The organism is Veillonella sp. AF13-2, assembly GCF_003603295.1.
GTDB classification, from domain to species: Bacteria; Bacillota; Negativicutes; order Veillonellales; family Veillonellaceae; genus Veillonella; species Veillonella parvula_E.
On the sequence record NZ_QTMT01000001.1, the window covers coordinates 57,672 to 173,014 of the forward strand.

Annotated in this window: 107 protein-coding genes, 2 tRNA genes and 1 pseudogene (2 of these 110 cut by a window edge); 105 read left to right on the forward strand and 5 right to left on the reverse strand. The window is 38.5% G+C overall.

Features of this window, described 5'->3' with window-relative positions; all coding sequences use genetic code 11:
- The 3 genes from typA to DWV85_RS00245 form a co-directional block, all read left to right on the forward strand.
- Positions 1-929 carry the 3' portion of a translational GTPase TypA gene (gene typA, locus DWV85_RS00235; RefSeq protein ID WP_004696644.1) on the forward strand. 883 nt of this gene lie to the left of the window's left edge, so 929 of the gene's 1,812 nt are visible here — the last part of the coding sequence; its start codon lies beyond the left edge, outside the window; its stop codon occupies positions 927-929.
- Positions 930-1,196: 267 nt separating this feature from the next.
- Positions 1,197-1,916, forward strand: a complete 720-nt coding sequence (locus tag DWV85_RS00240) for a DUF4198 domain-containing protein (protein WP_004696641.1) — start codon at positions 1,197-1,199, stop codon at positions 1,914-1,916.
- A gap of 146 nt (positions 1,917-2,062) precedes the next feature.
- Positions 2,063-4,306, forward strand: a complete 2,244-nt coding sequence (locus tag DWV85_RS00245; protein ID WP_123137767.1) for an autotransporter outer membrane beta-barrel domain-containing protein — start codon at positions 2,063-2,065, stop codon at positions 4,304-4,306.
- A 146-nt stretch (positions 4,307-4,452) separates the two neighbouring features.
- Here the strand turns inward: DWV85_RS00245 and tnpA are convergent.
- Positions 4,453-4,720: pseudogene (tnpA, locus tag DWV85_RS00250) on the reverse strand (IS200/IS605 family transposase); the annotation flags it as partial.
- A gap of 711 nt (positions 4,721-5,431) precedes the next feature.
- Between tnpA and DWV85_RS00255 the strand changes: the two are divergent.
- The 5 genes from DWV85_RS00255 (at position 5,432) to DWV85_RS00275 (ending at position 8,259) form a co-directional block, all read left to right on the forward strand.
- Positions 5,432-6,424, forward strand: a complete 993-nt coding sequence (locus tag DWV85_RS00255; RefSeq protein WP_123137768.1) for a hypothetical protein — start codon at positions 5,432-5,434, stop codon at positions 6,422-6,424.
- A gap of 129 nt (positions 6,425-6,553) precedes the next feature.
- A complete protein-coding gene (locus DWV85_RS00260; RefSeq protein WP_123137769.1) occupies positions 6,554-7,045 on the forward strand; it encodes a type II toxin-antitoxin system antitoxin SocA domain-containing protein in 492 nt (163 codons plus the stop codon).
- Entirely contained in the window at positions 7,045-7,416 is a 372-nt protein-coding gene (locus DWV85_RS00265) for a hypothetical protein (protein ID WP_123137770.1), read from the forward strand. Before DWV85_RS00260 ends, DWV85_RS00265 begins: the two co-directional genes overlap by 1 nt.
- Positions 7,417-7,597: 181 nt before the next feature.
- Positions 7,598-8,056: a low molecular weight protein-tyrosine-phosphatase gene (locus DWV85_RS00270; protein ID WP_123137771.1), complete on the forward strand. Its 459-nt coding sequence runs from the start codon at positions 7,598-7,600 to the stop codon at positions 8,054-8,056.
- A 128-nt stretch (positions 8,057-8,184) separates the two neighbouring features.
- Positions 8,185-8,259: transfer RNA gene (locus tag DWV85_RS00275), tRNA-Arg, on the forward strand.
- A gap of 116 nt (positions 8,260-8,375) precedes the next feature.
- Here DWV85_RS00275 and DWV85_RS00280 read toward each other — a convergent pair.
- On the reverse strand, positions 8,376-8,792 hold the full coding sequence (locus tag DWV85_RS00280; protein ID WP_123137772.1) for a hypothetical protein: 417 nt from the start codon (positions 8,790-8,792) through the stop codon (positions 8,376-8,378).
- 421 nt (positions 8,793-9,213) lie between these two features.
- Here DWV85_RS00280 and DWV85_RS00285 point away from each other — a divergent pair, with 421 nt between their 5' ends.
- The 3 genes from DWV85_RS00285 to DWV85_RS00295 are packed head-to-tail and all read left to right on the forward strand — an operon-like array spanning position 9,214 to position 10,876.
- Positions 9,214-10,029, forward strand: a complete 816-nt coding sequence (locus tag DWV85_RS00285; protein ID WP_123137773.1) for a class I SAM-dependent methyltransferase — start codon at positions 9,214-9,216, stop codon at positions 10,027-10,029.
- A 9-nt stretch (positions 10,030-10,038) separates the two neighbouring features.
- Positions 10,039-10,386 carry a nitrous oxide-stimulated promoter family protein gene (locus tag DWV85_RS00290; RefSeq protein ID WP_008601536.1) on the forward strand — a complete coding sequence of 116 codons (348 nt, stop codon included), beginning with the start codon at positions 10,039-10,041 and terminating at the stop codon, positions 10,384-10,386.
- Positions 10,376-10,876, forward strand: a complete 501-nt coding sequence (locus DWV85_RS00295; RefSeq protein ID WP_123137774.1) for a folate family ECF transporter S component — start codon at positions 10,376-10,378, stop codon at positions 10,874-10,876. The genes DWV85_RS00290 and DWV85_RS00295 overlap by 11 nt, the downstream gene beginning before the upstream one ends.
- A 77-nt stretch (positions 10,877-10,953) precedes the next feature.
- Here DWV85_RS00295 and DWV85_RS00300 read toward each other — a convergent pair whose 3' ends face one another.
- Positions 10,954-11,232 carry a hypothetical protein gene (locus DWV85_RS00300; protein ID WP_008601532.1) on the reverse strand — a complete coding sequence of 93 codons (279 nt, stop codon included), beginning with the start codon at positions 11,230-11,232 and terminating at the stop codon, positions 10,954-10,956.
- Between the two features lie 192 nt (positions 11,233-11,424).
- On the opposite strand from DWV85_RS00300, the gene ilvB reads away from it, so the two are divergent.
- The 12 genes from ilvB to DWV85_RS00360 all read left to right on the forward strand — a co-directional run bounded on the left by ilvB (position 11,425) and on the right by DWV85_RS00360 (position 24,476).
- On the forward strand, positions 11,425-13,152 hold the full coding sequence (gene ilvB / locus DWV85_RS00305) for a biosynthetic-type acetolactate synthase large subunit (RefSeq protein WP_123137775.1): 1,728 nt from the start codon (positions 11,425-11,427) through the stop codon (positions 13,150-13,152).
- 8 nt (positions 13,153-13,160) lie between these two features.
- Positions 13,161-13,673 carry an acetolactate synthase small subunit gene (gene ilvN, locus DWV85_RS00310; protein WP_060919632.1) on the forward strand — a complete coding sequence of 171 codons (513 nt, stop codon included), beginning with the start codon at positions 13,161-13,163 and terminating at the stop codon, positions 13,671-13,673.
- A gap of 184 nt (positions 13,674-13,857) precedes the next feature.
- Positions 13,858-14,448: a carbonic anhydrase gene (locus DWV85_RS00315; protein ID WP_123137776.1), complete on the forward strand. Its 591-nt coding sequence runs from the start codon at positions 13,858-13,860 to the stop codon at positions 14,446-14,448.
- Between the two features lie 6 nt (positions 14,449-14,454).
- Positions 14,455-15,777, forward strand: a complete 1,323-nt coding sequence (locus DWV85_RS00320; RefSeq protein WP_123137777.1) for a fibronectin type III domain-containing protein — start codon at positions 14,455-14,457, stop codon at positions 15,775-15,777.
- Between the two features lie 218 nt (positions 15,778-15,995).
- Complete coding sequence (locus tag DWV85_RS00325; protein WP_123137778.1) at positions 15,996-17,180, forward strand: M20 family metallopeptidase; 1,185 nt, start codon at positions 15,996-15,998, stop codon at positions 17,178-17,180.
- A gap of 31 nt (positions 17,181-17,211) precedes the next feature.
- Complete coding sequence (gene argF, locus DWV85_RS00330) at positions 17,212-18,222, forward strand: ornithine carbamoyltransferase (RefSeq protein ID WP_123137779.1); 1,011 nt, start codon at positions 17,212-17,214, stop codon at positions 18,220-18,222.
- Between the two features lie 110 nt (positions 18,223-18,332).
- Positions 18,333-19,283 carry an N-acetyl-gamma-glutamyl-phosphate reductase gene (argC, locus tag DWV85_RS00335; RefSeq protein ID WP_123137780.1) on the forward strand — a complete coding sequence of 317 codons (951 nt, stop codon included), beginning with the start codon at positions 18,333-18,335 and terminating at the stop codon, positions 19,281-19,283.
- A 10-nt stretch (positions 19,284-19,293) separates the two neighbouring features.
- A complete protein-coding gene (gene argB / locus DWV85_RS00340) occupies positions 19,294-20,151 on the forward strand; it encodes an acetylglutamate kinase (RefSeq protein WP_123137781.1) in 858 nt (285 codons plus the stop codon).
- Positions 20,152-20,238: 87 nt separating this feature from the next.
- The gene (locus DWV85_RS00345; protein ID WP_123137782.1) at positions 20,239-21,426 is read left to right on the forward strand and encodes an aspartate aminotransferase family protein; all 1,188 of its coding nucleotides are present in this window, start codon (positions 20,239-20,241) and stop codon (positions 21,424-21,426) included.
- Between the two features lie 137 nt (positions 21,427-21,563).
- Complete coding sequence (locus DWV85_RS00350; protein WP_004696604.1) at positions 21,564-21,746, forward strand: hypothetical protein; 183 nt, start codon at positions 21,564-21,566, stop codon at positions 21,744-21,746.
- 190 nt (positions 21,747-21,936) lie between these two features.
- The gene (locus tag DWV85_RS00355) at positions 21,937-23,115 is read left to right on the forward strand and encodes an amidohydrolase (RefSeq protein WP_123137783.1); all 1,179 of its coding nucleotides are present in this window, start codon (positions 21,937-21,939) and stop codon (positions 23,113-23,115) included.
- 167 nt (positions 23,116-23,282) lie between these two features.
- Positions 23,283-24,476 carry an MFS transporter gene (locus DWV85_RS00360; RefSeq protein WP_123137784.1) on the forward strand — a complete coding sequence of 398 codons (1,194 nt, stop codon included), beginning with the start codon at positions 23,283-23,285 and terminating at the stop codon, positions 24,474-24,476.
- 134 nt (positions 24,477-24,610) lie between these two features.
- On the opposite strand, the gene DWV85_RS00365 is transcribed toward DWV85_RS00360, so the two are convergent.
- Positions 24,611-25,597 (reverse strand): GMP reductase, encoded by a 987-nt coding sequence (locus DWV85_RS00365; RefSeq protein WP_004696596.1) that lies wholly within the window; start codon positions 25,595-25,597, stop codon positions 24,611-24,613.
- A gap of 183 nt (positions 25,598-25,780) precedes the next feature.
- Between DWV85_RS00365 and thiT the strand changes: the two genes are divergently transcribed.
- From thiT to pyrR, 68 genes are all read left to right on the forward strand, one after another.
- Positions 25,781-26,311 (forward strand): energy-coupled thiamine transporter ThiT, encoded by a 531-nt coding sequence (thiT, locus tag DWV85_RS00370; protein WP_123137785.1) that lies wholly within the window; start codon positions 25,781-25,783, stop codon positions 26,309-26,311.
- Positions 26,304-27,428, forward strand: a complete 1,125-nt coding sequence (gene mobB, locus DWV85_RS00375) for a molybdopterin-guanine dinucleotide biosynthesis protein B (protein ID WP_123137786.1) — start codon at positions 26,304-26,306, stop codon at positions 27,426-27,428. The genes thiT and mobB overlap by 8 nt, the downstream gene beginning before the upstream one ends.
- Positions 27,409-28,644 carry a molybdopterin molybdotransferase MoeA gene (locus tag DWV85_RS00380; RefSeq protein WP_123137787.1) on the forward strand — a complete coding sequence of 412 codons (1,236 nt, stop codon included), beginning with the start codon at positions 27,409-27,411 and terminating at the stop codon, positions 28,642-28,644. Before mobB ends, DWV85_RS00380 begins: the two co-directional genes overlap by 20 nt.
- Positions 28,645-29,001: 357 nt before the next feature.
- Entirely contained in the window at positions 29,002-29,337 is a 336-nt protein-coding gene (locus tag DWV85_RS00385; RefSeq protein ID WP_021148395.1) for a cupin domain-containing protein, read from the forward strand.
- Between the two features lie 10 nt (positions 29,338-29,347).
- The gene (locus tag DWV85_RS00390) at positions 29,348-29,671 is read left to right on the forward strand and encodes a zeta toxin family protein (protein ID WP_347736136.1); all 324 of its coding nucleotides are present in this window, start codon (positions 29,348-29,350) and stop codon (positions 29,669-29,671) included.
- A gap of 7 nt (positions 29,672-29,678) precedes the next feature.
- Positions 29,679-30,701 carry an AraC family transcriptional regulator gene (locus tag DWV85_RS00395; RefSeq protein WP_123137788.1) on the forward strand — a complete coding sequence of 341 codons (1,023 nt, stop codon included), beginning with the start codon at positions 29,679-29,681 and terminating at the stop codon, positions 30,699-30,701.
- A 370-nt stretch (positions 30,702-31,071) separates the two neighbouring features.
- A complete protein-coding gene (locus DWV85_RS00400; RefSeq protein ID WP_004698672.1) occupies positions 31,072-31,338 on the forward strand; it encodes a SemiSWEET family transporter in 267 nt (88 codons plus the stop codon).
- Positions 31,339-31,530: 192 nt separating this feature from the next.
- Positions 31,531-32,559, forward strand: a complete 1,029-nt coding sequence (locus tag DWV85_RS00405) for an AraC family transcriptional regulator (protein WP_119562703.1) — start codon at positions 31,531-31,533, stop codon at positions 32,557-32,559.
- Positions 32,560-32,942: 383 nt separating this feature from the next.
- Positions 32,943-33,845 carry a L(+)-tartrate dehydratase subunit alpha gene (ttdA, locus tag DWV85_RS00410; RefSeq protein WP_012864637.1) on the forward strand — a complete coding sequence of 301 codons (903 nt, stop codon included), beginning with the start codon at positions 32,943-32,945 and terminating at the stop codon, positions 33,843-33,845.
- Positions 33,845-34,456 carry a L(+)-tartrate dehydratase subunit beta gene (gene ttdB, locus DWV85_RS00415; RefSeq protein WP_123137789.1) on the forward strand — a complete coding sequence of 204 codons (612 nt, stop codon included), beginning with the start codon at positions 33,845-33,847 and terminating at the stop codon, positions 34,454-34,456. Before ttdA ends, ttdB begins: the two co-directional genes overlap by 1 nt.
- A gap of 157 nt (positions 34,457-34,613) precedes the next feature.
- Positions 34,614-35,888 (forward strand): SLC13 family permease, encoded by a 1,275-nt coding sequence (locus DWV85_RS00420; RefSeq protein ID WP_012864635.1) that lies wholly within the window; start codon positions 34,614-34,616, stop codon positions 35,886-35,888.
- A gap of 273 nt (positions 35,889-36,161) precedes the next feature.
- The gene (locus tag DWV85_RS00425; RefSeq protein WP_123137790.1) at positions 36,162-37,832 is read left to right on the forward strand and encodes a formate--tetrahydrofolate ligase; all 1,671 of its coding nucleotides are present in this window, start codon (positions 36,162-36,164) and stop codon (positions 37,830-37,832) included.
- 29 nt (positions 37,833-37,861) lie between these two features.
- A complete protein-coding gene (locus DWV85_RS00430; protein WP_123137791.1) occupies positions 37,862-38,479 on the forward strand; it encodes a cyclodeaminase/cyclohydrolase family protein in 618 nt (205 codons plus the stop codon).
- A gap of 181 nt (positions 38,480-38,660) precedes the next feature.
- Positions 38,661-39,989: a nucleobase:cation symporter-2 family protein gene (locus tag DWV85_RS00435; RefSeq protein WP_123137792.1), complete on the forward strand. Its 1,329-nt coding sequence runs from the start codon at positions 38,661-38,663 to the stop codon at positions 39,987-39,989.
- A gap of 214 nt (positions 39,990-40,203) precedes the next feature.
- Positions 40,204-40,644: an MOSC domain-containing protein gene (locus DWV85_RS00440; RefSeq protein WP_008601479.1), complete on the forward strand. Its 441-nt coding sequence runs from the start codon at positions 40,204-40,206 to the stop codon at positions 40,642-40,644.
- Between the two features lie 26 nt (positions 40,645-40,670).
- Complete coding sequence (gene moaA / locus DWV85_RS00445; protein ID WP_123137793.1) at positions 40,671-41,636, forward strand: GTP 3',8-cyclase MoaA; 966 nt, start codon at positions 40,671-40,673, stop codon at positions 41,634-41,636.
- 1 nt (position 41,637) lies between these two features.
- The gene (locus tag DWV85_RS00450) at positions 41,638-41,940 is read left to right on the forward strand and encodes a hypothetical protein (protein ID WP_008714343.1); all 303 of its coding nucleotides are present in this window, start codon (positions 41,638-41,640) and stop codon (positions 41,938-41,940) included.
- An 83-nt stretch (positions 41,941-42,023) separates the two neighbouring features.
- Positions 42,024-42,099: transfer RNA gene (locus tag DWV85_RS00455), tRNA-Lys, on the forward strand.
- Between the two features lie 282 nt (positions 42,100-42,381).
- A complete protein-coding gene (locus DWV85_RS00460; RefSeq protein ID WP_008601474.1) occupies positions 42,382-43,323 on the forward strand; it encodes a Dyp-type peroxidase in 942 nt (313 codons plus the stop codon).
- A 184-nt stretch (positions 43,324-43,507) separates the two neighbouring features.
- The gene (thrC, locus tag DWV85_RS00465; protein WP_012864628.1) at positions 43,508-45,007 is read left to right on the forward strand and encodes a threonine synthase; all 1,500 of its coding nucleotides are present in this window, start codon (positions 43,508-43,510) and stop codon (positions 45,005-45,007) included.
- A gap of 212 nt (positions 45,008-45,219) precedes the next feature.
- Positions 45,220-46,107: a DMT family transporter gene (locus tag DWV85_RS00470; RefSeq protein ID WP_123137794.1), complete on the forward strand. Its 888-nt coding sequence runs from the start codon at positions 45,220-45,222 to the stop codon at positions 46,105-46,107.
- Positions 46,108-46,279: 172 nt separating this feature from the next.
- Entirely contained in the window at positions 46,280-47,947 is a 1,668-nt protein-coding gene (locus tag DWV85_RS00475; RefSeq protein ID WP_123137795.1) for an AAA family ATPase, read from the forward strand.
- Positions 47,948-48,231: 284 nt separating this feature from the next.
- Positions 48,232-48,699, forward strand: coding sequence for a large conductance mechanosensitive channel protein MscL (gene mscL / locus DWV85_RS00480; RefSeq protein ID WP_012864626.1), 468 nt, complete (start codon positions 48,232-48,234; stop codon positions 48,697-48,699).
- A gap of 123 nt (positions 48,700-48,822) precedes the next feature.
- The gene (locus DWV85_RS00485) at positions 48,823-49,872 is read left to right on the forward strand and encodes a D-glycerate dehydrogenase (protein ID WP_077708594.1); all 1,050 of its coding nucleotides are present in this window, start codon (positions 48,823-48,825) and stop codon (positions 49,870-49,872) included.
- Positions 49,873-49,954: 82 nt separating this feature from the next.
- On the forward strand, positions 49,955-51,643 hold the full coding sequence (locus DWV85_RS00490) for a glutamine--tRNA ligase/YqeY domain fusion protein (RefSeq protein ID WP_123137796.1): 1,689 nt from the start codon (positions 49,955-49,957) through the stop codon (positions 51,641-51,643).
- Between the two features lie 37 nt (positions 51,644-51,680).
- Positions 51,681-52,313, forward strand: coding sequence for a hypothetical protein (locus tag DWV85_RS00495; RefSeq protein ID WP_123137797.1), 633 nt, complete (start codon positions 51,681-51,683; stop codon positions 52,311-52,313).
- 104 nt (positions 52,314-52,417) lie between these two features.
- Positions 52,418-53,005, forward strand: coding sequence for a DUF3793 family protein (locus DWV85_RS00500; RefSeq protein WP_008714331.1), 588 nt, complete (start codon positions 52,418-52,420; stop codon positions 53,003-53,005).
- A 10-nt stretch (positions 53,006-53,015) separates the two neighbouring features.
- A complete protein-coding gene (locus DWV85_RS00505) occupies positions 53,016-53,435 on the forward strand; it encodes a flavodoxin (RefSeq protein ID WP_004696544.1) in 420 nt (139 codons plus the stop codon).
- A 398-nt stretch (positions 53,436-53,833) separates the two neighbouring features.
- The gene (locus DWV85_RS00510) at positions 53,834-54,466 is read left to right on the forward strand and encodes a helix-turn-helix transcriptional regulator (RefSeq protein ID WP_004696542.1); all 633 of its coding nucleotides are present in this window, start codon (positions 53,834-53,836) and stop codon (positions 54,464-54,466) included.
- 9 nt (positions 54,467-54,475) lie between these two features.
- Positions 54,476-55,687 carry a diaminopropionate ammonia-lyase gene (gene dpaL / locus DWV85_RS00515; RefSeq protein ID WP_123137798.1) on the forward strand — a complete coding sequence of 404 codons (1,212 nt, stop codon included), beginning with the start codon at positions 54,476-54,478 and terminating at the stop codon, positions 55,685-55,687.
- A 12-nt stretch (positions 55,688-55,699) separates the two neighbouring features.
- Complete coding sequence (locus tag DWV85_RS00520; RefSeq protein ID WP_008714326.1) at positions 55,700-57,010, forward strand: YgeY family selenium metabolism-linked hydrolase; 1,311 nt, start codon at positions 55,700-55,702, stop codon at positions 57,008-57,010.
- A gap of 152 nt (positions 57,011-57,162) precedes the next feature.
- Positions 57,163-58,356 carry a knotted carbamoyltransferase YgeW gene (gene ygeW, locus DWV85_RS00525; protein WP_004698646.1) on the forward strand — a complete coding sequence of 398 codons (1,194 nt, stop codon included), beginning with the start codon at positions 57,163-57,165 and terminating at the stop codon, positions 58,354-58,356.
- 68 nt (positions 58,357-58,424) lie between these two features.
- Positions 58,425-59,360, forward strand: coding sequence for a carbamate kinase (gene arcC / locus DWV85_RS00530; RefSeq protein WP_060919220.1), 936 nt, complete (start codon positions 58,425-58,427; stop codon positions 59,358-59,360).
- Between the two features lie 54 nt (positions 59,361-59,414).
- A complete protein-coding gene (gene ssnA, locus DWV85_RS00535) occupies positions 59,415-60,743 on the forward strand; it encodes a putative aminohydrolase SsnA (RefSeq protein WP_120055445.1) in 1,329 nt (442 codons plus the stop codon).
- A gap of 28 nt (positions 60,744-60,771) precedes the next feature.
- Positions 60,772-62,463 (forward strand): selenate reductase, encoded by a 1,692-nt coding sequence (locus DWV85_RS00540; RefSeq protein WP_120055443.1) that lies wholly within the window; start codon positions 60,772-60,774, stop codon positions 62,461-62,463.
- The gene (hydA, locus tag DWV85_RS00545; protein WP_123137799.1) at positions 62,460-63,809 is read left to right on the forward strand and encodes a dihydropyrimidinase; all 1,350 of its coding nucleotides are present in this window, start codon (positions 62,460-62,462) and stop codon (positions 63,807-63,809) included. Before DWV85_RS00540 ends, hydA begins: the two co-directional genes overlap by 4 nt.
- Before the next feature lie 17 nt (positions 63,810-63,826).
- Positions 63,827-66,376, forward strand: a complete 2,550-nt coding sequence (xdh, locus tag DWV85_RS00550) for a selenium-dependent xanthine dehydrogenase (RefSeq protein ID WP_004696528.1) — start codon at positions 63,827-63,829, stop codon at positions 66,374-66,376.
- A gap of 145 nt (positions 66,377-66,521) precedes the next feature.
- On the forward strand, positions 66,522-67,907 hold the full coding sequence (locus DWV85_RS00555; protein ID WP_123137800.1) for a nucleobase:cation symporter-2 family protein: 1,386 nt from the start codon (positions 66,522-66,524) through the stop codon (positions 67,905-67,907).
- A 204-nt stretch (positions 67,908-68,111) separates the two neighbouring features.
- A complete protein-coding gene (locus DWV85_RS00560) occupies positions 68,112-69,299 on the forward strand; it encodes a RuBisCO large subunit C-terminal-like domain-containing protein (protein ID WP_123137801.1) in 1,188 nt (395 codons plus the stop codon).
- 105 nt (positions 69,300-69,404) lie between these two features.
- Positions 69,405-70,211 (forward strand): MBL fold metallo-hydrolase, encoded by an 807-nt coding sequence (locus DWV85_RS00565; RefSeq protein WP_123137802.1) that lies wholly within the window; start codon positions 69,405-69,407, stop codon positions 70,209-70,211.
- A 3-nt stretch (positions 70,212-70,214) separates the two neighbouring features.
- Positions 70,215-70,694, forward strand: coding sequence for a 23S rRNA (pseudouridine(1915)-N(3))-methyltransferase RlmH (gene rlmH / locus DWV85_RS00570; RefSeq protein ID WP_123137803.1), 480 nt, complete (start codon positions 70,215-70,217; stop codon positions 70,692-70,694).
- Positions 70,695-70,805: 111 nt separating this feature from the next.
- Entirely contained in the window at positions 70,806-71,261 is a 456-nt protein-coding gene (locus tag DWV85_RS00575) for a CBS domain-containing protein (protein WP_004696521.1), read from the forward strand.
- A 163-nt stretch (positions 71,262-71,424) separates the two neighbouring features.
- On the forward strand, positions 71,425-72,729 hold the full coding sequence (tig, locus tag DWV85_RS00580) for a trigger factor (RefSeq protein ID WP_008601449.1): 1,305 nt from the start codon (positions 71,425-71,427) through the stop codon (positions 72,727-72,729).
- 36 nt (positions 72,730-72,765) lie between these two features.
- Positions 72,766-73,359 (forward strand): ATP-dependent Clp endopeptidase proteolytic subunit ClpP, encoded by a 594-nt coding sequence (gene clpP / locus DWV85_RS00585; protein ID WP_004696517.1) that lies wholly within the window; start codon positions 72,766-72,768, stop codon positions 73,357-73,359.
- A 12-nt stretch (positions 73,360-73,371) separates the two neighbouring features.
- A complete protein-coding gene (gene clpX, locus DWV85_RS00590; RefSeq protein ID WP_008601448.1) occupies positions 73,372-74,625 on the forward strand; it encodes an ATP-dependent protease ATP-binding subunit ClpX in 1,254 nt (417 codons plus the stop codon).
- A gap of 65 nt (positions 74,626-74,690) precedes the next feature.
- A complete protein-coding gene (gene lon / locus DWV85_RS00595) occupies positions 74,691-77,000 on the forward strand; it encodes an endopeptidase La (protein ID WP_123137804.1) in 2,310 nt (769 codons plus the stop codon).
- Positions 77,000-77,698 carry a ribosome biogenesis GTP-binding protein YihA/YsxC gene (gene yihA, locus DWV85_RS00600; protein ID WP_123137805.1) on the forward strand — a complete coding sequence of 233 codons (699 nt, stop codon included), beginning with the start codon at positions 77,000-77,002 and terminating at the stop codon, positions 77,696-77,698. The genes lon and yihA overlap by 1 nt, the downstream gene beginning before the upstream one ends.
- Complete coding sequence (locus DWV85_RS00605) at positions 77,695-78,666, forward strand: polyprenyl synthetase family protein (RefSeq protein WP_123137806.1); 972 nt, start codon at positions 77,695-77,697, stop codon at positions 78,664-78,666. Before yihA ends, DWV85_RS00605 begins: the two co-directional genes overlap by 4 nt.
- Before the next feature lies 1 nt (position 78,667).
- Positions 78,668-79,558 carry a twin-arginine translocase subunit TatC gene (gene tatC, locus DWV85_RS00610; protein ID WP_123137807.1) on the forward strand — a complete coding sequence of 297 codons (891 nt, stop codon included), beginning with the start codon at positions 78,668-78,670 and terminating at the stop codon, positions 79,556-79,558.
- 20 nt (positions 79,559-79,578) lie between these two features.
- A complete protein-coding gene (locus DWV85_RS00615; RefSeq protein ID WP_123137808.1) occupies positions 79,579-82,236 on the forward strand; it encodes a valine--tRNA ligase in 2,658 nt (885 codons plus the stop codon).
- A gap of 12 nt (positions 82,237-82,248) precedes the next feature.
- A complete protein-coding gene (locus DWV85_RS00620; RefSeq protein ID WP_123137809.1) occupies positions 82,249-83,556 on the forward strand; it encodes a folylpolyglutamate synthase/dihydrofolate synthase family protein in 1,308 nt (435 codons plus the stop codon).
- Positions 83,557-83,565: 9 nt separating this feature from the next.
- Complete coding sequence (locus DWV85_RS00625; RefSeq protein WP_123137810.1) at positions 83,566-84,804, forward strand: O-antigen ligase family protein; 1,239 nt, start codon at positions 83,566-83,568, stop codon at positions 84,802-84,804.
- 527 nt (positions 84,805-85,331) lie between these two features.
- Complete coding sequence (locus DWV85_RS00630) at positions 85,332-86,837, forward strand: acetyl-CoA hydrolase/transferase family protein (RefSeq protein WP_123137811.1); 1,506 nt, start codon at positions 85,332-85,334, stop codon at positions 86,835-86,837.
- Between the two features lie 28 nt (positions 86,838-86,865).
- On the forward strand, positions 86,866-88,512 hold the full coding sequence (locus DWV85_RS00635; RefSeq protein WP_004698747.1) for a methylmalonyl-CoA mutase family protein: 1,647 nt from the start codon (positions 86,866-86,868) through the stop codon (positions 88,510-88,512).
- A gap of 28 nt (positions 88,513-88,540) precedes the next feature.
- Complete coding sequence (locus DWV85_RS00640; protein ID WP_004696492.1) at positions 88,541-88,936, forward strand: cobalamin B12-binding domain-containing protein; 396 nt, start codon at positions 88,541-88,543, stop codon at positions 88,934-88,936.
- 79 nt (positions 88,937-89,015) lie between these two features.
- Positions 89,016-89,954: a methylmalonyl Co-A mutase-associated GTPase MeaB gene (gene meaB / locus DWV85_RS00645; RefSeq protein WP_004696489.1), complete on the forward strand. Its 939-nt coding sequence runs from the start codon at positions 89,016-89,018 to the stop codon at positions 89,952-89,954.
- Between the two features lie 51 nt (positions 89,955-90,005).
- On the forward strand, positions 90,006-90,428 hold the full coding sequence (gene mce / locus DWV85_RS00650; protein ID WP_004696488.1) for a methylmalonyl-CoA epimerase: 423 nt from the start codon (positions 90,006-90,008) through the stop codon (positions 90,426-90,428).
- A gap of 156 nt (positions 90,429-90,584) precedes the next feature.
- Positions 90,585-92,114 (forward strand): methylmalonyl-CoA decarboxylase subunit alpha, encoded by a 1,530-nt coding sequence (gene mmdA / locus DWV85_RS00655; RefSeq protein ID WP_004696486.1) that lies wholly within the window; start codon positions 90,585-90,587, stop codon positions 92,112-92,114.
- A 73-nt stretch (positions 92,115-92,187) separates the two neighbouring features.
- Positions 92,188-92,535, forward strand: a complete 348-nt coding sequence (locus DWV85_RS00660) for an OadG family protein (RefSeq protein ID WP_060919207.1) — start codon at positions 92,188-92,190, stop codon at positions 92,533-92,535.
- A 23-nt stretch (positions 92,536-92,558) separates the two neighbouring features.
- On the forward strand, positions 92,559-92,726 hold the full coding sequence (locus DWV85_RS09310; protein WP_004696483.1) for a hypothetical protein: 168 nt from the start codon (positions 92,559-92,561) through the stop codon (positions 92,724-92,726).
- A gap of 101 nt (positions 92,727-92,827) precedes the next feature.
- The gene (locus DWV85_RS00665) at positions 92,828-93,217 is read left to right on the forward strand and encodes a biotin/lipoyl-containing protein (protein WP_004696481.1); all 390 of its coding nucleotides are present in this window, start codon (positions 92,828-92,830) and stop codon (positions 93,215-93,217) included.
- A 70-nt stretch (positions 93,218-93,287) separates the two neighbouring features.
- Complete coding sequence (locus DWV85_RS00670; protein ID WP_004698752.1) at positions 93,288-94,409, forward strand: sodium ion-translocating decarboxylase subunit beta; 1,122 nt, start codon at positions 93,288-93,290, stop codon at positions 94,407-94,409.
- A 194-nt stretch (positions 94,410-94,603) separates the two neighbouring features.
- Positions 94,604-94,861, forward strand: a complete 258-nt coding sequence (locus DWV85_RS00675) for a hypothetical protein (RefSeq protein WP_060919206.1) — start codon at positions 94,604-94,606, stop codon at positions 94,859-94,861.
- 38 nt (positions 94,862-94,899) lie between these two features.
- Positions 94,900-96,198: an SLC13 family permease gene (locus tag DWV85_RS00680; RefSeq protein WP_004698729.1), complete on the forward strand. Its 1,299-nt coding sequence runs from the start codon at positions 94,900-94,902 to the stop codon at positions 96,196-96,198.
- A 497-nt stretch (positions 96,199-96,695) separates the two neighbouring features.
- Positions 96,696-96,860, forward strand: coding sequence for a 4Fe-4S binding protein (locus tag DWV85_RS00685; RefSeq protein ID WP_004696472.1), 165 nt, complete (start codon positions 96,696-96,698; stop codon positions 96,858-96,860).
- 105 nt (positions 96,861-96,965) lie between these two features.
- Positions 96,966-97,409, forward strand: coding sequence for a signal peptidase II (gene lspA / locus DWV85_RS00690; protein ID WP_287507655.1), 444 nt, complete (start codon positions 96,966-96,968; stop codon positions 97,407-97,409).
- 86 nt (positions 97,410-97,495) lie between these two features.
- Positions 97,496-98,419, forward strand: a complete 924-nt coding sequence (locus DWV85_RS00695) for an RluA family pseudouridine synthase (RefSeq protein ID WP_060919205.1) — start codon at positions 97,496-97,498, stop codon at positions 98,417-98,419.
- Between the two features lie 93 nt (positions 98,420-98,512).
- The gene (pyrR, locus tag DWV85_RS00700) at positions 98,513-99,034 is read left to right on the forward strand and encodes a bifunctional pyr operon transcriptional regulator/uracil phosphoribosyltransferase PyrR (RefSeq protein WP_004696466.1); all 522 of its coding nucleotides are present in this window, start codon (positions 98,513-98,515) and stop codon (positions 99,032-99,034) included.
- Positions 99,035-99,158: 124 nt separating this feature from the next.
- Here the strand turns inward: pyrR and DWV85_RS00705 are convergent, their stop codons facing one another.
- Positions 99,159-100,472, reverse strand: coding sequence for a nucleotidyltransferase family protein (locus DWV85_RS00705; protein WP_123137812.1), 1,314 nt, complete (start codon positions 100,470-100,472; stop codon positions 99,159-99,161).
- Positions 100,473-100,658: 186 nt separating this feature from the next.
- On the opposite strand from DWV85_RS00705, the gene DWV85_RS00710 reads away from it, so the two are divergent.
- The 14 genes from DWV85_RS00710 to DWV85_RS00775 form a co-directional block, all read left to right on the forward strand.
- Positions 100,659-101,222: a hypothetical protein gene (locus tag DWV85_RS00710; RefSeq protein WP_077708578.1), complete on the forward strand. Its 564-nt coding sequence runs from the start codon at positions 100,659-100,661 to the stop codon at positions 101,220-101,222.
- A gap of 3 nt (positions 101,223-101,225) precedes the next feature.
- Positions 101,226-102,431: an acetate kinase gene (locus DWV85_RS00715; RefSeq protein ID WP_021148357.1), complete on the forward strand. Its 1,206-nt coding sequence runs from the start codon at positions 101,226-101,228 to the stop codon at positions 102,429-102,431.
- Between the two features lie 152 nt (positions 102,432-102,583).
- A complete protein-coding gene (locus DWV85_RS00720; RefSeq protein WP_123137813.1) occupies positions 102,584-103,204 on the forward strand; it encodes a hypothetical protein in 621 nt (206 codons plus the stop codon).
- Between the two features lie 86 nt (positions 103,205-103,290).
- Positions 103,291-103,857, forward strand: coding sequence for a Maf family protein (locus DWV85_RS00725; protein ID WP_060919200.1), 567 nt, complete (start codon positions 103,291-103,293; stop codon positions 103,855-103,857).
- A gap of 177 nt (positions 103,858-104,034) precedes the next feature.
- Positions 104,035-104,733, forward strand: a complete 699-nt coding sequence (gene radC / locus DWV85_RS00730) for a DNA repair protein RadC (RefSeq protein ID WP_004696456.1) — start codon at positions 104,035-104,037, stop codon at positions 104,731-104,733.
- A 279-nt stretch (positions 104,734-105,012) separates the two neighbouring features.
- Positions 105,013-106,050 (forward strand): rod shape-determining protein, encoded by a 1,038-nt coding sequence (locus DWV85_RS00735; protein WP_123137814.1) that lies wholly within the window; start codon positions 105,013-105,015, stop codon positions 106,048-106,050.
- 1 nt (position 106,051) lies between these two features.
- Positions 106,052-106,969, forward strand: a complete 918-nt coding sequence (mreC, locus tag DWV85_RS00740) for a rod shape-determining protein MreC (RefSeq protein WP_004698531.1) — start codon at positions 106,052-106,054, stop codon at positions 106,967-106,969.
- Positions 106,966-107,460 (forward strand): rod shape-determining protein MreD, encoded by a 495-nt coding sequence (gene mreD / locus DWV85_RS00745; protein WP_004698677.1) that lies wholly within the window; start codon positions 106,966-106,968, stop codon positions 107,458-107,460. The genes mreC and mreD overlap by 4 nt, the downstream gene beginning before the upstream one ends.
- A gap of 19 nt (positions 107,461-107,479) precedes the next feature.
- Positions 107,480-109,402 carry a penicillin-binding protein 2 gene (gene mrdA / locus DWV85_RS00750; protein ID WP_123137815.1) on the forward strand — a complete coding sequence of 641 codons (1,923 nt, stop codon included), beginning with the start codon at positions 107,480-107,482 and terminating at the stop codon, positions 109,400-109,402.
- Position 109,403: 1 nt separating this feature from the next.
- Complete coding sequence (locus tag DWV85_RS00755) at positions 109,404-110,327, forward strand: AAA family ATPase (RefSeq protein WP_123137816.1); 924 nt, start codon at positions 109,404-109,406, stop codon at positions 110,325-110,327.
- 8 nt (positions 110,328-110,335) lie between these two features.
- Positions 110,336-111,439, forward strand: a complete 1,104-nt coding sequence (gene rodA / locus DWV85_RS00760; RefSeq protein WP_004698715.1) for a rod shape-determining protein RodA — start codon at positions 110,336-110,338, stop codon at positions 111,437-111,439.
- A gap of 55 nt (positions 111,440-111,494) precedes the next feature.
- On the forward strand, positions 111,495-113,378 hold the full coding sequence (locus DWV85_RS00765) for a TIGR03960 family B12-binding radical SAM protein (protein WP_123137817.1): 1,884 nt from the start codon (positions 111,495-111,497) through the stop codon (positions 113,376-113,378).
- Positions 113,350-114,045, forward strand: a complete 696-nt coding sequence (locus tag DWV85_RS00770) for a TIGR03936 family radical SAM-associated protein (RefSeq protein ID WP_123137818.1) — start codon at positions 113,350-113,352, stop codon at positions 114,043-114,045. The genes DWV85_RS00765 and DWV85_RS00770 overlap by 29 nt, the downstream gene beginning before the upstream one ends.
- A 34-nt stretch (positions 114,046-114,079) precedes the next feature.
- Positions 114,080-115,343, forward strand: the 5' portion of a protein-coding gene (locus DWV85_RS00775) for an Rne/Rng family ribonuclease (RefSeq protein ID WP_123137819.1). It continues 164 nt past the right edge of the window; only the first 1,264 of its 1,428 coding nucleotides appear in the window; it begins with the start codon at positions 114,080-114,082; the stop codon falls past the right edge of the window.

Consider the following 115,343-nt stretch of genomic DNA (forward strand, 5'->3'; position numbering starts at 1 on the left):
AAGCATTACCATCCATCTCCATCGACGAACCAACATTGTCTATGGTGTTTTCCGTAAATAACTCTCCATTCGCAGGCCGCGAAGGTGAATTTGTTACATCCCGTCACTTGCGTGATCGTTTGTTCCGTGAAGTAGAAACTAACGTTTCTATGAAAGTAGAAGAAACTGATTCTGCAGATGCGTTCAAAGTATCTGGTCGTGGTGAATTGCATTTGGCAGTATTGATTGAAACTATGCGTCGTGAAGGCTACGAATTACAAGTAGGTAAACCTCGTGTAATTTTCAAAACTATTAACGACCAATTGTGTGAACCGCTCGAAGCATTGACCATCGACGTACCTCAGGAATTTATGGGTACCGTAATGGAAAATCTCGGTCAACGTAAAGCTGAGTTGACTAATATGGTTGAATTGGCCGGTTATCTTCGTATGGAATTCGTAGTTCCGGCTCGTGGCTTGATCGGTTTCCGTGCACAATTCTTAACAGCTACAAAAGGTAATGGCATCATGAACCATGTATTCCATGGTTATGCACCATATAAAGGTGAAATTCCTTCCCGTACACGTGGTGCTTTGGTAGCATTCGAAAATGGCGAAACTACTCCATATGGTTTGAACTCCGTTCAAGATCGTGGTACATTGTTCGTTGGCCCTAACCAAGACGTGTATGCAGGCCAAGTTATTGGTGAAAATACACGTGAACTTGATATGGATGTTAACCCATGTAAGAAAAAACATGTTACCAACATGCGTTCCAGTTCCTCTGATGAAGCGGTACGCTTGACTCCACCTCGTATCTTCTCCTTGGAACAAGCTCTTGAGTGGATCAACGATGATGAACTTGTTGAAGTGACACCTGAAAGCATTCGTATGCGTAAAACGATTCTTGATCGTAACGCACGTGCGAAAGCAGCAAAGAATAAAAAATAATATCTTATGCAGATATATAAAGGCGCTCCTTAAGGAGCGCCTTTTTTATCTAATCTATAAGTATTTATCTAACATATTCTTACAAGTCATATATTCATGAAAATAGGTGATAATTTTATCATTTATGATTATTGGGTATAAAAATAAGTTAATATACTAAATACGCATAATAACTTGCTGATAGGGGTATTGGTATATACGAAATATTTGTAACGCTGTATAATAATAACAAGTTTATTGAAAAAGTTATTGATTATGGAGGTTCTTATGAATAAGAAAATCTTAGCTTCTTTATTTGCAGTAGGTTTAGCTGCAGGTTGTGTGTGCTCTTCCGTTGATGCGCATGGCGTATTCTTTGCTAACCGCTTAGATGAAAAGGCGCTAGTACTTGGCGAAGGCCCTGTTGATGATGCGTATAGCCCAGAAATGGTAAAAAGCATCATTGGCTTAGATAACAATGGCATGGTAATTCCTGTACAAGTTATTAAACATGAAAAAAATGTAGTAGTTGTACCAAATGATAAATTGGGTATTACAGTAACTGACTTTGACTATGGTTATTGGACAAAAGACAAAGATGGTAAAACTGTTCATAAACCAATCTCTGAAGTACCAGGTGCTCAAAAAAGTACACATGCCATTAAATATGACGTTCACTACTGGAATGCAGAAGCAAAACCTTTCAATAATAAAGATGCTTTCATTCAAATCATTCCATCTGTTAACCCATTAACTCTTAGAAAAGGTGATACATATGAAATCCAAGTCTTGAAAGACGGTAAACCATATGCAAATGCACCTCTTATTAAAGACGTAATTAATGATCTTACTAATGAAAGCCAAGCAGATGCTAATGGTAAAGCAACTGTTACTGTAAGTGCTAATGGCCTTAACGTAGTAGGCGTTGAAGTGGGCTTCCCAACTCAAACTAAAGGTGAGCAAAATAAATACTTCAGTGCATTGTCCTTCATCATCAATCCTGAATAATATAGGATATAACTATTTACTAAGTGTGTGAAATAAACAAGACCTCCTAAGTTGGACTTAGGGGGTCTTTTTATATTTTTAGGGTGTACGTATAAATGCGTTCTGTGAGAGCCTCGTATTAAGCGAGGTAAGAAAGAGAGATTTTTATGAAATTACAACGAAATGTATCAGCTGTGATGGCTGCATTGGTATTAACTGGAATGACCTGCTCTGCATTTGCTACAGAAATTAATGCCACAAGCGATAAAGCGGAGGAATTGCTTGGCTTAACAATGGGGTCACCGGTACAAACACAACCAGAAGTTAAGCATATAGAAGATACCTTGACGGTTAATGTGCATGGTAAAAGCTTAACAGATACAGGTAAAACTAAAAATGTATCAGGTATTTATAATGGATTTGGATCACAATTGACGGTGGATAAAGATTTGATTGTACGTCTTAAAAATGATGCACCAGCCTCAAAAAGGGAACTCGGTCATTACTATATGAGCGCTGTGTATGCTGGTTACGGTGGTAAAGTGCCAAGACTCAGCAAGGACAATCCTGATAGAGATTATGGAGATACTAATATTCACGTCAAAGGCAATGTAGATATCGATGCTATCGGTGTCGGTTTACAAGCTAATCAACGTGGTCATATTATTGTTGATGGTGGTGGACGTATCATCACGCATCCTTTAGAAACTTCTGATACTTACTCTGTGGTGGCAGAAGAGGGTGATGTATACGTTAATACTGGCTCTGATGGTAAACATCCAGGGTCTAAAGAATTGGTCGCTGTTGGGAATGTAGGGTTAATTAATAAGGATTATGGACGTGATCCAAATCATAACGAAATGCCAACGAATATAGCATTAGCTTTTACAACACCTAATTCTAAACTTACGGGTGCTGTATTAAATGAATATGCTGAAAGCAATAAGAACCCTCATAATTCTGGTGCTGATATTTACTTACAAAATGGAGGGACTTGGAATAATGAATGGATTGGTATGGAGCGGCCTACCCCTAAAAGAGAACGTCCATCTGGGGATAATGCAGCATATCTATACAAGGGCAGTAAGGTTCGTAATCTCGTAGGTGGATCAAATCCAGCGGCAGCCGGTATCCTTCATCCTATCGATGCACGGCCTATTACAATTCAAAATTATAGCGGCTATGTGAATGCTGTTTATAAGGCCGGTGTTCCAGCTAGTGAAAAAGGAAAGGGGAATATTGTTGTTGAACATGCTGCAGATAATAGCCATATTACCTTGCAAGGCGATGGAGCTAATTTGACTAATGATGATAGCTACCGAAAGGAAATACAAGCCTTAGCTGATAAATTACAATATACTGGCAATGATAAAAAACTGAGCACAACAGTTCAAATCAATGAAGGGATTACTCGTCCAGGTGCTGTTGCAGAACTAGGTGCAGATCATTTTGACTCGCAGGGGCGTCTTGTTGTAAATGATACAACAAAGATTAATCGTGCTAATGAATCATCCTTAGTGAGTGGTTCAAAATCTGCTCTTACATCGGCTGCTATGGCATGGAAGAGTAATACCAATGATTTACAACGCCGTTTAGGAGATCTTCGTTTAGCTAATACAAACCAAGGTGTATGGGCAAAATATATAGGCGGTAAATCTAAAATCACAGACGGTGCTGATGCACATATGACGTATAATGGGGTACAAGTCGGCTACGATCATAAGGCTTCTAATGGTTGGATTTTTGGCGGCGCTATTGATTACAGTACATCTAGTAATTCATATGCCAACGGTAGTGGTGATGGCAAACTTGGCGGCATCGCCTTGTATGGTACAAAAAAACATGATGATGGTCGTTATTTAGATATCATTGCACGTGGTAATAGATTATCCAATGATTATAAGCTCTACTCCGTAGGTGGACAACGTGTGAACGGTGATTACCATACATATGGCACATCCTTAAGCGCTGAATATGGTAAACGTATTAAGAAGGAAAATGGCTTCTACATCGATCCTAGTGTAGAATTTATTGTAGGCCGTTTGAATGGTGTATCCTATGATGCTTCTATTGTCGGTGGTGGTTCTATGCATGTGAAAGCTGATGCTGTGAACTCTGCTGTAGGCAGACTTGGTATTGGCATTGGGAAAGAAACAGAAAAATCCAATATCTTCGCTAAATTAGCATTAGCGCATGAATTCTCTGGTAAGGCAAATACAACATATTCCGCACCAGGCAATCCAACAGTACAAACAACAGTAGATTTGAAGGATACATGGCTCGATGCTGAAATTGGTGGGTCTTGGAGTGTCCGTCCTAGTACATATCTATATGGTACATTCACTAAAAACTTTGGTGCTATCGTAGAAAATACATGGCGCATTGATGCTGGGATTAGACATAATTTTTGATAAAGTATGAGTATTGAAATAAAAGAAATTAAATCAGGACCACCCATAAAATGGGGGGAGCTCAAGGGCTAAAAGTCCGTAGTATTAGGCAAATGTTTAAAGACGCTTGCTTTTACTACGTTTAAGCCGTATAGCTATTAACTCGTAAAGTCTCTATTTCCAAATTTATACTTTAAGTTTGTGTGTTTATCGAACATCATTAGCTCACTTTTACCTTTTAAATATCCCACAAAAGATGAAACTGCTATTTTAGATGGGTTTAATATTAGCATATGCACATGATTTGAAATAAGATCCCCCCCTTCTATAATCTTGACGCTCTTATATTTGCATAAACGGCTCAGTATTTTACGTAAACTATTTATGTATTGATTATATATAACTTTACGTCTATACTTAGAAAGTAAATACTATGTGGTATTTGCTTAACTATTTTGTGTACGTAAGTCTCTGTGTCTTTGGTGCATATAAAAAATCACCTTGCTTTTGTATATAATGTGGCTTGAATACCTACATTATACTTAAGTAAGGTGATTTTTCTGTATAACTTTTGTTTCCTTACCCGCATAGCGGATGGTTTTATGATCGCGACTACATCGCGAATCAGTCTAAAGACAATAATAAAATATAACTCTTAACATAATTACTACCCAAATAACGAAGTAGATGTAGCTGTTAAAAGATGCTTATTATTTAATATCTAATTTGACTAAATATGATATTTCTTTTTGAACAATATTAAATCTGAATCTTTGATGAAAATATTATTTGATGATGAAAGGGAGGAATAAGAGATTAGAATATTAACACATTTTAACTATAGCTCTATTTGTATGATATTAATACTTAAAAAAATATTAATACTAGCATTTTTACTGTGATTATATGGTTTTATTCATATTCTCCAATTTTAAAACGAGAGTGTTTAATAAATTCTTAAGTTTTGAATAATTCTCTTAATGATTTTGTGTTTATAGTATTTTTCTATATAATGAAGAGTCATAAAGTATAATGTCTGGGATTGGTATCATAGTAGTTTAATATTAGGTTCGTATTTTATGGTTCCATGGTTATTTAGATGTTATAATATAAGGAAGAGTATTAGGGGAAAAAGAAGGTGTTAATTTGACTAAGTTGGAAAAAGCACTGTTATCATGTGAGCAAGTTATTGATGGAATCGAAGATGGCACGATTTCCACTTCTTCTGCAATGCTACAATGTTCAAAAATTGCGAGACTAACCAATGATGAGGAGAGTTTGATATGGTTACAATATGAATATGGAGGTTACCCAAGAAATAAGGATGGGAAAATTTTACATGAGGCTTGGGAACTCGGATATAAAAATGGAAGAGGGTATAATCAAAATGGCCAAAAGTGTATCTTTACTGAACTAGCATCAGAGCTTGAGCAGAAAATCGAAGCACAACAAAATGCGATTAAAAATTTTACAACTCAGGGAACATCTGTTGGTGGTGAGAACGCATATATTGCAATGAATAATTTAACTAGTACGGTGGCTAGATCTACCTCAGATTTAGTTCAGAATATATCAAGTAATCAAAAGAGGCTTGCATCGTTACAGGCTAGATATTATGAATATGCATTAGTAAAACAAATAGAATTGACTTTTGGGAATATAGCAACGGATATATTTGCGAATTATAGAGAACGAGTTGATAATGGTTTTTCGGAATTATCAAAAGAAACAATATTAAAATTAAAGGCTATTGAAGGCAAAATTGATTCAGATAATCCTGAACTTTATTCACAAGCTTTAGCGACATGTCGCAGATTATTTGAAAATGTGTCTACAGAATTATTTAATAAATATTTCCCAGATTACACTGATAAAATTTTTAAAACAAAAGCTGGTAAGGCCATTGACGTAAGTGGAGATCATTATAAGAATAAACTGTCAGCTGTAATAGAAACGCTAGAAGAAAAGTCAGTGAATAAAACATTGGTTGGAAGCAATATTATTTATTTAATTGATTGGATTGATAATTTACATAATTTACATTGTAAAGGTGTTCATATAAATGTTAGTAAAGAAGATGCTACAAAAGCCATTATTCAAACATACATATGTTTAGGAGATATTTTAAATATGCAATAAGAATGAAAATTTGAGGATATTTATTTTTATTGAAACAATATATTGGGTAAAATTTTATAAATAAAGACTGTTTTGATTAATAAGACTTTTAAATTTATAATAATATCTATATTTATAAGGAGGTAAGGTATGGCAAGAGCAATTGATGTAGCTCAGTTTATATTTACTGAATATCAAGCTATTTCAGGTAAAATAATTGATGAGATGAAACTACACAAATTACTTTATCTTTCACAGAGAGAATCTATATCTATTACTAATGAGCCTATGTTCGAAGATTATTTTGAAGGTTGGAAATATGGTCCTGTCTGTAAAGTAGTCCGAAATAGTTTTTCTGAGAATGGAATAGTTGCAGATGATATTCAAGATTTATCTAACGAAGATAGATTTATAGTAAAAAATGTTATTTTGCAATACGGTGCGTATGAGTCATGGAAACTTAGTGAGTTATCTCATAAGGAGCTTTCATGGAAGAATGCGAGAAGGGGGTTATCAGATACTTGTAATGGAAATAAAAGAATGAAATTAGAAGATATTCGTAAAGATGCAGAAAAAATTAGACCATATGATTCTGTATGGGATATGTATTATGATGAATTTGATGATGTGGGGGAAATATAGTGATAGGGAAAGCGTATATTTCTACTTTTCAATATTATAATAGATGTACTCAAAGAATGGATTTTAAGAGTAGACCCGTACTTATCATTGGAAGAGCAGATGATGCTGACTATGTTGTTCTTCCTATTTCACGAGTTACAAATGTTGTGAATTTAGACCCGGAGTATGATTTTCAAATTACTCCAGAAGATTTTCCATTAATGAATTTGCCTTATAGGTCATATATTAGAACACATAAACAGTCGATTATACATGCAGGTGAACTAGTAAGAGAAATTATTGATTTTAGGGCAGAGTATTATGATAAATATATCGATGTTATAGCCAAAATGGAAGAGTTTCAAAAAAGTATAATAAATAATGCATTATAAGAGTGCTTCCATATATTTGCTAGATGCTTTTTTATAATATGTATTTTTACTTTACTATTAATAGAATATTAAGCGTAAAACAATGATTTTGGTTATAGTATTTAAATACTTTAGAATAAATTATAAGGTTTTAGTAACTATTTAAAAGGATAGGACTTGGTTTGGAGGAGAAATTATCAATATGGTTTATATTTTATTCATCTGTCATAGCAATATTTGTCGTTCAACGATGGCAGAGTTTTATATGAAGCATATTGTTGCGAAGGCTGGACTCAGTGATTCTATCTATGTTGAGTCTGCTGCCACATCTCGTGAGGAGATAGGGAATGATACCCATTATGGGACTAAACAGAAATTAGATGAAATGGGTATTCCTTATACTCGTCGTAAGGCACGTCAAGTGACGATGGAAGATTATTACAACTTTGATTATCTCATCATTATGGATGAAAATAATGCACGTAATTTAAAGCGTATTATTGGGGATGACGTAGATGCTAAGGTTTACAAGGCAATGTCTTTCGTTGGTGAAAACCGTGATGTAAAGGACCCTTGGTATACGGGAAACTTTGACGAAACCTATGACGATGTCAGTCGTAGCTGTGATGCTCTACTAGAATTGATTAAGGCAAGAATATAATAGAGATAGCCCCTACAGTTAGCTAACAAGATGTTTAACTATAGGGGCTTTCTATATAACCCTAGTTGTCTTATATACTTTATACTATCGAACCATAGCGTAATATGGTATAATTTTTAGGTATTCATGCGCCTATAGCTCAGGGGATAGAGCGCCGGTCTCCGGAACCGGGTGCGCAGGTTCGAATCCTGCTAGGCGCACCAAATAAAAGGCTTCTCGAAATTTCGAGAAGCCTTTTTGTATGTCTATAATTAGTCTATAGGACAGAGAATTATATATTCGAATATCATATTTAGTGTACTTTAGTGTTCTAATTTTACTATCTATATTTATTACATTGAATTCCTCTAGATCTAAATTCATTCATGAGTATATTTATTGATTTATCAATGATTTCTTCATTTGTTATATATACCATCTTTTTGTAATAGATAGTACCATCAAATTCTATCCAACGACTTGTCTTACCATTTAGTTTGCAAATCTTCATTCTTCCTGCCCAGCTTCCCATACTACGGAATTTTTTCCCCTTGGAGAAACGCACTTCTCGAATATCTTTTAATTTATAGGTTCTTTTTACTAATCCAATGCCTATAGACACTTGATCATCTTTAAAGTAAAGAAGTTTATAACGTTCTTCAGGAGGCATGGATTTAATTATAGATAGGTTATAAGTAGCAAAAGCTACAGCAATGCCGACTAATACAAACATTAGGATTATTATATAGATTTCCATATTTTTAACTCCTTCTTATTTCTATTATAATAAAAATAGGTATCGGATGAAATAATTTGTATAATCAAGTTTGAAGCGCTATTTGTATGTATTAATGGGAGAGAAATACATGGCGATACATGCCTGAAATAGTTAGAGATAGATAACTACATGAGTTGAGTTGCTGATAAGCTATCGATATAGAGTTTTATATTTAATAATATCGAAATAACATAATAAATGTGATTTGGGTAACACATTTTGTTTTGAGAATGATGTACAATAAGGATAGCTATATGAAAATCTGAACATCCTAGCCGGAACACTAGGACATATAGGGGAGCGTTAAATTACGTAGTGAATTTAACTAAGTGAATATTACTTATATATGTATCTATAGCTCATCTATTTAGGGATGTGGCTATTTAGAGGGGATGATAATATGACAAATAAAATACAAGAGCTTACCGTCAACGAAGTTTGGCGTGATGAGCAAGACGCATGGAACCATCGTTCTGAGTACTTTGTAGAAATGCATAATCGCGAGGATCGCAAAGCACAGGTCACTGACTTTTTAGCCTTCTTAAAGGATGAGAATTTATTACCTGCAGCGAATGGTCGTACGCTTGATGTAGGCTGTGGTGTTTGTGATTATGCATTGGGCTTAGCTCGTGAAGGGTATAAGGCGACAGGCATAGATTTATCGGATGGTATGATTCGTGGTGCTAAACAATTGGCAGAGTCAGAAGGTTTAGACCTTAGCTTATATATCGGCCCTTGGTCTGATGAAACTCGTCGAGAACTCGGTTGGGATAAAAGCTTTGACTTGGCATATAGTATCTTCTGCCCAATTATGTTTGATGTAGAAAATATTCGCGCTATGCATGATGCAAGTAAGGATAAATGCTTGTGGATTGCTTTCAGCGAACGCAGTGACGAAATGGTAGATATGCTATCTGAACATTTCTTTGGTCGTGATTCTTTCCCATGGGATGGCAAGATGAAAGAGTGTTTAGATGCAATCTATGAGATGGGGCATAATGTGAAAGTAACTTATAAAACAGTTCCTGAAACAGAGGTTATGTCTCTTGAAAAGGCAGTTAATTATTTTACCATGCGACTTCATAATAATGGATGGGGAGACATGGAAGACATGAAAGAAGAGATTAGAAATCTCATTGAACCACTAGCTATTGATGGAGAAATTCATAATAAGACTGTTGATAAGGTGGCATGGGTTTCTTGGTCTGTAAAATAGGAGATTAGCATGACAGTTGATGAGAAACGTAAGTTAGAACTAAAAACTATGTACCAAATTATTGGCATCTATTGTCATAATAAGCACCACACTCCTAAAGGGCAACTTTGTGAGGAGTGTCAGAAAGTTTGGCAATATGCAGAACATCGTATAGATGTATGTCCTCATATGGAAAGCAAAACCTTCTGTAGCGTATGTAAAACGCATTGCTATGCTCCTACGTATCGTGAGAAAATACGTGAAATCATGCGCTATGGTGGACCTAGAATGTTATTTGTATCACCCATTCAAGTTGTTCGTCATATGTATTTAGAGTGGAAGGATAGAAAAAGGAACCGTACATCTTATGAAAACTGATATGATTGTAAAGACAGGCGTATTTGTAGCCTTGACGGTCTTACTATCTTATATATTTGCTATTCATACTACATTTATACATATTACCTTTGGATTTTTATCAACCGCTATATTTGGCATTCTTTATGGGCCTATGGCAGCAGGTATAATGGCTGCTATTGCCTGTTTTATAGGTATGTCCCTATTTGGGCAAGGGGTATTCTTTCCCGGCTTTATCGTATCTGAATTTCTTGTAGGCTATGTGTATGGATATTTTTTACACGGTCGTAATGTTACATTTAAACAATTACTTTTACCGGAGACGATTGTTACTGTATGCATACATCTGATATTGAATACAATGTGGCTCACAATATTTTATAACAAAGCAGTATCTGCTATATTTATTGGACGTCTTATTAAAAATATCATTTGTTTCCCTTTAGAAATTGCATTGATCTTAATTGTGTATAAGGCAGTCAGTAAGTTTATGGTACAAAGAAAGCCATAATCTTACAGTATACTAAAATGCACCCCTAACATTAGATTATATGTTAGGGGTGCATTTTTATTTGTAAATATAGCCTTTTACGCGAGTGCTTTGTCCAATACAGCTTTGATTAAAGATTTTGTTTGGTCATAGCTTTCACCAGGTTGCGCCTCGTATTGTTTGTCGAGGTCGAACCACAAGTTTGGATAGTATTCATATGGGTGAGTTTTGAAGAGCTCATGAGCATCTTGATCTTCAACCCAGTTGATGTGAATATCTGCGTATGCAGGATTTTCTGCAACGAGTTCATCGATAGCACGGAATGCATTGGCGCAATAAGGGCAACCGTTTAAATGGAAACCTAAGATTTCTTTCATGATAGTCAGTCCTTTCAAAATAGAATCTACATATATTTCTATAATTTGAGATTTTATACATATTCATGTACCACAACATATGGTACACTACTGAGTATAACATATCTATATAAGATATTCAATTTTTTAGATATATCTGATGTGAATATTGAGAATTCGATATGCATGCATTATATAAATAAGGAGATACCTATGATTTCAGGCGCACAGTATTTGGTAAAAGCCCTTCAAGAGGAGCAGGTAGAGTTTTTATTTAACTATCCTGGGGCGGCTACTATTGATATCATGGATGAATTATATAAGCAAGATAAGGTAAAGGTTATCTTGCCACGTCATGAGCAAGCATTGGCCCATGCTGCAGATGGCTATGCTCGTAGTACCGGTAAAGTAGGGGTTTGTATGGTAACCTCTGGACCTGGTGCTACAAATCTTGTGACTGGTATTGCCACAGCGTATGCAGATAGTGTGCCCCTCGTTTGTATTACTGGACAAGTTGATTTAGGCCTCATGGGCAATGATGCTTTTCAAGAGGTAGATACTGTTGGCATCGTCCGCAATATTTGTAAATATGCCGTTACTGTTCGCGACCGTAAAGATTTAGGTCGTATTTTGAAAGAAGCCTTTTACATTGCTCGCACAGGTCGTCCAGGCCCTGTTGTAGTAGATATTCCTAAGAATATTCAGAAGGCTATGGGATCTGATGAGTATCCTACAGAGGTTAATATTCGCGGTTACAAACCAAATACCACTGTTCACGTAGGTCAAGTTAAAAAGGCCTGTTCTATTATTAGTAAAGCTAAAAGGCCTCTATTCCTATTAGGCGGTGGGGTAAGTATTAGTGGTGCCAACGATCTTATGATGGAGTTGGTCGAAAAAACAGGGATTCCTGTTGTAACAACCTTGATGGGGAAAGGTGCTATTGACAGCCGTCATCCATTGTATCTTGGTAATGTAGGGATTCACGGTGGATATGCTCCTAATGTAGCTATAACTGACTGTGACGTGATGATTTCTATTGGTACGCGCTTTAATGATCGTATTACCGGTAAACTAAGTACCTTTGCACAAAATTGTAAGATTATCCATATTGATGTAGATGCGGCATCTATTTCTAAAAATATTAAGGTTGATATTCCAATCGTAGCAGATGCTAAATTGGCTATCGAAAAAATCTTAGAATATATTGAACCTCACGACCTTGGCGAATGGCCAAAACAATTACAGCAACTTAAGGCAGAGCGCCCTGTCACTCAAGCTGACGAAGAGGGGTTAACACCTCAAACTGTTATCGAGTACATCAATCATCACTATGAACATCCTATCGTTACAACCGATGTGGGTCAAAATCAATTGTGGACTACCCAGTTCCTTGATGTGAAAGGTCAATATCAAATGTTGACGTCTGGTGGCTTAGGGACTATGGGCTATGGTTTCCCTGCTGCATTAGGGGCGCAAATGGGAAATCCAGATAAGCGTGTATTTGCCATCTGTGGTGATGGTGGCGTGCAAATGAATATCCAAGAGTTTGCCACTGCTATGCACTACCGTTTGCCTGTAACGCTTATTGTATTAAATAATGGATTCCTTGGTAATGTACGTCAATGGCAACAATTATTCTACGATAAACGTTACGCTTGTACGAACTTGATGATGGATGAAAGTGCCATTGTTACGCGAGACATAATCGACAATGATGAGTTTGAGTATGTACCGGATTTTGTGAAATTGGCGGAAGCTTATGGCGCAAAGGCCATGCGTATTACTAAGGTAGAGGACATCGAAAAAGGGTTCCAATTGGCAGATACTTTCAAAAATGGTCCAACCCTACTCGAGTTCATCATTCCAACGGAGCTCAATGTGTTGCCAATGGTACCAGCAGGTAAGTCTTTAAGTGATATGTTGTTGAAGGATAAAAAATAGGAGGGGCTATGGAAGTACAAATGAAAAAACGCTGTATTTCAGCGTATGTAGAAAACCAAATTGGTGTACTAGCTAAGATTTCAGGCCTCTTCGCAGGCAAAAATTATAATCTTGATACATTGACGGTAGGGGAAACTGAAGACCCTACCATGTCTCGTATGACGATTGATCTTACTTGTGATGATTTGACGTACGAACAAATTATTAAGCAACTAAATCGCAGTGTCGAGGTTATTAAAGTTATCGACTTTACTGACATGCGAATTACGAAAAAAGAATTACTATTTATCAAGGTCAATAGCTGTAAAGAAGCGGATAAACAAGAAATCTTCCGCATTGCCCAAACCTTTGATTTATTAGTAGTAGATTACAATCGCAAGTCTGTACTCGTTCAATGTGTAAAAACTGTATCTAAAAATAATGACATGATTGCCTTATTTAAAGATATGTTCGTCAATCGTATTGAAGTTGTACGCGGTGGTAGCGTAGCTATCGAAGCATTATCTACACCTGATAGATAAGGTGTGTACTCTAGCACTTTAAAAGCGATTTAGGTCTATTCAAATATATAATACATGTATTTGAATAGACCTATTTTTTGTGGCTTAAAGCGTGTACAACTTAATATGATATAATATGTATATCGAGCATTATTGATATAGAGACCTTGGTTGTATGCCAAAGTCATTTTATATAGGAGGTACTATGAGCTTATTAGATGATATTTTAGCCCATAATCGAGAATATGTAGAAGATCAAAATACAGGTTATGTAGATACAGATACAAAGTGTAGTAAAATGCCTAGTCGTGAAATGGCAATTGTTACATGTATGGATACACGTCTTGTTAACTTCTTAGAAGATTCCATGGATATTGGGCGCGGTGAAGCGAAAATCGTAAAGACTGCAGGTAACTGTATTACAGGTCCCTTTGATGGCGTTGTACGTAGTTTACTTGTTTGTATTTATGAGCTAGGCGTTAACGAAATCTTTATCATTGGTCATCACGAATGTGGTATGGCAAAAACTACGGCAAAAGATCTAACAGAAAAAATGTTAGCTCGTGGCATTTCTCCAGAAGCGATTCACATGGTGCGAAAAGAAATGGAACATTGGGCTGATGGTTTTACTCATCCTGCAGAAAATGTGGAAGAAACAGTGGACGAATTGCGTATGAACCCTTTAATTCCTAAAGACGTGCCAATTCATGGACTTATCTTCCATCCTAGAACGGGTGAAATCGAAGTCATCGTTAACGGCTATACACAAATGAAACAATATTACGAAAAGAATTAGAATTATATGAACAAAAAAAGATTAATTATATCCGTATTAGCCATTATTGCTTTGGTCTGTGCTGTTGTAGGTGGATATGTCCATAAAGATGCCATACAGAGTCGCATAGCTAGAACTGCCGCCGTTGTAAGTGGACAAGAAATTAAGCCACTCCTCGATTCCGAAAGTCGTTATATTCGGCAAATTGTAGCTCAAGATAACAGCACGAGTCGTACTATTATGTGGCAATCAGATAGCAGTGAAGCTGATGCGGTAATAGAGTATCGTCTTGTTGGATCTGATACGACTCAAACGATAAAAGCTACAGACAAAGCTTTTACCGATGATGGTAGTACTACCTATATCCATGAGGGGACATTGACAGGTCTAACGCCTAATACAAAATATGAATATCGTGTTGGTTATAGTAATGATCGTCGAAGTGATTGGTATTCATTGGAAACCGCAGGCGCTAAAGAATATGATGTTCTCATCTATCCAGATTCGCAGTCTGGCGATTACTCTGGGTGGGAACGAATTGTAAAAGATTCAGCAAAACGTAATCCGAATACAGCCTTGTATATTAGCATGGGTGACCTTGTAGATAATGGGGAACAAGACTATCAATGGCGCACTTGGTTGAATTCCATCAGACCCTTGAGTGCTAATGTGCCATTAGCAACGACCTTAGGCAATCATGAGATGTATACATTAGATTGGAAAATGCGCGAGCCTTATGCGTATTTGAATTACTTCGCAGTACCACCTAATGGGAATGAAATATTTAATCGCCGTTATTATTCCTATGATTTTGGCGATGTGCATTACGTTGTATTAGATACGATGTTGTATGAAAGTAATCATGAGGATAATCATGATACTCATCATCCTGATTTGTACGATGTAGAGGTTCAGTGGCTACGTCAAGATTTAGCAGCTAATACTAAAAAGTGGACTGTAGTCCTCATGCATCGTGATCCATTCCGATATGCCTTTGACCGACCAGGTGCAAGTCGCGATGTAGGTTTCGATGATGAGGGCGTATTATTTATGCCTATCTTCGATGAGTTTAATGTAGACTTAGTTTTATCTGCTCATTTACATACATACCGCAACCGTGGCCATGTACGAAACTTTGATCGAAATCCAACTGGTCCACTATATATCCTTACAGGGATAGCTGGTGATGCACGACGTCCTAAGTGGAAGCAACATCCTCTAGATGTATATGTAGCACCTCAGCCTGAAACGAATAATTATATGTCTATGACAGTGACACCAAATAAGCTGATTGTAAAATCATTTTTACCCAATGGTACTCAGCTTGACGAATCAGTCATTGAAAAATAAGAAAAAGACACCTTTTTGGAAGGTGTCTTTTTTTTGTCTAATGAAAGGTTGCAAGAATTTATGAGTAAAATTGATTTACAATATAACAAATAAAAATACAATGAATTCGTATAAAAACTTGCTTATTATAAAATATAGTATTATAATACGTACATAGGTTATAAAAATACGCTAAATATGTATAAAATATGCATATAGTGTATAAAGGAGATAGAGTAATGAATGCATTACAAGACTTAATAAAAACTTATGCCTCCCAATATAAAGAACAAGTTGTGGAATGGCGCCGACATATTCATAGCCATCCAGAGTTATCTGGTGAAGAAAAAAATACATCTTTATTTATTCAGAAGGTTCTTGGTGAACTAGGAATTCCCTTTGTAAATGATGTTTCTGACTACGCTGTTATCGGTAAGATAGAAGGTGCTCATACAGGCCCTGTTATTGCATTGCGTGCCGATATGGATGCATTACCCATACATGAAATAACAGGATTGCCCTTTGCTTCACAAAATGAAGGCGTTATGCATGCTTGTGGTCATGATAGTCACATTGCGATTTTGCTCGGTGCCGCAGCGATTTTACAGTCTATTAAAGATCAATTGTACGGCACCGTAAAGCTTGTATTTCAGCCTTCCGAAGAGGAAGCGTTATTTCCAGGAGCACAAGGTATTGTAGATAGCGGTATCCTTGATGACATAGATGAAATATATGGACTTCATGTATGGCCACAATTACCCGTTGGTACTGTAGGTCTAAAAAAAGGTAATTTGATGGCTGCATCTGACCACTTCCTTGTACATATTAAGGGCAAATCAACCCATGGTGCGGAGCCTCACAATGGGGTTGATGCTATTGTGGCCACAGCGAACTGGATTGTAACTGTGGAGTCCATGGTCGCTCGCGAAACGAATCCTATGGAAAATCTTGTATGTACCATAGGTGTTATAAATGGCGGTGATCGATACAATGTAGGCTGTGGCGATGTATATCTAGAAGGAACATGTCGTACCTATGCACCTGAAAAACGGGATTATATTGAGCGACGTTTAGGTGAAAGTTTACAGGCCCTCGATGTGATGTTTAAAACGGAAAGCACTTTGGATTATAAAAGGGGACATGGTGCAACTATCAATAATCCAGAGGCCATTGATTATGCCACATCCATTGTAGAGAAATATCTTGGTAAAGACGCAGTGGTACATCCTGAGTTCCCATCTATGGCAGCAGAAGACTTCTCCGCCTATCTTCATAAAATCAAAGGTGCGTTCCTTTGGTTAGGCACTGGTTTTGAAGGCAATCCGGCTTTGCATAATGCAGCTTTCACTATCGATGAAAGCATCCTCGAACCTGGTATAACAATGATGGCAGCTATTGCCGCCGAATATTTACAAGAAAAGTAGTTAAACACATAGTTTGAAATAAGAGGTTATCATGAAAAGTTTACAACATACATCATTTAAAACAATGCTTCAATATACACCAGAGGAAATTAAATACTTCTTGAAGTTAGCAGCTAAATTAAAAGCAGATAAAAAAGCGGGTAAGGAAATTAAAACATTAGAAGGTAAAAACTTTGTTCTAATTTTTGAAAAAGACTCAACGCGGACCCGCTGTGCTTTTGAGGTAGGGGCAGCTGACCAAGGTGCTTTTACAACATATCTTGGTCCTACAGGTTCTCAAATGAATAAGAAAGAATCCTTAAAGGACACGGCTCGTGTTCTCGGTTCCATGTATGATGCCATCGAGTTTAGAGGCTTTGAACAAAAGGACGTAGATACATTGGAGGAATACTCTGGTGTGCCAGTTTGGAATGGGCTTACCGATATGGATCATCCTACACAAACATTAGCCAATTTCTTAACACTTCAAGAAAATATCGACAAACCGTTGAATGAAATTTCTTTTGCCTATGTAGGTCATGGTCAATCCAATATGTGCAATGCTTTGATGAGTGGTGCCGTTAAAATGGGGATGGATTTCAGACTTATTGGTCCTAAACAATACTGGCCAGCTGGTTCATTCTACGAAGAGTGCTTAAAGGTGGCTAAAGAAACAGGTGCTACTATCACTTGTACAGATGATGTAGCTGAAGGTGTTAAAGGCTTAGATGTCATTTACACTGGTGTGTGGGTAACGATGGGCGATACTTACGATATGTGGGAGGAACGTATCAATACATTTAAACCGTTCCAAGTAAATGCAGAAATGATGGCATTGACAGGTAATCCCAATACTAAGTTCTGTCACTGTTTACCTGCGTTCCACAACACAGAAACACAAGTAGGTAAAGATATTTACGAACGGTTTGGCATGGATGGCATTGAGGTAACCGAAGAGGTATTCGAAGGTCCAAACTCATTGGCGTTCCAAGAAGCAGAAAATCGTCTCCACACGATTAAGGCAGTTATGGTTGCTACCTTTGGAAATTATCCATTGAAATAAGTTCATCTTCCTAAATGGTGATGTATGGTATCGTTTGTTTTCTATTTATATTGGATAAAGGGCTATATAAATAGGTGTGAGTCACCAATAGGTGAGAATTGAGGTTTATTATGACACCCCATAGAGTATTTATTGTCGGTCATGAAGGCACAACGGGTCTTAGAATTCATGAACGATTATCCGATCGAAAAGATATAGAACTCTTAGCGACTGCTGATGAGGATCGCAAAAATGTAGAGGCCATTAAAGTGGTTGCAAAAAAGGCAGACATCGTATTTCTTTGCTTACCTGATGCGGCATCTAAAGATATTATGGCGGTTATCGGTGACTTGCCGTGCAAGGTAATTGATACATCTACCGCTTTTAGAACTGATTCTGATTGGGCCTATGGTTTTCCAGAACTTGGTATTAATTATAAGACAGCTATTACTACTAAAAAACATATTGCAAATCCTGGCTGTCATGCAAGTGGTATGATTGCTTGCATAGCGCCTCTTGTAAAAGCAGGGCTCGTGCCAGTGGATTATCCTTTCACTATTACATCCTTAACAGGCTATAGCGGTGGTGGTAAGAAGATGATTGGTCAATATGAAAGTAGTCCTAAGGACTATTTCCTTTATGCTCCACGTCAATATGGGCTTGGTCAAGAACATAAACATTTACCCGAAGTACAACATGTATGCGGCCTTAGTGAAACTCCAATTTTTATGCCAGTTGTTGATGATTACTACTCTGGAATGGAGGTTACCGTAGGTATTCATAGTCGTTTATGTCATAAACCTGTTTGTATTGATAAGGTACAACAAACGTTAGAATACTTTTACAAAGATAGTACAATCGTTACGGTTGCACCATTTACTGAAAATAGCAATAGCGGTATGTTAAACGCTAATCAATTGAGCAATACGGACAGTATGAAAATCTATATCACTGGTAACGATGAACGCATCATGGTTCACGCCATTTTCGATAATTTAGGTAAAGGTGCATCGGGTGCCGCCGTTCAATGTATGAATATTGCATTGGGTTTACCAGAGGATACTGGTTTAGTATTAGGTTAGAGAGGAATCTATGAAGAATGTAACAAATGCAATGCGGGCGCATATCTTAACGGCGGCCGTTCCATATATAAAACAATACACAGATCAGTACGTTGTCGTTAAATACGGTGGTAATGCCATGGTGGATGAAGAGTTAAAGAAATCTGTCATGAAGGATTTACTATTACTTCAATTAGTGGGGGTAAAAGTAGTCCTCGTTCATGGTGGAGGTCCAGCTATTAATAGCACCTTAGAGGCGATGCAAATTGAATCACATTTCGTTAATGGATTACGTGTTACCGATGAAGCAACGATGGATGTTGTACAAATGGTGTTAGCCGGCAAGGTGAATAAAGGTCTCGTAGCTGATTTAACAGATCTTGGTGGCAAAGCTGTTGGCCTTTGTGGCGTAGATGGTAATATGATTCAAGTTCATAAACAAAACGAAGAACTTGGTTATGTAGGTTATATTGATACTATTGATACGAGTATTATCCATGACGTAATTAGCCGTGGCTATATTCCGGTTATTTCTTCTATCGGCATGGGAGCCGATGGCGAGACCTACAATATTAATGCGGATACGGTAGCCGCGAAAATTGCAGGTGCCCTCAAGGCGGAAACCATGGTGGCTATGACCAATATTGATGGTGTACTGCGAGATGTGCATGATCCAGATTCTTTAATTTCTAAAATTACAATGGCCGAGGCAGCTCAGTTAAAAGCGGATGGCGTCATTGCAGGCGGTATGATTCCAAAGGTAGATTGCTGCTTAGAGGCCATAGAAGCAGGGGCACAAAAGGTATTCATCATCAATGGTGAAATTCCACATGCCATTCTTATCGAGTTATTAACCGATGAAGGCCTTGGCACCATGTTTGTTGCTTAATATAGTAAACATAATACTGGTAATCATCTATTGGGTATCTTTTACATAGATAGAGACGACGGCATGACCGTACATTTGGAGGATATAATGAGTAATGCAATCGATTTTGAACAACAAGATAAAGAATATATAGCCAATACGTATGGTCGGTTCAACGTGTGCTTTGAAAAAGGAAAAGGTTCTCTCTTGTGGGACGTAGATGGTAAAGAGTACATCGACCTTGGTTCTGGTATTGGCGTAACCGCTTTTGGCGTTGATGATGATGAGTGGACTGATGCTGTTACTAAGCAGTCTCATGCGTTGAATCATATTTCTAATTTATACTATTCCTTGCCACAAATTGAGCTAGCGAAACAGCTCTGTGCGAAAACAGGGATGAAAAAGGTATTTTTTTCTAACTCTGGTGCGGAGTCTAACGAATGTGCGATTAAGGCAGCGCGTAAATATAGCCATGACAAATATGGCGAAGGGCGTCATATAATTGTTACCTTAGTCAATAGTTTCCACGGTCGTACTATTACCACCTTGTCTGCGACAGGACAAGATGTATTCCATCAACATTTCTTCCCATTTACGGAAGGCTTTATTCATACCCCAGCCAATGATATTGATTCGGCTTTGAAAGTTCTTGCTAATCCAGCTGTTTGTGCCATCATGATGGAACCTATTCAAGGTGAAGGTGGTGTTATGCCATTAGATAAGGAGTTTGTCCAAAGAGTAACAAAATATGCTCATGAACATGATCAATTGGTACTCATCGATGAGGTACAAACTGGTAATGGTCGGACTGGCAGCTTATATGCATACCAACAATTTGGTATCGAACCAGATGTTGTATCTACTGCAAAAGGTTTGGCCGGAGGGCTACCAATGGGTGCCACCTTATTCAATGAAAAGATGCAATATGTATTAAATGCTGGTGCTCATGCTACTACTTTTGGAGGTAATCCAATCTGCGCGGCTGCAGGTAATACCATTATTAGCCGGTTAACTCCTGAACTCCTTGACTCTGTAAAAGCAAAAGGGGAATACGTAAAGGCTACCTTAACTGGTAAACCTGGCGTTCTTGGTGTTAGCGGTATGGGCCTCATGCTTGGCATTGAAACTACGGTTGATGCTAAAGGCGTTATAGCTAAATGTCTTGAAAAAGGCGTAGTATGCTTATCTGCTAAAAATAAAGTGCGTCTTTTACCAGCTCTTAATATTCCGCAAGAACAATTGGAAAAAGCTATTGCTATTTTAGCGGAAGTGATTGAAGAATTAGCGGCACAGTAAGATTTTGTTTAACTTTCATAAATATTGTTTACTATAGTTATGTAACATTGAACTATGGAAATAAACCGATGATTATATAGACTTTACTCCGTATTCGTGTTACCCTAAAAGAAATAGTCTATATTGGAGGAGTAAATATGAATACAGAATCCTTACGTAATGAAGTATTGGTTCCAGCGGTAGCAAAAACGTTGGACATTGCAGCTAAAGCAAAACCTACAAAAGAAGAAATTATCACAACGGCGAAAATCACCGCTGCTGTGACAGTTGCAACAGCTGTTGTATCCTTAGCGGTACAAGCAGTATTGCGCAACCGATAAGAAACTGAGAAAACGACATGGCGCTGCCTGTCGTTTTCTTTTACATTTATCCTGTTATTCCCCTAAATAAGGGGTTTTTCTTGGCGCATGTAGGTTGTGTATTTATAAATTAGGAGACTGTTTAATCGTTATATATTAGCGATGCATATTGAGATGCAATTGATATATTGATATTAGAGGAGGCGATACGATGCATAGTCGCGATTTAATAGAGCAATATAAAGGCTACGTTCAAAATTGGCGTAGATATTTTCATAAACATCCAGAACTCAGTAATGAAGAGTTTGAAACGACAAAGACACTCGCTAAAGAACTAGAATCAATGGGCGTAGAGGTTCATGTAGATACAGAACGTGGTATCGGTTTAATCGGCATTATCCATGGTTCTAAGCCGGGAAAGGCTATCGCGTTGCGCGCCGACATCGATGCACTGCCTGTTCATGAACATAATGCAGTGGACTATAAATCAGAAGTAGAAGGCAAAATGCACGCTTGCGGCCATGATGGACATATGGCTATTTTATTAGGTGCGGCTAAGATGCTAATGTCTATGAAAGACCGTATTGAAGGCGATGTGTATTTAGCATTCCAACCTGCGGAAGAAACTGGCACAGGGGCTCCGGATTTCATTAAATTTGGCGATTGGTATGATAAGGTAGATGCTATCTTTGGCGGGCATGTGTGGATCGATTTGCCAGCGGGCCTTGTGTCTGTTGAGGAAGGTCCTCGTATGGCTGCCAGTAGCCAGATTACTATTAATGTAAAGGGTAAACAAGGTCATGGTGCACAGCCTCATCAAGCGATTGATGCAATTGTGGTGGCTAGTGCCATCGTTATGAACTTACAAACTGTAGTTTCTCGCAATGTGAGTGCCCTTGATTCCGTCGTTGTTACAATTGGCAATATTCATTCTGGTTCAGAATGGAATGTCATCCCTGGGGAAGCTTCCCTAGGCGGTACAGTTCGTTTCTTTGATCCAAACCAAGAACAATATATTGTCGATACTATTCGCCGCATTGTAGAACACACTGCAGAGGCCTATGGAGCGACTGCTACATTAGAATATATAAAAAAAGTGCCCCCTACCATTAATGATCCTGAATCCAGTGAACTGGCAGAACGTGTCGTTATTGATACATTAGGTAAGGACAAGCTTTCTAAGATGCGTAAAGTCATGCCTGGAGAAGATTTTGCCTGGTATTTACAAGATAAACCGGGATGCTTTGCCTTTATTGGTATTCAAAACCCTGATGTAGAAGCTACATACGATCATCATAATAATAGATTTAATATGGATGATACTGTATTATCTGCCGCATCTGCGGTATATGCTGAATATGCCATTCAGTGGTTAAAAGAAAATAAATAAATTTTAACCCCATAAACCCCTTTACTTTTTTCGTAAAGGGGTTTATTATATTCCAATATTAGTCATATGTAATTAAAATGGTTTCCTGTAATAGCGCATATTTTAGCGCTTTGCGGATAAAAAGGACCTTTCTTCGCCGGACGGTTCTAGAAGCCAGAAAGGATGTAATGAACGATCAAGTTTCTATTTCAACAGCAAATATTCGTGGTGCTTTTGGGGCATTCTTTATCCCTGGTATGTACACAGCTTTATGGGCTGGTTTCGTGCCATATTTAAAAGCAAAGCTTAGTATTGGTGAAGATGTATTAGGTTCCATGATTTTGTTGCTCGGTGTAGGTTCTTGTTTATCCATGGCTATAGCAGGTAAGCTTGTAGAAAGCTTTGGGTGTAAGAGAGTCGTTTTGTTAGCTAGCTTTATTGGTATGGTATCTCTTGCCATCGTTACTATGTGTCCTACTATTGCTACAACAACAGTAGCCCTGTTCTTTTTTGGTATTGGTGTAGGCCTTAGTGGTGCTTCTGCTAATTTACAAGCTATCCTAACGGAAAAGGTGAGCAAAAAACATTTGATGGGTGCCTATCACGGTGGCTGGAGCTTAGGTGGTTTTGCTGGTGCCGGTGTTCTACTTGTGCTTTTAAAAATCTTATCTTTTTCTGTTAATGAAAGTATTTGGGGGCTACTCATCGTATTATTTATTGCGATGGTCATAGTTAGCCAATTTATGTTGACCTTTGGTAGTGACCCAAATGCAAAGATTACTAAAAAATCTAAAAGCCCATTGTCCTTCCATCCAATCGCTCTTATTTTTGGTTTATTGTCCTTCGTGTCATACTTGGTAGAAGGTGCTGTAGGGGACTGGAGCGCATTATATTTATTTGAAGATAAAGGGATTGTTATTGAAGAGGCTGTTATGGGTGTAATGCTCTTTAATGGTACTATGTGCATAGGCCGTTTGCTTGGTAATAGATTAGGTAAACACTTAACATCTAAGCAAGTTGTTGTTGGTGGCTACTTACTTGGCTCTATTGCGATGGGGCTGATCGTATTCTTACCAGGACATGCCTCCATGTATACTTACTTATTATTGGGTATTTCATTAGCTATGATAGTACCAAACTTATTCTCTGCGATGGGGGAACAAAATGTTATTCCTATGACACAAGCGGTTGCAACATCTACAATGCTCGGTTATATGGGTATTTTGATGGGGCCTGCTTTGATTGGCTTCATTGCGCACGGTACAAGTCTTACAGTAGCATTTATCGTATTGACTACATTGCTTGTTGTAAGTGCAGGTATTGGTAAATACGCATACCATTTAATGAGTAAAGACTCTGGTCTTAGTGAAGAACAAATTTAATAGTCTATAATTAAGGAACTACGATTTTCGTATCGTAGCTCCTTTTTCATATTTTTATATTTTATGTATTTCTCGCATTAAAAAGACACAGGTTTTGAACCTGTGTCTTTTAGCATTATTATATATTGATTAGATTAGCGATCGCCATTGAAGATAGAGTTTTTAACAAGTACATAGTCTACTTTGCGAATGGCTTGTAGAGTCGTACCGCCAGCGTAAGAGATAGCGGATTGTAAATCTTGTTCCATTTCAGTTAATGTATCAAAGATAGAACCTTTGGAGTCGATGAAGATCTTTTTGCCTTCTACGTTTTTGCGTTCACCTTTCTGGAACTCAGAAGCGGAACCAAAGTATTCTTTTACAGCTTTGCCGTCAACGATTTTTTCTTCCCCTGGGGATTCTTCATGACCAGCAAATAGGGAGCCAATCATAACCATAGTAGCGCCAAAGCGAATAGATTTTGCAATGTCACCATGGTCACGGATACCACCGTCAGCTATGATAGGCTTAGTAGCTGCTTTTGCGCACCAGCGAACTGCAGCCAATTGCCAGCCGCCAGTACCAAAGCCAGTTTTCAATTTTGTGATACATACTTTACCAGGACCGATACCTACTTTCGTAGCATCAGCACCAGCATTTTCAAGTTCACGAACTGCTTCTGGAGTACCAACATTACCAGCGATAATGAAAGTTTCAGGCAAGTTCTTTTTAATGTATTGAATCATTTCGATGACTGCATTGGAATGACCATGTGCAATATCAATAGTGATATATTCTGGGGTTAAGTTTGCTTTCTTGAATTCATCAACTAAGGCAAATTCTTCAGCTTTTACGCCGATAGAAATAGAAGAATATAAGTTAAGGTCGTGCATGCGTTTTACAAAGTCCATACGACGTTCTGGTTGGAAACGATGCATGATATAGAAATACCCTTCACGAGCTAATTTTTCAGCCAACTCTTCGTCGATGATAGTTTGCATATTAGCAGGTACTACTGGCAAGCGGAATGTGCGTTTACCTAATTTTACATGTGTATCACATTCGCTACGACTGGAGACAATACATTTATTAGGAATTAATTGCACGTCTTCATAATCAAAGATGTTAGTTGTATTAATCATAGTTTCTATATCTCCTTCGAGTATTACATATTGAACCTGTACCATTATACAAGAGACTCATAAAATTTTCAATACGTTCCGAATATTTTGTTTGGTGTAAGGGATAAACTGTAGTACAATACAAGTAGATTGTGTAAATAATATATTCATTTATAGATATATGGTAAAAGGAGGTTGATTAATGTGGAACAGTCTAAAATCCGTATGCTTGCTGAAGCTGGCGTAGCAATTGCCATTGCTCAAGTGTTGTCATTTATTACGATTTTCCATATGCCACAGGGGGGCTCTATTAAGGCGGCAGCATTGGTACCACTCATGATTTACGCGTATCGTTGGGGCGGAACACGAGGTATCTTCGCAGGTGTTGTATATGGTATATTACACTTTATTTTAGGCTTTAAATCATCTGTTCATTATTTAAGTATTATATTAGACTACCTGGTTGCTTACGGTGCTATTGGCGTTTGTGGTTATTTTAAAGATTCTCTTTCTGGTCTTATCACTGGATCCATCGTAGGTATTATATTGCGTTGGGGAGCATCTGTTACGAGCGGTGCTGTAGTCTTTGCTAGCTATGCTCCGCAAGGGCAGAATCCATGGGTTTATTCCATGATTTATAATGCATCCTATATGGTGCCAGATGGCCTTTTAAATATTGCAGTTTTACTATTCATCTACCAAGGTGTCAAACGAGGTTTACAACGTCGTGGATAAATTAGGTTTAATTATTTTGGCTGGAGGACTCAGTACTAGAATGGGGCAACCTAAAGCTTTGTTGCCTTGGATTAATGGTGAAAGTCTTATATCTCATGCACTTCGTAAGGGGTTAGATGCAGATGTTCAAGATATTCTTATCTCTATCGGTGATGACGAGCAATTAGGACTTGCTATCCAGACTCATATTATAGATACATTATCGAACGATGAGAAAAATAAGGTTTCTATTGTTCGGGATTCTGTTGGGCGGTGCGGACCTTTAGGCGGGCTGTATAGTACTCTAGCTGTTGGTACTAGTTCTGCTTATGCGGTAATGGCAGTAGATATGCCATTCATGGAAATGGATTTGTATTATGATTGGCTCTATCAAGTAGATCATAATGATTGGAATGCCATTGTCCCATATAGTGAAAGTGGTAAATCTGAGCCGATGGCGGGTATTTATAGGCCATATATTGCGTCCTTAATTCAATCTATCCTTGTTGGCGAAAATGTGTCGTTGCATCATGCCCTCGATGTTATTGGTCATATAGAATCTATTGATGCTACTGATTTTAGTTGGGAGCTAAGCAATATTAATCGATTTGAAGACTATCAATGGGCGCGAGCTTTAGGGGAAAATGAATTCCGCCGTGTACCTTTAATTAGTGTGGTCGCATCGAAACGTAAAACAGGTAAGACTACTGTTGTAACGCGCCTTGTGTATGAGTTACAAAATATCGGTTTATCGGTTGGTGTAGTAAAAAGCGATAAGCATGGCTTTCAGATGGATCATGAAGGAACAGATACAGACCTTGCCTATAAAGCTGGAGCTGATGCGGTTGCAATTGCAGGGCCTACTGAAACAGCGATTCGTATACGTACGAAAGAACAATCCAACTTGTATGAAATATCACAGTTTATGCCTGTAGATATAGTTATACTAGAAACGAGATCCCAAGGGATTGCCCCAATTATAGAGGTTACTCAAGAGGGATATACGGAAGAGCTGATCTCGGACCCAATGGACCGAGTGGCGACGATAGAAATTGGCAAATTGGATCAAGACGTACCTGAATTGGTACGCCATATACAGGAAATGATGAGGAGTTTAAATGGCCGTCGTTACTGTTGAGAAGGCTCTCCAATTATGGGATGAGGCCTTACAAACGCAAGTTCATAAAGTTGAAACGATTGCAGTTAAGGCTGCGAAGGGATACGTACTAGCAGAGGATATTATTGCGCCAACGGATGTACCTGCTTTTTCAAAATCTGCAATGGATGGGTATGCCATCGCCTATGAAGAAGGTCGTAATGAATATATCGTTGATGGCATCATTGGCGCCGGTGTTGTATGGAAACAGCCTGTAAAGCCTGGCCATGCAGTACGGATTATGACTGGTGCACCAGTACCAGATACATGTGATACCGTTATCATGCAGGAACAAGTAGTAGGTACAGGTGAACCGCATACATCGATTACAATTCAAGGTAAATATCGTTGTGGTGATCATATTATTCCACAAGGTGAAGAGTGTAATGCCGGTACTATTGTGATTCCGCACGGTACAGAGATAACAACTACAGTACAAACCATTTTGACGGGACTTGGCCTTATTGAGGTATCTGTTAATGCCATGCCTCGCGTATTAGTTCTTACCTCTGGTCATGAGGTTATTGAACCTGGTGAAAGCTTAACGCCTGGTAAGATTTACAACTCCAATCGAGCTATGATTTGTGGACTCTTAGAGGACTTAGGTTTTCACAAGATAACACATTATCATGTAAGTGATGCTCCAGAGGCGTTAGACTCTGAAATCAATCATGTTTTAAAACTTAGTGAAGAAGCAGATGTTATAATCAGTTCTGGTGGTGTATCGGTAGGTCTTTTTGATACGATGCCTCTTATTTATGAAAAATTGGGGGCAGAATCTATCTATGCCCGTATTCAAATGCGACCGGGTGCAGCATCCTATGGTGCGGTTACCCCGAAAGGTCAGATTATCTTTGGCTTGTCCGGTAATCCAGGGGCTGCCTTTAATGGATGGCATTTAATCGTAGCGCCTACCTTGAAGCATTATAAAGGGTTGGCTAATTGGACGACTCCAGTGGTGGCTTGTGTAATGGATACAGAAATCTTCAAACGTAATGTTTTTGATCGCTATGTACAAGGAAAAGTGGTGTTCGGCGGTGGTGTGCCACGGTTTGTGGCTAACCGTCATTTTAATAGTAGTAGCATGTTAGGGCTATATACTGTGAATGCGTTGGCATGTATTCCACGAGGAACTCATGAAGTACATCCTGGTGATACATTTAATGTGTATCTATTAGGCTTGCTGCCTGCAGTTTAGACCCTTTTGATTTTTAGACTCTTACTCTAAGGCGTTAGATTTTTTAGAGTTATAGCGTTTTAGAGTTTTAGATACAAATATACTAGTTAAAAAACTATAATATTTATAGCTAACCATAATGTAAAAAAGACGAGGTTTCTTAGGAGGCCTCGTCTTTGCGTTTATTCAAAACATTTCGTTTATCCAAAAATAATTTTAATTTTGTTACCAAAGATACTGAAATTAAATCTCAATTAAATTATAATAAAATTAAGGGAAAGATACTTTTTTAGTTATATCAATTGGTTTTGATAAAATTGTTTTAATCTACTTTTTATTTACTTTTACTATTATATAGCTATATAAGGAGTGATTTCTATGAGTAAGACTTTCACAAAAAATATCCCGGTAAACGAAATTTTACATCTAGGCGAACACCTAGAGTATAAAGAGGGGCAAGTGATTAGTATTACAATTGCTCAAAATGAGCGACTCAGCATTACACTATTTGCGCTGCCTAAGGGGGAAGAAATCTCTACGCATGTAACAGTAGGCGATGCGATTGTACAAATCCTCGATGGAGAAGCTCACATCGTTGTTGGTGATACGGAGCATAATGTGAAGGCTGGAGAAACCTTAATTATGCCATCGGAAGTACCTCATAGCCTCGACGCACGAGAAAGCTTCAAGATGCTGTTGACCGTAGTTAAATAAATATATCATAATAAATGCATCCCTTATATCAATAAGGGGTGCATTTTATATGTATTCTTTACAAGCCAGAGCTACACCTAAAGAGCATCACGATGGGATTGTTAAATCTTTGGTATCTAATATTAATGAACTTGAACAGAGTGGCTTGTTTGAAAGTGTTCAAGTTTATAAGCGTGATTTAGTACAGGTGTATAATTCAAAACAATGTACTGAATCTGTTGGGTCTGTTGTAGACCAAATTCTATTTGGTGCTTGGTCTCAAGATGAATCTATTTTGTTAGAAGTGAGTAGAACCCAAGAGCAGGAGTTGAAAAAGAAATTAGCTAGGGGGTAAATTAGTAATGGAGTACTTCGATTATTCATACAAACATAATTACATAGAGTTTAGTAGCAACATATATAGGGTTAGTACATATCATTACAACTGGCATGCAGAAACAGAGATGTTTATCTTGTTAAAAGGTAGTGTTGAGATGAGTTGCAATGGTGAGGTTTTTACGTTGAAACCTCTTGATGTCGTGATTATCTCTCCTCAAGTAGGGCATGCAACATTAGCCCTCGAAGAGGATGCTATAGCCTTTGTTATTCATGTAGGTAACGAGTTCTATCAACAGTATGATCCGGATTTTGGATCGTACCAATTTGTTTTGCGTTCAGATGATAGTACGCGTCATAACGAATTCTTTACAACCTTACGCCATCATGCTGCTATGACGATGTTGTTGATGACTAAAGGTGAAAGCCCAGTACATCGAATGTGGATAGAACACCATTACTTAGCTTTGGCCGGTGATGTATTTAGAGAATTTGATCCTATAAAAAAGGTTTATGAAAATGCTAGACCTGGCGATATAAAACCGGCATCTTTTGATAAAATGATTACCTATATTGATGAGCATTATGAGCAGAAAATAGAGTTAGAGGATATTGCAAAAATTGGGGGCTATAATGTTGCCTATACATCGCAGTTTTTTAAACGACAAATGGGGATTTCATTTGTTGAGTATGTATTGCGGTTGAGAATCCGTGATGCTACTGTTCGTTTAGCTAGTACGGATGAGGCGGTCGCAAGAATTGCAAGCGATTGTGGATTTGCAGATGTGAAGGCCTTTAATGTGGCTTTTAAAAAACACTTTAATATGACCCCCACAGAATATCGTAAGCAAGTCAAAAGCATTGGGCGTAAAACCATTTTACAAGATTGGAAAGAAATTATTTCTGTAGATAATCAAGATGTTCTTGATGTATTGCATTCATTCTTGTCGTATGAAGATGATTCCCGTGCTAAGAGCGAATTGGAATTTATGAGCAAAAAATTGGAATCTTTGAAAGAAAAGTTAGCCGATGTAGTAAAGGATTTATAATTGGGTTTTATGATAACTATATTTTTATTGTGACTATATTCTTATGATAAGAGTTTGGGAAGCAAATTATTTTGATGAATTTATGACACATATAGAAAGATTAGAATTGGGTAAATTTCTATATCAAGAAACCCTATAAAGTTATTGAAAAAGCACTACTGTTGATAAGTAGTGCTTTTTTATATGTGCTTTCTAGGTGGATTTATATATAAATTCACCCTGAAAATACAATAAATCGAGAGAAATCTATTTTTTCCGTTGATTTTACTATAAAAATTACCTTTTAATTTGGATAGTTATATTCACTAAACTGAGTAGAATATATTTCATCAGGAGTAAAAAATTAGTAAATTATAATTTTGGAGGATATATGAATCAAGTAAAATTTATGGAAAACGTAGGTAAAGTTGCAACTGTTACTGCTGTAGCTATGTATGTATCTTACTTCCCACAAATCATGCATAACCTAGCTCATCCAGGTACTGGCGATTGGATTCAACCACTTGTAGCTGCAATCAACTGTACATTATGGGTAGCGTATGGTTTGTTTAAAGAACATAGAGATATTCCAGTAGCATTAGCCAATGCACCAGGTATCTTCTTTGGCTTAGCAGCAGCTATTACAGCGGTTATGTAATTTTAAGAATAGATATATAATGCTATAGAAACATAAAACTATAAATTATTGACATGTAAAATAAGATTACTGTTGACCGTTGCTAATTATATATATCATAATGAATGCATCCCTTTGATTAATAAGGGGTGCATTTTTTATGTAAATAATTGAGAGGTATTTGTTTGATTTTATGAGGGGTGTTACGTTGTCATGGATTACTTTCACTATACCTATAAACACAATCATATAGATTTCAATAGTGATATATACAAGGTTAGTACATATCATTACAACTGGCATAGTGGTGTAGAAATCTTGATTTTGCTAAAAGGCAGAATCGATATGAGTTGTAATAGTGAGGTTTTCACAATGGAACCGCTTGATACAATTATCATTTCACCTCAAGTAGGTCATGCTACGTTGGCGTTGGAAGAAGATACGACAGCTCTTGTTATTCATGTCGGAAAGGATTTCTTTCAGCAGTTTGATCCTAACTTTGGAATGTATCAATTTGTATTACGTTCTGATGAAAGTAATCGGTACAACTCTTTCTTTACCACATTGCGTCATCATGCGGCTATGATGATGTTATTGATGGTGAATGGTGAAAGTCCTACTAATCGATTAGATGTGGAGTATCATTATTTATCTTTAGTTAGCGATATATATAAAGAAATTAATAAGGTTAAATCTATTCATGTACATACAAAGCCTGTCGATATAACAGTAGCCACCTTCGATAAAATGATTGCTTATATAGATGAGAATTATCAGCAAAAAATTGAATTAGAAAATCTTGCAAAGATAGGTGGCTATAATGTGAACTATACATCACAATTTTTTAAACGCCAATTAGGTGTCTCCTTCCTTGAATATGTATTACGATTAAGATTGAGGGAGGCTACAGTTCGTTTAGTTAATTCTAATGATGCAGTTGCACATATTGCAAGTAGCTGTGGTTTTGCGGATATTAAAGCTTTTAATGTAGCTTTTAAAAAACATTTCCATACCACGCCATCTGAATATAGAAAGCAAGCAAACGAAATAGGACGTAAAACAAAATTACATGATTGGAAGGAAATTATATCAACACAAGAACAGGATATTATAGAGATACTACAATCTTGTTTACCATATCAAGATGATTCTACTAATAAGATTAGATTAGAAGTGGCTAATCAAAAGTTAAATGACGTTAGAGAACAACTTGAGATGGTTGTAAAAAAATTACAAGATTAACTGGTATTGTTATATACCATTGTAACTGATTATAGTTGCATATTTTTGAGATTAAATTTGAGCGGATATACAATTATTAGGTATAGGTGATTTTGTATATTTGTTAATCCTATTAAAATATATGGTGAAAGAGCACTACGTTCTGATGGTAGTGCTCTTTTTTTTATAATCATATAGGTGAAATTGTATATTTTTAATGGATTAAAAGAAAATAATTAAGGAAATTTTGTATGTGTTTGACAGACTTTCACCAATAAAAATCAACTTGTAAATTGGATAGTTATATACTGAAAAAAGAGTAGAATAGAATTATCGAAAGGAGCTAAGGTTCCGAAACAGAAATAATCACGTCTTAAATATTGAAGTCTTTTTGGAGGTTTGCGATGAGTACGAAGGAACAACAAGTACAAGAAATGACAAATAAGATAGCTAATTTCATTTCTTATATGGCAAAGGTATTGCCTGATGATGTACAAGAAAAAATTCATGAATTGGCACAGGATGAAAAAAATCCTATGGCCAAATCTATTTATGAAACAATGCAACATAATATGGATTTAGCAGCTCAGCTTAATCGTCCTTCTTGTCAAGATACTGGTGTATTACAATTTTGGGTAAAGGTTGGATCTAATTATCCCTTACTAGGAGAATTAGAAGATATTCTAAGAGAAGCAACTTATAAGGCTACACAAGAGGCTCCATTACGATTGAACTGTGTAGAAACTTTTGATGAGTTTAATACTGGTAAAAATATTGGCCTCACTGCACCTTATATTCACTGGGATATCATTCCTGGTTGCGATGATGTAGAAATCTTCCCTTATATGGCTGGTGGCGGGTGTTCCTTGCCAGGGTCAGGTAAAACATTGATGCCAGGCGAAGGCTATGAAGGTGTTGCTAAGTTTGTTCTTGATTTGATGACAAGCTATGGATTGAATGCGTGTCCTCCACTATTGGTAGGTGTAGGGATTGCTACAACTATTGATACCGCTGCTGGATTATCTAAAAAAGCATTAATGCGCCCTGTATCTTCAAAAGCACCTAATGAAAAAGCGGCTTATATGGAACAATTGTTAGAAGATGGAATTAATAAGATTGGTATTGGACCTCAAGGTATGGGTGGGGATAAAACTGTTTTAGGTGTGAACATTGAACATGGTACACGTCATCCATCTGTTATTTCTTGTGCTGTTAGTGTAGGTTGTTGGAATCATCGTCGCGGCGATCTCGTATTTGACAAGGATGGTAATTGCACAGTTAAATCTCATAAAGGAGTGACATTATAATGGCTAAGAAAATATTAACTACACCTATTCAACAATCTGATTTAGCAGGCATTAAGCCAGGCGATGTGATTTATTTGACTGGGCATATTACAACCTGTCGTGATATGGGGCATCGTCGTGTGGTAGAAGAAGGTAAAACGTTACCGGTTGATGTTAAAGATGGGGCTATACTTCATGCAGGTCCAATTATTCGTACTATAAGCGATAATGAATTTGAAGTTGTATCTGTAGGACCTACTACATCTATGAGGATGGAAAAATACGAATATGAATTTGTTAAAAAGACAGGTGTACGTCTCATTGTAGGTAAAGGTGGCATGGGGCCTGAAACAGCACGTGCCTGCAAAGACTTTGGTGCACTACACTGTGTGTTCCCTGCAGGTAATGCGGTTCTTGCTGCTACAGAAGTCGAAAAAGTAGAATCTGCTAACTGGCGTGAACTTGGAATGTGCGAAACGTTATGGACTTTTAAGGTAAAAGAATTTGGCCCTTTAATCGTATCAATCGATGCTGACGGCAATAACTACTTTGAAGAAAAGAAAATAGAATATAATAAGAAAAAAGATGAAATATTAGACGAAATATATAAACACGTAGGTTTCATCAAATAATAAGATAAGAATAGCGATTTCTTTATATTATGAATAACTTCATAACTTGTAAATATATCTATATGAGAAATAATCATTAATAATATTGTTTTGTGATTTACAGCGTATCTTCATATAGATATACTATAAGAGTATGACTACCATGAAAGGAATTCTCATGGATTATAGTATTGCTATTACACTGGGATTTCTTGTATTTGCAATTGTAATGTTTGCATTGGAGAAAATCCCATTGTCTATTACGGCTATGATCGTGGCCGTTGGATTACACCTTTCTGGTGTATTAACTGCAACGGAAGCTTTTAAAGGTTTCGTTGACTCTAATGTTATTTTGTTTATCGCTATGTTTATTATCGGCGCTGCTTTCTTTGAAACAGGTGTAGCTGTTGATGTTGGTAACGTTGTTAATAAATTTGCTAAAAATGAAACTATCCTTATTATTGCTATTATGATGCTTACAGGTATTATGTCCGGCTTCTTATCTAATACAGGTACTGCAGCGGTTATGATTCCTGTTGTTATTGGTATTTGTAAAAAGGGTGGTTTTAACCAAACTAAATTCTTAATGCCAATCGTATTTGCCGCTGCTATGGGGGGAAATATTTCTATGATTGGCTCTCCTGGTAATATGATTGCAAATTCTAATTTGCAAGAAGCCGGCCTTGGATCCTTTAGTTTCTTTGCTTATGGTGAAGTAGGTTTACCTATGCTTATTGTAGGTACTTTATTCTATGCATTCATTGGTAAAAGATTCTTACCTGAGGTTCCAACACGTGAACCTGATCCAAACTATCAAAAAAATGCTGATTTCAGTCATGTTCCAGTTTGGAAAAAATGGGTAGCTGGTTTGGTATTGGTGTTGACTATCGCTGCTATGATTTTTGAAAAACAAATTGGTGTATCCTTAGCGGTTAGTGCCTGGGTAGGTGCACTTGTTATCGTAGCGACAGGAGTTATTACCGAAAACGAAGCAGTTAAGTCTATCGATATGAAGACAATTCTACTATTTGTAGGTTCCTTAGCTCTTGGTACAGCAATGGTAAAATCTGGGGCAGGTGCATATATTGCAAATCTTATTGTTGATGCTTTGGGGGATACACCTAATCCATTGGCATTATTAGCGGTACTTTTCTTCCTATCTGTATTTATGACAAACTTTATGTCCAATACAGCAGATGTTGCATTGCTAGCTCCAATCGGATTGTCTTTAGCATCTCAATTAGGTTTTGATCCTAAGGCGATTCTTGTTGCAATCGTAATTTCTAGCTCTCTTGCGTATGGTACACCTATAGGGATGCCTGCGAATACTATGGTATATAATGTAGCTGGTTATAGTTTTAAGGACTATGTGAAAGCCGGCGTACCGTTGATTGTAGTATCTGCAATTGTATCTTTAGTATTGTTACCGATTTTGTTCCCGTTTAACCCGTAATTATATAAAGGTTAGTCATACAAAACCGTCACCATAGGTGGCGGTTTTATTTTTGTACTATTGGGAGAGAATATTTTAGTAATAAGTTAATATAATATAGAGATAGGCAAGAATTGATTAGACATATGGTCTACTTTCATATATAATAGATTACTGTAGTTGTACAAATATACACCTACAGTAGACAGTTAATATTAAATATTATTGAATATTAGAGAGTAAGGTTATAGTTGTTATATAGTTTATAGATGGCCTTAGTGCCGAGGAGGCTTTATGTTAAGCGATATTGAGATTGCCCAACAGAATAGAATGGAAAAGATTCAGGTTATTGCCAATAAATGTGGTTTAACACCTGATGACATTGAACAATATGGTCATTATAAAGCTAAAATTTCTTTTGATGCTATTCGTCGTTTAGAATCTGAGCCAGATGGTAAGTTAGTGCTAGTCACAGCGATTACGCCAACACCAGCAGGGGAAGGTAAGTCTACAACGAGCATTGGTCTCGTACAGGGGCTACAAAAAATCGGTAAAAATGCAATTGCTACATTACGTGAGCCATCCTTAGGACCTGTTTTTGGGATTAAAGGTGGTGCAGCAGGTGGTGGTTATGCTCAAGTTGTACCTATGGATGACATCAATCTTCATTTTACAGGTGATATGCATGCTATTACAGCGGCTAACAATTTATTATCCGCTATGATCGATAACCATATCCATCAAGGAAATGAATTGCAAATCGATTTGCGTCAACTATCTTGGACACGTGTTCTAGATATGAATGATCGTGCTCTTCGCAATGTGACAGTTGCACTTGGTGGCAAAGTATGTGGATTCCCTCGGGAAGATCATTTTATGATTACTGTAGCTTCTGAAATCATGGCTATTCTTTGCTTAGCTAAGGATTTAGAAGATTTGAAAGAACGGTTTGGTCGCATCGTTATCGGTTGTAACTTAGCAGGTGATCCTGTTTATGTTCATCAACTTGGTTGCCAAGGGGCAATGGCGCTTCTCATGAAAGATGCTATCAAGCCAAATCTCGTACAAACATTGGAACATACACCAGCTATTGTTCACGGTGGTCCCTTTGCAAATATCGCTCATGGTTGTAACTCCATTGTAGCTACAAAACTAGGACTTAAGCTTGGTGATATCGTAGTTACGGAAGCGGGCTTTGGTGCTGACTTGGGTGCTGAAAAGTTCCTTGATATTAAATGCCGATACGGCGGTATTTTCCCTGATGCAATCGTTATCGTAGCTACATTACGAGCTCTTAAAATGCATGGTGGTGTACCAAAACAAGAGTTGAATACAGAAAATGTTGAAGCCGTAACTAAAGGTTTCAGCAACTTACAAAAAGCAATTGAAAATATGCGTTATTTCAATGTGCCTGTATTAGTGGCAATCAATAAATTTGCTAGCGATACAGATGCAGAAATTGCTGAGTTGACTCGCCTATGTGATGAGTTTGGCGTGCCTGTAGAGCTTAATGAATGTTGGGAAAAGGGCGGCGAAGGCGGCACTGATATGGCAAAAAAAGTCGTAGAGTTACTTGAAGGTCCTAAGCCAACACCTAAATTCGTATATGATTTGGAAGATAGTTTAGAGGATAAAGTTAATAAAATCGTTAAAACTATTTATGGTGGCGATGGAGTTATCTTTACGGACAAAGCCAAAAAGCAAATTAAACAATTAGCAGATTGGGGACTGGATCGTTTGCCTGTATGTATGGCGAAAACGCAATATTCCTTATCTGATAATCCAGCATTATTAGGGGCTCCAACAGGATTCACTATTACTGTATCCGATATTCGTGTTGCCAATGGGGCAGGCTTTATTGTATGTCGTACAGGTGATGTAATGGTAATGCCAGGCCTTCCTAAACGTCCTGCTGCTCTTAATATGGATATTGAAGCAGACGGCACAATTAAAGGCTTGTTCTAATAGAAAGTGTTTTTACATGAGGCTATGTTATGAAATTAGTAGAACAACGAGTAATAGATTTTGTGGCTGCTACTGCCTCTAAAGAGCCAACGCCAGGTGGTGGTGCTATTGCGGCATTGACTGCCGCAACGGGGGCGGCTTTAGCAGAAATGGTAGCAAACCTTACATTTGGTAAAAAAGGTTATGAAGCGGTTCAGCCTGAAATGGAGGAGCTTCAAGCTAAAGCAGAAGCGATTCGCAAGCGCATGCTCGAATTATCTCAAGCTGATGCAGATGTATTTAATATCTTTATGAACGCCTTAGGATTGCCAAAGAATACAGATGAAGAAAAGGCTGCGCGTACAGCTGCTATTCAACAAGCATACAAAGATGCTGCTATGGTACCTTTTGAAATTGGAGAATTAGCGAATCAAATATTTGATTTAGCAGAATTAGCCTCTCGTAAGGGGAATCAAAACCTTATTACAGATGGTATTATTGCGGCTATTAATGCGCGTGCTGCGGTGAAATCGGCTTTTTTGAATGTGCGTATTAATTTATCTGGTATTAAAGATGAAAGTTTTGTAGCAGAACTAATATCTAAGATGTATGCCATTGAAAAAGATCTTGATGATAAAGAGTCGGCTATCATAGGGTTATATAAATGATAAAACATTATAATATAAATCGAATAATATAACCGATCGAATTATAAAAGTTCGGGAAATAATAAAAAGAGATCCTGTTAGTATATATAAGTATAATAGGTTCTCTTTTTTCTATTGTTAAAATCCGAACGATAGTGTAAAATAAATGGGTAATATTTCGAGGTTTTATGTAGGAGACATTATGACAGAGCAGAACCCAATAAATACAGTCGATAGTATGTTGCCCATACCACAGCTCTTTGCCTTTGGTTTACAGCATGTACTTGCCATGTATGCTGGAGCTGTTGCGGTACCGATTATTGTGGCACAGGCGATGAATTTACCGGTAGAGGATTCGATTCGCCTTATTACAGCCGACTTGTTTACCTGTGGCATTGCGACCTTAATCCAAACATTAGGCTTTGGTAATATAGGTGGGCGTATCCCTATGATTCAAGGTGTTACCTTTGCATCTGTCGGACCTATGACTATGATTGGGGCACAGCATGGTATGACTGCCATTTACGGTGCCATTATTGTAGCAGGTCTATTTACTTTTATAGTAGCTCCATTCTTTAGCCGTCTAATTCGACTGTTTCCCCCTGTTGTAACGGGAACAATAATTACTCTTATTGGGATTAATTTGATGCCAGTTGCCATTAATTGGATGGGGGGCGGTGTAGGAAATCCAGAATTTGGAAGTTATACGAACATAGGACTTGGATTTCTTACGTTCTTAATTGTTGTCTTTGTATACAAGTTTGCTAAAGGTTTCTTAAGTAATCTTTCTGTATTAATAGGCTTGATCGTAGGCACAGCAATTGCCTTTGCAATGGGTGTTGCTAATTTTGATGAAGTTGGTCGATCTCAATGGGTTGCTTTCATTGAACCATTCTATTTTGGTTTGCCAACCTTTGACTGGGCTTCTGTATTATCTATGATTATCGTCATGCTCGTTGTCATGGTAGAGACGACAGGTGATAGTATTGCTATTGGTGAAATTGTGGATAAGCCAATAGGTCGAAAAGAATTGGCTTCTGTTATTCGTGCCGATGGTATTTCTACTTTAATAGGGGGAATTCTTAATAGTTTCCCATATACAGCCTTTGCTCAAAATGTAGGACTTATTGCGGTTACAGGTGTTAAAAGTCGCTTTGTAGTAGCTGCATCTGGAGTAATCTTAATTTTGTTAGGTTTATTCCCTAAATTAGCCGCTATTGTTGCTAGTATACCAAATGCAGTACTCGGTGGTGCTGGCATTGCTATGTTTGGCATGATTGTTGCCAGTGGTATCCGCTCTCTTGGCAAGGTTAGTTTTGATGGTAATCATAACTTGATGCTTGTGGCGATTAGTATTGGAGTGGCTATGATCCCTATTGCGGCGCCGAACTTTTATGCTAATTTCCCTGATTGGGCACAAATTATATTAAAATCTGGCATTACCTTTGGTAGTATTACGGCAATCTTGCTTAACTTATTACTCAATGGTGTTAATCATGGCGATGAAATTCAAGAAATGGGCCGTCGCTAAATAATACATACGAGAACTCTATTCCTATAGAATAGAGTTCTTTTTAGTGATTAAATTCACAGGGAAAATGTATGAATACTATGCTATAATATATAGATAATTGTAGAACTATTTTGTGATACTTTCATAAAATAGGAATACAGTCTGGATTTACAATTAAGTGTTTATAAAAAGTTATGTATATGGAATGTTCCCATAAGAAGGGAAGGGGCACGTGGCAGACGGAAAGATTATTGCTATCTCCATTAGTGAGAAAAAAGGGCAAAAAAAACATAATATTGAATCCGCCAATCTCATTGTAGATCATGGGATGGAGGGAGATGCTCATGCAGGAAATTGGCATCGTCAAATCAGCTTACTTGGTATCGCTAGTATTGAACATATGCGGGCGCAAGGTGCAGATGTTAAACCTGGTGATTTCGCTGAAAACATTACAGTAGAAGGTATGGTTCTTTATGAATTAGCTGTAGGGACTCACTTACAAGTAGGGGCTGATGTGATTCTTGAAATTACTCAAATTGGCAAGGAATGCCATCATGGTTGCGAAATCATGAAACAAGTTGGTTCTTGCATTATGCCTACACAAGGTATCTTTGGTAAGGTTCTTAAAAACGGTACGATTCGCGTAGGTGATGAAGTATCTATTATTAAATAATTTTGAGTTGGTAAACGAGGTGTATTATGAAAGACGCATGGGGCCGTACTATTGAATATGTACGTCTGTCGCTGACAGATGCGTGTAATTTTTGTTGTCCCTACTGCCGACCTGCAGAAATTACTCCTCAAAGTCAAACGCAACTATTGTCTGTTGATGAATGGATGACCATTTTAGGAGCTTTCCATCATATTGGTGTGAAGGCAGTACGCCTCACAGGTGGTGAGCCTTTGCTCTATCCACATATTGAAGAACTACTAGGTCGCATCAAAGAATCAGGTTGGTTTGAAGATATCTCTATGACTACCAATGGCAGTCTATTAGCTTCACGAGCGCAACGGTTAAAAAAATTTGGCTTGAATCGTGTGAATATTAGTTTGGACTCTCTTGAAACTGAAGCTTTTGCTGCTTGTGTTGGTAAAGCGGGACAGTTGGAGTCTGTTCTCGACGGTATACGTAGTGCTATTAATGCTAACTTTAAATCCGTTAAGATTAATACGGTTTTATCTCGTTATTGGTCCGATGATGAAGTTAAATCTTTATTACAATATGTTGAAAAATGGCCTGTTGTTTGGCGGTTTATTGAATACATGCCGTTCCAAGGTGATGCCTTTCATGGACCTACCTTTGATGAATGGAAGGAACAATTAGAACACGTTAGTGGCGGATCTCTCACAGAGGTTCATTCTGTTTATGGCTTTGGTCCTGCTACATATTTGGCACTACCTAGTGGTAAGGCTGTAGGCTTTATATTCTCTATGTCTCATAGCTATTGTGACACTTGCAATCGTGTACGTCTTACATCTGACGGTCAAATGCGATTGTGCTTGTTGCGAGATGATGAGGCTGATCTCGTATCACTCGTACGCAAAGGTGTATCTATAAAGGACTTAGCTAATCATATTGAACGTGCTTTGCAACGAAAACAAGAACGACATGATGGTATAGGTATGGATCAACCTGAGCGTCCAATGTGGCGAATCGGAGGGTAGTATGGGATTTTTTGATTTTTTAAAGCCTAGATCAAAGGAGAATGTTGAATCATGCTGGCCGGGAGGCAAGATGCTTCAAGTCCATATAGAATACAATACACAAGAAACCGTATTTACTTATTTTGGTCGTTATGGTTTACAGTTTAGCGTTCCTAAGTCTAATTTGACGAATGTTATTGTAAAAGAAGTAAGCCGCACTCATAGTGTGCTTCAACTATATAGTGGTGAAAACTGCGTAGGGACTAGTGATCTACTCCCTACTGAGGCCTGTAATATTATGAAGGATTGGGTATTACAATATTAATAATATGAATGTTGATATTTTATAGGAGTGTAATAAATTTTCTTTACATTCCTATAAAATAAGCATATAATTATTCATGTCATGGACCACTAGCTCAGCTGGCAGAGCACCTGACTCTTAATCAGGGTGTCCAGGGTTCGAACCCCTGGTGGTCCACCAGAGTAAAGAACTCACATTTTGTGTGAGTTCTTTTTTTGTGTAAATATTTTTCTTTTAGCTTTTTACATATCTTTTTAGCCTTTATATAGTTATTTACATGGTTAAAATACGTTGTGGTTTAATCCTATTTTTCTCAAACAAGTAGTCATTGATTCAATTAAGTTTATAAACTTTAACATTAATGGAATATAGTATTGATACAATATAATATATTTTATAGACAGTAAAACTATAATAGCTTATGATGGTTTTATAATAGTTTTTCTCATTAGGAGGTACCAAATGGCAGTAGATGTTTCTAGAACACAAGATGTGTATAAAGATGCTGGCCAAAGTGTCAACTTCACCACTTTGTTATTAAACCGTAAAGATCATGAGGCAGAGCTTGAAGTGATTCAAGATATGGCAGATCGTATTCAAGCCATTAAACGTTCTGTTAGTATTCGCGCTAATGGGGAAGGTTTGGGCATTGCCTTTGGCTTTAGCCGTAAGGCATGGGATTATTTGTTCCCTAATGCACCGGTACCAAAAGAGTTAGAAGACTTCCAAGGCATAAAAGGTGATAAACAAGATGTACCAGCTGTAGCAGCTGACTTATTTTTGCATGTCCGCTCTAATGATGAATCTGTTACGTATACTGTAGTAGATCAAATTATGGAGTTCTTACGCCCTATTACATCTGTTGTAGATGAAACCCATGGCTTCCACTACGAACAAGGTCGTGCGATTATTGATTTCGTTGATGGTACGGAAAACCCTGTTGGCCAAGAGGCTGTAGAGTGGGGCGTTATTGGAGATGAAGATCCTGAATTTACTAATGGCTCTTATGCATTTGCACAGAAATATGAACATGATCTTGATGCATGGCGTGCACTTCCTACAGAAATGCAAGAAAAATTCATTGGTCGTCGCAAATTTAGTGATATCGAATTGGAGGATGATGAAAAAGATCCGGCAGCTCACAATGTAGTGGCTCAAGATAATCGTGATGATGAAGAACACAAAATCGTTCGTATGAATGTTCCATTTGCCCAACCAGGACATGGCGTACGTGGTACATATTTCATCGGTTATGCTCGTTACTGGGATGTAACTAAAACAATGCTTACCAATATGTTTACGCAAAACGATAAATTGCTTGATTACTCCAAACCTATTACTGGCATGTTATTCTTCATCCCATCTCTTGATACATTGGATGCTATTGCGGAAGGTGAACTATAACCGAATTCTGATTAATATTGGAAAGCTGTATATTCACTTAATTAGTTAGTAATATTTGGTTTTATTTACTAGATTAAAAATTTATTATATAATTCTATAGAAAGCGCCCCAAGTGGGCGCTTTTATGCTATAATAAATCTATTAAACTCGTAAAAATCCATTGTAGTTATGAATGAGGTATTCCATGAATTATACTAGCACCCGAGGTACCGTTGCGGTAAATGAAACATATGCATTGTTGCACGGCTTAGCAGAGGATGGTGGCCTATATGTACCATCTTTATTTCCTACAAACTGCTTAACTTACAATGATGTGAAAGATAAAAACTACCAAGAAGTAGCAGCCGTTGTTTTAGCAAAGTTGTTTCCATGCTTTTCCGAAGCTCATTTAAATGAAATGATTAATTCTGCTTACTGCGATGCTAATTTCAGCACCCGCGATATTGCACCATTACACTCTTTATTGGAAAAGGTTTCCGTATTAGAACTATTCCATGGCCGCACACAAGCTTTCAAAGATATGGCATTATCCTTATTTCCATACCTTTTAGTAGCTGCTAAGGAGGCTGAGGGTGAGAAAAAAGAGGTTCTTATCTTAACGGCTACTTCTGGTGATACTGGTAAAGCAGCTCTTGAGGGCTTCAAGGATGTACCGGGAACTCATATTCAAGTATTCTACCCGACTGATGGCGTTAGTCCTATGCAAGCGGAACAAATGCAAAAACAAGAAGGGGAGAATGTTAATGTTACGGCTATTCATGGCAATTTTGACGATGCTCAACAATTCTTGAAACGCCTCTTTGTTGATAAAGCGACTGCTGAAGAGGTTGCTGAAAAAGGAGTTATGTTCTCCAGTGCGAACTCTATCAATATTGGTCGTTTAGCTCCACAAGTAGTTTACTATGTAAATGCCTATGCTGAACTGGTTGCACAAGGTGCAATCCATGAAGACGAAGCTTTCAACGTTGTAGTTCCAACAGGTAACTTCGGTAATATCTTGGCTGCTTACTATGCTAAAAAAATGGGGATTCCTATCGGCAAATTGATTTGTGCATCTAATCAAAATAACGTACTTACTGACTTCTTTGAAAACGGTACCTACGATATGAACCGCCCATTCTATACGACGATTTCTCCATCTATGGATATTCTTGAATCCTCTAACTTTGAACGATTCTTATATTATATTTCTGGTGAAGATAGCGAACGTACAGTAGGATGGATGAAAGATCTTAAAACAACAGGCAAATTAACTGTTAATGAAGAAGAGTTCAAACGTGTTAAGACTGATTTTGCTGGTGCCTATGTAGATGATGAAGAAACGAAAGCAATCATTGAACAAGTATACAATTCTTACGGTTATGTAATGGATCCTCACACGGCAGTTGCTATGGGGGCGTATATGAAGGAGTTGGAGAAGCATCCTGAAGATGGCGCTCGTCATACAGTGATTGCATCTACAGCACATCCATTTAAATTTCCTACACCAATCTGTGAGGCATTGGATATCAAGGTGGGCGAGACTCCTTATGAAAGCTTAGATAATATCTCTGCTGTAACAGGTGTTGCCTTCCCTAAACAATTGGAAGCCTTACAATCCAAACCATTGCGCTTTACAAAAGCAATCGACAAAGAGAATATGAAACAAGAAATCTTAGATTTTGTAGATACGTTCTCTAAATAATACAATGCCGCCTTTCCTTAGAAGGGCGGCATATCTATATGTTTTTTATTGAGTAATCATTTTTTATTGATTAACCAATTAAATTCATTTTCTCATTAAATTAACATTCATCATATATGATATGGAATTTTGTTAGTATGTATTGATGTATTCATTATTTATAGAAATATGGGTTTATAATTATATAGAGAAATATAATTATAGGAGGGGCTATGGCTAAAAAGGGCCTTATATATGCATTGTTATCCGCACTTTTATTTAGTACGATGAATGTATTTGTAAAACTGTTAGGGACAAATATTCCACCTGGGGAGATCGCTTTTGCCCGTGGGTTCTTTGGGACTGTTGCGGTGCTCATTATCATGTATGTGAAGGGCATCCGTTTTTCAAAAGAGAATCGGGGGCTCCTCGTCATGCGTGGCTTATACGGCGGTTTTGGTATGGTATGTAATTTCATAGCATTGGTACACATAAAATTATCTGATGCAACAATTCTATTTCAGACGACAGGAATATTTGTTTTTATCTTTAGTGCTCTGTTTCTGAAGGAATCGATACCTAAAGGGGCTGGCAAATGGCTTGGAGTCATTTTGATTGCTGTCTTAGTAATGGTAAATCCTTTTAGTTATGAATCATTTTCTTGGTATGCATTGGTAGCAATTTTAGGTGCTGCTTTAGCTGCGGCGGCCTATACGACGATACGAACTATTAGTAAACGCGGACAACATAGTAATTTTGAAATCATGGCCTATTTCATGATTACTGGCATGATTGCGGGCCTCGTCACTACTGATAAGCTCGTTATGCCTCAAGGTACAGATTGGCTCATTATCTTCGCTATCGGTGGTATTAGTGTAGTGGCTCAGTTTTTCTTGACTGGCGCCTTTGTTACGACCAATGCTGTAGTGGCTCAATTCTTGCAATACGTTGGCGTATTTATTAGTTCCTTCTATGGGTTCTTGATCTTTGGTGAAAGCTTATCCATAGCAACAGTAGGAGCTGGTATTGCTATGTTTATATCCTCTGTCATGTTGGCGTGTCTTAAAGAACAGAGTGGTCCATTAAGAGAGGGCAAGGTTATAGAGGATAAAATTAAATAAATGTCGAATATATACAGTATCAGACTGTATATGACAGTGGGGGTGCTGATTACATTCGTGATTGGCACCTTTTTACATAAAAGATAAAATACAGGGGTATTAGTTAGTGATTTATTGTAATGAAATATACTAGAGCTTTTTCATTTTGAAAGTAGCTACAGACGGAGGAGCTATGTATATAAAATGGATGCATATTGAAAACTATAGGAACCTAGCCGATGTAACGCTAAGCTTTCACAATGATATTAATTACTTTGTCGGTGAAAATGCGGTAGGTAAGTCTAATTTTTTAGATCTCTTAGAAATTATCATGGAGTGCCATGGGTTCATTGAAAGTGATTTCACGGATGTAAACAAGCCTATCCGCATTGATTTTGAAATATCTTTGGGTGAGTTAAATTATAAAAGCATGTATACTGCTGATGAAGGCCCCACCTACCGTTTACGACTTGAACAAGTTGTACAAGAGGTATATCCACGATTATACAGAGTCACTGATGCAGGGATTGAACCTATGGCGTTATCTATGATTCGTCATGCCTTATATGTGTGTCATCGCGACACCTCAGAGCAGGAACTGTTTTCTATACCGTCCTCTATATATGTAGAATTAGGACAGCTATTACAAGCTTATGTGTCTCGATTAGAAATGCCTACTGATGATTTTCAGCGTGAAATTGTTAGTTTACGTAAGGATTTAGATCCTTACTGTATGCTCAATATTCAACATCTTGTAGAGGTATTGTCTACATCCTCCGCTATGGAACGTAAGTATTCTGCTGATAATGTACGATTGATTATGGCTGTGGCTCTCAAGATTTTGGCTCAAATTTATATGAAAGTGAGTAGTGCAACTACAAATTTAGAATCTTTACTTGTGTATGATGCAAAGGGACACAAGTTTTTACCAATCTTTATAAGTGTAGATGAGCCTGAGCTACATTTAAGTCCGTATTTGCAACGGGCTGTGCTCAATTATTACCGTCAAATTGCAACTAATGAAAATGAAGAGTTTTTAGCATTGTTGCGAGATATTTTTAAAATAGATGGATTATTAGGACAGCTCTTTGTGGTTACTCACAGTACGGATGCACTAGTTGACGATTATCGTCATATTATTCGGCTTTATCGGGATGAAAATAATATGGTCTGTGCAGCGTGTGGAGTTACTTTCAATTTCCCTAAAGAGGTAGAGAAACACTTGATTATGCATTTTCCTGAGGCAAAAGAGGCTCTATACGCTCGGTGTATTATCATCGTAGAAGGGGAGACGGAGTATGGTAGCTTTACAGGCTTTGGTAAAAAATTAGGCGTGGACTTTGATTATTTTGGCATCTGTCTTATCAACGCTCGGGGCGAATCCTCTATCAGTAAATTGCAAAAATTGTTTAATAGATTCTCTATTCCTACAGTAGCTCTCTATGATCGCGATGTAGAGGGAAAATATGCAAAAGCACATAGCAATATATTCTATACGGAGGAAATTTGTTTTGAAATGGATTTTGTATCGTATCTACTTGCGATGCACAAGCGTTCCATAATGGATGCCATCATCAAGGACATTATTGATGACGCTCGTCCAATGGTAACAAAGGATATGGCGCGGCGTGGTTATGCTAAATTAGGTATTACTAAAAGCCAAATTGTACAACGTTGTTTACCGAATATTTCGGATCGTAAGTTGGATGATTTACATATCTATTACTTCTCTTGGTTCTATGCCAATAAAGGGGTAATTGTAGGGCGACGTATTAGTCAATTTTTAGATACTTCTATGATACCACCTGCATTTATTGCAGTAATAGAGCGTGCTAAACTTCTTTCGCTAGGTTTAGGTTAATGGAGTAATACATTACTACTTCTAATTAATAGAGTCTGACCAAAGTTTGGTTAGACTCTATTTTTTCGAAGGTAACATAGCGTTTTAGAGTGTAGGCATAGGAAATATGGTGTAAAAAATACGCATAATAAGCGATTTATTACAATAATAGATAGAATTATGAAAAAATATATTAACTAAATTTTAAAAACTACATCGAAATTTCTTGACATCTTTTTATCTTTATTTTATGATTAGTACTGTTATTAATGCATTCTCAATTAAACGTATCTAGGAGTATGAAAATGAAAGACTTTTTAAATGACTTTAAAGCATTTGCTTTCAAAGGCAATATGATGGACCTAGCTATTGGTATGATTATTGGTGCTGCTTTCACAGCATTGGTTAATTCTGTTGTAAACAACCTATTCATGCCTGTTCTCAGTGTATTCACAGGTGGTATTGATTTTAGTAATTTGTACTTGCCATTGAGCACAGGTTCTAAAGATGCATTCATGGCTGGTGCTGATATTGCTACAGCTCGTGCAGCTGGATCTGTATTGCCATATGGTACATTTATTACTGATTTGATTCAATTCTTGATTTTGGCATTTGTTGTATTCTTGATGGTTCGTGGTTTGGCTAAAATGATGAAATCTGCGAAAGAAGAGGAAGTTGCAGAAGCACCTGCAACGAAAGAATGTCAATTCTGTAAATCTGAAATCAATATCAATGCAGTTAAATGCCCTAACTGTACTGCAGATTTGAACTAGTTCAAATTTAAATTATACATAAAAGGAGTGAGGTTTTGACCTTACTCCTTTTTGTTGTATTACGTTAGCTTTCTAGTATAAAATATAATTATAATATATAGAATTTTTTAGGGAGGGATATACATGGAAAAGAAACCTCTAGTAGTAGTAAATGGACTGGTTCGCAAAGATGCGATTGCATATTTAAAAGAGCATGTAGATGTGCGCCAATGGACTGAAAAAACAGTGATGCCTCGTGAGGTACTGAAGGAATGGCTCATTGATGCGGATGGTTTGTGGTGTGTACGACCTTTAGATGTAGATGGTGATCTTGTAAAGAATGCGCCAAATTTAAAGGTTATAGCACAAGCGGCCGTAGGTTATGATAATGTAAATATTGATGAACTAACAGCGGCAGGTATTCCTTATGGCAATACGCCAGGTGTTCTCAATGAAACGGTAGCAGAACTTGCATTTACGTTGATTGCCACGGCTAGTCGTCGTATTATAGAAAATGCTAACTTTGTAAAAGACGGTCGTTGGGCTCAAAGACCTTCTAATATTAAAGGTTTTGATTTAAGTCGTCGCACTCTTGGTATCATTGGCATGGGAGCTATCGGCGTATCCATTTCTCGTCGTGCCCGTGCGTTTGGTATGACTGTTGTGTATCATAATCGTAATCAACGTTTGGATGATAAGATTCATAAGACTACTTATATGGAGTTAGATGATTTATTAGCCATTAGTGATGTAGTATGCGTTATGGCTCCATTGACAGATGAAACATATCATATGTGTGATGAAGCGTTTTTCAAGAAGATGAAGAATACAGCTTTATTTGTTAATGTTGGTCGTGGACCTATCGTAGATACTGATGCACTTATCAATGCTCTTAAAACGGGTGAAATCGATTATGCTGCCCTCGATGTAACGGATCCAGAACCATTACCAGCGGATCATCCATTGTTAGATGTAGAAAACTGCCTTATTGTACCGCATATTGGCTCTTACACAGATAGAACTCGTTATGACATGTCTATTTTGACAGCGGATAATATTATTGCCGGCGTTCATAAGAAACCTTTAAAAACATGTGTAAATGAAGAAGTAAATTATAAGAAACCTCAAATGGATGTAGAGTCTGCGCTAGAAGAGCTTAAAAAGGCTGGCGTTGATTTAACTGATTTCGACTAAAAGTGGAAGACATTAAAAGATATGCGGTTTTATACAAAATATGGTAAAATAAAAGAATATTTTTCCTATGGAGGTAAGAACGTTGGAACATAAAGACATTGAAAAAGATGTAGCTCCTGAAGAAGTTGTATCTGTTAACTTTATTGAAGCTATTATCAACAAAGATAACGAAACTGGCAAATACGGTGGCCGTGTATTGACTCGCTTTCCACCAGAACCAAATGGTTACTTGCATATTGGACATGCTAAATCTATTTGCCTCAACTTTGGTATTGGTAAACAATACAATGGCTTAACAAATCTTCGCTTTGATGATACAAATCCTGTAAAAGAAGATGTCGAATATGTAAACTCCATCATGGAAGACGTTAAATGGCTTGGATTTGATTGGAATGAACAACCACGCTATGCATCTGATTATTTTGACCAAATGTATGAGTATGCTAAGAAATTAATCACCCTTGGCAAGGCTTATGTAGATGATCAAACTGCAGATGAAATTAAACAAAATCGCGGCGATTTCTCTACTCCTGGTGTCAATAGTCCATACCGTGAGCGTAGTGTAGAAGAAAACTTGGCACTCTTCGAAGAAATGAAGGCTGGCAAGTATAAAGATGGGGAAAAGGTATTGCGTGCAAAAATCGATATGGCGCATCCTAATATCGTAATGCGTGATCCTGTTATTTATCGTATTGTAAATACAGAGCATCATAATACGGGTAATGAGTGGAAAATTTACCCTATGTATGATTTTGCCCATCCTATTGAAGATGCTATTGAACGCATTACGCATTCTATTTGTACATTGGAATTTGAAGTTCACCGGCCATTATATGATTGGGTGTTAGAGGAATGGGATGATACTGAAATTCCTCAACAAATTGAGTTTGCTCGCTTGAATGTAACTAAAATGGTTATGTCCAAACGTAAATTGCGTGCACTTGTGGAAGCTGGTCTCGTAGCTGGTTGGGATGATCCTCGTATGCCGACAATTTCAGGTTTGCGCCGCCGTGGTTACACGCCAGAAGCAATTCGTGATTTCTGTGATCGCATTGGTGTAGCGAAGGCGGATAGCATTGTAGATATTGCATTGCTCGAGTTCTGTATTCGAGAGGACTTGAAACTTAAAGCTAAACGCCCTATGGTTGTGGTAGATCCTGTAAAGGTTATTATTACAAATTATCCAGAAGGCAAAACAGAACTTTGTACAGTTGAAAATAATCCTGAAAATGAAGAACTTGGTAATCGTGAAGTTGTATTTGGCCGTGAAATCTATATCGAACGCAGTGACTTTATGGAAGAACCAGTTAAGAAATTTTTCCGCTTAGCACCAGGCAAAGAAGTACGCTTGAAAGGAGCTTATTTCATTACATGCACTGATGTTATTAAAGATGAAAATGGTAATATTACAGAAATTCACTGTACATATGATCCTGAAACTAAGAGCGGTAGCGGTTGTACACGTAAGGTTAAGGGCACATTACATTGGGTTGAAGCATCTACCGCAGTAGATATTGAATCCCGTTTATATGATTACCTGCTTAAAGAAGATTCTGATGGTAAGGACTTCTTAGGTGACTTTAATCATGAGTCCTTACAAGTATTCAAGAGTAAAGGGGAAGCATGCCTTGCTACAACTGTACCAGGGGATCATTTCCAATTCTTGCGTCAAGGTTACTTTGTTACTGATAAAGACAGTACTTCAGACCATATTGTAGTGAACCGTATTGTTGGTTTACGTGATAGTTGGGCTAAGGCACAAAAAAAATAGCATAATGCATTATATTAATGCTTTCATGAGGAGAAAAATGAAAAAAATAGTACTACTTGCTACGGTAGCGGCTGTGTTGGTATCTATACCTGCTACGGGTTCCGCAGCGAACATTAAGTCCATTTTAAATAGGAGTCAAACTGTAACATATCAAGGTGTTAAATTACCTGAAGGCGTTACTATGTATCAAAATAATCCTAAAGCGTTGTTTGCTGGGGCGGGTAAAAAAGATATTAAGTCTGTACTTCTTGAGGCGGGCGCGTCTTCTGTAGATGTATATACATTAAATATTAAAAACGAGAATGAAATGCAATATGCTGTTTATGCTAATGTTGTGTTAGGAAAACAATTATCCAGTCGCATGAGTGAAGCAAAGCATATGAATACAGATTCTTCATCTCTTGGAGCATTGGCAGCTGCTATTAACAATGGCGATAGCCCTGTACTTGGTACTTTCACGGTAATAAATCCATTAGCAAAACAAGGCAATGCCTATGAAGGCACATTGAAATATAAAAGTATAGCTAATAATAATTCTTATAATGAGATATTACATATTAGTATTTCTGAAGATAAATATACAGGACCAAATGCTCATTTAATTGCTGTTGACGAAGCTAATGATAGTGTTGTATTCCCTAAAGTTAAAGGTTTATTACATACCAAATAATTAATAATTATTGAAAATATATATCAATTATTCTTGACAATTTTTCTCATCAAGAGTACTATGAGCCTATAGGAATTATTCTCATTAGAGGAAATTCTAACGATGTGCAACAGGCAGGTACTATTATGATGAATTCAATTGACCATATCATTGGATATCATTGTGCACCGGCAATTCGAGGTATTAAGCTATCGAACTTGGTTTCTATTCCACGGGACATGAATGAACAAATCCAATTTGTATTGATAGAGTATAATAAAGCGTTCAATGAAAAAGGATTGTTCTTCTTTGAATTATGTCGTTGTAAAGCGCGAAGACTATTATTGGTATTCCGTGAGAAGCAATTAAGAGACTATGTACGGCAACCTGCGGTGATGTTATTTTTGAAAGCCTACGGTTATCATGATCGAATGAGCATTATGGAGATGCTCGAACATCTTAGATATCGTATGGAAGTAAGCATTGAGTTTCCACATGAAATCGGCATTTTTCTAGGTTACCCATTAAAGGATGTGAAATGTTTTATTTCCTATCGTGGTGGGGGATACCGAATGTGCGGAGAGTGGAAGGTTTACCATGATGTGGTAAATGCACAACGCTCTTTCTTGTGTTACAAAGCATGTCGTGAATTTTGTCAAACTCAATTGATGTTGGGAAAAACATTTAGTTCATTGGTCGCAAGAACGGCCTAGGAGGTACAAGATGATTGGTGTAATTTTTTGGTCCGGTACAGGCAATACAGAACGCATGGCTTATGAAGTAGCTGAAGGTATTAAAGCTGCAGGTCAAGAAGTTGAAGTAAAATCCGTTTCTGAAGTATCTGTTGATGAAGCAGCCGCTTATGAAAAATTAGCTCTTGGCTGTGCTGATATGGGTGCAGAACAATTAGAAGAAGGCGAATTTGAACCATTCTACACTGAACTAGAAGGCAAGTTGAGTGGTAAAAAAATAGCGATCTTTGGCTCCTATGGTTGGGGTGGTACTTGGTTGGAAGACTGGGGCACTCGAATTAAAGATGCTGGTGGCGAATTAGTGGCTGATGGCGTAGCAATCTTGGGCGAACCTGATGATGATGGTAATGCACAATGCCAAGAATTAGGTAAAACATTAGCAAACGCTTAATTTGATTTTAATTACTAACATAAATACTAATAGTTAATAATAAAAGGTTGTAATGACGATAATTCGTTATTACAGCCTTTTTTGTATGTACTTATGATTGATATGATGGAGCAAAGGTCATTAAAAATTTTGATATCGATAAGTAAATATGATAAAAATCATAATGTTTATTTATCTTTATCTCTATTTGTGTATATAAGCGCATAATTATAAATAACTTTAATACATAATTATATTGCGTTTTTGTACACATAGTCCTATAATTTAGTTAAAGAACCTAACAAAAATTTAGGTTGATACAAAAATAGTTAGGGTTAATTTTATATTAGCTATTAACCGGGCTAGCGTAATTTAAACGGGAAAGGTTAATCTATGACATTGAAAGAGGGGTTATTTCAATGAGTACATTAGAGCGAATAAAAGTCATAGCCCATGGATTAGCGGTACAATTTGGACCATCCTGTGAAGTATTGATTCATGATTTACAAGGGGATATTAATTCTTCTCTTGTATATATTGAGAATGGAACTATAACTAATAGACATGTTGGTGATGGCCCATCGCATGTGGTTTTAGATGTGCTGAGTCATGACGATGGTAGCGAGGGCAGATTTGGTTATCTCACAAAGACTAAAGATGGTCGAATATTAAAATCTTCTACCATGTATATTCGTGATGATACAGGTCGTATAGCATACTTGTTGGGGATTAACCAAGATATAACAGAGTTTGTTATGATGCATCGACTTTTGGATAGTTTGGTCAATACAGGTCAGGAAGATGCAGGATCTGTTGAAAAAATTACGACGAGTGTATCGGAACTATTAGATGATTTATTACTAGACGTAGAACGTTTAGTTGGTAAACCAGGACCATTGATGAATAAGGTGGAACGCTTAAAAGCTATTTCCTATTTAAACGAAAAAGGGGCTTTTCTTATCTCGAAGTCTTCTGAGAAGATAGCAGAGTATTTTAATATTTCTAAGTTTACTCTTTATAGTGATTTAAATACTGTAAAGGAAGAATCCTAGGAGGCAAATATGGAACGAATTCAGTGGAAACGTAATACAATGGTACCATCAAGTGACAAGTTTTTGTCCGTTATGGATGTTAGAGAGGTTAAGAAAGCTAAAGCGTTTCATGAAAGTTTTCCACAATATAGCGTTACTCCACTTGTATCGCTTAAGAATTTAGCGTCTTATATCGGTGTTGATGCACTCTTTGTAAAAGATGAATCCTACCGATTTGGCCTTAATGCATTTAAGGTATTAGGCGGCTCCTATGCGATGGCAAAATATGTGGCGCAACAAACTGGTAAAGCTGTTGAGGATGTACCATATGATGTATTAACATCAGCAAAATTAAAAGAAGAGTTTGGTCAAGCTACATTCTTTACTGCCACTGATGGTAACCACGGTCGTGGTGTAGCATGGGCAGCCAATAAATTAGGTCAAAAATCTGTAGTATTTATGCCAAAGGGCTCTACAGAATATCGTAGAAAACAAATCGAAAACGAAGGCGCTACTGTAACAATCGAAGACTTCAACTACGATGAGTGTGTACGCTTAGCAACTAAAAAGTCTAAAGAAGTTCCTAATGGTGTTGTAGTTCAAGATACTGCCTGGGAAGGTTATGAAGAAATTCCAAACTGGATTATGCAAGGCTATGGCACAATGGCTATGGAAACAGCCAATCAATTAGAAGCTGATAATTGTAAAGTTCCTACTCATGTATTTGTACAAGCTGGTGTAGGTTCCCTTGCCGGTTCTGTAGTGGGTTACTTCACTAATCTATACAGCAATGTGGCTAAAAAACCTAAATTAATTGTTGTAGAAGCGGCAGCTGCAGCTTGTTTATACAAAGGTGCTGTAGCTGATGATGGTAAACCTCGTATCGTAGAGGGTGATTTAGAAACAATCATGGCAGGCTTAGCTTGTGGTGAACCGAACACAGTTTCTTGGGATATTTTGAGAAATCATGCAGATGTATTCGTTTCTGCGCCTGACTGGGTGGCACGTTTAGGCATGCGCGTTGGTGGTGCACCAACTAAAGGTGATACTCCAATTACTACTGGTGAGTCTGGTGCAGTTCCATTAGGCCTTGTAATGGCACTTATGACGATGCCGGAATATGAAGATTTACGGAAAGAGTTAGAACTAGATGCGTCTTCAAAGGTACTCTGTTTCTCCACTGAAGGTGATACGGATCCTGAAAGATATAAAAATATTATGTGGTATGGTGAAGATCGTTAGGAGGCATTAATTATGGATTTACAAGCAATTAAACAAGCAGCGGCAACTTATGGCCCAGCGATGACAAAATTTTTACGTGAGATCGTAGCATTCCCAGGTGAAAGTGCTGAAGAAAAAGATCATGTAAAACGTATAGAACAAGAGATGAAAGACCTAGGATTTGATGAAGTTGAAGTAGATCCTATGGGGAATATTCTTGGATATATGGGTACAGGGAAAACCCTCATTGCCTTTGATGGACATATTGATACAGTTGGTATTGGCAATCGTGACAATTGGGATTTTGATCCATATGATGGTTTCGAAGACGAAACTAAAATTGGTGGCCGTGGCGTATCTGACCAATTGGGTGGTATCGTATCCGCTGTATACGGCGCTAAGATTATGAAAGATTTAGGACTTCTAAGTGATAAATATCGTGTACTTGTTGTAGGCACCGTACAAGAAGAGGACTGCGATGGCCTTTGCTGGGAATACATGATTAAGGAACGCAATATCCGTCCTGAATTTGTAGTATCTACAGAACCAACCGATGGCGGTATCTATCGTGGGCAACGTGGTCGCATGGAAATTCGTGTAGATGTACAAGGCGTATCTTGCCATGGTTCTGCTCCTGAACGCGGTGATAACGCAATTTATAAAATGGCAGATATACTTCAAGACATCCGTGAATTGAATGCTAACTCTGCTGATGAAAGCACAAAAATTAAGGGCCTTGTTAAAATGCTTGATCCAAAATTCAACCCTGACCACTATGAAGAAGCTCGCTTCTTAGGTCGCGGTACAGTAACTACTTCCCAAATTTTCTATACTTCTCCAAGCCGTTGTGCAGTAGCTGACTCCTGCGCTATTTCCTTGGACCGTCGTATGACTGCTGGTGAAACTTGGCAAAGTTGCTTGGCAGAAATCGAAGCATTACCACATGTTAAAGAATATGGTGCGAAAGTATCCATGTACGAATACGCTCGTCCATCTTGGACTGGTTTGACATATCCAATCGAATGTTACTTCCCAACTTGGGTAATTCCTAAAGATCATAAAGTAACAGAAGCTTTGGAAGAAGCATACACTAGCTTATATGGCAACGAACGTATTGGTGCAGAAGATACAGTTGAAATGCGTAAAGCTCGCCCATTAACTGATAAATGGACATTCTCCACAAATGGTGTATCTATCATGGGTCGTAATGGCATCCCTTGTATTGGCTTCGGTCCTGGCGCAGAAGCACAAGCACATGCTCCTAACGAAATTACATGGAAACAAGATCTTGTAACATGTGCCGCTGTATATGCATTGTTACCATCCGTATACTGCAAAGACTAATATCACATATATTGAATTAGATCTATTTTAACGAAAATAACTGAAAATAGTTGATATTAAGAATTTCATATGGTACCTCAACATTTGATGAGGCATCGTATAAAGTTAGATCCTAAGTAGCCCTTTAGGGAATTGAAAGAGAGGACTTACAGATGACAGACTTCAATAAAAGTATTGAAACACTACAAGGCTTAGATGTTAGTAAAATGTACGGCGAAGATTTCTTCCTAACTTGGGAAAAATCTGATGACGAATTAAAAGGTGTTTGGGCAGTAGCTGATGCATTGCGTGCTCTTAGAGAACGCAATATCTCCACTAAAGTATTTGACAGCGGTCTTGGCATTTCCTTATTCCGCGATAACTCTACAAGAACTCGTTTCTCCTTTGCTTCCGCTTGTAATTTGCTAGGCCTTGAAGTTCAAGATTTAGATGAAGGCAAATCTCAAATCGCTCACGGTGAAACAGTTCGTGAAACAGCTAATATGATTTCCTTTATGGCAGATGTTATCGGTATTCGTGATGATATGTATATTGGTAAAGGGAATGCTTATATGCATCAAGTATCTGATGCAGTTAAAGAAGGTCATGAAGATGGTGTACTAGAGCAACGCCCAACGCTTGTAAACCTACAATGTGATATTGACCATCCTACACAAATCATGGCTGATACAGCTCATATCATCAAAGAATTCGGCGGTGTAGAAAACCTTAAAGGCAAAAAGATTGCTATGACTTGGGCATACTCCCCATCTTATGGTAAACCTTTATCCGTACCTCAAGGTGCTATTGGCTTATTCACTCGTCTCGGTATGGAAGTTGTATTAGCACATCCAGAAGGGTATGAAGTAATGCCGGAAGTTGAAGAAATCGCTAAGAAACAAGCTGAAGCTAGCGGCGGTTCATTCCGTAGAACTAACGACATGAAGGATGCTTTCAAAGATGCAGACATCGTATATCCTAAGAGCTGGGCTCCATTCGGTGCAATGGAAAAACGTACAAAACTGTATGGTGAAAATGATCATGAAGGTATTAAAGCATTAGAAAAAGTTCTTCTTGAAGAAAATGGTAAACATAAAGATTGGGCATGTACGGAAGAGATGATGAGTCTCACAAAGGACGGCAAAGCTCTTTACTTACATTGCTTACCAGCAGATATTACAGGTGTAAGTTGTGAAGAAGGCGAAGTAGATGCAACAGTATTTGATCGCTACCGCATACCTCTTTATAAGGAAGCAAGCTACAAACCATATGTTATTGCAGCTATGATTTTCCTTAGCAAATTTAAAAATCCTGTAGAAACCTTAAAAGAATTAGAACGGAAGGGAACCGAACGAGTTCAACCGTAAAGTAAAGTTTAGGGGCCATCCGTATTGATGGCTCCTTTTATTCTTAATAGTTTGTTATGAGGCATAACATGAAAAAGAGAGTTGTAGTAGCATTAGGGGGAAATGCATTAGGCAATTCCTTACCAGAACAGAAAATTGCTGTAAAAAGTACAGCTAAAACAATCATTGATTTAGTAGAAGCTGATTGTGATGTAGTGGTAACACATGGTAATGGACCTCAAATTGGTATGATCAACAATGCGATGGCTGCATTGACTCGTGAAGTAGAAGGTCAACCAAACACTCCATTATCTGTATGTGTAGCAATGAGCCAAGCTTATATTGGTTATGACTTACAAAATGCTCTTCACGAAGAGCTCTTAAATCGTGGTATAAAAGATTTGCCAACAATGACTATGGTTACACAAGTACTTGTTGATCAAAATGACCCAGCTTTTCAAAATCCTACAAAACCAATTGGACACTTTATGACTCAGGAAGAAGCTGAATACGCAGAAAAGAATTACGATTATGTGGTAAAAGAAGATGCGGGACGTGGTTATCGTCGTGTGGTGGCATCTCCAGCACCAAAAGAAATTATTGAACTAGAAGCAATTAAAGGTTTAGTAGGTAAACAATTAATTGTTGCTTGTGGCGGGGGAGGTATCCCAGTAACTAAAGAAGGTAATGAACTTCATGGTGCAGCTGCTGTTATCGATAAAGATTGGACTAGTAGTTTATTGGCCCAAGAAATTGATGCTGATGTTCTCGTTATTTTAACAGCTGTTGAAAAGGTTGCCATTAATTTTGGTAAAGAAAATGAAAAATGGCTTGATGAAATAACCGTTACACAAGCTAAAGAATTTGTATCAGCTGGTGAGTTTGCAGAAGGCTCGATGAAACCAAAGGTAGAAGCCGCTATAGCATTTGCAGAATCCAAAAAAGGCCGTGTTTCAATTATCACATTATTAGAGAAATCTAAAGATGGTATAGCAGGAAAAACAGGCACACGTATCGTATTATAATAATATATAAGTTTATAAGTATGCATTTCAACGAATCGTTGAGGAGGTGCCCACATGATTATATTAGGAAAAGGTACTGTTATTACTCGCGACGCTGATAGACCTATCATTTATGATGGTGCTGTTGCTATCGACGGGACTCAAATTGTTGATATTGGTATATATGATGAATTATGTAAAACGTATGTAAATGCAGAAATCATTGATGCTCATGGTGGCCTAATTATGCCAGGTTTCATTAATGCACATCACCATATTTATTCCGCTCTTGCACGAGGTTTATCATTGCCAGGTCCGGCACCGACTAACTTCGGTGAAATCTTGGAAGGACTTTGGTTCTACTTAGATAATAAATTGACCGCTCCTGATGTAAAAGCAAGTGCATTACTTACGTATTTAGGCTGTATCGAAAATGGTGTAACTACTATTTTTGACCATCACGCAAGTTATGGTGAAGTGCCTAACAGCTTATCCATCATTGCAGATGTAGCTAAACAGTTTGGTGTTCGCTCTTGCTTGTGCTACGAAGTGTCTGACCGTAACGGTGTTGATCAGATGAAAGCCGCTGTTGCAGAAAATGTACGTTTTGGTAAAGAGGCTAAAAAAGATCCATCTAGACTCGCTGCTATGATGGGCTTACATGCATCCTTTACTCTAAGTCCTGAAACATTAGATTATGTGAAAGCACAAAATGAAGACAAGTTAGGATATCACGTTCATGTTGCTGAAGGCCCAGAAGATGTGGCAGATAGTAAAGAAAAATATGGCATGACACCTGTTAGACGCCTCGTAGAGGCAGGTATTTTAGGCCCTAAGAGCATCGCTGGTCACTGTGTACACGTAACTGACGAAGATGTGGCATTATTGAAAAACTCTCAAGCTAAGGTTGTACATAACCCAGAAAGTAACATGGGTAATGCAGTAGGCACGACAGATATCTTAAAACTATTAGATGCAGGGATCACTGTTGGGCTTGGCACAGATGGTTATACAAATGATATGCTCGAATCTTATAAAGTAGCGAATTGTCTCGTGAAACATGAGCAACATAAACCATATGTAGGCTGGGGCGAAGTACCTCATATGCTATTTGAAAACAACCGCAAAATGGCTAATGAATTCTTCGATACTACGGTAGGCATCCTTAAAAAAGGTGCTGCAGCTGACGTAATTGTTCTTGATTACGCAGCACCAACACCACTTGATGAAAACAACATCAATGGTCATTTACTATTCGGTGCTAATGGTATGTATGTGGTAACAACTATTAGTGATGGTGTACCACGCATGATTGATCGTAAATTACAAGGCATTGATAAAGCTGAAGTAATGAACGAAGTTTTAGCAACATCTAAAGGTTTATGGAAACGACTAAACCCATAACGCAAACGCTTTAAAGGAGTGTGACATTATGAGTGACATTATGTATCCGGTAAGTTTCGGAAATTTGATGAACCACATTATGACTGAGTACAAGATGTACAATCGTATTTACAATGTAAATAAAATTCATCGTACGAATCATAATCAACGCTTATCTATCTTTGGTAAATCTATTGAAAATCCTGTAGGCCCAGCAGCTGGTCCTAATACACAGTTGGCACAAAACATTGTGGCATCCTATGTGGCTGGTGCTCGTTGCATCGAATTAAAAACCGTACAAATTATGTATGGTGAAGAACTAGGTATTCCTAGACCTTGTATCTACTCTGTAGACGAAGCATATAACGTAGAATGGTCTTCTGAATATAGCTGTGATGAAGCTGCTGATGAATACATTAAAGCTTGGTTCGCATTGAAATTAATCTCTAAAGAATTAGGATTAGGTGATCCAGATGGCTTCTTATTCATCATGAGTGTTGGCTACAATTTGGCTGGTATCAAGAGCCCTATGGTTGATAAATTCATTAACACAATGCGCAGTGCATCTCAATCTCCTGTGTGGGATACATGTAAACAATGGTGTCTTGACCATGTAGATGAATTTGAGCATATTGATGCTGATTATATCAACTCTATTAGTGATGAACTTTGCCAAGCAATTACATTGTCCACAATGCACGGTTGCCCAGCAGAAGAAATCGAATCCATTTGTTCGTACCTTATCAGTGAAAAAGGTCTTCACCTATACTTAAAATGCAACCCTACATTGTTAGGTCCAAAACGCATTAGAGAATTATTGGATAACGCTGGTTTTGAGTACATTGACTTTGAAGATCATCAATTTGAAGTTGACCTTCAATTCGATAAAGCTGTTCCAATGTTAGAGCGTCTTATAGCTCTTGGTGAAAAACACAATAAGATTTTCGGTGTTAAATTGACAAATACATTCCCTGTACAAATTCATAATAATGAATTGCCAGGCGAGCAAATGTACATGTCTGGTAAATCCTTGTTACCTGTAACAATTGGTGTGGCTGAGCTCCTAAGTGCTCAGTTCGGCGAACGTTTACCAATGTCTTATAGTGGTGGTGCTGTAAAACAAAATATCAAAGCTATCTTTGATTGTGGTATCTGGCCTGTAACAGTATGTACAATTCTTCTACAAGGTGAAGGTTACAATACTTTCAAAGGCTTAGCAGACGAAGTGGAATCTACTGATTACAATGCTGCTTTAAAAGTTCATAAAGAACTTATAGCTAAACTCGCTAAAGACATCGCTGAGAACAAAATCTTCAAGAAGAGCGATGCTATGAAGAAAAAACGCGAAGCAATGCCATCCTTCCCTGGTACACATAGCTCTGACTACCACTGTCGCGTAGTGTGTGGTGCTTGTGTTCGCGTATGTCCTAATAGATGTAATGAAGTCGTTACTGTAAATGATGCTAAATTGATCGTCCATGTTGATCAAAGCTGTAATGAGTGTGGTAACTGTGCATGTCATTGCGTAGAACCTTGTCAACCATACAAGGATCGCATTACATTCTTCCACAATGCTGAAGCTTTAGCAGATAGTACAAATGATGGTTTCTACATCAAAGGTACTAGCTGTGGTTATCGCTTCAAAGGTGAAGAAGCCGTATGTGACATTGATGCATTACCTAAAGAATTGAAAGGAGTTGTACATGCCTTCTGTAAAGAGCATGTGTACTATGTATCATGATTATCATACAACAAGGGGAATTGGTCTTAGCTGATCGAATCCTTACCGGAGATTTATTAATTGATGGCGACAAAATTGTCGCCATCGATGAACACGTTCCTGTTCCAGAAGGGGCTAAAGTAATTGATGCAAAAGGTTGCTACGTATTCCCAGGATTTATAGATCCTCATACGCACTTTCAAATGACCAATACTTTAGCATCGACTGCGGATGATTTTGATAGTGGTACGAAGGCTGCTATACTTGGTGGGACTACTTCAATCATCAATTTTGCTTCTCCCGAGGATGGCTCCCTTTGTAAAGGTTTAGAAGTTCACAAGGAGCGTGCCGCAGGGCGCTGCTCCTGTGACTACAAATTCCATATGGAGCTTGTAGAAATGAATGAAGAGGTATCTCATGAAATACCAAAGGTTGTAGAAGCTGGTGTATCGTCTTTTAAAGTGTACCTAGCGTATGGCTTCCGTTTAACAGATCGAGAAATTTATGATGCTATTGAAGCTATAAAACCAACGGGGGCGCTTGTAGGGGCTCACTGTGAAAACGGTGATCTTATCGATGCCTTTGTAGCAGATAAACGTAAACGTGGTGAATTAGATGTAGACAATCATCCACTCACAAGACCGGCCATGATTGAATCGGAAGCGATTAAGCGATTTAGTACAATTGGTGCTGCATTAGAGTATCCCGTGCATATTGTGCATGTAAGTTCTAAAGAAGGTGTAGATGAAGTTCTACGTGAGCGGGCATTAGGACATCAAGTCACTTGTGAAACATGTCCACAGTATTTGGTGCTTGATGAATCACGATATAAATTACCTGATTTTGAAGGGGTTAAATTTGTGATGAGTCCTCCACTTAGAACGATACGAGATCAAATGGCATTGAAGGATGCACTAGTAAATGGTGTTTTTCAAACCATTGGTTCCGACCATTGTAGCTTTACCTTTAATGATCAAAAATTAAAGAGTCGTCATGACTTTACCCGAATTCCTGGAGGTATTCCTGGAGCCGAAGAACGGGGCATCATTGCTTATGATGTGTTGGTTAACCAATGCAATATGAGCGCTGTAGATTTTATGAAATTAGTTAGTGAAAACCCAGCAAAGCTATATGGCATGTATCCCAAGAAGGGTACATTAGCTGTAGGTAGTGATGGGGATATAACAATTGTAGATAAGCATATAGAACATATGCTTTCAAAAGAGTCCGCCCATACAAAGGCTGACTATATACCTTACGAAGGAATATCTGTAACTGGCAAGGTTCGAGATGTTATCCTTAGAGGTCACCATGTGGTACAAGATGGATCCTTAACAGAATCGTATCTTGGTGAATGTATTCCTTAATGAGAGGAGGGCTATATATGTACCGCTTTCAAGTGAATGGCACCCAATATGAGGTTCAAGAGGATCAACGTTTAATTGATTTCTTGCGAGCTGATTTAAAGTTGACGGGCACTAAAGAAGGTTGTAGTGCTGGTGCATGTGGTACGTGTACAGTAATTATAGACGGAAAAAAAGCAAAGGCTTGTGTAAGCAAACTATCTCAATTAGATGGTAAATCAATTGTCACGATTGAAGGTTTATCTGAACGAGAAAAAGCAGTATACACCTATGCTTTTGGTGAATGCGGAGCGGTGCAGTGTGGTTTCTGTATACCAGGTATGATTATTAGTGCAAAAGTATTGATTGACGAAAATAATGACCCTACACCTGACGATGTTAAAAAGGCGATATTAGGTAATATTTGCCGTTGTACAGGCTATGTAAAAATTGAAGAGGGCATTATGCTAGCTGCAAAAATGTTCCGTGAGAACTTACCAGTTCCAGAAAAGGATACAAATGGTAATGTAGGCGCTCGTTTACACCGTGTAGATGCTGAGGAAAAAGCATTAGGTACTGGACAATACTCTGATGATATCTATATGGATGGCATGATTTATGCCAAAGCATTGCGTTCTAAATACCCACGAGCTAGAGTTGATCGTGTTGATGTGTCTAAAGCTCTTGAACATCCAGCATGTGTAACGGCATTGACTGCTAAGGATGTACCATTCAATAAGACTGGTCATTTAGTACCGGATTGGGATGTACTTATCGCCGAAGGTGATATTACACGTTATGTAGGCGATGCAATTGCACTTGTTGCAACTACAGAAAAGAAATATTTAGACGAAGTATTGGCTCTAGTTGAAGTTGATTATACTGAATTAGAACCCGTACTAGATCCATTGGAAGCACTAAAACCAGATGCTCCTCAGTTACATCCAGAGGGAAATGTATTATCTCGTCAAACATTATCTCGTGGCGATGTAGATAAGGCTATTGCAGAGGCTGCTTTTGTAGTAACAAATCATTATTCCACACCTCAAACCGACCATGCATTTATGGAACCAGAATGTGCCGTTGCATATCGTGAGGGTGATGAAATTCATCTGCATTCAGGTAGCCAAAATGTTTATGATGATCGTCGTGAAGTTGCTCGTATGCTTGGTATTCCGAATGAGGCTGTAAAGGTTCACAGTATGCTCGTAGGTGGTGGCTTTGGTGGTAAAGAAGATATGACCGTACAACATCATGCATCACTCGTAGCTTGGCTTACAGGAAAACCAACTAAGGTACTTTTCTCCCGTCAAGAAAGTCTCAATATTCATACTAAACGTCATGCGATGGAAATGGATATTACAACAGCTTGTGATGCGGAAGGTAATTTGGTAGCAAGTAAGGTGAATATCGTTTCTAATTGTGGCGCGTATGCATCTTTAGGTGGTCCTGTACTTCAACGTGCTGGTACTCATTCTTGTGGCCCTTATCACTTTGATAATTTTGCCTTTGATGGTGTATGTGTTTATACAAATACTGTTCCTGGTGGTGCATTCCGTGGGTTTGGCGTAACACAAACTATCTTTGGTCAAGAGCAAAATATTGATGAATTAGCTGCGTTGGTAGGCATGGATCCTTGGGAATTCCGCTACAAAAATGTTGTACGCCCTGGTGACTCATTACCAAACGGCCAAATTTGTTCCAAAGAAACCGCTTTAGTAGAATGTTTGGAAGCTGTAAAAGATGCATATTATGCCTCTGATCGTACTGGCCTTGCGGTATGTTTGAAAAATAGTGGTATTGGTGTAGGACTACCTGATACGGGTCGCGTTATTTTAGAAGTACGTGATGGTAAAGTTCGTATTCGTACGGGTGCCGCTTGTATTGGTCAAGGCATGGCTACTATGGCAACACAAGTACTTTGTGAAACGACAGGCTTAACGGCGGATAAAGTATTTGTAGAACGACCTGATACAGTACGTACACCAGATTCTGGTACAACTACTGCATCTCGCCAAACGCTCTTTACCGGTGAAGCAACGCGTAAAGCAAGTCTTCGCTTAAAAGAAATGTTAGATACTAAAACATTAGAAGAACTGAATGGCGTAGAGATTTATGAAGAGTTTCTCGGTGAAACAGATCCATTTAATTCTGATAAATCGCATCCAAAAAATCACGTTGCCTATGGTTATGGTGCATGTGTAGCAACAATTGGTGAAGACAATAAGGTTGCTAATTTACATGTAGCATACGATGTAGGTCGTGTAGTGAACCCTCAATCCTGTACAGGTCAGGCCGAAGGTGGTGCCATTATGGGAATGGGGTATGCCGTTACAGAAGACTTCCCTTATAAAGAAGGGTATGTAACATCTAAATACGGTACGCTAGGACTTCTTAGAGCTACCCAATGTCCTCCAATTCATGTAAGTCTTATCGAAAAAGGGACACCAGAACAATATGCATACGGTGCTAAAGGTATTGGCGAAATCTCTAGCATTCCGATTGCACCGGCTATTGCAAATGCGTATCGTCGTATCGACGGAGAACCACGTAGGTCCTTGCCGATTAAACATACAGGTTATAAAAAATAGAATATTTGCTTAATGGTAGGGGCTTTTGCCCCTAGCCATCAAGGTTCCCACGTGAAGTCGATGAGATTTCTAAACTCTATCATGTACGATAGTATGACTATATTGTTTAACTAGTAACTAAAACGTAAGATATGAGGTGATTCTTATGAGTAAAGGTGCATCTGGTGTCGACCATGTAGATGGTATGCTGCCAATCCCGCAGTTATTCGCTTATGGTTTACAGCACGTTCTGGCTATGTATGCTGGGGCAGTAGCTGTACCAATTATTATTGCACAAGCTATGCATTTGCCAATTGAAGATTTAATTCGTTTGATTACAGCTGACTTATTTACATGTGGTGTAGCTACATTGATTCAAACATTAGGGTTCGGACCTGTCGGTGGTCGCATTCCTCTTATTCAAGGTGTAACATTTGCTTCTGTAGGTCCAATGATTCTGATTGGTCAGCAGCATGATATTACTACCATTTACGGTGCGATTATCGTAGCTGGTCTCTTTACATTCCTTGTGGCACCATTTTTCAGTCGTTTGATTCGGCTATTCCCACCTGTAGTAACAGGTACTATCATTACTATTATTGGTATCAACTTGATGCCAGTAGCTGTTAACTGGATGGGGGGGGGCGTAGGCAATAAAAACTTTGGCGATCCACTATACATAGCTCTTGGTGTAGCTACATTTGTTCTCGTTGTATTAACTTATCGATTTGGTAAAGGTTTCCTTGGTAATTTGGCAATCTTAGTTGGGCTTATTCTCGGTACAGCCTTAGCTATGATTGTTGGTATTACAGATTTTTCAGAAGTAGGGCGTTCTCAATGGATTTCTGTTGTGACACCATTCTATTTTGGCTTTCCAACCTTTGACTTTGCTTCTATTGTATCTATGATTATTGTAATGCTCGTAGTTATGGTAGAAACAACTGGTGATAGTATTGCAGTTGGAGAAATCGTAGATAAACCTATTGGTCAAAAAGAGTTGGCTGCGGTACTTCGTGCGGATGGCTTATCCACTATTATTGGTGGTATCCTTAATAGTTTTCCGTATACAGCATTTGCTCAAAACGTAGGTCTTATTGCTGTAACACGTGTTAAGAGTCGTTTCGTTGTAGCAGCATCTGGTGTAATTTTAATTTTATTAGGCCTTTTCCCTAAATTAGCCGCTATCGTAGCTTGTATTCCAAATGCTGTATTAGGCGGTGCCGGGATAGCTATGTTCGGCATGATTATCGCCAGTGGGATTCGTTCTCTTGGTAAAGTTAGTTTCGATGGTAACTATAACCTGATGCTAGTTGCCATTAGTATTGGGGTATCCATGATTCCTCTTGCAGCACCTCAATTCTATACACACTTTCCAGCATGGGCTCAAATTCTTTTGAAATCTGGTATCACAGCTGGTAGTATAGTAGCTGTTATTTTAAATGTAATGTTTAATGGTTTTGGTTATAAAACTGTTAATGAACCTAATCGTGCGACTCGTAAATATCGTCACTTCACACGATTCAAAGGTTATCCTAAACATTTCTACCAATAAGATATAGTTAGACGAGTTTACTCTCATGCGATTATATGTATTGTCTCTCACAGTAGAAACCTTGTTAGTATAGGTAAAACATCAATATATATGTTTTCGTTTGTTAAAAAGATCTCACTCTGATTTGGAGTGAGGTCTTTTTTTATGGAATCGTATACTACTTTGGTATATAATTAAATAATATTATTGTAAAGGAGACGCATTATGAAAGACGAGCGATTTATAGTTATATATAGAATAGAAGCGAGTACATATGAAGAAGCAAAATCAATTGCTTGGGCTGTTCAAGTGGAGCAAACCATAGAATTTCCTTATGAGTTTGTAACGGATCCATACATTAAAGAAACTATTACTGGTCGACTAGAATCTCTTGAACCTATAGTAGAAGACTCTCCTTATATCGATGTAGGTGTGATGCCAAATGCTGTAATTAACACCTCTCGTTATTATTTGGCTCGTATTTCATATCACGTAGATACCACGGCCTTAGAAGCTACACAATTTTTAAATGTTATCTTTGGGAATTCTTCGTTACAGCCACATATTTGGGTGGTGGATATTGAACTATGCCCAACACTTTACAATGTGTTTAAAGGACCACGATTTGGCTTACAAGGAATTCGTCGATTAGTGGAAACTCCGACGCGCCCAATGATTCAAGCCGTTGTAAAGCCGATGGGCACACCAAATGAGGAATTGGCTCGTATGTGTGGAGCGTATACACGTGGTGGTGCAGACGTCATAAAGGATGATCATGGTATTTCTAATCAGTCCTTTTCTCAATATAAAGATCGTGTAAAACGATGTGCTTCTATGGTACAGGAAATGAACGCTACACATGGCACACATACATTATATGCAGCAAATGTATCTGGTGATGGCACAGATGTATTGGAACGCGCTTATTTTGCCAAAGAGGCTGGTGCTACAGCTCTCATGGTGGCTGCAGGTCTCGTTGGTTTTGGGTGGCTACATAAATTAGCTACTGATGAAAAATTACAATTGCCTATCATTCATCACCCTGCTTATTCTGGTGGATTTGTAAGCCCTGGTGTATCTGGTGTAGCCGATTATTTACAACTAGGTTTATTACCTCGTATTTTTGGGGCTGATATGCCAATCTTCGTATCTTATGGTGGACGCTTTACTTTTACAGAGGAACAATGCAAGAGGATTTCCTCTTACATTAAACAGCCATTAGGTTTGATGAAAGCAGCTTGCCCGGCACCGGGTGGTGGTGTTACAGATGCTCGTCTTGATGAACTCGTTGAGCTGTACGGAAATGATACGATGTTCCTCGTTGGCGGCGACATGTTCCGTCGAGGACCAGATATTGAGGCTAATATGTCGTACTTTGTAGAGCGTTTGACTAAATTATCTGAAAGAACGTAATAATAGCTTGAATTTAAATGAGTTAATACAATATTTAACTAAATAACTAAACTATTGACTTTTACAGAAATAATAGATTTATGATTAAGTATATGGAGTGTTTTGATGAGTGAATCCTCACCGTTGGAGGTCCATGTCCTTGCCAGTGGTAGCAAGGGCAATTGTACAGTAATAAAAAAAGGGAACTCTGTCATATTGCATGATGTAGGCATTAGTTGCCGGCGCATTGTCAATGGGTTAAAAGAATTGCATATAGACATGGCTCAGGTGGAGGGCATATTCGTCAGTCATGAACATAGTGATCATATTGCGGGACTACAACAATTACTAAAACGATTTGATCTTCCTGTGTATACGAAGCAGGGCACATGGCGTGAAATTCAAGATAAGTTAATCGTACCGAAGAATCGATTGATTGAGCTTACAAAGGGCAGTTTAACGTTGGGCGGTCTCACCGTAGAGCCGTTTTCGGTAAGTCATGATGCGGCTGATCCAATTGGAATAAATGTGTTTGCTGGGAACGATAAGGCAACTGTTGTTACTGATACAGGTGTGATTTCAGATGATATTTTACGCAGGATTGATGAGACGACGCTGTTAGTGCTAGAGGCAAATTATGATCCGTATATGTTGCGATTCGGACCCTATCAGCCGTTTTTGAAACAAAGGGTGGCTAGTGATGAAGGTCATTTGAGTAATGAAATGGCAGCGCAAGCACTGCTTATGATGAAACGTCCTGATTTTATGCAAGTTATATTGGCTCATCGTTCTGAAAATAATAATAATGCTGTCCTCGTTACTCAAACCATAGGTAAAATGCTTGTGGATGGTGGTGTTCGTATTGGACCTGAAATGAAGTTGCAACATGGTCAGCTTAATGAAATTGTATCCATCCGATCTGTAAAGAGGTAGAAAATGAGATTTTATGTAGTCTGTATTGGCAAATTGAAGGATGCTTACTTGCGAGATGGAGTTGCAGAGTTTGTGAAACGTATGCGTCCCTATGGTGGAATTACAATTACAGAACTGAATGAAAGTAAAATTGGAGATAAGCCGAGTGATGTGGATCGCAAACAAGTTGTTGCCGAAGAAGGAGTCCGTTTATTAAAAGCGGTTCCTAAAAATGCGTATACCGTATTACTTGATGTGTACGGCAAAACGATGTCCTCTGAAGAACTAGCTAAGACGATATCAAAACTTGAGGTAGATGGTGTAAGCGATATGGCTTTCATTATTGGCGGTGCCTTTGGAGTGAGTGATACATTACGTCAGACTGCAAATTATAAATTATCCTTTAGCCCTATGACATTTACTCATCAAATGGTTCGATTGCTACTTGTAGAACAAATTTATCGAGCATCAAAAATCAATCGCAATGAACCTTATCATTGGTAGAAGACGTAGACCTAAAAATTATTTGTATAATACTTTCAGAAAAAAGGAGTTTTATTATACTGTGGCGAATAGTATAATAAAGCGAGATGTATTTATAAGGAGGAATTCACTATGAAAATCCAAGAAGTAATGAATAAATACCCTGTTACTGTTGGCAAAGATGCGCCGATTTCTGATGTAGCTGATTTATTGGTTAAATATAATTTAACAGCTGTGTCCGTAGTGGATGATGATAATAAGTTGTTAGGTATTATCTCTGAAGGTGATTTACTTTATAAAAAAGTACGTCCTCATGTGCCTCATTATGTTAATGTATTAGGCGCTAGCATCTATTACAATGGCATCGGTGAATACAATGCTCAATTTAAAAAATTATTGGCATCTCACGTTCATGAGTTGATGACTGATGAAGTAATTACAACCACACCGGATAAAGATGTAGAAGAAATTGTATCTGTTATGCTTGATCAACATTTGAAAAATGTGCCAGTTGTAGATAAAGAGTATCGTTTGATCGGGATTTTGTCTCGTCGGGACATTATCAAATTGATTGCTAAAGATAACTAATTAGCATAATTATGTAAAATATGTAAAGACCACCCGTTTTGGGGTGGTCTTTTAGTGTATATTGAGAAGAATTGCATTGACCTTGCATTTATGTTATTATTAGGAGTGCATAATATACTACAGAAATTTGGGCATATTGCCCTTCGAGGAGGACATATTTTAAATGAAAGCAACTGTAAATCCTGTTGATCAACACGTAGTAACGTTAACTATTGAAGTACCTGCAGCAGAAGTAGATAAAGGCATTAAACAAGCTGTAAAACGCATTGCAGGTCAAGTGAACATCCCTGGCTTCCGCAAAGGACATGCGCCTCGCCGTATTTTAGAAATGAACTTCGGTAAAGAAGCTATCTTGGAAGAAGCGTTTGAAGTATTGGCTAGCCAAAACTATAGTGCTGCACTTCGTGAAAATGATATCGTGCCTGTATCTGAACCTGAAATCGAACGGGAACAATTCGAAGAAGGCAAAGATTTGATTTTCAAAGCTACTGTAACTAAACGCCCTGAAGTTAAACTTGGCGATTACAAAGGCTTAGAAGCAGATAAACAAGATGCTACAGTATCTGATGAACAAATCGAAGAACAGTTGAACAATATTCGTGAACAACAAGCAAAAATGGTTGTTGCTGAAGAAGGCGCTACAATTCAAAAAGACGACTTTGCAGTAATCGACTTTGCTGGTTCCGTTGATGGTAAACCTTTTGATGGTGGTGAAGGTAAATCCTACCCATTACAGATCGGTTCTGGTAGCTTCATTCCTGGCTTCGAAGATCAATTGATTGGCGCTAAAGCTGGTGATGATGTAACTGTAAAAGTAACATTCCCTGAAGACTACTTCGTAGCAGAACTTGCTGGTAAAGAAGCAGAATTCAAAACTCATATCCATGATATTAAACGTAAAGAATTGCCTGAATTGAATGATGAATTCGCAAAAGAAGCAAGCTCTTACGAAACTATTGAAGAATTGAAAAAAGATCTTCGCACTAAAATGGAGGAAGAAGCTTCCCGTCGTGCAATCGATACTTACAATGCTGACTTGATTCAAACAGCTGTTAAAAATGCAACTGTAGAAATCCCAGAAGTAATGATTAAAGATCGCGTAGAACAAATGATTCAAGAATTGGCTATGAATATGGAAGGCCGTGGCTTGAAACTTGATGACTACTTGAAATTCTCCAATAAAACTATCGAAGATTTACGCTCTGAATACAAAGATTCCGCAGCTGAAAACGTACGCGCTGATTTAGTATTGGATGCTATTGCAACTGCTGAAGGTATCGAAGTAACTCCAGATGATATGAACCGTGAAATCTTCATTATGGCTCAAAACTTTGGGGCAGATCCTAAAGAAGTTTGGGATATTATTGCAAAAGAAGGTCGTGTAGCTATGTTGGCAGGCTCTGTAGCTCGCAAAAAAGCAGCTCGATTCATTATTGATAATGCAAAAGGCGCTGAAGCGGCTGAATAATAGTTTGCTCAACTAGGTACATGAAAAGGTGATTACATGTATGTACCAATCGTAGTTGAACAAGGTGAACGCGGAGAGCGTTCCTATGATATTTACTCTCGCTTGTTAAAGGATCGCATTATTTTCCTTGGTGGCCCCATCGATGATAATGTGGCAAATGCGGTTATTGCGCAAATGTTATTCCTGGAAGCAGAGGATCCTGATAAGGATATCCATTTGTACATCAATAGCCCTGGTGGTGTTGTAACCGCAGGTATGGCTATTTATGATACGATGCAATATATTAAACCAGATGTGTCTACTATTTGTGTAGGCTCTGCAGCGAGCATGGGTGCTGTGCTTTTAACAGCTGGCACTAAAGGTAAACGATATGCGTTACCTCATGCGCGCATCATGATTCACCAACCATTAGGTGGTGTACAAGGACAAGCATCTGAAATTGAAATCCATGCCCGTGAGATTCTTCGCATGCGTGAAGAGTTAAATGGTATCTTAGCTTCTCGCAGTGGACAAGATATTGAAGTAGTAGCTCGCGATACAGATCGCGATAACTTCATGAGTGCTCAGGATGCCGTTGAATACGGCTTAATTGATGAGGTGCTCACAAGAGAACCTGTAGAAAGCAAGTAATGGAGGCGCCCCTTGGCAAAAGATAAAGACACTATGCGCTGCAGTTTTTGTGGACGCACAAGCGAAGAAGTCCGCAAATTAGTGGCGGGGCCTAACGTGTATATTTGTGATGAATGCGTTGAAGTTTGTGAACGCATCATTGCAGATGAGTTGGGTGCGGTTGAGACGGACGACTTCAACTTAAAAGAATTGCCAACGCCGAGAGAAATTAAAGCTCATCTTGACGAATATGTTATTGGTCAAGATGATGCTAAAATCTCTTTAGCCGTGGCTGTATATAATCACTACAAACGCTTACAAACAGATAATGTAGTAGATGATGTAGAATTACAAAAGGCTAATGTATTGTTCATTGGTCCTACTGGTAGTGGTAAAACACTATTGGCTCAAACCTTAGCGAAAATGCTAGAAGTGCCATTTGCTATTGCAGATGCTACAAGCTTAACTGAGGCTGGGTATGTGGGGGAAGATGTAGAAAACATCTTACTCAAAATTATTCAAGCTGCAGATTATGATATAGCTCGGGCTGAACGTGGCATTATCTATATCGATGAAATCGATAAAATTGCTCGTAAGTCTGAAAATCCTTCTATCACACGTGATGTGTCTGGTGAAGGTGTACAACAAGCATTGCTTAAAATCTTAGAAGGTACCGTTGCTTCTGTTCCTCCTCAAGGTGGTAGAAAGCATCCTAATCAAGAAATGCTTCAAATCGACACTACGAATATTCTCTTTATTTGTGGTGGAGCATTTGATGGTATGGACAAGGTTATTACTAAGCGTACCGCTAAGAAAACACTTGGTTTTGGTGCAGATGTACAGCGTAAAGAAGAACGTAATGTATCGGCTATCTTAAAAGATGTTGTACCTGAAGATTTATTAAAATTTGGTTTGATCCCTGAGTTTATTGGACGTTTGCCTGTAATGGTGACATTAGATCAATTAGACAGAGATGCATTAATTCAAATTTTAACAAAGCCTAAAAATGCATTAACAAAACAATATGAAAAAATTCTATCCCTTGATGGTGTAGAGTTAACTTTCACTGAAGATGCATTAGAAGAAATCGCTGATGAAGCATTACAGCGAAAAACAGGTGCTCGTGGTTTGCGTGCTATCATTGAAAAGGTGATGAAACGCGTAATGTTTGAGGTTCCTTCCATGCCGGAAGTAACTAAGTGCATTGTGAATCGTGAATCCGTATTAAGCACAGGTGAACCTATACTCAAAAATGAGGCAGACCAAGACATCCAGTTGAAATCGTAATTCGAAGAAACTCATTTCTGTGTAGGAATGAGTTTCTTTTCATAATATATATACCTGGAGGAAGTATGAATTTACTCGAAGTTGGGATCCCTACCGTACCTCTCAGAGGCATGGTAGTATACCCGAATATCGTGATTCACCTCGATATCGGTCGAGACAAATCCATTAAGGCGGTGGAAGCCGCAATGAATGAGGACCGCATTTTAGCCGTCGTAACTCAAAAAGATGATGCTGTAGATGCACCAACAGTTCATGATTTAGCCCAAATGGGTACATTAGTAAAAATTAAACAAATGTTGCGCTTACCAGGTGGTATAGTACGTGTTCTTGTAGAGGGCATCACTCGTATTCGTCTTATGAATATCACTAGCATGGATCCTTATTATATAGGAGACTATGAACGAGTGGCGTCTGAATTTGAAGACGATGTAGAGCTTGAAGCTTATCGTCGTTTGGTTCAAGCTAAATTTGGCGAATGGGCAGAAGAAGCTAAATCAGTTACTGATGAAGGTGTAACGCGCGTTATGGAATTACGCAATCCTTGTGAATTAGCTGACCAAGTTGCATTTCTATTGCCTATTAATAATTTGAAACGTCAAGAGTTACTTGAAGAATTATCTGTGGCTCGTCGTCTTAACATGATTGTAGGCATTTTAAATATGGAATTACAAATCTCTGATTTGGAAAATTCCATCAATAATCAAGTCCGTCAATCTATGGAGAAAGCGCAGAAGGAATATTTCTTGCGCGAAAAAATCCGCGTTATCCACGATGAGTTGGGTGATAAAGGTGACCCAGAGGAGGAGGCAGAAGAACTACGAGTTAAGTTAAAAGCACTTAACTTAAGTGAAGACGTACATACGCGTATCGATAAAGAAATTTCTCGTTATAGCCGTATGCCTCAATTGATGCCGGAAGCAACAATTTTGCGTAACTACTTAGATTGGGTATTAGCATTACCGTGGAACGAATTAACGGAAGACCGTTTAGATATCAAGGGTGCTCATGCTATGCTCGAGGCCGATCATTATGGCCTTGAAAAGGTTAAGAAACGTATTTTAGAATTTTTAGCGGTTCGTAAATTAACCGGTAAAAATAGTGGCTCTATTCTTTGCTTAGTAGGTCCACCAGGCGTTGGTAAAACCTCTTTGGCTACCTCTATTGCTAAAGCAATGAATCGTAAGTTCATCCGTGCATCTTTAGGTGGTGTTCGTGATGAAGCTGAAATTCGTGGTCATCGACGTACTTATATTGGTGCTTTACCTGGTCGTATGATTCAGGGACTAAAAAATGTAGGTACTAAGAATCCTGTATTTTTGTTGGATGAAATTGATAAATTAGCATCTGATTATAAAGGCGATCCATCTTCAGCTTTATTAGAGGTATTGGATCCAGAACAAAATAGTACATTTAGTGATCACTTTATCGAAGTACCGTTCGACTTCTCTGAAGTTTTCTGGATTACTACGGCTAATGTAGCATCTAATATTCCTGGTCCATTGTTAGATCGTATGGAAATTATTGAGTTGTCCAGCTATATGGAAGAAGAAAAACTAGAAATTGCTAAGCGTTACTTAACACCTAAGCAAATTAAGAAAAATGGACTTGAAGATTACAAGGTTAAATTATCTGATGCTGTGTTAAAAAAGGTAATTTCCGAATATACTCGCGAAGCTGGTGTTCGTACTTTAGAGAAAACAATTGCTAAGATTTGCCGTAAGATTGCTTTCAAAGTAGTTGAAGAAGGCGGAGATGCGCCAAAAGTCACTACTAAAAATCTTCACGAATTCTTAGGCGCATCGATCTTTGTTGACCAAGAGCGAGAAAAGAAACCACAAGTTGGCTATGTAAATGGATTAGCTTGGACATCTGTTGGTGGTGTAGTATTACCATGTGAAGCTACAACTATGAATGGTACCGGTAAATTGGCTTTAACTGGTAGTCTCGGCAAGGTTATGCAAGAATCTGGTCAAGCGGCTATGAGTTATATTCGCCATAATGCAAAAGCCTTAAAAATTGAAGAAGACTTTTATAAAAAACTTGATATTCACGTTCACTTGCCAGAAGGGGCAACACCTAAAGATGGTCCTTCTGCAGGTATTACAATGACATTAGCTATGGTGTCTATTTTGACTAACCGCAAGGTTCGTTCTGATATTGCCATGACTGGTGAAATCACATTGCGTGGCCGCGTATTACCAATAGGCGGCTTAAAAGAAAAATTATTAGCAGCCTTGTCTCATGGCGTTAAAGAGGTGTTGATTCCAAAAGGTAATGAAAAGGATATTGCAGAATTACCTGACATTGTGAAAGAAGGCCTCATTATTACGCCAGTTAAGACAATGGATGAAGTATTAGCAAAGGCACTTGTGTAATGCAAAAGAAGAAAAAATCCACTAAACAAATGGGCCCAAAACCACAATATACACGAAAAGAACCGAAGGGGCCTCGTATTATAGCTGCAAAATATAATACTTCCTGTGTGAAGGCAGATCAATATCCTGAAGGGGATACAGTAGAAATCGCTTTCCTTGGACGTTCTAATGTGGGCAAGTCTTCGTTGATTAATTCTTTATGTAACTATCGTGGGTTAGCCCTCGTTAGTGGTCAGCCAGGTAAGACTAAGACGATAAACTACTTTGATATTGAATCAAAAGAGGATATTTCTGAGACAGAGGAACGCAGATATAATTGGTTCCTTGTTGACCTTCCTGGCTATGGTTTTGCAAAGACAAATAAAGGAAACCGCAATTTGTGGTCTTCCTTTATTGCCGATTATATTTTACATTCTGAACGATTGATGTTGTTATGCCTACTTATCGATGGTCGTCATCCTGAGATGCCTATTGATAAGGTGGCATTTGATTGGCTTGTCGAAGCTGGTGTGCCATTACAAATTGTAGTGACTAAAGCCGATAAATTGACGGCTAAAGAAAAGTCTGCAAACTTGGCTATTATTAAAGAACTATATCCAACGGCTACATCGCCGATTCTGTATAGCTCTTTAAAGCATACTGGACGTGAGCTTTTACAACAACGAATCAATAAAATTTTGGTAGGAGATGAAGCATGAGTCAAACCAACGAATTAGAGATTATGGAACGCATTGCTTTAGATTTAGAGCGTGTCGAAGAGTCTCTTGCATCATCTTTTAATACCGGTGTAGAGGACTTCAATGCACTGATTCGACCGTTATCAGCAGCAGGTGGTAAGCGTTTGCGCGCTCAATTGTGCCTATTGATTGCTAATGCAGGGGCATCTATAGAGCGTCAACGCGTCAAAATTGCTGAGGCTGTTGAAATGCTTCACTTAGCAACACTTATCCATGACGATGTATTAGATCAAGCTGAAATTCGCCGAGGTGAAGATACCATTCACATGCATAAAGGCAATAAGGTAGCTATCCTTAGTGGTGATTATTTATTTGCTAAAGCATTTAAAATCGTATCTGAAATGACGAATATGAAGTATCTTCAAGTCTTCTCTCATATTATTACATGCCTTGTAGAAGGTGAGTTCATGCAAATGGAAGATGTATATCGCATCGATCAAGGTATAGAGCGTTATATGACAAAAACGCAAAAGAAAACAGCAGACTTCATGGAAGGCTGTATGGAACTTGGTGGTCTCTTAGGAGATTGGCAAGAATCTGAAATCATAGAATTGAAAAAATATGGTCATGCATTAGGTATGGCATTTCAAATTACAGATGATATTATGGATTATCGTGAAACAACGGAAACGACAGGAAAGCCTGTAGGGAACGATCTTCGAGAAGGACTATTGACGTATCCGTTATTAAGTATCGTTAACGATGGTAATAAAGATAAATTGCTTGAAGATATTAAAGGCTTAAACAATGGTGGTAATGAGCAAGACATTATCGATTATGTTGTTGCTCAAGGTGGTATCGATAATACATTAGCTGTAGCTGATAAATATTGTAAAGATGCTTTAGCGGCACTCGCTGCAGTGCGTGATTTTCCAGGGAAGGAATTCCTTGTGATGGCTGTAGAAAATCTAGCTGATAGAAAGGTATAATATGGAACCGTTCGAACCAAAACCGGATTTCGAATATCCCATGCAAAAACCTTCTTTTGATAGTGTAGTTCGTCAAAAACGGCGTGAAGCAGAGCAAAAGGCTGAGCAAGAACGGTATAGAGTGGCGAATTTACGCGTTCCTGAGGAACAGGAAAATGAGCCGATTTATACTGAAATGGAACAGAAGATGATGGACGAGGCGAGGGAATTATCTCTTGTAGGACATCTTTCAGAACTGCGAAAACGATTGATTATAATGGCTGTAGCGGTTATTGTGGGAACTTGTATTTCATATTATTATGTAGACTTATTATTGGAAATACTTCTAAAACCAGCTGGCAAGCTCTATTATATGAGACCTACTGAGGCGTTCTTTACGTATATGAAAGTATCTGTAGTAGGAGGCCTCGTCATAGCGGCTCCCATTGTATTGCATCAGATTTGGCTATTTGTTAAGCCTGCACTGACTGCGCGAGAAAAGCAGTTATCTAACTGGATTTTACCAGTTGCGATTAGTCTATTTGGAATAGGTATTGTATTTTCTTATTTTCTCGTATTGCCTGCAGCAGTGAAGTTCTTTATGGGCTTTGCCACAGATGAATTACAACCGATGTTTTCCATTGGTCAGTATATGGACTTTGTATTGTCCTTTGTACTGCCTTTTGGATTTATCTTTGAATTGCCGTTGATCTTAATTATTTTGGGATATTTCAACTTAATTACATCACGCTTTTTAAAAACGAAGCGAAAAATATTTATTCTTATATCCTTTATCATAGGTGCTGTCATTTCACCTACACCGGATATGTTTTCTCAAACGATGATTGCATTACCTATGATATTGCTATATGAAACAAGTCTATTTGTATTGGCTAAGATTATGAAGCGCTAAGGAGTATTTTAGGAGGAACGATGAAAACCTACGAAAATTTAACCACATATAATCCTGGTGAAATAGAAGGCAAATGGTATTCTTATTGGGAAAATCAAGGATACTTTCACGAAGAAGTAGACACGAATAAAGAGCCATTTAGTATCGTATTACCACCTCCTAATGTAACTGGTATGTTACATATGGGGCATGCCCTTGATAACACATTACAAGACATCCTCATCCGTTTCAAACGCATGCAAGGCTACAATGTATTGTGGATGCCAGGTACAGACCACGCTGGTATTGCTACACAAATCAAAGTAGAAGAGATGCTTGCTAAAGAAGAAGGAAAATCTCGCTATGATTTGGGCCGTGAAAAATTCGTAGAGCGCGTGTGGGAATGGAAAAAAGAATATGGTGATACTATTGTAAAACAAATCCGTAGCCTTGGCGCATCCTGTGATTGGACCCGTGAGCGATTTACTTTGGATGAAGGGTATTACCATGCAGTGCGCGAAGTATTCGTAAGCCTCTATGAAAAAGGGTTGATCTATCGCGGTGAACGCATCATCAACTGGTGTCCTCGTTGTGCCACTGCGTTATCTGATGTTGAAGTTGAGCATGAAGACGAACATGGCCATTTATGGCATATTAAATATCCTGTAAAAGGTGAAGATAATCGTTTTGTTGTTGTTGCTACAACTCGTCCAGAAACAATGTTTGGTGACGTAGCAGTAGCAGTAAATCCTGATGATGATCGTTATAAAGATCTCATTGGTAAAACATTGATCTTGCCATTTGTTAATCGAGAAATTCCTGTAATTGCCGATGATTATGTAGATGCTAGCTTCGGTACAGGCTGTGTAAAAATTACACCTGCTCATGACCCTAATGACTTTGAAATGGGCCAACGTCATAATTTGGAATCCATCGTTGTTATGAACAATGATGCAACAATGAATGAAGGTGCTGGCAAATTTAATGGCTTACCTCGTGAAGAAGCGCGTAAACAAGTAGTAGCAGAACTTAAAGAATTAGGCCTACTTGAAAAAATCGATGATCATGACCATGCAGTAGGTCATTGCTCCCGTTGTAATACAATCATCGAACCAATGGTATCTAAACAATGGTTCGTAGATATGAAACCATTGGCAGAGCCCGCTCTTAAGGTTGTTAAAGACCACGAAGTAGAGTTCGTTCCTGAACGTTTTACAAAAACATATGTGAACTGGCTTGAAAATATCCGCGATTGGACGATTTCTCGTCAATTGTGGTGGGGCCATCGCATTCCTGCATGGTATTGTGATGACTGTGGTGAAACTATCGTTAGCCGTGAAGATATTACAGAATGTCCTCATTGCCACGGTCATGTTACACAAGATCCAGATGTTCTTGATACATGGTTTAGCTCTGGTTTATGGCCGTTTGCCACAATGGGTTGGCCTAAGCAAACTCCAGAACTTAAACAATGGTATCCAACAAGTGTGCTTGTAACTGGTTACGATATTATCTTCTTCTGGGTTGCTCGTATGATCTTTATGGCTCTTGAGTTTGAACATGAAATTCCATTTAAACATGTATTTATTCATGGTCTTGTTCGCGATAGCCAGGGCCGTAAAATGAGTAAATCTTTGGGCAATGGTATTAATCCGCTTGAAGTTATCGACCAATATGGTGCTGATGCATTGCGCTTTACTCTTGTAACTGGCAACACACCTGGTAACGATATGCGTTTCTATATGGAACGTGTTGAGGCTAACCGTAACTTTGCCAATAAGATTTGGAATGCATCAAAATTTGTATTGATGAACATTACTGATTATGATGAAAGTTTCGTTCCAACAGCAGATGATTTGACATTAGCAGACCAATGGATTGTTCAAAAATACAATGAAATAGTACAAAGCGTAACATCTAATCTCGATAAATTCGAACTTGGTGAAGCGGCAAGTTCCGTATATGATTTCATTTGGAATACGTACTGCGATTGGTACATTGAATTAGCGAAACCTCGTTTGTATAGTGAAAGCAACGAACGTGATCGTCGTACAGTTCAATATTTACTTGTAACAATCTTACGTCATATGCTCGAATTATTACATCCATTCATGCCGTTCGTAACTGAACATATTTGGCAACATTTGCCACACGAAGGGGACAGCATCGTTGTTACTAAATGGCCTGAAGCATTGAAATTCGATAATCTTGAAGGGGCAGCACGTCAAATGGAAGTTATGATGGATGCTATCAAAGGTATTCGTAACATGCGTGCTGAAATGAATGTGCCTTTAGGTAAAAAAGCTGAGGTTATCGTAGCGCCAACAGATGAAGCATTAGCTAAAACTGTAGCAGAACATAGTGACTACTTCGTAACATTGGCTTGGGCTGAGAAAGTAACAATTCTTAGTACCGATGATCCAAAACCAGAAAATGCGACTGTAACCGTTGTCAATGGTATGGAAGTATATCTCTTACTTAAAGACTTGATTGACGGTGAAAAAGAAAGAGAGCGTATTGCAAAGGAAAAAATCCAAATGGAAAAAGAAATTTCTCGTTTGGAAGGTAAATTGTCTAACCAAGGCTTCTTAGCAAAAGCTCCTGAAGCTGTAGTAGCAAAAGAAAAAGAAAAGTTAGAAGAATATAAACAAAAACAACAAGCGTTATTGGAACGTGAAGCGTTCCTTGAAACCTTATAATAGGAGGTTTATATGACAAATCAGGAGGCCTTAGCCTATTTGGAGCAGGCATCTTCATTTGGTATTAAACCTGGCCTTGAACGAATTACGGCTCTTATGGATGTGTTAGGGAATCCACAAGAAGATTATAAAATTGTTCATGTTACAGGTACAAATGGTAAGGGCTCGGTTACCTCATATATTTCCTACGCACTGTTTACAAGTGGATTACGGGTGGGGCGATTTACATCGCCTCACCTTCAATCCTATACGGAGCGTATTCAAATTAATGATGGAAATATAACAGAGGAAGCCTTTGGGACATTAATTAGTCGCGTAAAGGTTGCCGTAGATACTATTATTAACAATGGAATAGAAGCGCCAACACAATTTGAAATATTAACAGCTGCCGCATTTTTATTCTTTAAGGAGCAAGGTGTAGACTATGCCGTAGTAGAAGTTGGTTTAGGGGGCTTACTAGATTCTACTAATATCGTGACTCCAAAAGTATCTGTTATTACTAATGTAACAATAGATCATCAAGCATATTGTGGTGATACTGTCGAGGAAATTGCACGCCATAAAGCGGGGATTATTAAACCTAAGGTGCCTGTAGTGACAGCTGCACAAGATACACCTCTTAATATCATTGAGGACGTAGCTAAAAAACGACATGCCAAGCTTTATGTTTTTAATAAAGATTTTGGTATTGATAGCCGCAGCGCTGTAACGGGTGGTCAAATGATTACGGTTAGTTCTAACAATGCTGCACCTGCTATGTTGTTTACGACGATGGCTGGCATTCATCAATCTGTAAACCTCGCTTGTGCATTGATGGCCGTACGCCTGTTGATGAAAGAGGATACGAACATCAGTGAAGAAACAATGCGTGAAGGATTTGCCCGCACTACGTGGGCGGGGCGCTTTGAAGTTAAACGAGGCTTAGATCGTACCTTTATATTTGACGGTGCTCACAATGCGGCAGGGGCTGAGTCTTTTGCCATGACGTACAATGAACTATTTAAGGACACACCGAAAACGGTGGTAATGGCTATCCTTAAAGATAAAGACCAAGAGGCTATTATTCGTGAAGTGGTTAAATCTGGCGACACAGTCCTCGTTGTACCTGCACCAACAGATAGAACAGAGGTACCTGAGAGCTTGGTTGAAGTGATTCGCCGTACTGTGCCTAAGGTGACGGCTCAAACTGCAGAATCTGTTGAGGCTGCGTTAGCCTTAGCATACAAACATACAAAGAATGGTGATATCATTGCTGTATGTGGTTCTTTATATATTCTAGGGGATGCTCGTCAGTGGTTTTTCCATGAGATGAGTCATTGAGGTGAGATTATGGAGCTCTCACTCATTCCTAATCAGAAACGAATTACCTTTTATATTGAACGATTAATCTATGGTGTTGTCATTGCGATGCCACTTCAGCCAATGGTGGGAGATGTACTTCTCTGGTTGGCCATAGGTCTAGCATTATATGATTTAATTTCTAGTAAATCATTGAGTCTGCCGACCGGTTATCTATCTTGGACTGTTATGATCTTTGTTATCTGGACAGGTATATCGTCGTTAATGTCACCAAACTGGGATTGGTCTATTCAGAGTTGGTTCTACCAAATTGTGGCGGGTGGGGGCATGTACTATTTAGTTCGTACCTATATTCGAACACCTAAACAGTGGAACTATTTTCTTCGTGCCTTTTTAGGTACAGCCCTTCTTGTATGCATAATCGGGGCCTATCAGTATATATTTGTTCCTAATATACATATAAAAGAATGGGTAGATGCAGCACAATTTCCTAAATTGATGCGTCGAATGGCGTCTACATTGCAAAATCCTAATTTGTTAGGGGCCTATCTATTGATGGTACTAAGTGTATGTATTAGCTATATTCTTGTTTATATGAAAGAGAATCGTACACGTGAAGTCCTTACAATGCTGATCATTGGTGTTGCATTATTTTTAACAATGTTATTAACCTATTCTCGTGGTATTTGGATTAGTTTTGCGGCCATGATTCTGTATTGGGCTATTTTTGTAGAACGAAGACTGTTCTTATCTTTGTTAGTGGTACCGTTAATTCTATATTTCTATGAAGGTGAGGTTGCTTCACGACTTTGGTCTATATTCCAAGGACATGATACATCATCAGATCTTCGCTGGGCTCTATGGGATAGCACAATGTATATCGTACGAGAAAATCCAATCTTTGGTATTGGGTGGAATACATTCTACTTGGTTTATCCAGAGTATAACTATTATATTCAAGGTCCTAATGTATTAATGTATCATGCCCATAATTTATATTTAAATATACTGGCTGAAACAGGTATTCCTGGCTTACTATCATTCCTAGCAGTTATCGTCGGTCATGTTATTACATCTGTTCGTTTGAAAGGAGATATGTTCCGACAAGCTGCACAGATAGGTATAGGTGCTTTAGCTATCGGAGTTCTTTTTAGTGGATTGTCTGATTTTGAGCTCTATAGCCATCAAGTTGCTATTGTTTTTTGGCAGCTCCTTGGTTGGGTTGGGGCCTTTGTGAAAGTACAACTTTCCACAAAGGCCCCTATGTAAAAGGTATACTTTGTATAATTAGTAAGTTTTATTGTAGCGATACAATTTCATAGTATGGTATAATTTATACATACCTTAGCAGGGTAAGATCAAGTATATTTAACCGGTTTTCTAATGTTAGAATAATTGAACATTATTGCTCGCATTTGAAAATCGGTTTTTTGTATATCTATATCTTTATAGGAGTTGTAGCGGTCTGTTTTTGTATATATTATATTTTTTTATTATATTGAGAAGACTCTATATGTTGTATTGGGATAGTTCGATATACATAAAAAAACAACAATATATACTATTAAATTAATAATTCCTGTGAGTTATATCGGTGTGAATAAAACTTATGTAAAAATGTAAAAATCCATGCGTTTTAGTCATAATGCACGGGTAGAGTGTGATAAAAAATACATTTTAGTCATATAAGTTGACAATACATTGGATGTGGACTACGATGAAGTCGGTTTAAGGAACGTATTAGACCAAAGAGATTCAATTGTCGTTTAACAATGTTACTCTTAAAGGAGATGGTTATGGTGATAGACATCAAAGACCGCGTAAAAAATGTGGACCTGCAAGGTAAAATTGTCACTGCTTATGATGCAGCCCAGTTGATTAACCCTAATGATAAAGTTGGTATTTCCGGCTTTACACCATCGGGTTATGCAAAGGCAGTACCATTGGCATTGGCAGAAAGAATGGAAAAAGAACCATTCAAAATTGATTTGTGGACAGGTGCTTCCGTAGGTGATGAAGCTGATGGTGCGTTAACTCGTGCTAACGGTATCAATCGTCGTTTCCCATATCAAACAAATGGGGATACACGTAAAGCTTTAAATAGCGGTGCTGTTAAATACATCGATATGCATTTAAGCACAATGGCACAAAATGTTCGATATGGCTTCTTTGGTGATTTAGATGTAGCGATTATCGAAGCTGCACAAATTAACGAAGACGGCTCCATTGTTCCAACTACATCTGTTGGGAACTCTCCAACATTTGTTAGCCAAGCTAAAAAGGTTATCGTAGAAGTAAATGTATCTCAACCACTTTCCTTGGTAGGTATGCATGATATCTATGAACCACTCGATCCACCACATCGTAAACCAATTCCATTGGAAACACCTGGTGATCGTATTGGTACTGAAGCAATTCCTTGTGACCCAAGTAAAATTGTTGCAGTAGTACCTTGTGATGTTCCTGATACAACAAGACCTTTAGCGCCTATTGATGATGATGCAAAGGCAATGAGTCAACACCTTATTAAATTCTTCGAACAAGAAATTGCAGAAGGTCGTTTGCCTAAAAACTTGCTTCCATTGCAATCTGGTGTAGGTTCCGTTGCAAATGCGGTAATCAGTGGTCTTGCTAAAGGGCCATTCACAGATTTATCTATTTATACAGAAGTAATCCAAGACGGTATGTTTGACTTGATCGATGCTGGTAAAGTAACTGTATGTTCTGGTACTGCATTGAGTCCTTCTCCAGATGGGTTGAAACGTTTCTATGCGAATATTGATGAATATCGTAAAAAAATTATTCTTCGTCCGCAAGAAATTTCCAATAACCCTGGTATTGCCCGTCGTATTGGTGTCATTGCCATGAATACCGCTATCGAATTTGATATTTTTGGCAATGTAAACTCTACTCATATTATGGGTAGCAAAATGATGAATGGTGTTGGTGGTTCTGGTGATTTTGCACGTAGTGCATATCTCACTATCTTCTGTACTAACTCCGTTGCTAAAAATGGCGACATCAGTTCTATCGTTCCATATGTATCCCATGTGGATCATCCAGAACATGACACTATGATTTTCTGTACAGAACAAGGTGTTGCTGACTGTCGTGGTTTGAGCCCAGTGGAAAGAGCTCGTTTGATTATTGAAAAATGTGCTCACCCAGACTACAAACCTATGTTAACTGAATACCTAGAAAAAGCATTAGTTGCAACAAAGAATGCCCATACACCAATGTTGCTTGATGAAGCTCTTTCTTGGCATAAACGCTTCACAGAAACTGGAAGCATGAAAAAATAACCTGTTTTTTTAGGAGGATGATGAAAACATGGCTTACGAAAACTTAAAAGCCCAAATTGCTGAGTACAACAAACTTTGTGACGAAAAATGCGCAAAAACTCCAGAACGTCAAAACTTAAAATACAACCGTGTGTATACACCAGTTGATATTGAAGGCTTTGACTATGAACGCGATTTGGGAATGCCTGGCGAATTCCCTTATACTCGTGGCGTACAACCTACTATGTACCGTGGTCGTTTCTGGACAATGCGTATGTATGCAGGTTTCGCTACAGCTGAAGAATCTAACAAACGTTACCGCTACCTAATCGAATCTGGTGCAACAGGTCTTTCTTGTGCATTCGACTTGCCAACTCAAATCGGTTATGACTCTGATGATGTTATGGCTGAAGGCGAAGTTGGTAAAGTAGGTGTAGCGATTGACTCTTTGGCAGATATGGAAATCTTGTTCGACGGCATCGACCTTGGCAAAGTATCCACTTCCATGACAATCAACGCTCCAGCATCCGTTTTGTTGGCAATGTATATCGCAGTAGCTGAAAAACAAGGTGTACCTTCCACAGAATTGAAAGGTACTATTCAAAATGATATTTTGAAAGAATATGCAGCTCGTGGTACTTACATTTTCCCTCCAAAACCATCTATGCGTTTGATCACTAATATCTTCGAATATTGTTCTCAATACGTTCCAAAATGGAATACAATTTCTATCTCCGGTTACCACATCCGTGAAGCAGGTTCCACAGCAGCACAAGAAATCGCATTTACAATTGCTGATGGTATCGCATATGTAGAAGCAGCTTTGAAAGCTGGTCTTGATGTTGATACATTTGCTGGTCGTCTTTCCTTCTTCTGGAATGCTCATAATAATGTACTTGAAGAAGTTGCTAAATTCCGCGCATCTCGTCGCTTATGGGCAACAATCATGAAAGAACGTTTTGGTGCTAAAAAACCAAAATCCATGATGCTTCGTGTACATACTCAAACAGCGGGCTCCATGTTGACTGCACAACAAGTTGATAACAACATCGTTCGTGTTGCTCTTCAAACTGCAGCTGCTGTAATGGGCGGTACTCAATCCTTACATACAAACTCCCGTGACGAAGCTTTGGCTCTTCCTACAGAAGCATCTGTACAAGTAGCTCTTCGTACTCAACAAATCGTGGCTTACGAATCTGGTTTGGCTGACGTAGTTGACCCATTGGGCGGCTCTTACTATGTTGAAGCTATGACTAATGCTATCTATGACGAAGCTATGGCATACATCAAAAAAATTGATGAAATGGGCGGCGCTGTAGTAGCAATCGAAAAAGGCTACATCCAAAAAGAAATTCAAGAATCCGCTTACAAATGGCAAATGGAAGTTGAATCTGGCTTGCGCACAATCGTTGGCGTAAATAAATTCCAAGTCGAAGAAGAAGCTCCAAAAGACTTACTTCGCGTAGATGCTTCCGTAGGTGTTAACCAATCTAAGAAAACTCAAGCAGTTCGTGCTAACCGCGATCAAGCCGCAGTTGATAAAGCCTTAGCTGATTTGAAAGCTGGCGCAGCTGACGAATCTGTTAACTTGATGCCATTAATTCTTGCAGCAGTTAAAACATATGCTACTTTGGGTGAAATTTGTAATGTATTGCGCGAAGTATTCGGTGAATACGAAGCTCATTCCACATTATAATATCGGCTGATTTCGGAGGTAATATATCATGGCAGAAAAACGTATTAGAGTAATTGTAGCAAAACCAGGTCTTGATGGTCATGACCGTGGTGCAAAAGTAGTAGCACGCGCACTTCGCGATGCTGGTTTCGAAGTAATCTACACTGGTCTTCGTCAAACACCAGAACAAATCGTTGAAGCAGCACTTTCTGAAGACGTTAATGTAGTTGCATTATCTCTTCTTTCCGGTGCTCACAATACATTGTTCCCTAAAATTGTTGAACTTTTGAAAGAAAAAGGCATGGGGGATGTTCTTGTAATCGGTGGTGGCGTTATTCCTGATGCTGATATTCCTGGCTTGAAAAAAGCTGGCGTAGCAGCAGTATTCACACCTGGCACACCAACTAGCGATATCGTTAACTTTATTAAAGAAAACGTAAAATAATTGCTTAGGGCAAAGAGGGGTGCAACTCAAATAATTGGCTCCCCTCTATTCCCATATTCGAAGATAGGTGGTGAGGCGAATGGATTTAGTTAAAGGCCTTTTTGAAGGTTCTAGACTAGCCTTAGCACGGTCCATAACGGCTGTAGAAAACGAGTATGATAATGCCATCGATATTATGAAGGCCATTTACCCTAAAACGGGGAATGCACGTATTCTCGGTATTACAGGGGCCCCTGGTGCTGGTAAAAGTACTTTGACTGATAAAGTAGTTAAACATTATTTAGATCAAGGTAAAAAAATCGGTATCGTTGCCATCGACCCAACTAGCCCATTCTCTGGTGGTGCTATCTTGGGGGACCGTATTCGAATGAATGATTTAACATTAAATGAAAATGTGTTCATTCGAAGCATGGGCACGCGTGGTAGTCTTGGTGGATTATCTAAAAAGACTGCAGACGTTGTAAAACTCATGGATGCCTTTGGCATGGATTTAGTAATCATTGAAACTGTAGGCGTAGGTCAATCTGAAGTAGATATTGTAAAAAATGCTGATACTACATTGGTTGTACTGGTTCCTGGTCTCGGTGATGATATCCAAGCTATCAAGGCGGGTATTCTTGAAATTGGCGATGTATTTGCTATCAACAAAGCTGACCGAGATGGTTGCGATCGTTTGAATGTAGAAATTGAAATGATGCTTGACCTAGATTCTCGTGAAGTAAAATGGCGCCCACCAATTAAGCGCACAATTGCTAGTAAAGACCAAGGCGTAGATGAGCTTATCGACGCTTTAGATGAACATTTTGAGTATCTTGAAGATTCTGGTGAATTGGAATCTCGTCGGGCAGAACGTACTCGTGATGAAATCATCGCAATGATTAATGAACAAATTGGTCGTTATGTAGCTGATAAAATTGTTACAAGCGACGAATTTAATAGCCAAGTGGCAGCTGTTAATGAACGCGAAAGCGATCCATATACAGTTGTTAATGGCGTAATGACAAGCGTGCTAAAGTAGACGGCGACTACGTAGCATTAGAGATTTAGCCTTGAAAAGGAGATAATCAAAATGGCTTTTAAAGTATTACAAGTGGATCACATCGGTATTGGTGTTAATGATTTAGCAGCAACTAAAGAATTCTATAAAAATGCATTAGGCATTGAACATCTTCCTGAAGACGAAATCGTAGAAGAACAAAAGGTAAAAGTATCCTTCTTCCCTTGTGGTGATGCTGAACTTGAATTCTTAGAAACTACAACTCCAGATGGCCCTATCGGTAAATTTATCGAAAAAAATGGAGGTCGTGATGGTATCCAACACGTTGCATTGCGCGTTGACAATATTGAAAATGCTATTGCTGATTTGATGGCTAAAGGCGTTCGTATGATTGACGAAAAACCTCGTTATGGTGCAGGCGGTTCCTCAATTGCTTTCTTACATCCAAAAGCAACTGGTGGTGTATTGCTTGAATTATGTCAACGTATGAAATAATACAGTATCCAATTCACATCATTATATATGAGTTGTAGATATACATATACATATACATATAATTCTATGTTATATATTAAATATGTATGCTTCTTGAACTTTATTCATTTATGAAATAAAATGATACTGTAACAAGTTTTATTTGGAGGTGCTATAATGGCAACAGTGCAGGAAAAAATCGAGTTATTGCACGAAAAACTAGCTAAAGTTAAAGCTGGTGGCGGCGAAAAACGCGTTGAGAAACAACATGCTCAAGGTAAAATGACTGCTCGCGAACGCTTGGCTAAATTGTTCGATGATAATTCCTTCGTTGAACTTGATCAATTTGTTAAACATCGTTGTGTTAACTTCGGTCAAGAAAAGAAAGAATTACCAGGCGAAGGTGTAGTAACAGGTTATGGTACTATCGACGGTCGTTTAGTATATGCATTCGCACAAGATTTCACTGTAGAAGGTGGTTCTCTTGGTGAAATGCATGCTGCTAAAATCGTTAAAGTACAACGTTTAGCAATGAAAATGGGTGCTCCTATTGTTGGTATTAACGATTCTGGCGGTGCTCGTATTCAAGAAGCAGTAGATGCCCTTGCTGGTTACGGTAAAATTTTCTTTGAAAATACAAATGCATCTGGTGTTATTCCACAAATTTCCGTAATCATGGGCCCATGTGCGGGCGGTGCTGTATATTCTCCAGCATTGACTGACTTCATCTACATGGTTAAAAATACTTCTCAAATGTTCATCACTGGTCCTGCAGTAATCAAATCTGTAACTGGTGAAGAAGTAACAGCTGAAGATCTTGGTGGTGCAATGGCTCACAACTCCGTGTCTGGTGTTGCTCACTTTGCAGCTGAAAATGAAGATGATTGTATCGCTCAAATTCGTTACTTATTAGGCTTCTTGCCATCCAATAATATGGAAGATGCTCCATTGGTAGATACTGGTGACGATCCAACTCGTGAGGATGAAAGCTTGAATAGCTTGTTGCCAGATAACAGTAACATGCCTTACGACATGAAAGATGTTATCGCAGCTACTGTAGATAATGGCGAATACTATGAAGTACAACCATTCTATGCTACTAATATCATTACTTGCTTCGCTCGTTTTGATGGTCAATCCGTTGGTATCATTGCTAACCAACCAAAAGTAATGGCTGGTTGCTTGGACATTAACGCTTCTGACAAATCTTCCCGTTTCATCCGTTTCTGTGATGCTTTCAATATTCCAATCGTTAACTTCGTTGACGTTCCTGGTTTCTTGCCTGGCACAAATCAAGAATGGGGCGGTATCATTCGTCATGGTGCTAAAATGTTATATGCTTACTCTGAAGCTACAGTACCAAAAATTACTGTTATCACTCGTAAAGCATATGGCGGTTCCTACCTCGCTATGTGTTCCCAAGATTTAGGCGCAGACCAAGTATATGCTTGGCCTACATCCGAAATCGCTGTAATGGGTCCTGCTGGTGCAGCTAATATTATCTTCAAGAAAGACGAAGATAAAGATGCTAAAACAGCTAAATATGTAGAAGAGTTTGCGACTCCTTACAAAGCTGCAGAACGTGGCTTCGTAGATGTTGTAATCGAACCTAAACAAACTCGTCCAGCAGTTATCAACGCTTTGGCAATGCTTGCAAGTAAACGCGAAAACCGTGCTCCAAAGAAACATGGTAATATTCCATTATAATTCGATTCGGTAAACATATCATCGAATTTGGGAGATACCTTTCTTTACTACTTTTTTAGAAAGGGGAATGATTATGGAAGGACAAGCAGTTACTACCAATCCTTGGTTAATCATGGCGATTAATATGACAGTTGTATTTGCTGTATTGATAGCTTTAGGTATTCTTATGGAAATCGTACATTTAATCGATCCTACTAAGAAGAAAAAAGAAGCACCAGCAGCAACTGCTCCTGTTGCTACTCCAACAGCTATTCCTGTAGCTCCAGCAAATGCATCTGCTCAAAATGAGGATGAAGTAGTAGCAGCTATCGTAGGTGCCATTGTGGCGATGGGGTACTCATCTGAACAAATTGCATCTATTCGACCTACAGCAACCAGTGCTAAATGGCGCTTGGAAGGTCGCTTAAGCGGTAGAGGTTAAAATATTTTTAGGAGGCATTTGTAATGAGCAATGCTACAACAACTAACGGTAAAGCTCCATCTCAAGATGTAGTAGCAGTAATCGTTGGTGCATTAGCGGCAATGGGTTATTCCGCTGATCAAATCGCGCATATCCGTCCAATCGTAAGCTACAATTGGAAAATGGAAGGCCGTTTGCGTGGTAATCGATAAGATAATTGGCTAATTTGATAATCCATGGGATTACTCAATTTATATGTGTAAAAATATTTATAAGTTTTGTGTAGAAACTACACATTTTGGAGGAATTTAAGATGAAAAAATTCAACGTTACAGTAAATGGTACAGCATATGATGTAGAAGTTAATGAAGTGAAAGCAGCGGCTCCTGCAGCAGCTCCTAAAGCAGCTCCAGCAGCAGCTCCAGCTCCTAAAGCAGCTCCTGCACCAGCACCAGCTCCAGCTGCAGCAGCAGCTCCAGTTCCAGCAGGTGCTGAAACTGTAAAAGCTCCAATGCCTGGTAAAATCTTATCTGTAGCAGTATCTGCTGGTCAAGCAGTTAAAAAAGGCGAAACTTTGTTGATTCTTGAAGCTATGAAAATGCAAAATGAAATCGCAGCTCCTCATGATGCTGTAGTTTCCGAAGTTCGCGTATCTGCTAACCAAACTGTATCCACTGGCGATGACATGGTTGTTCTTGGCTAATACCAAGTGTTGTATGACGTGGCTGCGCCACGTCATCTAACAATTTTATATTTGTGAAAGGGGAACGCATATGGAGGCTTTTGCTGTTGCGATACAATCTGTTATTAACGATAGCGGGTTCCTCGCATTTACAACAGGCAATGCTATTATGATTCTTGTAGGTTTGATCCTATTGTATTTAGCATTTGCTCGTGAGTTCGAACCATTATTGTTGGGTCCGATTGCGTTTGGTTGTTTACTTGCCAATATTCCTCGTAACGGTTTCGAAGAAGGCGTTATGGCGCTTATTAGTGCAGGTATCTCCCAAGAAATCTTCCCACCTTTAATTTTCCTTGGTGTAGGTGCAATGACTGACTTTGGTCCACTCATTGCTAATCCTAAAACATTGCTTTTAGGGGCTGCTGCTCAAATCGGTGTATTTGCTGCCTTAGGTGGCGCAATGATGCTTGGCTTTACAGCTCAAGAAGCGGCTGCTATTGGTATCATCGGTGGTGCTGATGGCCCTACATCCATTTACTTAGCTACTAAGCTAGCTCCTCATTTATTAGGTGCTATCGCGGTTGCCGCATATTCCTATATGTCCTTGGTACCGTTGATTCAACCACCTGTAATGAAACTCTTCACTACTCAAAAAGAACGTGAAATCGTTATGGAACAATTGCGCGAAGTAACACGTTTTGAAAAAATCGTGTTCCCAATCGTTGCAACGATCTTCATTTCCTTATTGCTTCCTTCCATTACATCCCTTTTAGGTATGTTGATGTTAGGTAACTTGTTCCGTGAATCTGGCGTAACTGATCGTTTATCCGATACTTCTCAAAACGCATTGATCAATACAGTTACAATTTTCTTAGCAACTGGTACTGGTTTGACAATGAGTGCGGAACACTTCTTAAGCTTAGAAACCATCAAAATTATTCTTTTAGGCTTATTCGCATTTATTTGCGGTACAGCTGGTGGCGTATTGTTCGGTAAATTGATGAACTTAGTAGATGGTGGTAAAACAAATCCACTTATTGGTTCTGCCGGTGTATCTGCGGTTCCAATGGCAGCTCGCGTATCTCAAGTAGTAGGTGCGAAAGCTAACCCAGCTAACTTCTTGCTCATGCATGCTATGGGACCTAACGTAGCTGGCGTTATTGGTACAGCAGTAGCTGCAGGTACAATGCTTGCTATGTTGTCCAACCACTAATGATTTAATAATTATTCACCCAGGTGTACCTAAATAGGTACACCTATTGGTGAATCAAAAAGCCCTTGGTCATTATGTAATCATACATAAAAAGGGAATATTTGCAATAAATGCTTTTCAGATCGGTCATTAGGTGATTAGCAAGATTTCACAGAATAACCTTCTAGTGCTTTAAATATAGTAGAGGTGGTCACTTGTTATCAATTGAATTAAAAATACTGATTTGTTTTGTCTGGGCATTTATTGTTTTTTTTATTACTGCACTGATTATCGGTACTGAAGGCAAAGCCAAATGGTTTCAGCAGAGAACTAAATATTCTTGGTTTAACCGCCGAGGTTTTCTTGGTGAAACTTTATTATTTGGGTATCCTAAAACAAGAGAGGGATATGGGATTACTTTTATAATGGCCTCTGCCATTGGTATCGTAGGTTATATTTTATATCTTTTATAATTATGTCAGTGCATTTCTCTGAAGGGAGATGATGATGTATGGGTACTGCAGAACAAACCTTAATCGTCCTTGCAGTCATGGCTGTTTTATTCGTTACGGAAATTATTCCTCTAGCTATTACTTCTTTAGGCGGCGCAATTACATTAGGCCTTATGGGTATTATTACTCCTAAGGTTGTATTCTCTGGTTTATCTGATAGTACAGTTGTGTTGTTTGCAGGCATGTTCGTTGTTGGTGCTGCATTATTCTATACTGGTTTGGCTCAAAAAATTGGGGAAACCGTAGTATCTCATGCAGGGACTAGCGAAAATGGCTTGATGCTTGCGATTATGCTTGTAACAGCTACCATGTCCGCATTTTTATCTAACACTGGTACAACAGCTGCGTTACTTCCTGTAGTTGTTGGTATCTGTGCTGTTGCTAAGATTCCTGCATCTCGTCAATTGATGCCTTTAGCATTCGCTGCAGGTATCGGTGGTATCATTACAATGGTTGGTACACCACCTAATATCATTGTAAGTGGTACATTGACTAAATTTGGCATTGAACCATTTGGTTTCTTTGAATTTGCTTGGATTGGTATTCCTTTGACTGTTGCTACTATCGTATTCATGATGCTCGTTGGTAAACATTTATTGCCTAAACATGAAATCACTGATGCTGGTGATGTAGAACAAGAAGTAGCGGCTGAAGATATTTCTAATGATCCTAAGAAACAATTGTTTTCTGGTCTTATTCTTTTAGGCGTTATCATTGCTATGATTTTAGGTGACGTGCTTAAGGACTATGGTATCAACTTACCGTTGAGTATGGTTGCCGTTATTGGCGCAATGCTTTGCGTTTTAACTGGCTGTTTGAATGAAAAACAAGCTTACACATCTATTGACTGGGTAACAATCTTCTTATTCGCTGGTATGATGCCAGTAGCAACAGCACTTGATCAATCTGGTGCTGGTAAAATGATTGCTGATGCAGTAATCGGTGTTATGGGTTCTAACCCTAGCCCTTACTTTGCAACAGCAGTATTGTTCATTTTATCTTGTGTTATGACTCAATTCATGTCTAACACTGCATCTTGTGCATTGTTGGCTCCTATCGGTATCTCTATTGCTCAAGGTATGGGTGCTGACCCTCATGCTGTATTGATGGCTATCGGTGTTGCTGCATCTTGTGCATTTGGTACACCTGTAGGTACACCTCCAAATACATTAGTACTTGGTCCTGGTCAATATAGATTTATGGACTATGTAAAAGCTGGTGTTCCATTGATTTTAGTTTGCTTCGTAGTAAGTTTAATTATTATTCCAATGGTATGGCCATTCTTCCCTGGTAAATAATAGGGGATAGGTTACTCTACTATAAGCGCATATAAGAGGTCGAATCATAAGGTTCGACCTCTTTTTTTGGATTATTTTTTGTTAAAGTCGCACTCGGCGAATCAATAAATATAGTATTGAATTAGTTTTATAAAAATATGCTACGTGGATTTAATTATTCTAATTTGATTGAGTAATAAAAATCAATGATAATAAATATTGATAATTGAATTCCTAGTATAGTAGTACGTATTTTAATTGAAATGATAATTAGTGTATTCTCAATTATTGATTATTAAACTCAATTACATAAATGAAAAGAAATATCAAAATTCATATAAATATAGGCTTTTTATGATAAAAAGGAACAATTATTATGCAAAATATTATATAATTTTTTATCATTTTCATTTGACTTTCAATTTGAACTGTGTGATAATGAGAACATAAGTTGAGGCAAGTGCCTTTCTAAATGATAATAAAAAGTTCTGATCTATATTTTGATGGAGGTCCTAATTATGAGAGTTATTGCTGATGGTTGCATTAAATGTGGTTCTTGCGCATCTGTTTGCCCAGTTTCCTGCATTACTGAAGGCGAAACTAAATACGAAATTGGCGATGCTTGCATCGATTGCGGTTCTTGCGAATCCGTTTGCCCAGTTTCTGTAATTTCCGCTGAGTAATCACAAATAAAACACGCCCCTCATTGAGGGGCTTTTTATTTTGCCTAAATTTGCGTAACTTAGTATAATAGGACTATTAAGAATTATATTATAGTAAGGGAGTTAATCTTGTTTTATACAGTACTCATCATTTGGTTATTATTGGACCAATTAACTAAATATTATGTAATGAATCATTTTTTGTTAGGTGAATCTTTACCTGTTATTCCTAATGTATTTCATCTTACCTATATTATTAATCGCGGTGCAGCCTTTGGCATGTTAGCGAATCAACGATGGTTTTTCTTACTAGTAGCTTTTGTTCTATTAGCTGTTTGTGCTTTTTATTGGAAGCGATTAGCTAAGGGCCATTGGACTTTGCAAATCGGATCCGCCTTATTAGTCGCAGGTGCAATTGGTAATGGCATTGACCGATACATGATTCATGGTGTAGTGGACTTTTTTGATTTTCGTGTATGGCCTATTTTTAATGTGGCAGATATTGGTATTTGTATAGGTGTAGCTTTTGTTGTATTTTATTTGTTTTCATTGAAAGAGGACCATGAATAGCTTTCATTATTTGGGCCCTTTATAAATCATTGACTTGATTCGTCAATAAATATATATCTTATACTTGACTCAAAGAGGAATAGAGGATGAATGAATATATTGTAAGTGCTGAGCAAGAAGGCATGAGACTAGATGTATTTTTAACTGAACAGATGGAAGGATCTCGTAGCTATATTCAGAGTCTAATTAAAGGTGGTCATGTTACAGTAGGTGATAAAGTAGGGAAGGCTAATCTTCGGCTTACACCTGATACTGTCATTCATGTAGAAATCCCAGAGCCCGAATCGATTGAGGTTAAACCTGAGGATATCCCTATAGATTATTTATACGAAGATCACGATATTGTTATTGTTAATAAACCTCGTGGCATGGTGGTACATCCTGCAGTAGGGAATTATTCTGGAACCCTTGTAAATGCTCTATTATTCCATTGTAAGGACCTATCAGGCATTAATGGTGAAATTAGACCAGGTATTGTGCATCGCTTAGATAAAGATACGTCTGGTGTTATGATGGTGGCAAAAAATGATGCAGCGCACATTGGCCTAGCAGAGCAAGTAAAAGCACATTCTGCAAGACGTACGTACTGGGCGCTAGTACAAGGCAATATTGTAGAAGAAAAAGGGGCCATAAAGGCGCCTATTGGACGCCATCCAAAAGACCGCATGAAAATGGCTGTTGTCTTTGAAAACAGTAAAGATGCAGTAACACATTTTAAAGTATTGGAGCGTTATGGTCATCAAACATTGGTTGAATGTAATTTGGAGACTGGCAGAACCCATCAAATTCGTGTTCACTTTGCTCATATTGGACATCCTGTTGTTAATGACCCATTTTATGGATATAGACGTATGGATTTCCCTATAGAAGGGCAAGCATTACATTCTAAATCGTTAGATGTTAAACACCCTATTACAGGTGAAGAAATGCACTTTGAAGCACCGGTACCAGCTGACTTTGAGGCGTGCTTAGAATTTGCTAAGACCTACCGTGAAGATAAACGAAAATAGTCTAAATGTTTACATTGATTGTTTAGGTACTTATTTTTACTACTTATTTGGATATAGGGGCATAGAATAATCTTATGCTGTAAGGGCGTATATATGGAAAAGAAACGCTTACTAATGGATCAAGACGCTATAATGCGTGCTATTCGTCGTATTAGTCATGAAATTTTAGAACGCAATAAAGGTTTATCTAATGCGTTAATTGTAGGTATTGAACGGCGTGGTGTCATTTTGGCAAAACGTTTACAAGCGGAAATTGAGCGTATAGAAGGTATTCATATTGATTGTGAGTCTTTGAATGTTGCAGTGTATCGTGATGATCGTGATGCTCGTCCTAAAGAGGGGGAACCGTGTACGATTGATACAACGGAAAAGACAATTATTCTTGTAGATGATGTTTTGTATACTGGCCGTACCATCCGTGCTGCTTTAAATGCATTAATGACGGCTGGCAGACCAAGATCTATTCAATTGGCCGTCCTCGTCGATCGTGGTCATCGTGAATTGCCTATACGAGCGGACTATGTAGGTAAAAATATTCCTACATCACATCTTGAAAGTGTACGCGTTGCCGTCGCTGATCTGGATGGTGAAGAAGGGGTTACAATACAGGAATAATCTGTATTGTAACCCCTTCTTCTTTTTGAGTATTATCATATAATAAGATGATTAACTTAATAAAATAAAATTATTTGACTCTTATATTTATGTGCAGAATGTTTCTACCAGATCGTAGTTCTGCTTATTTTATGTATTGTGGCGTATAGGTGTAGTCCATATGACCCATTCGTTTAACTTCATTATGTAAGCATAAGGCCTGTATATCTGTAGCTAATGTATCGATTTGATGCATCGTTTGTCCCAACGTATTTAATTCATTAGGTGCTTTGGCCCATTTTTGAATAAGTGGTATTTCAAAATCATTTCGAAGCCATTGACGACCTCTATCGTTGAAGGCTAGCAAGCGAGCATATTGTGGCGCTTCCTGTATAGCACTTTGTAGTAAATCTTTTTGGATTCCTAAGGTGAGATAGGCTCCCATTCGTTGTAAACGGGCATAGGTATAGCGCTTTGATTTTATTTGCTTCATAGCCAAGTTCCACGTAGGTTGTTGGGCCGCTTTGGACCATAAGTGTTCAATGCCTTCGTTGAACTCTCCAAAGCTTTCTAGCTCCTTAGTTGAAGTACGACGACTTAAGGTATGGACCATGTCATAGTAGCGGTTATAGTTTACATAAGTACCATTAGAAATTATATTAGTCATATCGTCTGCAATAGTTTTAGGAACGATTGACTGAAGTTGTAATTCTATTTTACTATTTAGTGCATTTAATTTTGTTAATGTAGTTGCAGTTGAATTTGAATTTGTACTTGTACTTGTCGTTGTATCTATATCTGTAGAAGTGTAGATACTATTTTTATTACAATTGTTACTACCTGTAGCCATTTCTGTTATAAGTTTACGTAATGCTGTACCAGAAGGGAAATCTTTTGTAATATTCGCTTCGTGATGATCTGATGTGCGTAAGATTGGTATATATTTTAAGGAAGGATAATAGGTAAGTCCTGCCCGAATATATTCAAGTCCTAACAGTGCATTAGGGGTGTTGAGCATCTCTGTATTAAGGGCTTTACGGAAGGCAGAGCCATAGGACATGCCTTCGTTAATATAGGTCCGTAATACTGTTTGAGTACTTTCACAATCCATACGTTTAGCTATATCAACGAGTGTATCTAGATCAGCCGTTTCAGAACCAAAGGAGAGTGCATCGATATGTAAAGCTTTTACCATGCGAATAGCACCTGTTCCAAACAGTTGTGCACTACCCAAAGAATAGAGTGTAGGTAGCTCGATAACGATGTCTGCACCACCGAGAATAGCCCAACGAGCACGGTCAAATTTAGAAAAAATAGCAGGTTCTCCTCGTTGTACAAAGGAACCACTCATGATACAAATGCGCAGCGCTTCAGGATGCTCTTGTGCTAAGGTATGTAATTGATGAGCATGTCCATTGTGAAATGGATTGTATTCACAGATAATACCGATTGTTTTCATAGTGACTCCTTTCATTATTGTTAGTGTAACAAAGTGAAGAAATGCTGTAAACTACATTTCATGATATCCATATAAAAGGCTTGTTTATAGAAATGATGTTATGTGTAAATATTAAGTTTAGTATAGATTTTCTTGACACTATAGGCTATAATTAACTGTAAATGCTGAATTGATGTGAGGTATATGATGAAACAAAATTGGAAACGTACATTACAAGGGACTCTGCTCGGTGCTGTGCTGCTAGCAATGGCGGGATGTGGCTCTACAAATGTAATGGATACATATAGTTTTGGCCATCAAGTTATCCGTGTTGGTCAATCTGAAATTACCATTGCCTTGCCTTATGAAATGGGTAAAAGTACAAAAAATATGACTGATGATGGGTATCCAATTGATATTTATGGTTCCGTTACAGAACATATGGTGATTGAAGTTGAAGCATTGCGTGCTGGTGACAATAAACCATTGCCTACGGTTGATGAGTTTTTAAATCGCAGCAAGTCTGAATTCACGAAGATGGGCGCAACCATCAAGGAAGAATCTGTAGCTTTACAAGGTACATCTGCAAAGAAGCTTGATGTGACATATACAACACAAGGGCAAACATTTAGCTTTTCTCAATACGTATTCTTAGATCATGGCGTATTGTGGAATATAATCTACCAATATCCTGAAAAGGATCAGGTAGGTGCTGATATCAGCAAAGAAATTCAAAACAAGATTCAAGTTACACAACAGAAAGAGGGTTAATCGATGAACGTATTAGTAGTTAACTGCGGTAGTTCTTCTTTGAAATATCAATTACTTGATATGACAACTGAAACAGAATTGGCAAAAGGCCTTTTTGAAAAGATTGGTGATCAAGATGCTATCTTCACTCACAAACGTCCTAATGCAGATAAATTAGAACGGGTTGAACCAATTTTGAACCATAAAGAAGCGCTTCGCATTTTGCTAGATATTTTAGTTGATGCTGAATTTGGTGTTATTTCTTCTATGGATGAAATCGATGCTGTAGGTCACCGTGTAGTACACGGCGGTGAAAAATTTGCTGATTCTGTATTGATTACTCCAGCAGTTATGGAAGCATTGGAAGAATGTGCTTCTCTTGCACCATTGCATAACCCACCAAACATTCAAGGTATTGAAGCTTGTGAAGCTATTATGCCGAATGTACCTCAGGTTGCTGTATTTGATACTGCATTCCATCAAACTATGCCAAAAGAAGCATATATGTATGCGCTTCCTTACTCTTATTATGAAGATTACGGTATTCGTCGTTACGGCTTCCATGGTACATCCCATAAATATGTAGCACAACGTTGTGCAGAATTAATGGGTAAACATATGACTGATCTTCGTATCATCACATGCCACTTGGGTAATGGTTCCTCTGTGGCTGCTATTAAAGGTGGTCGCTCCATCGATACTACAATGGGCTTCACTCCATTGTCCGGTTTGATCATGGGTACGCGTACAGGTGATATTGACCCTGCTATCGTTCCATTCTTGATGGAAAAAACAGGTATGACCTATGAAGAAATCGATAGAGTTATGAATAAAGAATCCGGTGTATTAGGAATTTCTGGTGTATCCAATGACTTCCGTGTGATTGAAGAAGCTGCTGCTAATGGCAATAAACGCGCACAATTGGCATTGAATATGTTCCATTACAAAGTTCGCCGTGTAATAGGTGCCTTTGCTGCTGTTATGGGCGGTGTAGATGCTATCATCTTTACTGCTGGTATTGGTGAAAACGGTATTGGTAACCGTGATGCAATCTGTAACGGTTTGGAATATTTAGGTACTCGTATTGATTCTGAACGCAATAATGTTCGTGGTAAAGAACAAGAAATTAGTGTTGAAGGCTCTAAGGTTAAAATCTTCGTAATTCCTACAAACGAAGAAATCATGATTGCTCGTGATACTCAACGTATTACAGCAGCGTTGAAAAAATAATATAGTTCGCATCTGAACTGAGTGACTAATAGAGTCATAAAACCCCGTCTATATCTCGGATATAGACGGGGTTTTTGTAGTTTTTATGCATAGAATATCTTATAATAGGATGTATAGTTATTAATTAGTGATTTCTTTAAAAGGGGTAAAGCATGACAGTATTATATGAAGAAAAATCTCAGCGCACCAGAAGTGCAGAGTTATTGGTAGTATTTTTTGTGATTTTATTGTTGTGTGCAGCAGCTTATACAACGTATCGCAGTATTCAATTACATACGGTTTTATTAGCTGAGTATTTTATTGAAATCATGGCCATCATTGTTATGGTTAAACAGGCTGTTAGTCGATATACATATATTTTGACAGATACAAAGCTTGTGATTGAAGAGCACTCTATCTTTAGAAATCGTCATTTTGAAGTAGATTATAACATGATTGATGGGGTGTTCAAGTTTGAACGTGAGTTGTTGACAAATATTAAATACCGCTATAAATATAGAAAATGTTCTACCTCTGACCCGCGCCCGATTTGGTCTCTTGTGTATTCTATTGTAGATGGAAATAAAGTTAAAAATGGCCGTTTGTTGTTGAAAGCCGACGATAGATTCTTTGAAATGTTAGAAGAGCATGTGCCTGGCCGTATTCGTGTGCCTCAAGCGGATATCGTATTTTATGCGGCGGTGCGAGCTGATGCGGTAAAACATGGGGAAGATGTACAAGAATATTATGAAAGATTAATTTCTTCTAAAGAAGATAAAGGAACAACTATGTAAGGGATGGTAAGTTTTGGGGGATAGGCAGGATAGTTTGGTTATACCAAGAATTTTATGTACAAGTTTTTTAATGCGAAGGAGCGTATATGGCTGGATTATATTTGGCGAGTCAATCACCACGTAGAACTGAATTATTAACACAGGTTGGGATTGATCATACTGTTGTATCCAGTACTTATGAGGAATCTAATGAGGGTTACGACAACCCTATTGAAATGGTGAAAGCCCAAGCATTAGGTAAGGCTCGTTGTGCTGTAGGTGTTCCTGACGGAAGTATTGTGTTAGGCGCAGATACTATTGTTGTCCTTGATAATAAAGTATTAGGAAAGCCACATGATAAATCCGATGCACGCCATATGTTGGAGCATTTATCGGGTAGAGCACATTCTGTAATCACTGGAGTCGCGTTACTCATCAAAGGGGAGGAGATAGTTTTTCACAATGAAACAAAAGTATATTTTAAACAATTAGTACCCTTTGAAATCGAGTCTTATATTGCTAGTGGGGAACCGATGGATAAGGCTGGAGCTTATGGCATCCAAGGAAAAGGTGCATTATGGGTAGATAAAATAGAGGGCTCTTATACTAATGTGGTAGGGTTACCAGTTGAACATGTATACGAGGAACTGTGCAAGGCGTTAGGGGCAAAATAGTACTAGCGTATTAGACAGATAGTGATATAATTGGCTGTGCTGTGCTGTGCTGTGCTGTGCTGTGCTGTGCTGTGCTGTGCTGTGCTGTGCTGTGCTGTGCTGAATAATTTTTAAGAGAGTAGATGTGTTTATTGTTTGATTTACAAATGGTGTTATCTATTTGAATGGAGAGATTCTATGGAAGTACCAACAGTAAGTGTAAAAGATATGCTACCATTCCAGCGCCCGCGAGAAAAATTTCTCGCCTTAGGCCCTTCACATATGGCAATGGAGGAGTTGTTGGCTATTTTATTGCGTACAGGGGTAAAGGGGCAATCTGCGATTTCTTTGGCAAGTGATATCGTACAATCCTTTGATGATGGCGTATATGGTCTTAACCGAATGACCGTAGATAATCTAACCAAAATCAAGGGTATTGGTAGAGATAAAGCAGTGACGCTATGCGCAGCACTTGAAATGGGTAGGCGTCTAGGGGAGCTTAAGATTAAAGAGACTTATGAAGATTTTTCGCAACCTTTTGTAATAGCTCAATATGTGATGGAACGACTGCGGCACGAAGATGTGGAACATGTGTGGGCTGCCATGCTAACATCTCGAAATAAGCTTATTCAGTTGGAACATATCTCTAATGGTGGATTGGTATCAAGCCTTGTAGAGCAAAGAGCAGTATTTAAAAAAGCTATAGCATGCAATGCGGCGGCGATTATTCTAATCCATAACCACCCGTCAGGTGATAGTAGACCAAGTGATGAAGATATACGGCTAACGAAAATGTTTGTTAGTGCTGGTCAATTTATGGGGATTCCTGTACTCGATCATATTGTTATAGGGGATAATGAATTTACGAGCCTCAGCGAAATTGGTAAATTGAGCTGAGCCTAAATAAACTGAACAAAACCAAGTAAGATTATTAAAAGCACTCATTTTGAACTATACCTAATTTTGACGCATGGGTAAGTTCCTATAAATGAGTGCTTTTCTTTATTGTGTATGAGATTATATGTATGAAGTTATGTAATTTTTATGTATGACTTATGAGTACAGGGATTATGCATTATCAGTGCTTTTAACAAAAGGAAAGGTACTGATATCAATGGAAAAAGTCGCGTTATATATGGTAAAATGGAATGATGATGTAATGAAGGAGAAATTACTATGAGTTCCATTTTACCTACTCTAGGAAAAGATGTAAGTATAGATATTGGTTCCATACAAACGCGCCTCATGGGGGGGACGCGAGGGACTGTTATAAGCGAACCATCGATTATAGCAACTGATACAAAACAAGAAAAAGTAGTAGCCGTTGGTGATGAAGCGGCGCGCCTCGTATTGCGCATGCCCGATATGTGGCGTCCGTTAACGCCTTTAAAGGATGGATTTATCGTTGACTATCGTGTTATGCATACTATGCTTAGCTACTTTCTTAATAAGGTGTCTAATGCGTTGCGTCGAGCCCGCGTTGTCGTAGGGGTTCCTTGTGGCATGACCGATGTTGAGCAACGAGCTATGATGGATGCTGTTATTCAAGCTGGTGCTCGAGAGGTATTCCTCATTGAACGACCTGTGGCGGCTGCTATTGGTTGTGGTGTGCCTATCTTTGAAGCGCAAGGATCTATGGTTATTGACATCGGTGGTGGCACTATTGATATGGGGATTGTTTCTTTAGGTGGTATCGTAGATAGCAAAACAATTCGTTTTGGTGGTTCTGATATTAATAATGCCTTATTGCGCTATGTGCGTGAGTGTTTTGGCGTTATCGTATCTGATGAGACCATATTAGATATTAAGCATACATTAGGTACAGCTATCGCTCCTTTAGAGGATGCAGAGTATGCCTTTCAGGGGCGCGATATGATGAACGGCTTAGGTAGACGTTGTGTGATTCATCAATCTGAAGTGTACCAAGTTGTAAATGGATGTTTGATAGGACTCTTGGATGAGGTTAAGCAAATGATTCGTGCTACGGCACCAGAAATCGTGGCTGATATTATGCAACATGGCATATGGCTTACTGGCGGTACGGCAAGACTATCTGGCTTAGCGGATCGGATTGGTACTGAAGTAGGTGTACCTGTTCACGTTCCTGAAGCACCTGAAACAAAAGTTGTGGTAGGTCTTAATGGGGCCTCATCTGATTTGGTGAGTTTATCGCGTTTTATTGTAAATTCTAAGAATAGAAAGGGCCGAGACTAGCATGATACAGTCAGATAAAAAGTTAATTATCATCGTTGTCATTGGTTGTATCCTAATGGCATTGCTCGGCTTTGCGTGGAAGCAACGGACTAGTATTCCCTTTGTTACGGTTACCCTTGAAGGAATTACAACGCCTTTCTCTTATGGGTCAGCTCGTTTATTAGAGGGCGTCCAAACTAGCTTTACAGTACTTAATAATGCTATTTTCTCTACTATCGAACGCGAAGAGGAAGCATCTCGTAAAGCTACATTGGAACAAAAGGTAGTTAACTACGATGAAGTAGTGGCAGAGAATATTCGCCTTCGTCAGCTTTTAAACTATAAGAGTAGCCATCCAGAATTCTCCATGACCTTAGCAGGTATCATTACAAAGGATTACGGTACTTGGACAAATACTTTCACCATTGATAAAGGGAGTGAAGAAGGTATGGCAGTTAATATGGCTGTTGTTGTACCTAGTGGTGTTGTTGGTTTTATTACAGATGTATATCCGCATTCTGCTCGCGTTCAAACCATTCTTGATCCGCGTAGCGCAATAGGTATCCTTGTACAACGACCTGAATCTCGTTTGTCTGGCGTTGTAAAAGGTAATGGCAATACACCTCGTACACCATCTATGGTAAATATTGCTCGCGATGGTGATGTATTGGTAGGTGATAAGTTGATTACTTCTGGATATGGCGGAATTTATCCGAAAGGTTTACCTGTTGGCAACGTGCAATCAATCGAAAATGATTCGGAAGGATTTGTTAAAAATGCGGTAGTCACACCGAGTGTAGATTTTCATCGTTTAGAAGAAGTTTTTGTGCTTACCTCGTCTTCTCTAAGTGCACCACAAAAACCAGAACTTGAACCTAAACTTGTGCCTCAAACACAACGAGATCAAGTAGAGGGTGCAAAGGGGGCCGTTAAACAATGATGCGTCTAGCTTTAGCTCTCTCTGGATTTTTAATATATTTTATACAGGCGCAATTATTGCCTACTATTTTCCATACAAATTGGTTACCAAACTTAATTTTGACGATAATTGTTATGATTACTTTATTTAAAGGTCGTCGTATGGGGCTGATATCCGCTGTTGTTGGGGGTATCGTACATGATGTATTGATATCTAACTTTTTTGGGCTCCATCTATTCCCTTACGTAATTGTGGTATACCTACTATCTGCCGTAAAGCATCGTATCTATGAAGAACGCTGGTATTGGTCTAGCGGTATAGTAGCTATTTGTACGCTACTAGATGGCGTTATTCGTAGCTTTATGATATTAGCTAGTGGTGGCGATTTGCACTTTGGATTATACTTGTGGCATATGGTATTACCCGTGATGTTCTGGAATGGCTTGTTAGGTGCTATTGTGCATGGTTTGTTATGGCGTAAAGATGATGAACAACAAGGTTATATTTGGTAAGGATTAAGGGGGTGAAAGAGTGCTTGAAGGCCTCTATAAACGAAGAAAAACGAATCGCTTTGATGTACTCTTTTACATTGTAGCCGGCATATTTATAGTCTTGGCATTACGCCTGATGTCGTTGCAAATCTTGTCTGGTGGTTATTACCAAGCTAAGGCAGAAGGCAACCGTTTGCGCATGGTATCCATGACAGCTGCTCGTGGTATTATGTACGATCGAAATGGTCAGATCTTAGTAGGTTCTAGACCGGCATACACTATCTCCATTTTGCCTACGGGGAAGGCTCTAGACGAAGGTGAAGTTGCTAAGTTGGCAACTTTGCTGAAAATTAAACCAGAAGATATTACAAAAAAGGTAAATGATCATAAATATGGTTATGAGCCAATTCGTATTGCTAATGATATTTCTATGGATGTAGTTACAACCATCGAAGAGCATCGTCATGAATTACCAGGTGTTACCATAGATGTAGAACCACTTCGCTATTATCCATATGAAACGATGGCTTCTCAGCTCTTTGGTTATGTGGGTGAAGTGAGCGAAGAAGAATTAGAAGAGCTAAAACAGCAAGATCCAAATACCCTTATTAGTGGTGGTACTATTTTAGGCCGTTCTGGTCTTGAAAAACTATATGATTCCATCTTGCGTGGCACTGATGGTGGTAAACAGGTAGAGGTTGATGCTACAGGCCGACCGGTTGCGGAGGTAGATAGAAAGCATACAGTGCCTGGATCTAATATCCATTTGACAATAGATGCAAATCTACAAAAGGCTGCTGAAGAAGCTGTTAAGAATCAATTAGAACAGTTGCGTGCCCAAGGCATTCCAGCTCAAGGAGCTGCTGTAGTAGCAATGGATCCAAATACGGGTGCCATTTTGGCCATGGTCAGCGCCCCTGAGTTTAATCCTAACTGGTTTGCGAAAGGGATTACAACGGCACAGTGGAATCAATTGAATAACGATAAGAATCATCCATTTGATAATAAGGTTATTTCTGGTGAATATCCACCAGGTTCTCCGTTCAAGATTATTACAGGTACGGCGGCTTTAGATCTTAAAAAGGTTACCCCTGAAGAAATGATTTTTGATAGTGGTAAACATTGGCTTATCGATAAACGAAATGCAGAAGGTGAAGCATTAGGGTGGCTTAACTTTAATAAAGCTCTTGCAAAATCAGATAATGTTTACTTCTATGAAATGGGCAATCGCGTTGGCATAGAAGGACTTGTAAAATATGCTGGCTACTTTGGTATTGGCGAAAAGACAGGCATCAATCTTGTTGGTGAGGCCTCTGGTAATATGGCAAGTCCTGCTTATAAACGCAAAGTGTATGATGAAGATTGGTATTTAGGTGAAACCTTTGATGCGGCCATAGGTCAGTCTTTTACTTTGGTGACACCATTACAAATGGCTGTTATGCTCAGTGAAGTAGCAAATGGTGGCATTAAATACCGCCCATATGTGGTGAGCCGTATTGATAATAAGGATGGCACGCCAAAAGAAATCTTTGGCCCAGACAAGCTCGGTATCTTACCTGTACCAAAAAATATTATGGATCTTGTTCGCGAAGGCTTGCGTGACGTTACTAATGAAGGTGGTACAGCAGGGGAGTTGTTTAAAGGATTCCCTATTGATGTAGCTGGTAAAACAGGTACTTCAGAGAATGCACATGGCAGAGACCACGGCTGGTTTGTAGCTTATGCACCATATGATAAGCCACAAATTGTAGTGGTTGCACTTGTTGAGCAAGGTAGCTTTGGTGCGGGCTCTGCAGGGCCTATCGTAAGAGATATATTAGTTGCGTACTTCAATGTACCAGTGAATAAGAAATCTAATGATACAAATAGTAAGAGCAATAAGGAAACTGCTACGGGGACAAGTATTAATAAAGGGCAAAAACCTCAGAATGCGGTAACTAGTGGACAACCAAGAAAGGATTAGTATGGGCGAGATAATCGGCGTTGTATCCGGTAAGGGGGGCGTAGGTAAGACTACGATTACCACTTGCTTGGGTTCAGCCTTAAGCAATGCAGGGCATCGCGTATTGCTCTGTGATGGAGATTTTGGATTGCGCGATTTAGACCTTGTGTTAGGAGTGGCAAATGAAATTATTTACGACGCATTAGATGCGAGCGAAGATAAAGACTATATGGATGATGCCATCGTATCAATTGCTGAAAACTTAGATTTTCTACCAGCTAGCCAAAGTGCTCGTTGGGAAGATATAGGTCGTAAAAAATATAAAAAATTAGTTCGTCGCCTCTCTGAGACATATGACTATATTTTAATTGATGCTCCTGCTGGTATCGGTAAGGGCATAGAGTCTATTTTAGAATTAGTAAATCGCTGCATCGTGGTGACGCATCCTTTATGGGTACCCTTGCGTAATGGGGCACGCATGATTCAAGTATGTCAAGAACATAATATTCGTGATTATGCTATTGCTTTTAATGCAGTACCTATCGATGGAGAGGATATCCATTTATATGATATGTTAGAAGTCCTTCGCGCTGAATATGTAGGGGCTATAATTCCTTATGATGAGGATATTTTGACCTATACACAAGATGGTCGTTTGTTAGAATTTGTTTCTAGTGAACTAAAAGCTATGTTAGCACCTCTTGTTGATTATGTAACTACCGGTGATTGTTGGGAAGACTACGATGTACAAAAGCACTTCGATGCTTATGTAACTAAGAAAAAAGCATCGAAGCAGCAAGATAGCACACCAAGTCTTGCAACGGTAGGTGAGTCTATTTTTGAGGATTCTAACAATGTTCATTACATTAATCGTGGTGGTTGGACCACGCAGCGCTTATTGGTGCAAGGAAAACAAAGCTTGTGGCGCCGTAGCAAGTTGAAATAGGTGATATGATGTGGCGTAAAATATGGACAGATAGCGATTGGACTATCATCATATGTACTATATTACTTGTCGGAATTGGTCTTACAGCTATTGGTAGTGCTACCCATGTGAATCATGAAGCTATCGGTTTTGGTAGTCTAGTGGTAAAACAACTCGTATTCTTTTTAGCAAATATAGCTGTCGTTATAGGCATGCAATTTCTAGATTACCATCGCCTCAAAGGGTGGGGGAATATGATTTATGTGATTACCATGCTTATGTTAATTGCAGTCATGGTAGTTGGTACCTCCGCACTAGGTGCACAGCGTTGGATTCAACTGGGGCCAATTACTATCCAACCTTCAGAGTTTTCTAAACTATTGATGATTATCTGTATGGCTAAAATGTTAGAACCGCGCATTGGCAAGTTGGATACTTTTAAATCCCTATTGATGCCAGTGTTATATGTAGGGATTCCTATTCTTCTCGTATTCTTACAACCTGACTTGGGGACATCCCTCGTATATATTGCTATATTTGTAGGGATGCTCTTTATATCTGGTATCAAAACTAAGCTTATAAAAATCATTGCGAGCGTGACTTTACTCTTGATGCCTTTGGGCTGGTTTGTACTGAAAGAATACCAAAAGCAACGTATTCTAGTATTTTTAAATCCAGATATTGATCCCTTCGGTTCTGGCTATCATATCATTCAATCTAAGATTGCCATCGGGTCGGGTATGATTTTTGGTAAAGGTATCTTTAATGGTACTCAAAGTCAGTTGAACTTTTTACCAGAAAATCATACGGACTTTATCTTTTCTGTAATCGGCGAAGAATTTGGCTTTGTAGGATGCATTGTAGTATTGCTATTATTGTTTATGCTTATTTATCGCAGTATTCAAGTAGCGTATACCTGCAATGATAATTTTGGTATGTTATTAGCAACGGGGATTGGTACGATGTTTGCCTTTGAAGTGCTCGTAAACGTAGGCATGACGATTGGTATTATGCCTGTAACGGGGATTCCGTTGCCATTCCTTAGCTATGGTGTTAGTGCGCTAACAACTAATATGCTGAGCATTGGCATTTTATTAAATATTGCTAGACAGCGGACAAAATATATATTTTAATATCCTTTCATAGGATTGATTGTGAAAGAAGTCTTTCATTAAAGACGGAGGATGTATGATTCAATTAGATACGTCATGGTTACAACATGTCCAAAAGCCTGCTCGCTACACGGGCGGCGAATACAATAGTATCGTGAAAGATCACAGTACTGTTGATGTAACTATGGCTTTAGGTTTTCCCGATGTGTACGAAGTGGCCATGAGTCATTTGGGCATCAAGATTTTGTATGGTCTCGTAAACCGTCGTGAAGATGCGGTAGCCGAGCGCGTATTTGCACCGTGGCACGATATGGAAGAGGAAATGCGCAAGCGTAATATTCCATTATTTTCTTTAGAAACACGTACGCCTATTAAAGACTTTGATGTGTTAGCATTTACGCTTCAATATGAAATGAGCTTTACTAACATTTTAAATATGCTCGATTTAGCAGGCATTCCTATGTATGCTAAGGAGCGTGATTTAGATTTTCCACTGCTTGTATGCGGTGGCCCTTGTGCGTATAATGTAGAGCCTATTGCTGATTTCTTTGATATCGTATCCCTCGGTGAATCCGAAGAGTGGGGCGATGAATTCATCGACTTATTTAAAGCAGAAAAAGCCAAAGGCTTCCCAGGTGGCAAAGAAGGCTTTTTGCGTAAAGTAGCCCAAATTCCTGGCACATATTGCCCGGCTTTATATGATGTAGAATACACCGAACAAGGCGATTTTAAATCGATTACGCCGCGTTTTGAAGACGTACCTGCAGCCGTTGAGAAACGTATTATAGAGGATGTAGAGAATGTATTCTATCCAACAAAGCCTGTTGTACCGTTCCTTGATATAGTGCATGACCGCGCTGTATTGGAGTTATTCCGTGGCTGTACGCGTGGTTGTCGTTTCTGTCAGGCTGGTATGCTCTATCGCCCGGTTCGTGAAAAGACGCCAGAACGTTTGTTACAGATTGCTAAAGATACAATTGCCAATACGGGGTACAATGAAATATCCTTGATGAGTTTGAGCTCTGCGGACTATTCTAAATTGCCTGAACTCGTAGATATGCTCATGGAAGAGTTTAAAGATAAACAAGTTAGCGTTAGCTTACCGTCATTGCGTATTGATAGCTTCTCTATCGATATTGCGAAAAAGGTACAGCAAGTGCGCAAGAGTGGTCTTACCTTTGCTCCTGAAGCAGGTACGCAACGGATGCGTGACGTTATCAATAAGGGCGTTAGTGAAGAAGATTTGTTAGCCGCATGTACTAATGCCTTCAAATCAGGATGGAACACGGTTAAATTGTATTTTATGATGGGGCTTCCTACAGAAACAGACGAAGATTTGGCTGGTATTGCAGATCTTGCGTACAAGGTGCTTGACTTGCACCGTGATATTACAGGCAAACGTAATGGTTCTGTAACGGTGAGCGTATCCTTCTTCGTACCAAAAACACATTCTCCATATCAGTGGTATGGTCAAGAAGATGTGGAGGAGATTCATCGTAAACAACGTTACTTGAAGTCTCTCATTAATAATCGTAACATTTCTTATCACTATCATGATGGTTATACTGGCTACATGGAAGCCGCTTTTGCTCGTGGAGATCGTAGACTATCTAAAGTTCTCGTAGAGGCTTGGAAGGCTGGTTGTAAATTTGATGGTTGGACTGAGTTCTTTAACTATGAAGCTTGGTTGAAAGCATTCGCTGACTGCGGATTGGATCCTGCGTATTTTGCACGTCGTACACGAGATTTCGATGAGCCATTGCCTTGGGATCATTTAGATTGCACTGTAAGTAAAGCTTTCTTAAAACGCGAGTGGGAACAAGCGGTGGCAGCTAACCTTACAGGCGATTGTCGTCGAGCTCCATGCAAGGGCTGTAATGTATGTCCAGAGCTCAATACAGCTATTATTGACTATAAGGAGGGTGGCAGAGTTGAAAAAGTTACGTTTGGCCTTAAATAAGGGCGAAGAATTACGATTCCTGTCACACCTTGATTATGCTCAAGCTGTAGAGCGTATGATACGTCGAGCAGAAATTAAAATGGCATATTCTGAAGGCTTTAACCCTCATATGAAAATTAGCTTTTCCTCTGCTCTTGCTTTAGGCGTAACGGCAGCGGCTGAATATATCGATATGGATGTGCTCGAAGATGATAGTTTAGAGTCTATTATGGACCGCTTAAACCGCGTAGCGCCTCCTGGTCTTGAGGTCCTAGATGGTAAAGAAATGCCTGAAAAGGTGAAAAAGATGATGGCCATTTGTAACTTTGCTATCTATGAGGTAACAGGTCCTGTGACAGATAAAAATGCAGATTGGGATGCGTTACTTAAACCTTTTAATAAAGCAACGGAAATTTCTTATGAAAAGGTGACACCTAAGAAAACTCGTACCATTGATGTAAAAGAGTTTGTAAAAGAACCGGTCGTAGCCTCTATTAAGGATGACATGGTGACTCTTACAATGGGCATCGGTATTTATCCGCAAGGGACTATTAAACCTAGCGAAGTATGGAAGCTTGGTAAAGAACAGTATAATTGGCCTATTACTTCAGATTACGAAATTCATCGTAAAGCCATTATGGTAGAAAACGAAGAAGGTCGCTATACGCCATTAGAGATTAATTACTAATTATAATTTAGCTGATAAAGAAGGGAGGGATAGGATGCATAAAATTTTGGTCAATGTTATGCGCGAAGAAATTCGCATGGCTGTTATCGATGAAGAAGGCCAGCTAGTGGACTTTGTCTTGGAGCGTACCGATGAGTCTCATATGGCAAATCATATGTACAAAGGCACAGTAAAGAATGTATTGAATGGTATGCAAGCGGCCTTTGTTGATATTGGGGGCTCTCAAAATGCGTACTTGAACTTACAACAAGGGAAGGAACAGAAAATTTTGCCACGCTTATCTGTGGGGCAACAAATTCTCGTTCAAGTAGTGAAAGAAGAAATGCTTGGTAAAGGTGCTCGCGTAACTGCTGATGTCAGTTTGGCGGGCCGCTTTATGGTGCTTTTACCGTATTCTGAAGGCATGCATATTTCTAAAAAGATTACTGACGAAGCCTTGCGTGCAAAGTTGCAAGAATTAGCAGCACCTTATGTACAAGAAGGTTGCGGTTTTATTATTCGCACTGCGGCAGCTAAGGCTAGTGCTGATGAAATAGGCCGTGACATGGATTACTTGTGGCGTACATGGCAACATGTGTTGAAGCGCTTTAAGGTGGCTAAGAGCGGTACTGATTTATATAGTGACGCAGATTTCTGGTTCCGCCTCGTACGGGACTATGCTCATCGCAATGTAGAAGAAATCATCGTCGATTCCGATATGGGTGAAGATCGATTGATGGAGCTCTTAGGTCATGGCCCTACATCGCAACAAATTAAAGTAACACGTCATCGCGATAGCACACCTATCTTTAAAGCAAACCATATTGAACCGCAATTAGAAGATCTTATCTCTCGCGATATTAATCTTCCTTCTGGAGGGTCAATCCGTATTGATCATACGGAGGCTCTTACCGTATTTGATGTAAATTCTGCTCATTATACTGGTAAATCTAATAAGCTAGAAGATTTAGCTTTTACAGTCAATAAAGAGGCGGCAAAAGAGATCTGTCGTCAATTGCGCTTGCGTGATATCGGTGGTATTATCGTCATCGATTTTATTGATATGAAAGACAAAGAACATCAACAAGAGTTATTAAAATTGTTGGGGGCACAAGCTAAGTTAGATAAAATGAAAACCGTTGTATGCGGCATTAGTTCGCTTGGCCTCGTAGAGATGACGCGAAAGCGAGCTCGCCAAGGCTTGCAAACCTTGATGTTTGATACATGCCCTCAATGCGGTGGTACGGGCTATATGTTGTCGGGTCGTACTGTATATATGCAGATTGTGCGTCGCATCCGCGAGTTATTTAAATCAGGAC

What these genes read in the sequence shown, in the direction of transcription:
- DWV85_RS00475 (WP_123137795.1), top strand. Translation starts at nt 46,280, where the DNA reads ATGTATATAAAATGGATGCATATTGAAAACTATAGGAACCTAGCCGAT.
- DWV85_RS00495 (WP_123137797.1), top strand. Translation starts at nt 51,681, where the DNA reads ATGAAAAAAATAGTACTACTTGCTACGGTAGCGGCTGTGTTGGTATCT.
- DWV85_RS00285 (WP_123137773.1), top strand. Translation starts at nt 9,214, where the DNA reads ATGACAAATAAAATACAAGAGCTTACCGTCAACGAAGTTTGGCGTGAT.
- mmdA (WP_004696486.1), top strand. Translation starts at nt 90,585, where the DNA reads ATGGCAACAGTGCAGGAAAAAATCGAGTTATTGCACGAAAAACTAGCT.
- DWV85_RS00540 (WP_120055443.1), top strand. Translation starts at nt 60,772, where the DNA reads ATGAGTGACATTATGTATCCGGTAAGTTTCGGAAATTTGATGAACCAC.
- DWV85_RS00555 (WP_123137800.1), top strand. Translation starts at nt 66,522, where the DNA reads ATGAGTAAAGGTGCATCTGGTGTCGACCATGTAGATGGTATGCTGCCA.
- DWV85_RS00520 (WP_008714326.1), top strand. Translation starts at nt 55,700, where the DNA reads ATGGATTTACAAGCAATTAAACAAGCAGCGGCAACTTATGGCCCAGCG.
- DWV85_RS00615 (WP_123137808.1), top strand. Translation starts at nt 79,579, where the DNA reads ATGAAAACCTACGAAAATTTAACCACATATAATCCTGGTGAAATAGAA.
- mreD (WP_004698677.1), top strand. Translation starts at nt 106,966, where the DNA reads ATGATGCGTCTAGCTTTAGCTCTCTCTGGATTTTTAATATATTTTATA.
- DWV85_RS00395 (WP_123137788.1), top strand. Translation starts at nt 29,679, where the DNA reads ATGGAGTACTTCGATTATTCATACAAACATAATTACATAGAGTTTAGT.
- DWV85_RS00685 (WP_004696472.1), top strand. Translation starts at nt 96,696, where the DNA reads ATGAGAGTTATTGCTGATGGTTGCATTAAATGTGGTTCTTGCGCATCT.
- ttdB (WP_123137789.1), top strand. Translation starts at nt 33,845, where the DNA reads ATGGCTAAGAAAATATTAACTACACCTATTCAACAATCTGATTTAGCA.
- DWV85_RS00260 (WP_123137769.1), top strand. Translation starts at nt 6,554, where the DNA reads ATGGCAAGAGCAATTGATGTAGCTCAGTTTATATTTACTGAATATCAA.
- DWV85_RS00705 (WP_123137812.1), bottom strand. Translation starts at nt 100,472, where the DNA reads ATGAAAACAATCGGTATTATCTGTGAATACAATCCATTTCACAATGGA.
- ilvN (WP_060919632.1), top strand. Translation starts at nt 13,161, where the DNA reads ATGGAAGTACAAATGAAAAAACGCTGTATTTCAGCGTATGTAGAAAAC.
- DWV85_RS00405 (WP_119562703.1), top strand. Translation starts at nt 31,531, where the DNA reads ATGGATTACTTTCACTATACCTATAAACACAATCATATAGATTTCAAT.
- DWV85_RS00485 (WP_077708594.1), top strand. Translation starts at nt 48,823, where the DNA reads ATGGAAAAGAAACCTCTAGTAGTAGTAAATGGACTGGTTCGCAAAGAT.
- DWV85_RS00505 (WP_004696544.1), top strand. Translation starts at nt 53,016, where the DNA reads ATGATTGGTGTAATTTTTTGGTCCGGTACAGGCAATACAGAACGCATG.
- ygeW (WP_004698646.1), top strand. Translation starts at nt 57,163, where the DNA reads ATGACAGACTTCAATAAAAGTATTGAAACACTACAAGGCTTAGATGTT.
- DWV85_RS00345 (WP_123137782.1), top strand. Translation starts at nt 20,239, where the DNA reads ATGAGTAATGCAATCGATTTTGAACAACAAGATAAAGAATATATAGCC.
- hydA (WP_123137799.1), top strand. Translation starts at nt 62,460, where the DNA reads ATGATTATCATACAACAAGGGGAATTGGTCTTAGCTGATCGAATCCTT.
- rodA (WP_004698715.1), top strand. Translation starts at nt 110,336, where the DNA reads ATGTGGCGTAAAATATGGACAGATAGCGATTGGACTATCATCATATGT.
- DWV85_RS00635 (WP_004698747.1), top strand. Translation starts at nt 86,866, where the DNA reads ATGGCTTACGAAAACTTAAAAGCCCAAATTGCTGAGTACAACAAACTT.
- tig (WP_008601449.1), top strand. Translation starts at nt 71,425, where the DNA reads ATGAAAGCAACTGTAAATCCTGTTGATCAACACGTAGTAACGTTAACT.
- DWV85_RS00560 (WP_123137801.1), top strand. Translation starts at nt 68,112, where the DNA reads ATGAAAGACGAGCGATTTATAGTTATATATAGAATAGAAGCGAGTACA.
- DWV85_RS00725 (WP_060919200.1), top strand. Translation starts at nt 103,291, where the DNA reads ATGGCTGGATTATATTTGGCGAGTCAATCACCACGTAGAACTGAATTA.
- clpP (WP_004696517.1), top strand. Translation starts at nt 72,766, where the DNA reads ATGTATGTACCAATCGTAGTTGAACAAGGTGAACGCGGAGAGCGTTCC.
- DWV85_RS00315 (WP_123137776.1), top strand. Translation starts at nt 13,858, where the DNA reads ATGAGCTTATTAGATGATATTTTAGCCCATAATCGAGAATATGTAGAA.
- mreC (WP_004698531.1), top strand. Translation starts at nt 106,052, where the DNA reads ATGATACAGTCAGATAAAAAGTTAATTATCATCGTTGTCATTGGTTGT.
- DWV85_RS00765 (WP_123137817.1), top strand. Translation starts at nt 111,495, where the DNA reads ATGATTCAATTAGATACGTCATGGTTACAACATGTCCAAAAGCCTGCT.
- yihA (WP_123137805.1), top strand. Translation starts at nt 77,000, where the DNA reads ATGCAAAAGAAGAAAAAATCCACTAAACAAATGGGCCCAAAACCACAA.
- DWV85_RS00460 (WP_008601474.1), top strand. Translation starts at nt 42,382, where the DNA reads ATGGCAGTAGATGTTTCTAGAACACAAGATGTGTATAAAGATGCTGGC.
- DWV85_RS00420 (WP_012864635.1), top strand. Translation starts at nt 34,614, where the DNA reads ATGGATTATAGTATTGCTATTACACTGGGATTTCTTGTATTTGCAATT.
- DWV85_RS00240 (WP_004696641.1), top strand. Translation starts at nt 1,197, where the DNA reads ATGAATAAGAAAATCTTAGCTTCTTTATTTGCAGTAGGTTTAGCTGCA.
- ttdA (WP_012864637.1), top strand. Translation starts at nt 32,943, where the DNA reads ATGAGTACGAAGGAACAACAAGTACAAGAAATGACAAATAAGATAGCT.
- DWV85_RS00245 (WP_123137767.1), top strand. Translation starts at nt 2,063, where the DNA reads ATGAAATTACAACGAAATGTATCAGCTGTGATGGCTGCATTGGTATTA.
- lon (WP_123137804.1), top strand. Translation starts at nt 74,691, where the DNA reads ATGAATTTACTCGAAGTTGGGATCCCTACCGTACCTCTCAGAGGCATG.
- DWV85_RS00720 (WP_123137813.1), top strand. Translation starts at nt 102,584, where the DNA reads ATGACAGTATTATATGAAGAAAAATCTCAGCGCACCAGAAGTGCAGAG.
- DWV85_RS00385 (WP_021148395.1), top strand. Translation starts at nt 29,002, where the DNA reads ATGAGTAAGACTTTCACAAAAAATATCCCGGTAAACGAAATTTTACAT.
- DWV85_RS00665 (WP_004696481.1), top strand. Translation starts at nt 92,828, where the DNA reads ATGAAAAAATTCAACGTTACAGTAAATGGTACAGCATATGATGTAGAA.
- DWV85_RS00270 (WP_123137771.1), top strand. Translation starts at nt 7,598, where the DNA reads ATGGTTTATATTTTATTCATCTGTCATAGCAATATTTGTCGTTCAACG.
- pyrR (WP_004696466.1), top strand. Translation starts at nt 98,513, where the DNA reads ATGGAAAAGAAACGCTTACTAATGGATCAAGACGCTATAATGCGTGCT.
- DWV85_RS00360 (WP_123137784.1), top strand. Translation starts at nt 23,283, where the DNA reads ATGAACGATCAAGTTTCTATTTCAACAGCAAATATTCGTGGTGCTTTT.
- DWV85_RS00380 (WP_123137787.1), top strand. Translation starts at nt 27,409, where the DNA reads ATGGCCGTCGTTACTGTTGAGAAGGCTCTCCAATTATGGGATGAGGCC.
- DWV85_RS00715 (WP_021148357.1), top strand. Translation starts at nt 101,226, where the DNA reads ATGAACGTATTAGTAGTTAACTGCGGTAGTTCTTCTTTGAAATATCAA.
- mce (WP_004696488.1), top strand. Translation starts at nt 90,006, where the DNA reads ATGGCTTTTAAAGTATTACAAGTGGATCACATCGGTATTGGTGTTAAT.
- DWV85_RS00755 (WP_123137816.1), top strand. Translation starts at nt 109,404, where the DNA reads ATGGGCGAGATAATCGGCGTTGTATCCGGTAAGGGGGGCGTAGGTAAG.
- DWV85_RS00400 (WP_004698672.1), top strand. Translation starts at nt 31,072, where the DNA reads ATGAATCAAGTAAAATTTATGGAAAACGTAGGTAAAGTTGCAACTGTT.
- DWV85_RS00640 (WP_004696492.1), top strand. Translation starts at nt 88,541, where the DNA reads ATGGCAGAAAAACGTATTAGAGTAATTGTAGCAAAACCAGGTCTTGAT.
- DWV85_RS00425 (WP_123137790.1), top strand. Translation starts at nt 36,162, where the DNA reads ATGTTAAGCGATATTGAGATTGCCCAACAGAATAGAATGGAAAAGATT.
- xdh (WP_004696528.1), top strand. Translation starts at nt 63,827, where the DNA reads ATGTACCGCTTTCAAGTGAATGGCACCCAATATGAGGTTCAAGAGGAT.
- rlmH (WP_123137803.1), top strand. Translation starts at nt 70,215, where the DNA reads ATGAGATTTTATGTAGTCTGTATTGGCAAATTGAAGGATGCTTACTTG.
- DWV85_RS00435 (WP_123137792.1), top strand. Translation starts at nt 38,661, where the DNA reads ATGACAGAGCAGAACCCAATAAATACAGTCGATAGTATGTTGCCCATA.
- DWV85_RS00575 (WP_004696521.1), top strand. Translation starts at nt 70,806, where the DNA reads ATGAAAATCCAAGAAGTAATGAATAAATACCCTGTTACTGTTGGCAAA.
- DWV85_RS00300 (WP_008601532.1), bottom strand. Translation starts at nt 11,232, where the DNA reads ATGAAAGAAATCTTAGGTTTCCATTTAAACGGTTGCCCTTATTGCGCC.
- DWV85_RS00325 (WP_123137778.1), top strand. Translation starts at nt 15,996, where the DNA reads ATGAATGCATTACAAGACTTAATAAAAACTTATGCCTCCCAATATAAA.
- DWV85_RS00280 (WP_123137772.1), bottom strand. Translation starts at nt 8,792, where the DNA reads ATGGAAATCTATATAATAATCCTAATGTTTGTATTAGTCGGCATTGCT.
- DWV85_RS00695 (WP_060919205.1), top strand. Translation starts at nt 97,496, where the DNA reads ATGAATGAATATATTGTAAGTGCTGAGCAAGAAGGCATGAGACTAGAT.
- DWV85_RS00290 (WP_008601536.1), top strand. Translation starts at nt 10,039, where the DNA reads ATGACAGTTGATGAGAAACGTAAGTTAGAACTAAAAACTATGTACCAA.
- meaB (WP_004696489.1), top strand. Translation starts at nt 89,016, where the DNA reads ATGGATTTAGTTAAAGGCCTTTTTGAAGGTTCTAGACTAGCCTTAGCA.
- argB (WP_123137781.1), top strand. Translation starts at nt 19,294, where the DNA reads ATGAAGAATGTAACAAATGCAATGCGGGCGCATATCTTAACGGCGGCC.
- DWV85_RS00295 (WP_123137774.1), top strand. Translation starts at nt 10,376, where the DNA reads ATGAAAACTGATATGATTGTAAAGACAGGCGTATTTGTAGCCTTGACG.
- DWV85_RS00365 (WP_004696596.1), bottom strand. Translation starts at nt 25,597, where the DNA reads ATGATTAATACAACTAACATCTTTGATTATGAAGACGTGCAATTAATT.
- DWV85_RS00470 (WP_123137794.1), top strand. Translation starts at nt 45,220, where the DNA reads ATGGCTAAAAAGGGCCTTATATATGCATTGTTATCCGCACTTTTATTT.
- DWV85_RS00565 (WP_123137802.1), top strand. Translation starts at nt 69,405, where the DNA reads ATGAGTGAATCCTCACCGTTGGAGGTCCATGTCCTTGCCAGTGGTAGC.
- argC (WP_123137780.1), top strand. Translation starts at nt 18,333, where the DNA reads ATGACACCCCATAGAGTATTTATTGTCGGTCATGAAGGCACAACGGGT.
- DWV85_RS00510 (WP_004696542.1), top strand. Translation starts at nt 53,834, where the DNA reads ATGAGTACATTAGAGCGAATAAAAGTCATAGCCCATGGATTAGCGGTA.
- DWV85_RS00450 (WP_008714343.1), top strand. Translation starts at nt 41,638, where the DNA reads ATGGGATTTTTTGATTTTTTAAAGCCTAGATCAAAGGAGAATGTTGAA.
- radC (WP_004696456.1), top strand. Translation starts at nt 104,035, where the DNA reads ATGGAAGTACCAACAGTAAGTGTAAAAGATATGCTACCATTCCAGCGC.
- DWV85_RS00620 (WP_123137809.1), top strand. Translation starts at nt 82,249, where the DNA reads ATGACAAATCAGGAGGCCTTAGCCTATTTGGAGCAGGCATCTTCATTT.
- ssnA (WP_120055445.1), top strand. Translation starts at nt 59,415, where the DNA reads ATGATTATATTAGGAAAAGGTACTGTTATTACTCGCGACGCTGATAGA.
- mscL (WP_012864626.1), top strand. Translation starts at nt 48,232, where the DNA reads ATGAAAGACTTTTTAAATGACTTTAAAGCATTTGCTTTCAAAGGCAAT.
- DWV85_RS00680 (WP_004698729.1), top strand. Translation starts at nt 94,900, where the DNA reads ATGGGTACTGCAGAACAAACCTTAATCGTCCTTGCAGTCATGGCTGTT.
- DWV85_RS00320 (WP_123137777.1), top strand. Translation starts at nt 14,455, where the DNA reads ATGAACAAAAAAAGATTAATTATATCCGTATTAGCCATTATTGCTTTG.
- tatC (WP_123137807.1), top strand. Translation starts at nt 78,668, where the DNA reads ATGGAACCGTTCGAACCAAAACCGGATTTCGAATATCCCATGCAAAAA.
- arcC (WP_060919220.1), top strand. Translation starts at nt 58,425, where the DNA reads ATGAAAAAGAGAGTTGTAGTAGCATTAGGGGGAAATGCATTAGGCAAT.
- moaA (WP_123137793.1), top strand. Translation starts at nt 40,671, where the DNA reads ATGAAAGACGCATGGGGCCGTACTATTGAATATGTACGTCTGTCGCTG.
- DWV85_RS00430 (WP_123137791.1), top strand. Translation starts at nt 37,862, where the DNA reads ATGAAATTAGTAGAACAACGAGTAATAGATTTTGTGGCTGCTACTGCC.
- ilvB (WP_123137775.1), top strand. Translation starts at nt 11,425, where the DNA reads ATGATTTCAGGCGCACAGTATTTGGTAAAAGCCCTTCAAGAGGAGCAG.
- DWV85_RS00355 (WP_123137783.1), top strand. Translation starts at nt 21,937, where the DNA reads ATGCATAGTCGCGATTTAATAGAGCAATATAAAGGCTACGTTCAAAAT.
- DWV85_RS00660 (WP_060919207.1), top strand. Translation starts at nt 92,188, where the DNA reads ATGGAAGGACAAGCAGTTACTACCAATCCTTGGTTAATCATGGCGATT.
- DWV85_RS00710 (WP_077708578.1), top strand. Translation starts at nt 100,659, where the DNA reads ATGAAACAAAATTGGAAACGTACATTACAAGGGACTCTGCTCGGTGCT.
- thrC (WP_012864628.1), top strand. Translation starts at nt 43,508, where the DNA reads ATGAATTATACTAGCACCCGAGGTACCGTTGCGGTAAATGAAACATAT.
- DWV85_RS09310 (WP_004696483.1), top strand. Translation starts at nt 92,559, where the DNA reads ATGAGCAATGCTACAACAACTAACGGTAAAGCTCCATCTCAAGATGTA.
- argF (WP_123137779.1), top strand. Translation starts at nt 17,212, where the DNA reads ATGAAAAGTTTACAACATACATCATTTAAAACAATGCTTCAATATACA.
- DWV85_RS00670 (WP_004698752.1), top strand. Translation starts at nt 93,288, where the DNA reads ATGGAGGCTTTTGCTGTTGCGATACAATCTGTTATTAACGATAGCGGG.
- DWV85_RS00735 (WP_123137814.1), top strand. Translation starts at nt 105,013, where the DNA reads ATGAGTTCCATTTTACCTACTCTAGGAAAAGATGTAAGTATAGATATT.
- dpaL (WP_123137798.1), top strand. Translation starts at nt 54,476, where the DNA reads ATGGAACGAATTCAGTGGAAACGTAATACAATGGTACCATCAAGTGAC.
- DWV85_RS00350 (WP_004696604.1), top strand. Translation starts at nt 21,564, where the DNA reads ATGAATACAGAATCCTTACGTAATGAAGTATTGGTTCCAGCGGTAGCA.
- DWV85_RS00605 (WP_123137806.1), top strand. Translation starts at nt 77,695, where the DNA reads ATGAGTCAAACCAACGAATTAGAGATTATGGAACGCATTGCTTTAGAT.
- DWV85_RS00625 (WP_123137810.1), top strand. Translation starts at nt 83,566, where the DNA reads ATGGAGCTCTCACTCATTCCTAATCAGAAACGAATTACCTTTTATATT.
- DWV85_RS00630 (WP_123137811.1), top strand. Translation starts at nt 85,332, where the DNA reads ATGGTGATAGACATCAAAGACCGCGTAAAAAATGTGGACCTGCAAGGT.